Origin of the sequence: Streptococcus infantis ATCC 700779 (genome assembly GCF_000187465.1) — a bacterium.
GTDB lineage: Bacteria > Bacillota > Bacilli > Lactobacillales > Streptococcaceae > Streptococcus > Streptococcus infantis.
On the sequence record NZ_GL732439.1, the window covers coordinates 380,027 to 495,369 of the forward strand.

Genomic DNA, 115,343 nt, shown 5'->3' on the forward strand with positions numbered 1-115,343 from the left:
ATAATTTTATCTTGTTATTTGTTTTCATTTAATAAAACTTTGAGAGTGCTTTAATTGACAGATAATTGCAAATTTTCAATTTCACTAGATTGCTGATAAAAGTTAGTTGTTCGTATTACAATGCTAACGTATAGATTACCTAAGTTTAGAGTCATCACTCAAGAAAGTTTTCAATCCGTAGTAGAATTAATGATTAAGATAAAAAATCAAATCCGCTGTGGAGACGTCATATATTTAAGGTAGTCATAATTCTCATCTCACTATTAAAATACAATTCAATACATCCTAAAAACTTTGAGTAGTTAATTGTATGTATTTTAAAAAAATCTACGAGACTCTTCTTTTGAGGTTTTTTATATCAGTATATGCTATAATGGTAATTAGAATTTCATAGAGTAGAGAGGAACAATTTTTCCATGAAAAGTATTAAACTGAATGCTTTAGCATATCTAGGGATTAGAATACTAAATATTATATTCCCTCTTTTAACGGGTACATATGTGGCTCGTGTATTAGATAAAACATATTACGGTTACTTTAACTCTGTTGATACGATACTTTCATTTTTCTTACCTTTTGCTACATACGGAGTATATTCATATGGTCTACGAGGTATAAGTAACGTAAAAGATAATAAAAACGAGGTCAATAAAGTATTCTCCCAATTATTTTTTCTCTGTGTAGTCTGTACAAGCTTATGTATCGTAGTATATGTATTTGCCTATCCTCTATTTTTTGAGAATAACCCAGTACTTAAAAAGGTTTACTTAGTAATGGGAATTCAATTAATAGCACAAATGTTTTCCATAGAGTGGGTGAACGAGGCGTTGGAAAATTATGATTTCCTTTTTTATAAGACAGCTTTGATTCGAACTATTATGCTAGTTTCTATGTTTATATTTGTAAAAGAAGAAAAGGATATTATACCTTATACACTAATCATGAGTTTATCGACTTTTATAAATTATTTGATTAGTTATTTTTGGATAAAAAGAGATATAAAATTAGTTAGAATAGATATCAAAGATTTTAAACCACTATTTCTACCGCTTACTGCTATGCTTATTTTTTCAAGCGCAAATATGCTTTTCACTTTCCTTGATAGATTATTCCTAGTTAAAATTGGTGAAGAATTATTTGTTACATATTATACAATGGCTCAGAGAATAGTTGGCGTTATAGCTGGTTTAATTACGGGAGTTGTAAGTGTAAGTGTGCCGAGACTGAATTATTATTTAGGAAAAGGTGATAAAACTTCTTATTACAATTTAGTAAATAGAGGTAGTCGTATGTTTATGTTTTTCATTATACCTATAAGCCTTGGATTAACAGTAATAGGAACTGAAACAATACTAATATACGGAAGTGAAAAATATGTTGAAGGAGGGATGTTAACTTCGCTATTTGCATTCAGGACAATTTTCTTATCTTTAGATATTATTTTAGGAACTCAAATTATATTTGCTCATGGCTACGAAAAACAACTAACTATTTTCACTTTATTTTCTGGTATTATAAACATCCTACTAGATAGTCTATTGTTTATGAACAATATTTCAAAACCAGAATTGTACTTGATAACTACAATGGTTTCTGAAGTTATTTTATTAATAATCTATTCAAGATTTATTATAAAAAAACAATTAATATCATTAAAAAATATATTCCATTACACTATGCGTTATTTTGTGTTTAGTCTCACCTTTATACCGATTTACTATACAGTTAATATTATTAATCCTACAGAAATGATAATAACTTCAAAATTAATTATGAATATAGTTATTATTATTATTCTATCGATAACAAGCTATACGTTTTTATTATATATAACTAATGATGCTATCTTACAAGAAGTTTTTGAGTATTTCAAAAAAATCAAAAAGAAATTTTGTTAATTTTGGAGAAGAAAATGAAAAAAATAACGGTAGAAGAAGCTAAAAATATTGAATTAGAGATTTTATCATATATAGATACTTTTTGTAAAAAAAATGATATAGAATATTTTCTTAATTACGGATCTCTTATTGGGGCTATTAGGCACAAAGGTTTTATACCTTGGGATGACGATATCGATATTAGTATGACGCGTGAAAATTATAACAAATTCATAAAGTTGTTTGAAAAAGAGAGTTCAAAGTATAAACTACTTTCATTAGAAACTCAAAAAGAATACTATAATAACTTTATAAAGATAATAGATCCATCCACTGTTATAGATAACACAAGAGTATATACAACTTATCCCACGGGTGTATTTATTGACATATTTCCTATGGATACCTTTAATGATAAAAAAATTATGAAATTATTTTATAGATTGGATAGTTTAAGATTACTAGCATCAAGCAAGAGAAAGAATATTATATACAAGGACAATCGTATTAAGGATGTTATAAGACAAGTTATTTGGTTCTTATTACTGCCAATATCACCGAGAATTTTTGCTATTTTTATGGAAAAACTTACGAGTAAATTCTATGATCCAAATGGAAAATATATAGCTTTTCTTTCCTCAAAGTTAGGAGAAAGAGAGATATTTGAAAGAGAAATTTTTGAAGGAATAATAACTGTAGATTTTGAACATCTTAGACTACCAGCTCCTAAAAATTATGATTTCATTTTAACTCAATATTATGGTGATTATTTGCAATTGCCACCAGAGGAGGAAAGAGAATTTGGACATGAGTTTGATGTGTACTTAATTGAAAATAAGTAAAAAATTTAATTAAAAGCGAGAGCTCGAATCTACATTTCTTGTATAGAGCTAGTAGCTCATATCGAAAATAAAATCACTAGAAAGAAAGTGTGATCCGCAGATGAATTTGAAACAAAAAAAATTAATCCTATTAATCTTTGTACTTTTCGCTATTGCAGTAAGTCAATTACAAATTGTACAAGCAAATATAATCTCAACTGCTTCTGGAAACCGTATACATTTCATTAATACAAAAGGGGCAACAGGGAGTGACGCCATTATTTTAGAAAGTAACGGACATTACGCTCTAATTGATATGGGAGAGGATTATGATTTTCCAGATGGTAGTAATCCACGATATCCAGCTCGTTTTGGTATTAGTACAAACAATGGATATGTCTTAGAAGATAGACTTTTCCGACATATGAAATACTTAGGTGTAAAAAAACTTGATTTTATCTTAGGAACTCATGTTCATAGTGATCATATTGGTGCTGCTGATGAAGTTCTTAAACGTTATCCAGTAGGGAAACTTTATCTAAAAAAATATACTGATGAAAGGATAACCAGTAAATGGCGCTTGTGGGATAATCTTTTCAATTATGATAATGCACTTAAGACAGCTCGTGAAAAAGGAGTGACTGTTGTTCAAGATATTAAGGCTGAAGATAGTCGTTTCAAATTGGGTGATATGGATATTCAGCTCTACAACTATAAAAATGAGTATGGTCCAGATGGTAAATTGAAAAAAGTCTATGATGATAATTCTAATTCATTGGTTGCAGTAGTAACTGTAGCAGGAAAAAGAATTTATCTTGGTGGTGACTTAGATAATGCTGAAGGGGCAGAGGATAAGCTAGGTCCTGTGATTGGCAAGGTAGATATGATGAAATGGAATCATCACTATGATGCTAAAATTTCAAATACTCTTCCATTTCTAGATTCACTAGCACCAAGTACGGTAGTACATACATCATCATCTGATGCAAACCTGGCTTCAACAAGAGACTATCTGAAAAATAAGAATATTCAAGTAGTTCATGCATCTAGTCAAACTAAGGATGCGACAGTATTTAATATCAGTAATACTGGCTTTACTAATGTTTCTGATTCCTTCCCAAATATTCCGACAGTTACTGAAAAGTGGTATAAGGAAGATGGCTACTGGAAATATCGTCTATCTGATAATCAAATGGCTATCGGATGGAAAAAAATTAATGGGGTCTACTATTTCTTTAATGGACAAGGTCAAATGCAGGCTGATAGATGGCTTCATCTGAAAGATTCTAAAGAAAAAATAGATGGAAACTGGTACTACCTCAAGAAAGATGGAAGCATGCAGGAATCAGGTTGGTTTAAACATGATGGGGCTTGGTACTATATCACATGGTCTGGTGCTAGAACATACAATGAACTAGCTGAAATTGGTGGTCAAAAATATCTCTTTGATAAAGATGGTAAAATGCTGACTGGCTTACAAGTCTTTAATGGCAAGAAGATGTTCTTTGCAAGTAATGGTAGCTTACAGGCTCAAGGAAGGGCTTCTAGTTGGCAAAAGATTGGGGTAAGCTGGTATTATTATGATGGAGAAGGTGTTCCTTCAGTTGGTCTGAAAAAAATTAATGGAAAGACCTACTACTTTGACAACTATGGAATCATGAAAACTGGCTGGGTCTTCCTTGATGGTCATTGGAACTATTTTACTAGCGATGGGGATATGAAAACTGGCTGGGTCAAAGACAAAGATATCTGGTATTATCTAGATAAAGACGGTGTCATGCTAACAGGCCTTCAAGAGATTAATGGTTCTCGCTATTATCTCAATGCAAGTGGCGCTATGCAGACAGGTTGGAAATGGCTCGATAACCATTATTACTACTTCGTAAGCAGTGGAGCCATGAAGACAGGTTGGCTCAAAGATAAGGACGTCTGGTATTATCTAGATAAAGACGGTGTCATGTTAACAGGCTTCCAAGAAATCGATGGTTCTCGCTATTATCTCAATGCAAGCGGCGCTATGCAGACAGGTTGGAAATGGCTCGATAACCATTATTACTACTTCACAAGCAGTGGAGCGATGAAGACTGGCTGGTTAAAAGATAAGGACACGTGGTACTATCTAGATAAAGAAGGTATCATGCTAACAGGCCTTCAAGAGATAAATGGGGCACGCTATTACCTCAATGCAAGTGGTGCCATGGAAACTGGTTGGAAACAACTGAATGGTAACTGGTACTATTTCCAAACAAATGGTTCTCTCCTAAGAAATGGAACAAGTCCTGACGGGTACAAGCTCAATGCAGATGGAATTTGGACGACTGTTACAACCGAGGAAACAACTCAGGAACAAACTGTGGCAAATAGTCAGGGGCACAATTTCGAAACAACAGAAGTTGAGAGAACACAACAAACAGAAAGCTCATCTGTTACGTCTGAGGAAAAAAATCAATCTACTGAACCTAAGACACAAACGAGCCAAGAAAATAATTAAGTTTCTAACTGATTTTTAATTAAATTTTTCTACAATAAAAACACCTATAAAGCTCAAGTTTTATAGGTGTTTTGTTAACTTCGTTTGATTTTTGCACGAACTCGATCAAGTGCATAGTGAAGTGTTTATCTTTGATAATAAAGAATTCTAAATCATAATTTAGTGTTCTATACTAGATATCAATGAACATTCCAACGCCATTCTTTTGATAAAATCATTTAAATCTTGTATAATAGATAGAACTGAAAGTATGAGGTTACGAACTATGAAAATGAAACAAATCAGTGATACCACACTAAAAATCACTATGTCTTTAGAAGATTTGATGGATCGTGGAATGGAAATCGCAGACTTTCTCGTTCCACAAGAAAAAACAGAAGAGTTTTTCTATGCTATTCTGGATGAGTTAGAGATGCCAGACAGTTTCTTGGATACAGGTATGCTTAGCTTCCGAGTGACACCGAAGCCTGATAAGGTCGACGTCTTTGTAACCAAGTCTAAGATTGACCAAAATTTGGATTTTGAGGATTTGGCAGACCTTCCTGACATGGATGAACTAGCAAAAATGTCTCCAGATGAGTTTTTGAAAACATTAGAAAAAACCATGGCAGAGAAAACTAAAGAAGACATTGAAGCTATCCAATCTCTAGAGCAGGTTGAAAAAGAGGAAGAAGCGGCGATTGATGAAATTGCTGAGGTGGATGAAGGGAAAAGAGAACCTTATATCTACTACATCCTACGCTTTGACGACTTAACTAGTTTGGTTTCTTTTGCGAAAACAGTTGATTACCAAATGGAGACTTCAGAACTTTACAAAATGAACGACCAATACTATCTAACAGTCTTGGTTGATGTAGAAGATCATCCAAGTCTTTATCCAGCTTGGTTATTGGCTCGCATGCGTGAATTTGCTGATGATAGTGATATTAGCCGATCAGTTCTCCAAGAATACGGTCAAGTCATCATCAATCACGATGCCGTCCAAGGACTCCAAAAAGTATAAATAGATATATAAATGAGACAGAGATGGACATTCTCTGTCTTTTTTAATTTTAAAAGAAATAGAGAACAGTTGATAAGAAGTGAAACCATGTCCCTAGCTTGCTAAAATGATGAAAAAACGATATCATAGAAGGAAGTAAGCGAGGTAGAGCATGGACCAAGAACATTTACAAAAAGAGGTAGAGGAAATCCTAGAAGATGTATTAGCAAAAGCTTCTCTCCAAGAGGGAGCTCTCTTTGTTTTGGGCTTATCTTCCAGTGAGGTGATAGGAGGACACATCGGGAAAGCCTCTAGTCAAGAAATTGGGGAATTAATTGTTAAAAGAATCTTAGAAATCTTATCAGCTAGAGGAATCCACCTAGCAGTTCAAGGGTGCGAACATGTTAATCGGGCCTTGGTAGTAGAACGAGAGGTTGCAATCAAATACAATCTTGAGATTGTTAGTGTTCTTCCGACACTGAACGCTGGAGGATCAGGGCAATTGGCAGCCTTTCGCTATATGAAAGATCCAGTTGAGGTCGAATTTATTAAAGCTGATGCAGGACTCGATATTGGAGATACAGCTATAGGGATGCATATCAAGCATGTTCAAGTACCGATACGTCCAGTTTTGAGATCAATCGGCCAAGCCCACGTAACTGCCCTCGCTAGTCGTCCAAAACTGATTGGAGGGGCGCGTGCCCAATACCCACAAGATTATATTAGGAAATTGTAAAATGGAAAAGAAACAAATTGAAAAGGTTATAAAATATTCTATTAGAAAGTTCTCTATTGGAGTCGGTTCTGCTGTCATCGGAGCCGTACTTTTTGGTGCTAACAACCTCTTGCTTGATCCAGTAGTGGCTAATGAAGTTTGTGAGCCAAATCAGGTACACTATCGTTATTTAGCAGAGCAAGAGCTAACAGAAGCTGAAAAGGCCCTTATTCATAAGGAACTTCCTTCTGATTTAAAACAAGATGATGTTGTTTATCTTGTTTACCGAAGGAAAGCCACTATTTCTCAGGAATTACCAAAAACTGGAAGTAAAGAATTAGCACTTGCTGGCCTTGGCCTTACGACGGCATCGCTAGCTGTTTTGGTAATTTCAAAGAAAAATCGTAATAAGGTTGCGGGTCTTCTCGTGATTGGTGCTTTAGGTGGAAGCTACTTTATTCCTCAAACGGCCTCAGCCTTTGAGAATCAAATCTTGAAGTCCTATAATCAGACAATCGCTGTATGTAGCCAGGAAGAATTAGCTAAAGGTGTCATTCAAATTGAGGGATATGAATATGTTGGCTACTTCAAGGAAGCTGATTTTAACCCATCACTACGTGAAAAAACACAAACTGAGAATCCTTCAAATCCAGTGACTGAGAAGCTGGAGACAGCCAAGGGTACTCAAGAAGAAGGTCATGTAGGCGAATCTCCAATCCAACCTGAACTCCCAGCCTATACAGGAGAAGTAACAGCCAAGGGTACTCAAGAAGAAGGTCATGTAGGCGAATCTCCAATCCAACCTGAACTCCCAGCCTATACAGGAGAAGTAACAGCCAAGGGTACTCAAGAAGAAGGCCATGTAGGGGAATCTCCAATCCAACCGGAATTCCCAGCCTATACAGGAGAAGTAACAGCCAAGGGTACTCAAGAAGAAGGTCATGTAGGCGAATCTCCAATCCAACCTGAACTCCCAGCCTATACAGATGAAGTAACAGCTAAAGGTACTCAGGAAGAGGGACACGAAGGTGAGCCTCTCATTCAACCGAGCTTGCCAGAATACACTGTGACAGAGTCAACTGTGACAGAAACAGAAACTGTTACAATTCCATATTCTACAGAATACCTATCGGATTCTAATCACTATACAGACGAAGAAAGTGTTGTTCAAAAGGGTGAAGCTGGTAGTCAACTCATACATCGTGTCTATAAAACTGTAGATGGGGAGAAAGTTGGTGAAGCTATCACCACTAGTACGGAAGTTGTTAAGGCTCCTGTAGCTGAAAAAATCAGTCGTGGAACCAAACCAATTGAAGGCCAAACCGAAGAAGTTTCTGTTGAAGAAGTTCCTTATAAAACGATAATGGAACAAGATTCTAGTCTACTCAAGGGAACTGAAACAGTTGCTCAGGTAGGTAAGAATGGTAAGAAGAAAATTACCAAAGTCTACAAAACTATCAAGGGTGTGAAAACTGCAGATGCACCTACTGTTTCAGAAGAAGTTCTTGAACAGGCACAAGACCACATTATCAAAAATGGTACTAAGGAATTAGAAAAACCTACTCTAACATTAACTAAAGTTGATACAGAAGAATTGAATCGAAGTGCAAAAGCAACTTATAGCCTTAAAAAACCAGATGGAGTGACTATCAAGTCTATTCAAGCAGTGTTGAAAAAAGGCGATCAAGTTATTAAGACATTTGCTATTTCAGAGTCTAATCTTGCAACAGCTTTAGCTGATCTAGATTATTACAAGGATTATACACTTGCGACGACTATGGTGTATGATCGTGGTAATGGTGACGAGGAAGAGGTTCTTAAGGAAGAACCATTGAGAATCGACCTTAAAAAAGTTGAAGTCAAAAATATTAAGGAAACAAGCTTAATCAGTGTGGATGATCAAGGTAATGAGACCGATAGTAGTCTCTTGTCCGAGAAACCATCGAATGTTAAGCCTTACTACTTAAAAGTTACGACTTACGATAACAAGGTTACGAAACTAGCTGTTGATAAAATCGAAGAAGTTACTGTAGATGGAAATAAACTTTACAAGGTAACTGCAAAAGCACCAGATTTGATTCAACGTACTGCAGAAAATCGTTTCACTGAAGAGTATGTACACTATTTGCCTAAACCAAAAGCTCATGAAGGTGATGTGTACTACGACTTTAATGAACTTGTAAAAGCTATGCAAGCAAATCCTACTGGTACCTTTAAGCTTGGTAGCAATATGAATGCTAATAATGTACAACCGGCTGGCAAATCTTATGTAACCAATGCCTTTAAAGGTTCATTAGGAAGTACTGATGGTAATAAATTTGCTATTCATAATATCACTAGACCATTATTTGGAAACATTGAAGGTGGTTCTGTTAAGGATCTCTTACTGGAAAATGTCAATATTGATATGCCTGGAGTTGATCGAGTAGCTCCAATCGCTAATGTTATCAAAAACAATGCAACTATCGAAAATGTCAAAGTAACCGGAAGTGTTGTTGGTAACAATGATGTAGCTGGTATTATCAATAAAATTGATGGTAGTGGAAAAGTAAGTAATGTTGCCTTTATCGGTAAACTTCACGCTGCTGGCAATAGAGGAGGCTATTTAGCTGGTATTCTTGGTGAAAACTGGAAGGGTGTTGTTGAGAAAGCATACGTTGATGCTGAAATTACTGGTAATAAAGCAAAAGCTGCAGGACTAGTCTATTCATCTCAAAATGGTGCTAATAACAACACGGTCGGTAAAGAAGGAGTCCTAAGAAATTCAGTTGCTAAAGGTTCTATCGAACTGAAAGAAGCTGTTCAGTCTGGTGGATTGCTAGGAACCAACTGGGCTTTAGGTGCTATTGAAGACAACATCACCATGATGAAAGTCAAAACAGGTGAGATGGTGTTTGGTCACTCAGATATTGATGCTGACGACTACTTCACCTATTCAAGAACCAAACGTAATTATAGTGTTGATGATGTGAGTGAAGGTAAAAAATCCTTTAACAATTCACGTAAAATTCCAAGTATCTCACTGGCTGAAGCCGAGAAGAAAATTGAAGCAATGGGAATCACTGCTGATAAATTTACCAGCAGCAAACCTATTGAAGACAAGCTTAATAACAGTCTAAACAAAGACGATCAGTACAAAGCAATTGATAGTTATGATGCGACTCGTGAGCTAGCTTACCGTAATATTGCAAAACTTCAACCTTTCTATAACAAAGAGTGGATTGTAGACCAAGGTAATAAATTAGCTGCAGGAAGTCCTCTCTTGACTAAAGAAGTATTGTCTGTAACTGCCATGAAAGGCAATACCTTTGTGACGGAATTAGCTGATGCTGATCAAATTATGATCCACTATGCAGATAAGACAAAAGACATCTTTACCATTTCACCTAAAGATTCAAAAGTGAAACAAGTGAAAGAGTACGGTATTGCAGAACTTGGTGAAGTTGTTTACACTCCGAACATGGTTGACAAGGACCGTAGTGATCTCATCAATGCTATTGTTGAAAAATTAAGTCCTGTGGAATTACAATCTGACCCAATCTACACGCACCTTGGTAGAACTGGTCCAAACAAAGTTAATGCTATTAAGAACCTTTATCTTGAAGAAACCTTCAAAGAAGTTAAGGATAATCTTACTAAATTTGTGAAACAGTTAGTTGAAAATGAGGATCATCAATTAAACACAGATGAGGCTGCTAAACGTGCTTTGATCAAGAAAATTGATGATAACAAGGCAGCGGTTCTTCTTGGTCTATCTTACCTGAACCGTTATTACGGAGTGAAGTTTGATGATTTCAACATCAAGCAACTCATGTTGTTCAAGCCAGACTTCTATGGTAAGAACGTCAATGTATTAGACCGTTTGATTGAAATTGGTTCAAAAGAAGACTATGTCAAAGGTACTCGTACACATGATGCCTTCCGTGAAGTAGTTGCTAAACATACTCTTTCTGGCAACCTAAATGACTTCCTCAAATATAATATGGAACTCTTCACAAAAGATACAGACTTGAATGATTGGTTCATAAAAGCAACTAAAGATAATGTCTATATCGTGGAGCCAAAAACAACAAATCCTGATTTTGCAGATAAGAAACATAGAGCTTACGAAGGCTTAAATAATGATATGCATGGCAAGATGATTTTACCACTTTTGAACTTAAAAGATGCCCATATGTTCTTAATTTCAACCTATAACACCATGGCCTATAGTTCATTTGAAAAATATGGTAAGAACACTGAAGCAGAGCGTAATGCCTTCAAAGCTGAAATTGATAAGGTTGCGAAAGGGCAACAGAATTACCTAGATTTCTGGTCACGTCTATCTCTGGATAAAGTCCGTAATCAACTCTTGAAGAGCAACAACATGGTTCCAACACCAGTTTTGGATAACCAAAACTATAAAGGTATCAGTACCGACCGTTATGGTCATACAAATGGTGGTAAAGATGTGGCACCTATCCGTGAATTGTATGGACCTACAGACCGTTACCATGCGACTGATTGGCGTATGGGAGCTGTTGCTCGCGTTTATGCGAATCCATATAAGGATGATTCTGTCTTCTTTATGGTGACGGACATGATTAGTGATTTTGGGGTATCTGCCTTTACTCACGAAACGACTCACGTAAATGACCGAATGGTTTACCTAGGTGGCTCAAGACACCGTGAAGGAACAGATCTTGAAGCATTTGCTCAGGGAATGTTACAAACCCCATCAGTATCAAATCCAAATGGTGAATACAAAGCCCTAGGTCTCAACATGGCTTATGAACGTCCAAATGATGGAAATCAATGGTATAACACCAATCCAAATGACCTTAAATCACGTGACGAAATTGATCGTTACATGAAGGGCTATAATGACACTCTCATGCTTCTAGATTATCTTGAAGGAGAAGCTGTCCTCAATAAAGCAAATCAAGATTTAAACAATGCTTGGTTCAAGAAAGTAGACAAACAGTACAGAGGAAACAATACAAAGAATCAATTCGATAAGGTTCGACCTTTAAGTGATGACGAAAAGACTATTCCTTTGCATACAGTAAATGACCTCATTACCAACAACTTTATGACCAATCGTGGACCTGGAAATGGAGTCTATAATCCATCCGACTTTGGTTCAGCCTATGTTACTGTACCGATGATGACGGGTATCTATGGTGGAAATACCAGTCAAGGTGCTCCTGGAGCTATGTCATTCAAACATAATACTTTTAGAATTTGGGGTTACTATGGCTACGAAAAAGGCTTCCTAAACTATGCTTCTAACATGCTAAAAGCTGAATCTAAAAAAGCTGGTAAAGATACTCTAGGTGATGACTTCATCATTAACAAGATTTCTGAAGGAAAATTCAACAATCTTGAAGATTGGAAAAAAGCTTACTTCAATGAAGTTGTAACAAGTGCCAAAAATGGAATTCAATCTATTGAAATCGATGGTAAAACATACAATAGCTATGAAGACTTGAAACGAGCATTTGCTGAAGCAGTTGATAAAGATAAGGCTACTCTAAGTAAGGGCTCTGTTAAATTTGACAACACCGTATCACTTAAAGAAAAACTCTTTAAGAAACTTCTTCAACAAACAGATAGCTTTAAAACTTCTATCTTTAAATAATCAATTGACTCTCACCTGCTAAGCAGGTGGGAGTTTTTTGTGTCCCAAAAGATGCCTTATTTTCCAAACAGATTTCAAGTATTTTTAGGGTGATAGGTATATAATAGAGCTATAATACAATATCTATATTCATATGGTGAGTGAGAAAGGTGATGAAAATGAAAAAATGGCAAGCAACTGTATTGGTCTGCGCTAGTCTGGTCTGTCTATCGGCTTGTAACAACCAGTCAGCAAACCAGGCTGATAAGCAAAATGAAGACAAACAAGCGCAAGTTAGCTCTCAAACTGCAAAAAAAGGAGAAGAAGTTCCAGACTTTGAACTCACGGGAGTTGATGGTAAAATGTATCGCCTATCAGATTACAAAGGCAAAAAAGTCTATCTCAAATTTTGGGCTTCATGGTGTTCTATTTGTCTAGCCAGCCTCCCTGATACCGATGAACTGGCAAAAGAAGCTGGCGATGACTTTGTCGTTTTGACAGTCGTTTCTCCGGGTCAAAAAGGGGAACAAGCAGAAGAAGCCTTCAAAAAATGGTATCAAGGATTGGACTATAAAAATCTCCCTGTCCTTATAGATCCTTCGGGAAAACTCTTAGCAAGTTACGGAGTCCGTTCTTATCCAACTCAGGTCTTTATTGATAAAGAAGGCAAACTAGTTAAGACCCAGCCAGGTTTTATGGACAAAGAAACTATTTTACAGACGCTAAAAAGCATAGATTAGAGGCTCATCATGAATGATAAATTAAAAACAATACTCTTAATTGGAGTGATCATTTGCATCATCATCGGACTTTTATTTCTTTTGGAAAAAAGAAGCGCAAGCTACACAGATACCTCTCAAATTGAGAAGGCAGCAGTTAGTCAAGGGCAAAAAGTCACGAAAAAAACTCAACCAAGAAAAGATGCTGACCTACATGATATTTATCTAGCGGGAGGTTGTTTCTGGGGTGTCGAAGAGTATTTTTCACGAGTAGCTGGTGTGACAGATGCTGTTTCGGGCTATGCTAATGGTAGAGGAGAAACAACCCAATATGAATTGATCGGCCAGACTGGACATGCTGAGACTGTTCATGTGACCTATGACGCCAATAAGATCTCTTTAAAAGAAATCCTGCTCCATTATTTCCGCATTATCAATCCAACTAGTAAAAATAAGCAGGGAAATGATGTGGGGACTCAGTACAGAACGGGAGTCTACTATAAGGACGATCAGGACCTAGAAGTCATCAATCAAGTCTTTGAGCAAGTTGCTCAAAAGTATGACCAGCCTCTAGCGGTTGAAAAGGAAGCCTTAAGAAATTTTATCGTGGCTGAGGACTATCACCAAGACTATCTCCAGAAAAATCCAAATGGATACTGCCATATCAATGTCAATCAAGCATCCTATCCTGTTATTGATGCGAGTAAATATCCAAAACCGAGTGACGATGAATTGAAAAAACTCCTCTCTCCTGAAGAGTATGCAGTGACTCAAAACAGTCAAACAGAACGAGCCTTTTCAAATCGTTACTGGGATAAGTTTGAAGCAGGAATTTATGTGGATGTGGCAACTGGAGAACCTCTCTTTTCTTCGAAAGATAAATTTGAATCGGGCTGTGGTTGGCCAAGTTTTACCCAGCCTATCAGTCCAGATGTTGCGATCTACAAGGAAGACAAGTCATACAATATGGTCAGAACAGAAGTCAGAAGTAGAATTGGTGATTCCCATCTAGGACATGTCTTTACAGACGGGCCTCAGGACAAGGGAGGACTTCGCTATTGTATTAACAGCCTGTCTATCCGTTTTATTCCAAAGGATCAAATGGAAGAAAAAGGGTACGGTTATTTGTTAGATTATGTTGAGTAAGTTTTCTCAACCATATTAGTTAAAAAGCCAGATCTCCTGTTTGGGGTCTGGCTTTTATGGTATACTTAGGATATGCATAGAAAAACAGTGATTGATTTTAGGACTTTGGGCGAGAGATACACCTTTACCCAGCCTATTAAAGAGTTAAAAACCAGAGATTTAGCAGAAGTAGCAGACTTGCTGGCACAAGTGGAAAGCTACCAAGAACAGGGCTATTATGTAGTTGGTTATGTTAGTTATGAAGCAGCACCTGCTTTTGAGGAAAAATTAGCGGTTCACGAGGGTCCCTTGTTAGGAGAGTATCTCCTCTATTTCACTATTCATGACAGCGTTGAAACATCCAGCATTCCTCTGACTTATGAGGAGGTGGATTTGCCATCAAACTGGCAGGAAGTAACATCTGCTGAGGACTATGAAAAGGTGATTGCCCAAATTCACCATCATTTAAGACAAGGAGATACCTATCAGGTCAATTATACTGTCCAACTCAAGCAGAATTTAAGTGCTAATCCTTTTGCTATCTACAATCGTATGGTGGTGGAGCAGGAAGCGGGATATAATGCTTACGTAGAGCATGATGATATGGCAGTGATTTCCATGAGTCCAGAACTCTTTTTTGAGCAAAATGGTCGTGAATTGACGACTCGTCCTATGAAGGGCACAACTAAACGTGGTTTGAATAACGATGACGACTTGAAAGAGGCGGCTTGGTTGGAACAGGATCCCAAAAATCGCTCAGAAAACATGATGATAGTGGACCTCTTGCGCAATGACATGAACCGTATTTCTGAGGTTGGTAGTGAACATGTGGAGCGTTTATGCCAAGTGGAGCAGTATTCTACAGTGTGGCAGATGACTTCAACTATCAAGAGTCAGTTACGACCGGATGTTGATCTAGTAGAAATCTTCCGTTCGCTCTTTCCATGTGGCTCCATCACAGGAGCTCCCAAGATAGCGACCATGGAAATTATCAAGAACTTGGAACCACAAGCTAGAGGAGTTTACTGTGGGACTGTTGGTCTCTTACTGCCCAATGGACGACGGATTTTCAATGTGGCTATTCGAACTATTCAACTGCATGGAGGGCAAGCCATCTATGGTGTCGGAGGTGGCATCACTTGGGATAGTACTTGGGAGTCAGAATACCGTGAAGTCCATCAAAAGGCAGCTGTTCTTTACCGAAAACAACCTCGTTTTCAGCTGATTACTACAGGGAAAATTAGCCAGAAGAAATTACTTTTTGAAAATCAACATCTAGAAAGACTGCGAAAGGCTAGTCGTTATTTTGCCTTTCCATTTGACCAAGAAGTTTTGAGACAAAAAATAGAGAAGGAGTACCAGTCTTGTGACATCCGTCAAGATTATCGGATACGAATCAGTCTCAGCAAGTCTGGAGAAATAGAAATTGATCGACAAGTATTGACACCACTTAGTTCTAGTTTCTGTCAGGCTAAACTTTATCTACAAGAAGCTGATTTGGAGCAGGCCTTTACTTACTTTAAGACGACACACCGACCACATTTGACAGTGGGAGAGCAGGAAATCATCTATCACACTGCTGATGGAAAATTGCTCGAAACCTCTATTGGGAATCTGGTTATAAAAATGAATAGCAAGCTCTATACCCCACCTAGTAGTCTTGGCATTTTACCAGGGATTTATCGCCAGCATTTACTTGAAAGCGGGCAGGTAGAAGAGAAGGTCTTAACTTTATCAGATTTGAAACAAGCAGAAGTTATTTATGGCTGTAATGCAGTAAGGGGCTTGTATGAGTTGTCAGTAAAGGAGAACTAAATGAAACTAATATTTTTGCATGGCTTAGGTCAGTCAGCTGATAGCTGGAAAGAAGTTCAGGATTTTCTTGCAGATTATCCCTCTGAAGCCCTAGAGTTATTCCCTTCCGGAGTTGCTACCTACCAAGAAGCTAAGGAGCGCATTTATCAGCACTTGTCAGAGGAGACAGAACCTTTTGTTTTAATCGGTTTGTCCTTAGGGGCTGCACTTGCATTGGAGCTTTCAAGTTCTGATATATCAAATCTTCAGGCCTTGGTTTTGTCAGGCTGTCCACTGAAACTAGCGGGTAACATTCCTTTTTATATTCAGTTGCTGATATTTAAATTGCTTCCCAAAAGGATATTTGAGAAACAGGGAGCAGATAAGCCTCTTATGGTTGGAGTTTCTGAGGAATTAAAGACACTTGATTTAAGAGAGATTGCACAGAATTGTCCCTATCCAAGCTTGTTAATTTGTGGTAGTCAGGATAAACCAAATCTTAGTTCAATGAAAGCTATCCAAGAACTGATGCCAGATTCTCAGTTTGAGATTATCCCCGATGGCCCTCATATCTTGAATAGGGCCAAACCAGAAGAATTTGCAGAAATAACTAGAAGTTTTCTTGAATTGCTGAAATAAGTTTGATAAAATAATATGGAAGTTGATATTATCATAAAGGAGAAGACAATGAGTCAAAAGATTATTGGGATTGACCTTGGTGGAACTTCTGTCAAGTTTGCAATTTTAACTCAAGAAGGAGAAATCCAAGAAAAATGGTCTATTAAGACTAACATTTTGGATGAAGGAAGCCATATCGTAGACGATATGATTGAATCTATTCAACATCGTTTTGAATTGCTTGGATTGGCTGCGACGGATTTCCAAGGGATTGGTATGGGTTCACCTGGTGTAGTTGACCGTGAAAATGGAACTGTTATCGGAGCTTATAACCTCAACTGGAAAACTCTTCAACTGATCAAAGAGAAAATGGAAAAAGCCTTGGGTATTCCATTCTTTATCGACAATGACGCTAACGTAGCTGCTCTTGGTGAACGTTGGATGGGTGCTGGTGAAAACCAACCAGACGTTGTCTTTATGACTCTTGGTACAGGTGTTGGTGGCGGTATCGTGGCAGAAGGTAAATTGCTTCACGGTGTTGCAGGTGCTGCAGGTGAACTTGGACATATTACAGTTGACTTTGACCAACCAATCCCATGTACTTGTGGTAAAAAAGGCTGTCTTGAGACAGTGGCTTCAGCAACAGGTATTGTCAACTTGACTCGCCGTTACGCGGATGAATATGAAGGCGATGCAGAGTTGAAACGCTTGATTGACGACGGTGAAGAAGTAACTGCTAAAACTGTCTTTGACTTGGCAAAAGAAGGGGACGACCTCGCTTTGATCGTTTACCGTAACTTCTCACGTTACTTGGGTATTGCATGTGCCAACATCGGTTCTATCCTAAATCCATCAACAATTGTTATCGGTGGTGGTGTATCGGCTGCTGGGGAATTCCTTCTCCAAGGTGTGCAAAAGGTTTACGACGAAAATACCTTCCCACAAGTTCGTACAACAACTAAGCTAGCTCTTGCAACTCTAGGAAATGACGCTGGAGTTATTGGGGCAGCATCTCTTGTCTTGCAATAAAGCATATGAATCAAGAGCTTGGTTATTGATCAAGCTCTTTTTAAGTTGAAGTTGTTAGAATAAAGTAATAACTCAATAATGATAGGAGGAGTTTTGGATGAATACTACAGAACAATCCATAGTTGATTTAGCCTTGTCTATTGCTAGGAAAGCTCATGAAGGGCAACTGGATAAGGCAGGAGTAGATTATATAGAACATCCAATCTATGTAGCAAGCCAAGTTGATACTGAAGAAGAAAAAGCAGTGGCTCTGCTACATGATGTTATAGAGGATAGTCCTGTTTCAGCTGAAGGACTATTACAAGCTGGTTTACCAGAAACAGTAGTTACTGCTGTTCAGGTTTTGACAAAGAAAAAGGAGCAAGATTATCAAACATATCTGGAAACTGTGAAGAAAAACCCTCTTGCAAGACTAGTAAAATTATCTGATCTAAAACATAATTCAGATTTATCGAGATTGTCTTCTATTACTGAAAAGGATAGGGAAAGATTGAAGAAATATAAAAAGGCTATTGATTTTCTGAGTAGGTAGAAAAAACCTTTTTATGCTATACTAGTTAAGAATAAACGTTGAGGAGAGAGTAAATGACAAAAGCAGATAAGATTTTTAAAGAAAATATTGAGCGAATTCTCAATGAAGGAGTCTTTTCAGAACAGGCTCGTCCCAAGTATAAGGATGGAACAGTGGCTAACTCCAAGTACATTACAGGTGCTTTTGCGGAATATGATTTGTCTAAGGGTGAATTTCCTATCACAACCCTACGTCCAATTGCTATCAAATCAGCTATCAAGGAAGTTCTTTGGATTTACCAAGACCAGACAAATAGCCTAGAAGTTCTAAATGATAAGTACAATGTTCACTACTGGAATGACTGGGAAGTAGGAGATACAGGGACAATCGGTGAGCGTTACGGGGCTGTTGTTAAAAAGCACGATATCATCAATAAAATCCTCAAACAGTTGGAAGCTAATCCTTGGAACCGTCGCAATATCATCTCTCTCTGGGATTACCAAGCTTTTGAGGAAACAGACGGCCTTCTTCCATGTGCCTTCCAGACCATGTTTGATGTCCGTCGTGTAGATGGAGACATCTATCTGGATGCAACCTTGACCCAGCGTTCTAACGATATGCTTGTAGCTCATCACATCAATGCCATGCAGTATGTGGCTCTTCAAATGATGATTGCTAAACATTTTGGCTGGAAGGTTGGGAAATTCTTCTACTTTATCAATAACCTTCACATCTATGATAATCAATTTGAACAAGCTCAAGAATTGCTCCGTCGTGAACCTTCAAATTGCCAACCACGTTTGGTCTTGAATGTACCAGACAAGACCAACTTCTTTGATATTAAAGCAGAAGATTTTGAGTTGGTTGACTATGATCCTGTGAAACCGCAATTGAAGTTTGATTTGGCTATTTAAGAACATAAAAAGAAGTTGGAAATTCCAACTTCTTTTTTTATTAATTAGCGTGATACGCGACGGCGAGCTGCTTTTTTACGATTTTCTTCGATGAAAGCTGCTTTTTGTTCTTCTGGTTCAATCACTTTCTTTTTGAATGCGTATACTGCACCTGCAACAGCAGCAACAGTTCCTGCAACACCTGTTACGAGACCTTTAGCAAATCCTTTAGCCATGAGTCTTCCTCCTTTTATTTATAAATCAGACGGAAATAGCTTAAGATATAGCATTTTTCTGCCTGTCTATTTTGTGATATAATAATAGTAACGAAAAAATGGGAATTTTTCAAGGAAAAACGATGAAAAGCAAAATAATTGTGATTGTTGGTCCAACTGCGGTTGGAAAGACTGCCCTAGCCATTGAAGTTGCTCAGCGATTCAATGGTGAAGTAGTCAGTGGGGATAGCCAACAAGTATACCGAGGACTGGATATTGGAACAGCCAAGGCAAGTCCGGAGGAGCAGGCAACTGTCCCTCATCATTTGATTGATGTGAGAGATGTAACCGAGTCTTACTCGGCTTTTGATTTTGTTTCAGAAGCAAAGGCAGCCATCGAGGATATTCAGAATTGCGGGAAACTTGCTATAATAGCTGGTGGGACAGGACTTTATATTCAGAGTCTACTAGAGGGATATCATCTCGGTGGAGAGACACCACACGAGGATATTTTAGCCTATCGAGCTAGTTTAGAACCTTTTTCTGATGAGGAGTTAGCCCAACTCCTAGAGCAAGCAGGTCTTGAAATTCCCCAATTTAATCGTCGTCGTGCTATGCGTGCCTTGGAAATTGCCCATTTTGGTCAAGACTTGGAAAATCAAGAAAGTTTATATGATCCGCTGATTATTTGCTTGGATGATGAGCGTAGTCAACTTTATGAGCGTATCAATCACAGAGTGGACCAGATGTTTGAAGCTGGACTATTGGATGAAGCCAAGTGGTTGTTTGACCATTATCCAGATGTGCAGGCTGCTAAAGGGATTGGTTACAAGGAACTCTTTCCTTATTTTCGTGGAGAGCAGAGTTTGGAGGAGGCTAGCGATAGTCTCAAGCAAGCGACTCGTCGATTTGCCAAGCGCCAGCTAACATGGTTCCGCAATCGCATGCAGGTGACCTTTTATCAGATAGGAGAATCTGGTGTGAAAGACCGTATTTTAAGCCAGATTGAGGAGTTTTTAAATGATTGAAACGGAGAAAAAAGAGGAGCGAGTCCTGCTCATTGGTGTTGAACTCCAGGGTATGGATAATTTTGACCTCTCCATGGAAGAGCTGGCTAGTCTGGCTAAGACGGCTGGTGCAGTTGTAGTCGATAGCTACAGACAAAAACGAGAAAAATACGACTCTAAGACCTTTGTCGGTTCTGGTAAGTTGGAAGAAATTGCTCAAATGGTTGATGCAGAAGAAATCACGACAGTCATTGTCAATAACCGTCTGACACCTCGACAAAATGTCAATTTAGAGGAAGTCTTAGGTGTCAAGGTAATTGACCGTATGCAGTTGATTTTAGATATCTTTGCTATGAGAGCTCGAAGCCATGAAGGTAAGCTACAAGTTCACCTCGCCCAGCTCAAGTATCTCTTGCCTCGTTTGGTTGGCCAGGGGATTATGCTCAGCCGTCAGGCAGGGGGAATTGGTTCCCGTGGTCCAGGTGAAAGTCAGCTGGAGCTTAACCGTCGTAGTGTTCGCAACCAGATTACAGATATCGAACGTCAACTCAAGGTGGTTGAGAAAAACCGAGCGACAGTTCGAGAAAAACGTTTGGAGTCAAGTACCTTTAAGATTGGTTTGATCGGTTACACGAATGCTGGTAAGTCAACTATTATGAATACTTTGACCAGCAAGACCCAGTATGAGGCAGATGAGCTTTTTGCAACTCTAGATGCGACAACTAAGAGCATCCATCTTGGTGGCAATCTACAGGTAACCTTGACAGATACCGTTGGATTTATCCAAGACCTACCGACAGAGTTGGTGTCGAGTTTTAAATCAACCTTGGAAGAAAGCAAGCATGTAGATCTCCTGGTCCATGTCATCGATGCCAGCAATCCCTACCATGAGGAACATGAAAAAACAGTTCTTTCTATCATGAAAGACTTGGACATGGAGGATATTCCTCGCTTAACCCTTTATAATAAAGCAGATTTAGTTGAGAACTTTACGCCTACTCAAACGCCTTATGCATTGATTTCTGCTAAATCTAAGGATAGTCGCGAACAGCTGCATGCTTTATTGCTGGATAAGATTAAGGTAATTTTTGAAACATTTACCCTGCGCGTGCCTTTTTCTAAGTCATACAAGATTCACGACTTAGAAAGTGTCGCGATTCTTGAAGAACGAGACTATCAAGATGACGGCGAAGTCATTAGAGGATACATTTCTGAGAAAAATAAATGGAGATTAGAGGAATTTTATGACTGATATCAAAACGTTAGCTCTCAAATATGGTGGCTATACAAGTCTAGACAAGGTCTATCTGGATCAACTTTTAGCTGGTAGGTCTGAAGAGGAGCAACTAGCTCTCATTACACCTCCACCCAGCGTAGTGAATGCCTACTTTGCAGAGCTTTACCAGAAAAAGAGTCCTCAAGCTGCGACCGATTATTTTGCAGAAGTCAGCCAAGAACTGAACCTCTATAATGCTGAGCCAAGTTTCGCTTTGGAAAGCAAGCCCTTTATTCGCCTCAATCTATCTGGTAAATCCTTTGGATTTTGCTACGAGAAAGAAGGACTAGGTCGCATTTTCTCAGAGAACGAGGAAGCAATTACGGATGAATTACTCTTTGAGATAGCGCAAATTTTTCCCCATCAGCTAATTTTTGTGGAGTCTGGTAAGATTTACATGAAGGCGATTGGTGAAGAGGAAGTAGTCAGCCTGGAAAATCTCACAGCCTTGACAGATCTGGAAAATTTAGCAGATGGAAGAAAGCGACTTAAGGGATATAGCCAAGAGGATTTACTACTAGAAGCTAGAGCCTTTTCTGGCAAATTTTATTATCGCTCAGAAAACCGCACAGCTATGTTATATATTGATTAATTAGAAAGAAGCAAATGGATATTCAATTTTTAGGAACGGGGGCTGGTCAGCCTTCTAAAGCCCGCAACGTTTCAAGTCTCGCACTGAAACTCTTGGACGAGATTAACGAAGTCTGGCTCTTTGACTGTGGAGAAGGAACGCAAAATCGCATTCTGGAAACTACGATTCGACCACGCAAGGTCAGCAAAATCTTTATCACTCACTTGCATGGAGACCATATCTTTGGCTTGCCTGGTTTTCTCTCTAGTCGTGCCTTTCAAGCCAATGAAGAGCAGACAGATTTGGAAATCTATGGTCCCCAAGGCATCAAATCTTTTGTATTGACCAGTCTACGAGTGTCAGGTTCACGCCTGCCCTATAAGATTCATTTCCATGAGTTCAACCAAGATTCTCTAGGGAAAATTCTTGAAACAGATAAATTTACAGTATATGCGGAAGAGTTGGATCACACTATTTTCTGTGTAGGCTACCGTGTCATGCAAAAGGATCTAGAAGGCACTCTGGATGCTGAAAAACTCAAGGCTGCCGGCGTACCATTTGGACCGCTTTTTGGAAAAATTAAAAACGGGCAGGATGTCATCCTAGAAGACGGCACCGAGATTAAGGCAGCAGACTATATCTCAGCCCCACGCCCTGGTAAGATTATCACTATCTTAGGTGACACTCGAAAAACTAATGCCAGCGTGCGTCTGGCTGTCAATGCAGATGTCCTTGTCCATGAATCCACTTATGGTAAAGGTGATGAGAAAATTGCCCGCAATCATGGCCACTCAACCAATATGCAGGCTGCGCAGGTGGCAACAGAAGCGGGAGCCAAACGACTCTTGCTCAACCATATCAGCGCCCGTTTTCTTTCAAAAGATATCAGCCAGCTTAAGAAAGATGCTGCAACGGTTTTTGAAAACGTCCATGTGGTCAAAGACTTGGAAGAAGTGGAAATCTAGAAGATTGAGAAAGGAAAAGTATGTCTACTATTCTCATTACAGGTGCTAGCGGGGGTCTAGCCCAAGAAATGGTCAAACTCTTGCCTCAAGACCAACTCATTTTGCTAGGTAGAAATAAGGAAAAACTAGTTCAACTCTACGGAAACCATACCCATGTGGAATGGATTGAAATCGACATTACCGATGACTCGGCCCTAGAAACTCTGGTAGCTGACCTCTATCTCCGTTATGGTAAGATTGATGTCTTGATTAATAATGCTGGCTATGGAATTTTTGAAGAATTTGACCAGATTTCTGATCAAGACATTCACCAGATGTTCGAGGTCAATACCTTTGCTCTGATGAATCTGTCTCGTCGCATTGGGTGTCGAATGAAGGAAAGTCGAAAAGGCCATATCATCAATATCGTCAGCATGGCTGGCTTGATTGCAACAGCTAAGTCTAGCCTCTATTCAGCGACCAAGTTTGCGGCTATTGGTTTTTCCAACGCTCTTCGCCTTGAGCTCATGCCCTATGGTGTCTATGTGACAACTGTTAATCCAGGACCTATCCGTACAGGATTTTTTGACCAGGCAGACCCAGATGGGACCTACCTCAAATCGGTCGACCGCTTCCTACTCGAGCCAGATGCAGTAGCTAAAAAAATTGTTAAGACCATAGGAAAAAACAAACGCGAGCTCAATCTCCCAGCCTTGCTAAATTTAGCTCATAAATTTTATACCCTCTTTCCTAAGTTAGCAGATAAGTTGGCAGGAGAAACTTTTAATTATAAGTAAAAAAGCTATTCCTTTAAGGAATAGCTTTTTGATTTAATTTCATGAAAGAAGAGTGTTTTAAAATTAAAAATCAAGCTTATTAGTGCCTATTCATAGCTTTTAGGGTATAATACAAATAAAAGAAATCAAGAAGATACTTAGAGTACAATCTAGGTACAAAAAGATAGAATGATGGATACAGGAGAAAAAATGGCAAAAAAGAAAAGAGTTACCTTACCCAAGGACTTTAATGAACTACTAACTGATGGCAATATTGACCAATTAAAGGCCGTATATGATAAGTGTGAGTTAACTGCCCATGATGGTAGATATAGCTTAAGTACGGCTCTCCATTTCGGTGGTGTACCTGATGAACTGGTTATTTGGCTTGTAGAAGAGGGCTTGGATATCAATATCCCTGATTATTATGGAGCAACTCCTTTGTATCGTCAGGCAACCGTGGGAAGAGATACTGTAAAACTCTTGCTCGAATTGGGTGCAGACATTGAAAAAACCAATACTTATGGCAATACACCCTTGCATGTGGCAGCTCAGTTTTTTCATCCTAAGACCGTTGCACTTCTCATAGAAAAGGGAGCAAATGTCAACCCTAAAAATGATAGGGGACAGACCCCACTAGACTCCGTACTCACTGTCTGTCGAGGAATCTATATTGCCCAAACAGCTGAAATTGCCTCTATGCTTCTGGATGCAGGTGCTAAGAAAACATCTGCTATGAAAGAAAAGGTTGAAAATATTGGTAAGGATTTTGAATTTCATAGAGAAGGGATCAATCCCGACTATCTAGAAGCAGCAGATCAGGGTCTAGAAAAACTTTATGCTTTGTTTGATGTCAAGCCGGTAGCAAAACGAATAACCCACGATGGAGTTTCTCCGATTCTCGTAAAAGAAGGTAGTTGGGAGGAGCAATATGAGGAACTGTGGTCTTTCTTGATTCCTTCAAGTGGAGCAGCCAAAACTGTTCAGGGAGAAGTTATCCGTATACCAGGTCGAGTTCGAGATGAACTGGATCGCAATGGTGGGGTCAACTGGGATAGGGACTATAGAAAAATGCTTCAGGCTCTCCCTCAATACTTGTCTCTAGGAAGCTCTCTTTCAGAACAAGAATTAGCAGAGACTAAAGAGCTTATTGGTCAGGTTCATGGGAAAGATTTTGATGACGAGCCTCGCCTAGACCGCTTGTGTCAGCTAGCTATTGCTTGGATTAAGCAAAATCCTGAACCCCTTCTCCTAGAAAAAACAAGTTATAAGCGGTAAAAAGCATTGGAAGACAGATAAAATAAAGAACTCATGGTGAAATGATGCAACTAATTGATAAAGTTAAAAAAATAGAAACTTATATTTGTGAGTGTTTTGAAGAGTGGGATTTGGATGATCCTGTAGAGGAAGGATATCTGGAAGATTATCAGGATATTTCTGGTGCTTCCGAGGAAGAGTTTCAAGCCTTTGAGGAAATATTTGGCATTCGTCTATCTAGTGACTTCAAAGAGCTTTATAGCTATAAGAATGGGAGTAAATTCTTCTCTATTTTACCTTGTGTAATTGACCAGAGAGATTTGACTTTTTCTCTCATGAATCTACAGGAAATTGAGACTTGTAAAAAGTACTTTCAAAATAGAGATGCTCTGTTAACCGAATTTCCCGACTATTTTTCTAGTCAAGACCTGGAAAATATGCATGATAGTAGAATTAAGCCCTATCTTTTTAATAAAAAATGGCTTCCTTTTGCTCAGTATTGTGACTCTTGTTATCTTATGCTGGATTTTGATCCAGACCAGGAGGGGCAGAAAGGGCAGATTATTTGCTACATCCATGATCCTGACCAGGTGATCTATGCAGCAGAGAGCCTTACAAATTTGATTGAAGGGATAATGGATGAGATCGTATGAACGGACAAATGTACCAAGTTCAAAATATAACAGATAACATTTGTTTAACCTTCCTGTACGACAGAGGATTAAAAGAACTTGCCCTTTGTCAGATTGATTAGACTGTAAATTGGAGTTAGGAATATTCTTAGAATAGATGAAGAAAATAAAAAAAGTAAAAATGTTAAAACATCTTGACATTTTATCTATTTAGAGTATAATAAGAAATGTAAAGAGCTCTTGACATTATTACAAAAATTTGGAGGAACAAAGCCATGAAAAAGATGGATGAAATGGACAGAGATATTCAGTTGCGTTCTGAGGAGTGGGGCTACAAAACAGCGCTTTTGGGTTTATGTGCATGGACAGGATTTAATATCTATCAAGCACTTGTTGGTGGTGGCAAACTTGAAATGCTTCCTTGCTTAATTTTGATCTTATCTGTAAGTGTGCAAGGATTTGCTCAAACCGCAATGAAACGTAATATGATTGCTGGTGATGAAGAGTATAAAGAACCAAATAAACTTGTTCAAGGAGTAATTTTGATGGTTGTTATCCTTATCGTAGTATTGGCTCTTGGCGTTTATTTTTTTCAGAAAGACTAATGCTGTATGAAAAATAATATCAAACAGTTAAGAAAATCTGAGGGACTACGTCAGGAAGATATGGCAAAAATATTAGGCGTTAGTCGACAAACCATTATTGCTATCGAGAATGACAAGTACAATCCTACACTTGAACTAGCAATGAAAATTGCAAGGCTGCTACGACTACATGTTGAAGAAATTTTCATTTTAGAAGATTAAAGATATCAGATAGCATTTATTCTAATCATCTGATTCGTAATGATGGAGAGTTTTCCGGTTCATGGAAACTCTCTTTTTAAAGCTCTTAAAGAGTCTACTCAATTTTACCCTTGTCCATCTATATATCTATCTATCGTAAAACTGGTATAAAAATTGCAAATCGAATCTTAAAATAGTATACTAGTTCTGTTAATTATGAAAACGTTTGCGTTTTTGTTGATGATAGATTATTTAGGAGACAAATGATGGAATTAACAGCTATTTATCATAGACCAGAATCAGAGTATGCATATCTTTACAAGGAAGATCAGCTACATATCCGAATTAGAACCAAGATAAATGATGTCCAGAAGGTTATCTTACACTATGGAGATCCCTTTATTTTCATTGAGGATAAGTATGAAGCTAAGAAAGAAATGACCAAAGTAACCTCAGATGCTTTATTTGATTATTGGCAGGTTACAGTCTCGGTTGATTTTGCACGGATTCAGTATCTCTTTGAGCTCCTTGATGAGGAAGGTCAGGGTGTTTTTTACGGTGATAAGGGTTGCGTAGAACATACTCAAGAAAACTTGGATGCTGATGGAAACGGCTTTAAGCTTCCTTATATTCACGAAATCGACGGATGTCAGGTTCCTAGCTGGGTTTCAAATACCGTTTGGTATCAGATTTTCCCAGAACGCTTTTCCAATGGAAACCCTAATTTGACTCCAGATGGAGCTCGAGAGTGGGATGCTGCCATTGCACCTAATATTGATGATTTTTTTGGTGGAGATTTACAAGGGATTATTGACCACTTAGACTATCTTAAAGATTTGGGAATCACAGGACTTTACCTATGCCCGATTTTTGAAGCAACGACCAATCACAAGTACGATACGACGGATTATTTTGAAATTGACCATCACTTTGGGGATAAGGAAGTTTTTGCTAATCTAGTCGAGGAAGCTCACAAACGTGGCATCAAGATTATGCTAGATGCTGTTTTCAATCATATCGGCTACCAGTCTGCCCAATGGCAGGATGTTCTAAAGAACGGAGAAAAGTCACCATATAAAGATTGGTTCCATATCCAAGAATTTCCAGTTACTGAGGATAAACTTCAGAATCCAAGACAACTCCCTTATCATACCTTTGCCTTTGCTAGCTATATGCCTAAGTTGAATACAGCTAATCCGGAGGTTAGGGACTATCTTTTAAGTGTTGCGACCTACTGGATTGAGAATTTTGATATCGATGCTTGGCGCTTGGACGTTGCCAATGAAATTGACCATCAGTTCTGGAAAGATTTTAGAAAGGCAGTTCTAGCTAAAAAGTCTGATTTGTATATTTTAGGTGAAATCTGGCATACGTCTCAGCCTTGGCTACAAGGGGATGAGTTCCATGCTGTCATGAACTATCCACTCTCTGAAAGTATCAAGGATTATTTCTTGCGTCAGCGTAAAAAGACGGAGCAATTTATTTCAGAAATCAATAGCCAGTCTATGTACTACAAGCAACAAATCTCAGAGGTGATGTTTAACCTTTTAGATTCTCATGATACAGAGCGTATCCTTGCAACTGCAAAAGGAAATATCCAGCATGTCAAGGCTGCCCTAACTTTCCTCTATCTTCAAAAAGGGACCCCTTGTATCTATTACGGAACAGAACTAGCACTAATTGGTGGACCAGACCCTGACTGCCGTCGTGTCATGCCTTGGGACCGTGTTTTTGAAGACAATGACATGCTGATTTTCATGAAGAAATTAATCAAGGTCCGTAAGGAAGTGGCAAGTATTATTCAGCATGGAAATTATCGCTTGGAAGAAGTGGAAGCAGATGTTCTTGCCTTGAAATGGAGCCATGAAGGGAAAACAGTTCAAGCCATCTTTAACCAGTCTTCTGAGAATTTTGTTTTAGAAAGAGACTCTGTTGATTTAGCTAGTCATTGCCAGTTTGAAGATGGGCAGCAACTCATCTTACCAGATGGATTTGTCATTACTGTTTCGAAATAAAGCAATCAACTGCAACAAGTATCTAGTTACAAAAAATGAAGGGATTATGTGACTTTAGATACATAAAAAAACAAGAAGCTGTCCTACTAGAGGACAGCTTTTTGGTAAATTTCACTAAATGTACATTCAGATTTTTATAGTTTTCTACAAAATATAGAAAAAACAATCAAAAGTATGATTTTTACAGTCATAGTATTGAAGTTTCCTATATTATTTTATAAAATAGAAGTAATAATTACAAAAAAAGTACAGCGCTTTCAATAAAAATGGAAGCGGTTACTTAACAAGGAGAACCCTATGGGAAAAGATTATTGGAATCGCAAAAGTATCTATAGCATCCGTAAATTTACGGTAGGAACGTGCTCGGTACTTATCGGGACTTGCTCTGTTTTATTTGGAGCAAATCTAGCTAGTGCAAGTACTGTATCTGCGGATGAAACTCCAGTCGCTGTTGCTACTGAAAAAGTGGAGAAAGAAACTCCTAAAGAGGAGGCTGTAGATTCAAAAGCTTCTGAACAACCTGTAACAAAAGAAACTGTTAACAGTGAAGCAGTAGAAACTAATCATGAAGTAGAGAAAAAAGTGGAAGCCCCAACTACTGAGACAACTCCTGAGAAAAAAGAAACCTCTGATGTAGAAAAGCAAGCTCCAGCTGTGACTCAGGATCAATCTGCTCAAACAGAAAAACCAGAGCTCAAACCTGCAACTAATGATGAGGTAAAACAGTTGATTGAGGATAGAAAAGTAGAATTCAACCAAAACTGGCATTTCAAGCTCAATGCCAATGCTAAAGATGCAGTCAAGCCAGATGCCGATGTTTCTAGTTGGAAGAAATTAGACCTTCCTCATGACTGGAGTATCTACAATGACTTTGACCATGACTCACCTGCCCAAAACGAAGGTGGGCAACTCAATGGTGGTGATGCTTGGTATCGTAAGACCTTTAAACTTGATGAAGAAGACCTCAATAAGAATGTACGCATCACGTTTGATGGTGTTTACATGGATTCTCAGGTTTATGTAAATGGTCAGCTAGTTGGTCACTATCCAAATGGTTACAACCAATTCTCATATGACATCACTGACTATCTCCATAAAGACGGTCGCGAAAATGTCGTAGCAGTGCATGCCATCAACAAACAACCAAGTAGCCGTTGGTACTCAGGAAGCGGGATTTACCGTGATGTTACCCTTCAAGTCACAGATAAGGTCCATACTGAGAAAAATGGAACAACTATCTTAACTCCAGACCTTGAAAAACAACAAAATGGTAAGGTAGATACTCATGTAACAAGTAAGATCGTCAATACTGATGATAAAGATCATGAAATTCTTGCTGAGTATCAAATCATTGAACGTAATGGTCAAGCTGTAACGGACCTAGTTCGTACAGCTAGTCAAGTCTTGAAAGCTCATCAATCAACAAGCTTGAATGCTATTTTACAAGTTGATAAACCAAAACTTTGGACAGTTAATAGCGACAAGCCTGCCCTTTACGAATTGGTTACACGTGTTTATCGTGACGGTCAATTGGTAGATGCTAAGAAAGACTTGTTTGGTTACCGTTATTACAACTGGACTCCAAACGAAGGTTTCTCTTTGAATGGTGAACGCATTAAATTCCATGGAGTTTCTCTTCACCATGACCATGGAGCTCTAGGAGCTGAAGAAAACTATAAAGCAGAATACCGCCGTCTTAAACAGATGAAGGATATGGGTGTGAACTCTATTCGTACAACCCACAACCCAGCTAGTGAGCAAACTTTGCAGATTGCTGCTGAGCTTGGTTTGTTGGTCCAAGAAGAAGCCTTCGATACTTGGTATGGTGGTAAGAAACAGTATGACTACGGACGCTTCTTTGATAAAGATGCCACTCACCCAGAAGCTAAAAAAGGAGAAAAATGGTCTGATTTTGACTTGCGTACCATGGTCGAAAGAGGCAAAAACAACCCTGCTATTGTCATGTGGTCTATCGGTAATGAAATTGGTGAAGCAGATGGGAAACCTCGTTCTCTAGCAACGGTTAAACGCTTGGTTCAAGTTATCAAGGCTGTTGATAAGACACGCTATGTCACTATGGGAGCAGATAAGTTCCGTTTTGGTGATGGTAGTGGTGATCATGAAAAGATTGCGAATGAACTTGATGCTGTTGGATTTAACTACTCAGAAGATAACTACAAGAAACTTCGTGCGAAACATCCAAATTGGTTGATTTACGGATCTGAAACTTCCTCAGCTACTCGTACACGTGGAAGTTATTTCCGTCCAGAACGTGAATTGGTCCACAGCAATCAGGCTTACCGTAATTACGAGCAATCAGACTACGGTAATGACCGTGTTGGTTGGGGTAAAACAGCAACAGCATCTTGGACTTTTGACCGTGATAATGCGGGTTATGCAGGTCAGTTCATCTGGACAGGTACGGACTATATCGGTGAACCGACTCCATGGCACAACCAAAACCAAACTCCAGTTAAGAGTTCTTACTTTGGTATCGTAGATACAGCTGGTATTCCAAAGAATGATTACTACTTGTACCAAAGCCAATGGGTTTCTGCTGAGAAGAAACCAATGGTTCACTTGCTTCCTCACTGGAACTGGGAAAATCCTACCCTAAAAGAGAATGTAGCGGATGCAGATGGTAATATTCCAGTCCGTGCCTATTCTAATGCGGCAAGTGTAGAACTATTCTTGAATGGTAATACTCTAGGCAAGAAGACATTTACTAAAAAACAAACAAGTGATGGACGTACTTACCAAGAAGGTGCTAAACCGAATGAACTTTACCTTGAATGGAAGGTTGCTTTTGAAGCTGGTACTTTAGAAGCAGTAGCTCGTGATGAAGCAGGTAATATCATTGCTCGTGATAAGATTGTGACTGCTGGAGAACCTGCAGGAGTTCGTTTGGTCAAAGAAGAACATGCTATCGCAGCTGATGGGAAAGACCTCACTTATATCTATTACGAAATTGTTGACAGTAAAGGTAACGTAGTTCCTACAGCCAATAATCTTGTTCGCTTCCAGTTGCATGGACAAGGTCAGATTGTCGGTGTGGATAACGGGGAACAAGCCAGCCGTGAACGTTACAAAGAACAAGCAGATGGTTCATGGATTCGCAAAGCCTTTAATGGTAAGGGTGTTGTGATTGTCAAATCAACTGAGCAAGCAGGGAAATTCACCTTGACTGCTCACTCTGATTTCTTGAAATCTGGTCAAACAACTATCTTCACAGGTAAGAAAGACCAAGAGGAAAAAACTGTTTTAGGTACAGAGGTTCCTAAAGTTCGTACAGTAATCGGTCAAGCAGCGAAAATGCCTTCAAAAGTAGGATTTATCTACAGTGATGGCAGTCGTGTAAAACTTCCAGTAGAATGGTCCGCAGTTGATGTCAACAAACCTGGTATTTTTACTGTTAAAGGTGTGGCTGACGGAAGAGATGTGGAAGCGCGTGTTGAAGTCTTGGCACTCGAAGCAGAATTACCTGTAGTTAAGAGAATTGCACCAACTACAGATCTGAGTACGGTTGATCCATCTGTTAGCTATGTATTGTCAGATGGTACTCTAGGAAGCTATGACGTTGATAGGTGGGAAGTTGCAGCTGAAGATCAAGCTAAATTAACTATCCCAGGCTCTCGTATCCAAGCTAAAGGAATTTCAGGTGATGATGAAATCGCTGCTACATTCGTAGTTGCCGAAGGTCAAGCGGCTTCACCAGTAGTACCGACTGTAACTGTTGCAGACCAGCCTGTAGAAGGGCTCTCAACTGATCAACCAGTTCTATATCATAAACTTGCTTATGGAGCTGCTTTACCTGAAGTTAAAGCTTTAGCTGAAAATGCGCAAGTTACTGTTATTCAAGCTAACGAAGCAAATGGTATGCGTGCTAGTATTTATGTTCAACCAAATGATGGTGGAGCACTTCAGACTTATGCTATCCAATTCTTACAAGAAGCTCCTCAGATTGAACGTTTAAGCCTAGAAGTTGAAAATGCAGACGCACTGAAAGAAGACCAAACAGTTGGTATCAAAGTCTTGGCTCATTATCAAGATGGAACTCAGGCCGTATTAAAAGCTGACAAGGTAACCTTCTCAACATCAGGTGAAGGAGACGTAGCTGTTCGTAAAGGTATGCTTGAATTGCATAAACCTGGTCAAGTAACTTTGAAAGCTCAATTTGAAGGAGCAGAAGGTCAGATTGACTTGAACATTCAGGCAAATACTGAAAATAAAGTTGTCCAGGCTATTCGTCCAGTAAGTGTCGTGACAGGTTTGAACCAAGAACCAAGTCTACCTGATACAGTAACGGTAGAGTACGATAAAGGATTTCCAAAAGTTCACAAGGTAACTTGGCAAGCAGTTGCTAAGAAAGACCTTGCTAAATACCATAGCTTTGATGTTCTAGGTAAAGTGGAAGGAATTGAAAACGAAGCTCATGCTAGAGTTTCTGTAGAAGGTATCATTGCAGTCGAAGAAGTGACTACAACAACTCCAGTTTCAGAAGCTCCTCAATTACCAGAAAGTGTTCGTACTTACCACTCAAACGGCCAAGTATCTTCAGCTAAAGTGACTTGGGATGCTATTGATCCAAGCCAATATGCAACTGAAGGTAGCTTTACAGTGACAGGGCATGTGGAAGGGACTCAGTTACCAACGAAACTACATGTGCGTGTTTCTGCTCAGACAGAAACTGGTGCAAACATTTCTGACCAGTGGACAGGTTCAGAGTTGCCACTTGCCTTTGCATCAGACTCAAATCCAAGTGACTCAGTAGCCAATGTCAATGACAAACTAATCTCATTTAATGATCAACCGGCAAACCGCTGGACAAACTGGAAACGTACAAGTGAAGCATCAGTAGGAATCCTCTTTGGTGATTCTGGTATCCTGTCTAAACGTTCGGTTGACAATCTCAATGTTGCCTTCCACGAAGACCACGGTGTTGGTGCACCTAAGTCTTATGTCATCGAATACTATGTAGGAAAAGATGTTCCAACAGTTCCTAAAAACCCAAGCTTTGTAGCTAGTGAAGACCACGTCTTTAACGATGACAATAACTGGAAACAAGTGACAAATCTTAAAGCTCCAGATCAAGTGAGAGCTGGAGAAATGACTCACTTTAGCTTTGATAAAGTCAATACCTATGCGGTTCGTATCCGTATGGTTAGACCAGATGGTAAATTGGGTACTTCCATTACAGAAATTCAAATCTTCTCTAAACAAGTAGCTCCAGCTAAGAAAGCTCAAGCTCAAATCCAAGTAGATGGAAAAGATTTGCCAAACTTTAACCCTGGCTTGACTGACTATTATCTAGAAGCTAAAGAAGACCAAGCACCAACTGTAACAGCAAGTGTATCAGATAATGGTATTGCTACAGTGATTCCAAGCGTTCGTGAAGGGGATCCAGTTCGTGTTGTCGTTAAGGCTGAAAACGGAGATATTCTAGGTGAATACCGTCTCCACTTTACAAATGATAAAGACTTGCTAGCAAGTAAACCTGTTGTTGCTGTGAAATCATCACGCTTGGTTGCTAAGGGGCATACTCTTGAGTTACCTGCGAAAGTCGCTGTTTACTTCACAGGTAAAGATGGCTATGAAGTCAAAGACTTGGCAGTTGAATGGGATGAAGTTCCAGCTGAAAATCTAGCGAATGCAGGTGAATTTACAGTTCGTGGTCGCGTTTTAGGTACTGATTTAACTGCTGAAGTAGCAGTACGTGTGACTGATAAACTCGGTGAAAACCTATCAGATAACCCTGATTTTGATGATGATAGCAACCGCTCATTTGCTTCTGCAACCAATGATATTGATCCAAATTCTCATGACCGTGTGGACTATGTTAACGATGGTTCTGATGATGAAACCCGTCGTTGGACCAACTGGTCTCCAACTCCATCTGATAATCCCGAAGTTTCAGTAGGAGTTATCTTTAGAGAAGCTGGCAAGATTGTTGAACGTACAGTCGCTGAAGGAAGCATTCGATTCTTCTCAGATGGTGGTACAGATGCACCTTCTAAACTAGTCTTAGAGCGCTATGTGGGACCAGAATTTGACTCACCAGAATACTACTCTAACTACCAACCATACGATCCAGAACATCCATTCAACACTCCTTCTAACTGGGAGAAAGTTGAATACCGTGCGGACCAAGAGATTCAAGCAGGTACTGATATCCATGTAACCTTTGCCCCAGTTAAAGCTAAGGCTATGAGATGGCGCATGGATAGAAAAGCAGATACTAAGGGTGTAGCTATTACAGAAATGGCCTTCATTGCTCCAAGTGAGGAACCTAAGGATAGTACAGCTGCAAAACTTCTTGTGGATGGTAAAGAGATTGCTGACTTCTCTGAAAATCGTGTGGATTACCAAGTAACCTACAGTGGAAATCGTCCTCAAGTAACAGTTGAAGCTGGCGAAAACGTAGCAGCAACTATTGTTGATAGTGGTGATGATAAACTTCCAGTCTTGATTCATCTTGTTTCAGAAAGTGGTAAACATATTAAGGAATACCGCATTCAATTGACTAAGGCAGATGCTGAAAGCGCTAAGACAGAACCAGCTGTACACGAAGTTCCAGAGTTCACAGGTGGTGTGAATGGAGAAGAACCAGCTATACATGAAGTTCCAGAGTTCACAGGCGGTGTGAATGGAGAAGAGGCAGCAGTTCACGAAATTCCAGAATACACAGGAGGCGTGAATGGAGTTGAAGCAGCAGTTCACGAAGTACCAGAACATACTTTAGGAGCGAATGTAGTCGAACCAGCAGTTCACGAAGTTCCAGAATACACTGGTGGTGTGAATGCAGTCGAGGCAGCGGTGAACGAAGTTCCAGAATACAAAGGTGGAGTCAATGCAGTCTTTGCAGCGGTGAACGAAGTTCCAGAATATACTGGTGGGGTGAACGCAGCCGAAGCAGCGGTTAATGATGTGCCAGAGTACAAAGGTGGTGCCAATGCAGTCTTTGCAGCGGTGAACGAAGTTCCAGAATATACTGGTGGGGTGAACGCAGCCGAAGCAGCGATTAATGAAGTACCGGAGTACAAAGATGAGCAGTCGATTGTAGCCCTTGCTATGTCACAAGATAAGACTTATCAGGCACCTGCAAGTCGTCAACACATTCTCCCTGAAACAGGTACTAAGGAAAATGCAACCCTTGCAACAGCAGGTGTTGTGGGAGCGCTTCTTGGACTCTTTGCAATGGGAAAGAAGAAAGACGAAGAATAAAATAATCTGACAGTATTTAGATTATAGAGATTGGACAAGAAAACAATCTCAACTATAAAAAGTGGACAAACTAGTTTCAAGAAACAGAACTAGATCTTGTCCGCTTTTTTATGTTTCTTGGTAACAAAAAATCCTTAACAAAGATGCTAAACTTGATAATTGAGTTTCCAAATAACAAAAAACAAATAAGAAAGCCCTTTGTGGCTTTTTTATTTTCATAAAAATGGTAAAATAGTAAGAGTAGAAATGGAGTTCTAGATATGAAACGAATTGATCAATTTGAGAATAAGAAAGTATTAGTCCTAGGTTTAGCCAAATCAGGTGAGTCTGCAGCTCGTCTCTTGGACAAGCTAGGTGCCATTGTAACGGTTAATGATGGCAAGCCTTTTGAGGAAAATCCAGCTGCTCAAAGCCTTTTGGAAGATGGTATCAAGGTTGTCACTGGTGGACATCCTTTGGAATTATTGGATGAAGATTTTGCCCTCATGGTAAAAAACCCTGGTATTCCTTATAGCAACCCTATGATTGAAAAAGCTTTGGCAAAAGGAATTCCAGTATTGACTGAGGTTGAGTTGGCCTACTTGATTTCAGAGGCACCAATTGTAGGGATTACGGGTTCAAATGGTAAGACAACGACCACAACCATGATTGGTGAAGTTCTGACTGCTGCAGGACAAAATGGACTCTTATCAGGTAACATCGGTTATCCTGCTAGTCAGGTTGCTCAAACTGCGACAGATAAGGACACCCTTGTCATGGAACTTTCTTCTTTCCAATTAATGGGAATCCAGGAATTCCATCCTGAAATTGCTGTTATCACCAACCTTATGCCAACACATATTGACTATCACGGTTCTTTTGAGGACTATGTGGCAGCCAAGTGGAATATCCAAAGCAATATGACAGCAGCTGATTACCTAGTATTGAACTTCAACCAGGAATTAGCTAAAGAACTTGCTACAAAGACAAACGCGGCTGTAGTACCATTCTCAACACTTGAAAAGGTTGACGGAGCTTATCTTGAAGATGGTCTTCTCTACTTCCGTGGTGAAAAAGTCATGGCAGCTGATGAAATCGGTGTTCCAGGTAGCCACAATGTGGAAAATGCTCTTGCAACCATTGCCGTTGCTAAACTGCGTGGCGTTGATAATGAAACCATCAAGGAAACCTTATCAGCCTTTGGTGGAGTTAAACACCGTCTCCAGTTTGTAGACCAAATCAATGGCGTTAAATTTTATAACGATAGTAAGTCAACCAATATCTTAGCAACTCAAAAAGCCTTGTCAGGATTTGATAATAGCAAGGTTATCTTGATTGCTGGTGGGTTGGACCGTGGCAATGAGTTTGACGAATTGGTTCCTGATATTACTGGACTTAAGAAAATGGTCATCCTCGGTCAATCTGCAGAACGTATCAAACGTGCAGCGGATAAAGCTGGTGTGGCTTATGTGGATGCAACAGATATTGCTGACGCAACTCGCAAGGCTTCTGAACTTGCGGAAGAGGGAGATGTTGTTCTCCTCAGTCCTGCCAATGCGAGCTGGGATATGTATGCTAACTTTGAAGTGCGTGGAGATCTTTTCATCGACACTGTAGCGGAGTTAAAGGGATAATATGAAAAAAATAGTATTTACTGGTGGGGGAACGGTTGGACACGTTACCCTCAACCTTTTGTTAATGCCTAAGTTCATCGAAGATGGCTGGGAAGTCCACTATATTGGTGATAAAAATGGGATTGAGCATCATGAAATTCTCAAGTCAGGTTTAGATGTTACCTTCCATTCGATTGCAACAGGGAAATTACGTCGATATTTCTCATGGCAAAATATGGTTGACGTCTTTAAGGTTGCTTTTGGAATTCTTCAATCGCTCTTTATCATGCTTCGAGTTCGTCCACAAGCCCTCTTTTCTAAGGGTGGATTTGTATCTGTTCCGCCTGTTATCGCAGCGCGAGTATGCAGAGTACCAGTCTTTATCCATGAATCTGACCTCTCTATGGGATTGGCCAATAAAATTGCCTATAAGTTTGCGACTAAGATGTACTCTACTTTCGAGCAAGCATCTAGTCTCACTAAGGTAGAACATGTAGGAGCTGTGACCAAGGTTTCTGGTCCAGTTATGGAAGAACCTGAAGAAATGGTGGATATCCGAACTTCTTTCAACGACAAGTTACCTACTCTTCTCTTTGTTGGAGGTTCTGCTGGGGCGCGTGTCTTTAATCAACTAGTAACAGACCACAAGGAAGAGCTGACTAGTCGCTATAATATCATCAACCTGACAGGTGATGCTAGTTTAAATGAACTAAGTTCAAACCTCTACCGTGTTGACTATGCGACGGAACTCTATCAACCACTCATGAATCTGGCTGATGTGGTCATCACTCGTGGTGGTGCCAATACGATTTTTGAACTCCTTGCTATGGCTAAATTGCACGTCATTGTGCCACTGGGTCGTGAAGCCAGCCGTGGAGACCAGATTGAAAATGCAGCCTATTTTGTGAAGAAAGGCTATGCTGAGGAGTTGCAAGAGAGCGATTTGACTTTGTCAACTTTAGAAGAAAAAGTAAATCAACTCTTGGCCAACAAAGAGATTTACCAAAACAAGATGAAGAATTCTCAGGAATTAAAATCTGTGGCAGATTTTTATGAGTTACTAAAAAAAGATTTATCATAAGGAAAATTGATGTCAAAGGATAAAAAGAATCAGGACACTCAAGGCAAGGAATTGTCAGAGTGGCAAAAACGAAATCAAGAATATCTTCAAAAAAAGGCTGAAGAAGAGGCGAAACGTGCCGAAGAAGAAGCTCGTGAAAAAGAAGAACAAGTATCAGAGTCTTCTGAAAGCATTCAAGAAGTGTCAGAATGGCAAAAACAACACCAGGAGTATTTGAGCAAAAGAACGGAAGAAAACTCTACGAGTTCTGAAGAAGTGGACCAAGAATCCGAAAAATCTGAAGAGAAGGATTCGGATACTAGCGATGAGACTTCAAATGAAGAGAAAGATTCGGAGGAAACTCCTCAAGAAGACTCTAAGAGTCAGGATCAAGTAGAGAAAGAAAAAACTGACGAAAAGGTTAAGAAACAGAAAAAAGTAAAAACCAAGAGTAAACTTCCAAAACCAGCCATTCCTTCTATACATATCTGGCGAGCAGTTACAATCCTCGTCCCAAGTTTTATAATCTTATTCTTGTCTATTTATCTACTAAGTCCTCTAGCTACAATGAAACATATTGACGTTACAGGTACTGTTCAGACAAGTGCAGACCAAGTTAGAGAAGCGTCTGGCATTCGTGACAGTGACTATACAATCAGCTTGCTCTTAAATAAAGATAAGCATGCGGAAATGGTCAAATCAAATCACTGGATTGAATCTGCTAAGATAACTTATCAATTTCCAGTTCACTTCACCATTGAAGTTAAAGAATTTGAGATTGTAGCCTACTCTGTTTCTGGAGATAGCCATTATCCAATCTTATCTAGTGGAAGTATTGAATCAACTGCCGTTAGTTCTGACAACTTACCTGAGAAATACATATCTGTTTTATTTAACGATGATGAACAGATTAAAACCCTAATTTCTCAGCTAAATGAAGTTAGTCCAGAAATTAAGCAAGAGATTGAGAAGATTGAACTTGCACCAAGTAAGGTAACAAGTGACCTTCTAAAGATTACCATGTATGATACAGACGAGATTTTGGTGCCATTATCAGAACTAGGGAAGAAGTTACCTTACTATAGTAAGATAAAATCACAGTTGACAGTTCCTAGTGGTATTGACATGGAGGTCGGTATCTATAGCTATAGTCTAGTGGATAAGGCTCTGGACGACGAAAGAGTCAAAGCCAAAGAAGAGGAAAAGAAGAAGCAGGAAGAAGAGAAGAAAAAACAAGCTGAGCAAGGAAATCAAGATCAAACAACACAGACGACTCAAACAACACAGAGTCGCTAAGTTTCAGGTGATTCGTTCAGTTACTTGTTTTTACTTGACAAGTACCGCTTTAAATAATAGAATAGTAAAAAACCTTTAAAGCAGTCCAGAGAGGCAGCTAAGGTTAGACGGTGAAAGGGTGGAGACTACCCATTTTTCGTGGAACCTTGCTGTAGGCAGGTTCCTTTTTTCATGCTCTCTAGCTAACAAAGGTAAAAGGAGAAAAGTATGTGTGAAGCTCGTCCAGTTATTGCTCTTGATTTTCCAAGTTTTGAGGCAGTCAAGCAATTTTTAGCTCTTTTTCCAGCAGGAGAGAGCCTCTATCTAAAGGTAGGTATGGAACTCTATTATGCTACAGGACCTGAGATTGTTTCTTATCTGAAAGGTTTGGGACATAGTGTCTTTCTAGATCTCAAACTCCATGATATTCCAAATACAGTCAAATCAGCCATGAAGGTTTTGTCTCATCTGGGTGTAGATATGACTAATGTTCATGCGGCAGGTGGTGTTGAGATGATGAGGGCTGCGCGTGAAGGACTTGGAAAAGAAGCCAAATTAATTGCTGTCACTCAGTTAACTTCAACCTCTGAGGAACAAATGAGAGACTTTCAAAATATTCAAACCAGTCTTCAAGAATCTGTTATTCACTATGCCAAAAAAACCGCTGAAGCGGGATTAGATGGTGTGGTTTGTTCAGCTCAAGAAGTAAAACTCATCAAGGAAGCTACCAGTCCAGACTTTATTTGCCTGACACCCGGCATTCGTCCATCAGGTGCTGCAGTAGGAGACCAAAAACGAGTCATGACACCAGCAGATGCTTATCATATTGGTAGTGACTATATCGTTGTTGGACGCCCAGTCACTCAAGCCCCTGATCCAGTAGTAGCTTATCATGCTATCAAGGATGAATGGACACAAGACTGGAAATAAGAATAAAGTAAAAATACAAAGGAGAATCCCATGACACTTGCTAAAGACATTGCTAGCCATCTATTGAAAATTCAAGCTGTTTACCTCAAACCAGAAGAGCCCTTCACTTGGGCATCAGGTATCAAGTCACCAATTTATACGGATAATCGTGTAACACTTGCCTACCCAGAGACACGTACCTTGATTGAGAATGGTTTTGTAGAAGCCATCAAGGCAGAATTCCCAGAAGTAGAAGTGATTGCAGGAACAGCGACTGCGGGTATCCCACACGGTGCTATCATCGCTGACAAGATGAACCTACCCTTTGCCTATATCCGCAGCAAACCAAAAGACCACGGAGCAGGAAACCAAATCGAAGGCCGTGTAGCTCAAGGACAAAAGATGGTTGTTGTTGAAGATTTGATTTCAACAGGGGGATCAGTTCTTGAAGCCGTAGCTGCTGCTAAACGTGAAGGAGCAGATGTGCTTGGTGTCGTGGCTATCTTCAGCTATCAATTACCAAAAGCAGATAAAAACTTTGCGGATGCTGGTGTCAAACTAGTGACTCTTTCAAACTACAGTGAGCTCATTCACCTAGCCCAAGAAGAAGGCTACATTACACCAGAAGGACTTGCTCTCCTTAAACGCTTTAAAGAAGACCAAGAAAATTGGCAAGAAGCCTAATAGATTGAAAATACAAAGGTTTAAACTCTAATTTGAACTGAAATATTATATCTAAAACAAAAAAACACATAAAATAAGATAATTCAAATCTATATTTTATGTGTTTTTTTTCTAGAATAATTTAACCAAGAGTTGATTACAATTATTGGTTAAATAACTCTATATAGTTATTTAATTACATTAAATATTTTAACTAACCAAGATGGTATTATTGATTTTGATTATAGTCAGGAGTTTCTTCGATAAATTCTACGATATCATTTGGAAGACAATCTAAAATACAACATAGCTTTTCTAATGTCAGTAAAGTTATGTTTTTATTTTTCTTCAAACTATCTAGGGTTTTGTTATCAATCCCTGATTTTAATAATCTATATTGAGAAATTTCTTTTTTCTTCATTGTAGCCCAAAGTGGGTTAAAACTTATAATCGTTATCAACTCCTTCAACTTAATTATAAGTAAAAATAACTCTTCTTCATATTGTGTATATAACCACAATATGTTAAAATATGTGTGGAAGGAGAATTTTATATGAAAAGTATTTTTTCTCAAGAGGAGAAGGAGTTAGATTATTTTTTAGGTCTTGTTCCTGAAGATTTTAAATCAGCTAGTTTTAATGATTGGACAATTTGGGATGCATATGCGAGGGGTAGGCTACCAAATAAACGTTGGTCAGAGGTATTTGATAATGGGGAATACCATTCAATGGAAATCATTACTAAAGACGATAAAACTTATAAATACTACCCAATTGCTAATCCACAACCATACCTGACGGTAATTCAAGAACATGTTTCAACTCTTGAAGAGCCTGAGCGAAGTAGAGAATTGCTCATCGATGCTGCAATTTGGTCAAAGCGTATTAAAGAAACGACAGATTATCTCTATAGTGTACATAGTAAATACGTTGATTTGATTCATCTAAAGCTAAGTGGATTTGGATGGGTTATTAGGCTATTAGGCTCTTTATTTTTGATATTATATATGCCTAGACTTGGTGAATTTAGCTCATCTGGCTTAGGTGTTTTTAGCAGACCTTTTGAATATTCTGTCTGGATAGGATTATGGCTGGCTCTTTGGTCCCCAATATATTTTGCTTTTCAACGAGTAAAGAAGGATAAGCCAAAAGCTGAACAGTTGATAAATCATAAGGATGAAATTATTGATGCTCGAAATTACTTTATAGAAAAATTTAATAGTCTTCCATTTGTTAATGCAAGACAACAAGCTGGCTTAGATGTTCATTTTAATGCTTTTATATACATGATTAATTTGATAGATCAAGGTAGAGCCCAAAATCTTGGTCAAGCTCAAAATTTATATGAAGAACTGAAAAGAAATGAGCAATTAAATCATCAGTTTCAAGAGTTACAAAGACAAGTTAGTTACAATAATAAATTGACAACGATCAATACATTTACAAACTTAATGAAATAATGGATGAAAAACTAAAGGAGAACTATTATGTCTAGAAAACCAAAATATCAACAAGATTACGAAGAAACAATGGAAGGAATGTGGTGGGGAGTTGCAGTATTTATTGGTGCAATGTACTTCTTGGTTAAAGTAACTTATTACATCGCATTACCATTTTATGCCCTATTTACTCATTTGTTTGAAGAAAAAATTCAACAAAAAGAATATCTAAATTGGATGAGATTTTTACCTTTTACTTGGTTTATTACAGGAGAGACAAAGGAGATGAGACGTGCAGCTGTAAGTAGTGTATTACTCCCTATCGTTCTACCTCTATTTTTACTATTTAATCATCTATTTAATAGTAAAGCAATCGGTGATGGGTTTGCACTGTTTATTTTTATTTTATTTGGTCTTAGCATAGGGAGTGTTATTGGTATGGTTCGAAATTACCAATTCTCGAAGAAATATATTGGATAAAATTGAAATATTACAAAACATACAACTAATAAGGCTATGCATATAATCTCTATGACTGGATTTACATATAACTGTAAAATTAAAACTCAGATAGGTATTGACTATCTGAGTTTATTTTATTTGTTCTAAAAAGAGTATTATTTTAATGATAATTGAATACAAATAATGATTATACTATCTTAGTAGTAGGAAGTTAAATAGTATCAAAAAATATTAAAATTTATTCATCTAGAAATGAAAAAAAATTGTAGCTTTAAAAATCTCCTTTGAATAATATGTATTTTTTATCACAATGATAGACAAAATCTATTGGAAAGAGAAATTTAAAAAATTTTTAGGAAATTCAGTTGACAAATGTAGATTTTGAGAGTATACTGATAATTGTAATTGACAAATGTAGATTTTGGAGGTGTGCTGATGCAGATTTCGGATGCAGAATGGCAGGTCATGAAGATTATCTGGATGCAGGGAGAGCAGACTAGTACTGATCTCATAAAAGTATTAGAGAAAAGGTTTAGCTGGTCCAAATCCACGATCCAGACACTCTTGGCACGTTTGGTGGAGAAAGAATGTTTGACTCGGGAAAAACAGGGCAAGTCCTTTGTCTATTCGTCCCTTTTAACTCCAGATGATAGTAGGGGCTTAATGGTTCAGGATATCAAAGACAAGCTTTGTTCTCGAAGAATAAAGCTCTTGCTAGCTGATTTGATAGAAGAATGTGACTTTACCCTAGCCGACTTGGAAGGTTTGGAAGAAGTCATTTCTAAGAAAAAAGCAAGTGCTGTAACAGAAGTAAGATGTAATTGTATGTAAAGGAGACGCTATGTTAAATCTATTTGTATCTATTGTTGTTTTAGGAATGATTGCTTTTATCCTCTTTTGGTTTTTCAAAAAACCGCAAGAAGATGCTAAGAGAGCCCAGCAAAAAAATGGCTATCAGGAGATTCGAGTGGAAGTCATGGGGGGATACACTCCAGGAACTATTATCCTCAAAAAATCGCAACCAGCTCGTATTATTTTTGATCGAAAAGATCCTTCACCTTGCTTGGATCAAATCGTTTTTCCAGACTTTGGAGTTCATGCAGATCTGCCTATGGGAGACCAATATGTGGTTGAAATCACACCTGAAGAAGCAGGTGAGTATGGTTTCTCTTGTGGCATGAATATGATGCACGGTAAGATGATTGTAGAATAGGAGAATGATATGACTGAAATTGTAAAAGCAAGTCTTGAAAATGGTGTTCAAAAAATTCGTATTACAGCAGACAAAGGCTACCATCCAGCCCACATTCAACTGCAAAAAGGGATTCCTGCTGAGATTACCTTTCATCGTGTGACACCTTCAAACTGTTATAAAGAGATTCTCTTCGAAGTAGAAGGGATCCTAGAACCAATCGCTCAAGACGAGGAAAAAGTCATTCGCTTTACTCCTCAAGAGTTAGGTGAACATGAATTTTCTTGTGGCATGAAGATGCAAAAGGGAACATATACTGTTGTTGAAAAAACTAAAAAATCTCTCAGTCTTTTACAGCGTTTTTGGATTACTAGTATCTTTACTGTGCCTCTTGTGATTCTCATGATTGGGATGTCTACAGGAGGAATTAGTCACCAAGTCATGCGTTGGGGCACCTTTTTAGCCACAACACCCATTATGCTGGTAGCTGGAGTTCCATATATCAGAAGCGCCTGGGCTAGTTTTAAAAAGCACAATTCCAACATGGATACCTTGGTTGCTCTGGGAACCCTAGTGGCCTATTTCTATAGCTTAGTTGCCCTCTTCACTGGTCTGCCCGTTTACTTTGAAAGTGCTGCATTTATCCTCTTCTTCATTCTTTTGGGAGCAGTTTTTGAGGAAAAAATGCGAAAAAATACTTCGCAGGCAGTCGAAAAATTATTAGACCTACAAGCAAAAACAGCAGAGGTTTTGCGTGATGATGTTTATGTTCAAATACCTCTAGAACAAGTCAAAGTTGGGGATCTCATTCGCGTTCGACCAGGTGAAAAAATTGCCGTTGATGGTATTGTCTTAGAAGGTGAAACGAGTATTGATGAATCAATGGTGACTGGGGAAAGTATTCCAGTCGATAAATCAGTTGGAGATGCTGTCATTGGTTCAACCATCAATAATAGTGGTACGATCATCTTTAGAGCTGAAAAAGTTGGTTCTGAGACTATGCTGGCTCAGATTGTGGACTTTGTGAAAAAAGCGCAAACGAGTCGTGCTCCTATTCAAGATTTGACAGACAAGATTTCTGGGATTTTTGTACCAGCAGTTGTCATTTTAGGACTTCTTACTTTTTGGGTCTGGTTTGTTTTACTTGGAGATAGCTTTGTGACGTCACTTCTCTACGGAGTTGCTGTTTTGATTATTGCCTGCCCTTGTGCACTAGGACTTGCGACACCGACAGCACTCATGGTTGGAACAGGACGAAGTGCCAAGATGGGGATTCTTCTCAAAAATGGTACAGTTTTACAGGAAATCCAAAAAGTCCAAACGGTTGTTTTTGATAAGACAGGAACCTTGACCGAAGGGAAGCCAGTAGTGACAGATGTTATTGGTGATGAAAGAGAAGTGCTAAGTTTGGCTGCTTCACTGGAAGATGTATCTCAACACCCGCTAGCTCAAGCTATTGTTAATCGTGCATCTGAACTAGGAATCAGTCTTTACCCAGTGGAAAACTTCCAAGCCTTGCATGGAAAAGGTGTGACTGGGATTATTAATGGTAAACAAGTCTTGCTGGGGAATGCTAAGCTCTTAGCTGACCTTGCTATTCCACATGATTATCAAGAACGATTTGATTTGCTTGAGAAAGAAGCAAAAACAGTTGTCTTCCTATCCGTGGATGGTCAGTTAAAAGGTTTAATTGCCTTGCAGGATGTCCCTAAGGAAAATGCTCGAGAAGCTATTGCTAAATTGAAAAAACGTGGTCTTAGAACGGTCATGCTTACCGGAGATAATGCTGGAGTAGCGCATGCGATTGCAGAGCAAATTGGAATCGAAGAAGTAATCGCAAATGTCTTGCCAGAGGAAAAGGCACATGAAATTCACAAGCTTCAAAAGAATGGCAAATTGGCCTTTGTTGGAGATGGTATCAATGATGCGCCGGCCCTCAGTGTAGCGGATGTCGGAATTGCCATGGGCTCTGGGACAGATATTGCCATTGAATCAGCAGATCTTGTCCTTACAACCAATAATTTACTAGGATTGGCACGTGCTTTTGATATGAGTAAGAAGACCTTTAATCGCATTCTACTCAATCTTTTCTGGGCTTCTATCTATAACCTCATTGGTATTCCGATTGCAGCAGGAGTCTTTTCTGGTCTTGGTTTGGTACTCAATCCAGAACTTGCAGGATTGGCCATGGCCTTTAGTTCAGTATCTGTTTTAATCAGCTCTCTTATGCTTAATTTTACTAAAGTCGATTAATACTCTTCGAAAATCTCTTCAAACCACGTCAGCTTTATCTGCAACCTCAAAGCTGTGCTTTGAGCAACCTGCGGCTAGCTTCCTAGTTTGCTCTTTGATTTTCATTGAGTATAAAAAGGCGGTCTTAACCACTTTTTTCTATTCTAAAACAGATTTTCAAACCGCTTCCAAACTGTACTGTAATAGAGAATGAAAGTTTCTGAGCACATTCTTATGAATCTGAAATCAAATGTGATAAATTAGGATTGTAAATTTACTGAATCGTTTTCAAATAACATATAAAAGCGTTTTTTGTAAATATATGAAATTATTTTGAAGGAGAGTTATCATTATGACTCAAGGGAAAATTACTGCATCTGCAGCAATGCTCAACGTATTGAAAACATGGGGCGTAGACACTATCTACGGTATCCCATCAGGAACACTCAGCTCATTGATGGACGCTTTGGCTGAAGACAAAGATATCCGTTTCTTGCAAGTTCGCCACGAAGAAACAGGTGCTCTTGCAGCGGTTATGCAAGCTAAATTTGGTGGATCTATCGGTGTTGCAGTTGGTTCAGGTGGACCTGGTGCAACTCACTTGATCAATGGTGTTTACGATGCAGCTATGGATAACACTCCATTCCTTGCTATCCTTGGATCACGTCCAGTTAACGAATTGAACATGGATGCCTTCCAAGAGCTTAACCAAAACCCAATGTACAACGGTATCGCTGTTTACAACAAACGTGTAGCTTACGCAGAGCAATTACCAAAAGTGATTGACGAAGCTTGCCGTGCTGCCGTTTCTAAAAAAGGTCCAGCTGTCGTTGAAATTCCAGTAAACTTCGGTTTCCAAGAAATCGACGAAAACTCGTACTACGGTTCAGGTTCTTACGAGCGTTCATTCATCGCTCCTGCTTTGAACGAAGTTGAAATCGACAAAGCTGTTGAAATTTTGAACAACGCTGAACGTCCAGTTATCTACGCTGGTTACGGTGGTGTGAAAGCTGGTGAAGTGATTACTGAATTGTCACGTAAAATCAAAGCACCAATCATCACAACTGGTAAAAACTTCGAAGCGTTCGAATGGAACTACGAAGGTTTGACAGGTTCTGCTTACCGTGTTGGTTGGAAACCAGCCAACGAAGTGGTCTTTGAAGCAGACACAGTTCTTTTCCTTGGTTCAAACTTCCCATTTGCTGAAGTTTACGAAGCATTCAAAAACACTGAAAAATTCATCCAAGTCGATATCGACCCTTACAAACTTGGTAAACGTCATGCCCTAGACGCTTCAATCCTTGGTGATGCAGGTCAAGCAGCTAAAGCTATCCTTGATAAAGTAAACCCAGTTGAATCTACTCCATGGTGGCGTGCAAACGTGAAGAACAACCAAAACTGGCGTGATTACATGAACAAACTCGAAGGTAAAACTGAGGGTGAATTGCAATTGTATCAAGTTTACAATGCAATCAACAAACATGCTGATCAAGACGCTATCTACTCAATCGACGTAGGTGACACTACTCAAACATCTACTCGTCACCTTCACATGACACCTAAGAACATGTGGCGTACATCTCCACTCTTTGCGACAATGGGTATTGCCCTTCCTGGTGGTATCGCTGCTAAGAAAGACAATCCAGATCGCCAAGTATGGAACATCATGGGTGACGGTGCATTCAACATGTGCTACCCAGACGTTATCACAAACGTTCAATACGACCTTCCAGTTATCAACGTTGTCTTCTCAAATGGTAAATATGCCTTCATCAAGGACAAATACGAAGACACAAACAAACACTTGTTTGGTTGTGACTTCCCTAATGCTGACTATGCGAAAATCGCTGAAGCGCAAGGTGCTGTAGGATTTACAGTTGACCGTATCGAAGACATCGATGCAGTTGTTGCAGAAGCTGTTAAATTGAACAAAGAAGGTAAAACTGTTGTTATCGATGCTCACATCACTCCACATCGTCCACTTCCAGTAGAAGTACTTGAGTTGGATCCAAAACAACACTCAGAAGAAGCTATCAAAGCCTTCAAGGAAAAATACGAAGCTGAAGAGCTTGTACCATTCCGCCTCTTCTTGGAAGAAGAAGGATTGCAGTCACGCGCAATCAAATAATTTCTTTCGTGGAACTTAAAAAGATCGGAGCAATCCGGTCTTTTTGTGGAGGACAGTAAATGAATTTAAATCAATTAGATATTATCGTGTCAGATGTTCCCCAAGTCTGTGCTGAATTAGAGAGTATCTTGGATAAAAAGGCGGACTATGTTGATAACAGTTTTGCTCAGTTCACGATTGGCAGTCACTGTCTCATGTTATCCCAAAATCATTTGATTCCTTTAGAAAATTTTCAGTCAGGAATCATTCTACACATTGAGGTTGAGGATGTCGACCAGAACCAAAAGCGGTTAAAAGAGATTGGTGTCGATATTTTACACGGTCCTTGTGAAACGGATTGGGGAACAGAGTCCTTATTAGTTAAAGGCCCTACTGGTCTAGTAATTGATTTTTATAGAATGAAATAAGGGCGCTTAGTCATTTGAAGTTAACATTAATGATTCTTAAAACATAATGTGAGAATATGAACTATTGAAAGATCGGAGCAATCCGGTCTTTTCTTTTATGTCTTTTCTGTTAAAATAGATGCATCATGATATTTTAAGGAGAAAAATATGCCAACAACTTTCTTTCTATTATTTGGCTTAATGTCGTTAGGCTTTGCTGCCTTCACCTATTTCATGTTCGACATTTTTATCTTTAGTAATTACAGAAATGCCAAGAGATGTACCGAAAGAACGGAAGGAGTTATTATCCGATATTCCTATGCTCTTTATAATGGAATTAGCCTGCCAGTTGTCGAGTACACTGTTGATGGGAACCAATACAAGGTTTTAGGACCGAAATTTCTATATGCGATTTCAAATACAATCAGTACTCCCTTAGATTCAATCGTATCTGATGTCAAAATGGATAATTTTGAAGATGGGGAAATTCCTCAGGTTTTAAGATACAAGATTTATAGGAACAGTTTCATCTCTTTAACAAAATCACCTTTAATGGAACGATTTCCAATTGGAGGAAAGGTAACTGTTTATTATGATCCTAAGAAACCAAAACATTCCTATGTAGAAAGACCTTTAAAACCAGGTCGTTATGCATGGCTGACTAAATGTTTAGTTTATTTCCTTGTTTTTCTGATGGTTGCTCTAGCTTTCTTTATAGTGTTCATTCTTCCAAATCTTGTGAACTAATAGTTTCTGGTAGATTTTTCGAAAGTATGAAATCCATATCGTTACTATTTTTATAAAATCTTCTCCCTACTTTATAAGATAAGAAAAAGAGTTCAATCAGAACTCTTTTTTTGCTATAATGAAGGGAGAAAAATCAGACAGGAGATCAAGATGTCAGAACCGTTATTTTTAAATTCTGTAATGCAAGAAAAAATCTGGGGTGGGACTAAACTACGTGATGAGTTTGGTTACGACATTCCTAGTGAAAAAATCGGAGAATATTGGGCAATCTCAGCTCATCCAAATGGAGTGTCTAAGGTAGCCAATGGGCGCTATGAAGGAACAGACCTCGCTACTTTGTATGCAGAACACCGTGAGTTGTTTGGCAACCGTCCTGAGCCTGTATTTCCACTCTTGACTAAAATCTTAGATGCCAATGATTGGCTCAGTGTCCAAGTTCACCCAGACGATGCTTACGGATTAGAGCATGAAGGCGAACTTGGAAAGACAGAGTGCTGGTACATCATCGCTGCAGATGAGGGTTCAGAGATTATCTATGGTCACAATGCCAAGTCAAAAGAAGAACTCCGCCAGCAAATCGAGGATAAGAACTGGGATGCCTTGCTTACAAAGGTTCCTGTTAAGGCTGGAGATTTCTTCTATGTACCAAGTGGAACTATGCATGCTATCGGTGCAGGTATCTTAATCCTTGAAACGCAACAGTCTAGTGATACTACCTACCGAGTTTATGACTTTGACCGTAAGGATGATAATGGCAACTTGCGTGAACTTCACCTCGAAAAATCAATCGATGTTTTGAATATTGGTGAGCCTGCAAACAGCCGTCCTGTGACTGTCAAAGCAGATGATTTGCGTTCAACCTTACTTGTCTCTAATGAATTCTTTGCTGTCTACAAGTGGGAAATCACAGGAAAAGTTGAATTTGAGAAGACGGCTGATTACAGCTTGTTGAGTGTCTTGGCCGGTCAAGGGAAACTGACTGTAGACGGAAAAGACTATCCAATTCAAAAAGGTAGTCACTTTATCTTACCAAGTGATGTTGAAGCTTGGACCTTGGAAGGGCAAGGTCTAGAATTGATTGTCAGCCATCCATAAAAAGAAAAGACTTGAGAGATATTCTCAAGTCCTTTTTTTGTATTTACATAAATTGGGCGATAAAGACCACGATGATGATAATCGGGATAATGTAACGAAGAAGGAAGAGCCAGACTTGGAAAAGTCCTTGTTTCCATGGTGTTTTATCAAGATGAAGTTCCTCCATTGCCAGTGTTTTCTTGAAAATATAGCCTGTAAACAGGGACAAGCAGAGAGCACCGAAAGGCATGAGGAGGTTGGAAACCAAGAAATCCATGGCGTCAAAGAAGGTCTTTCCAAAGATATGGACATCAGCCATAAGACCATAGGATAGGGCCGAAGGGATACCAAAGACAAAAGTCAAGATTCCTAAAATCATACTCCACTTGGCACGCTTACGATTGTCTTGGTTGGTGATGTTACCAACATTGATCTCAAGCATAACGACTGAGGAAGTTATCGTCGCAAAGAGGAAAAGCAAGAGAAAGAGAATATAGAAAATAGTACCAAAAGGCATATTGTCAAAGAGTTGCGGCAAAACAATAAAGAGGAGACTTGGTCCACCTTCAGATTGGATATTAAAGGCTGACATAGCAGGGAAAATCGCAAGTCCCGCCATGATAGAAACTGAGATGTTCAAGGCTACGATAGACATTCCTGATTGGACCAGATTGGTCTTCTTGTCTAGGTAGGAAGCGTAGGTCAGCATGGCTGTAACTCCAAGGGATAGGGCAAAGAAAGATTGACCCAGTGCATAGAGAAATCCAGCACTTGTTAGTTTTGAAAAGTCAGGTTTGAGGAAGTAAATGACGCCTTCCATAGCATTTGGCAAGCTAAGAGAACGCCCGATAATAACAATAAAGATGATAAAAAGTAGGGGCATCATAACCTTAGATGCTCTTTCAATACCTTTTTGAACGCCGTGTGATACGATGAAAATATTCAAGAAGATAAAGGCTGCTTGGGCTCCTAAAGCAATAACTGGATTAGAAATGATGGAAGAGAATTGCTGGGCATAATCTCCATTTCCGATTAGGTGGAATAATCTTCCAATCTCGATACCAAGGTATACCAGAATCCAACCCCCAATGACACTATAAAATGAGAGAAGGATGAAAAGAGCAAAGGCACCAATCCAACCAATAAAGTTGTACTTTTGATTGTTTCCAAGTTTGCCAAAGGTTTTGATTGCTGACACGCCAGCGCTTCGACCAAGGGCAAACTCAGCCAGTAGAAGAGGGAAACCAATTAAAATTGTCGAGATAAGAAAGACCAGTAAGAAACCTCCCCCACCATTGGCAGCGGTCATATAAGGGAACTTCCAAACAGCTCCAAGGCCAATAGCAGAACCAGCAGATGCAAGGATGAAGCCCAGTTTTGAGCCCCATTGCGATTTTTCAGACATCGTTAAACTCCAATCTATTTTTAAAATAAGAAAAGGCTACTTGAATTATCAAATAGCCTTCTCTCAATTGCTCTTTTGAGCTTTTTATTTGATTGATAGACTTGATTATCCTATCATGTTTTCTGAAGCCTGTCAAGAAAACCATTTTCGGTTTTTCATACCTTTTTCAAAAGTTAAAAAAATTTTCTAAATAAAGCTTGACTCTGACCTAAGGGAAGGGTGTATACTATCAATGTGAGGAGGAAATCATGTACCATATCAAAGAAGCTGCGCAACTTTCAGGTGTCTCCGTAAAGACCCTCTACCATTATGATAAGATAGGACTCTTAGTTCCGTTAAAGTCAGAAAATGGCTATCGAATTTACAGTCAAGAGGATTTAGAACGACTTCAGGTTATCCTCTATTACAAGTATCTAGGCTTTTCTTTAGAAAAAATAGCAGAGTTATTGAAGGAAGATACGACAGATATATTGTCACATTTAACTAGACAGTTGGATTATTTAACCCAGGAGAGGCAACATCTGGATACCTTAATTTCAACCTTACAAAAAACCATTCAAGAACAAAAAGGAGAAATAAAAATGAGCATTCAAGAAAAATTCACTGGATTTAGCTACCAAGACAATCAAAAATACCACCAAGAGGCGGTAGACAAGTATGGCCAAGAAGTCATGGATCAAGCCCTTGATCGTCAAAAAGGACGAGAGGATGAGGTTACATCAGCCTTTAATCAAGTCTTTCAAGCCTTGGCTCAAAATCTCAAAGCTGGTCTACCGATAACAGAATCTGAAAATCAAGAGGAAGCAGCCAAGCTCTTACAAGCTATTCGTACTTATGGATTTGACTGCTCTATCGAGGTCTTCGGTTATATCGGCCAAGGCTATGTCTATAATCCAGAGTTCAAGGAAAACATTGATAAGTTTGGAAAGGGAACAGCTCAATACACTTCAGATGTTATTGCCCACTATGTAGGCACACAAACTCGATAAAACTCAAAGACCAAGCTAGAACTGAAAAAGCCAGTAACAGAATTTTAATTGGAGGACACAGACCTAGCTTGAAGATTAGACAAGCTAAAAATCGGCGGAGATACCTCTGCCGATTTACTGTTATTTGAGTTGGTAAGACCAGTCTTCTTCATCCTTGTAGTAAAAGAACTCACTGAGGTCCTCTTCGAGAAAAACACGAAGCATGTCAGACATATCCTCGGTAGCTAGTTTTAGATGAGATAGATTTTCAAAATCCTCCCACCAGACTTTTCCTTCGTCTGAAGATTGGAGCTCACCAGTAAAGTGTTCTGTTTTGTAAAAGAGGACAATATAGCGATAACCTGCATCATCATACCAGTCGTTGATACCACAGAGTTGGGGTTTAGAAATGGTTAGACCAGTTTCTTCTTTCACTTCACGAATGACAGCATCGACAAAGGATTCGCCACGTTCAACATGGCCACCAGGAAAAGTAATGCCAGGCCAGTTAGGACTAACTCGGTCTTGAACTAGGACCTTGTCTCCATTTTTAATCAAGCACATGTTGACAAATTCGACTGATTCTCTTCTGCTCATATTATTTTTCCTATTTTGTTAGTAATTTTTCTACCACGTTTAACTTTCGCATGGTCAGATCAACGCCGAACAGCTTTTCAAGATAGTTGGTATTAAGTTTTTTTCGTTTTGCAGTTCTAGGGAGATAGAGGTAAAGACAATGGTTGCCGATACAAATTTCTTCTTCACCATAGTCACCATCCAATTTTTCTAATGGTAGACTTTGGATATCATTTTGAAAAAGGATCACATGTATTCGGTCAAAAAGATAGTGTTTTCCAAATGGGTTTTCTTGGACAATTTTTGCAAAATCATTTTTGTTCTTGATTACCATTTTTAAGTCAGCACCAATTTTTTCCTTTATTAGAGTGTGAACCTGTTCTCGTATTTCTTCCAGAGATAAGTCACTTTCAAGAATGATATTCCCACTTTGAATATAGGTTCGAACGTGTTGAAAATCAGCCTCTATCAAGATATCTACTAGATAAGACATTTTAGGGATAGCATTTTTTCCATTAGGAGTAACTCCCCTTAGTAAGATAATATGTTCCAAAGTAGTTCCTTTCTTATCTAACATCCTTAGATACTAAATCATTTATAGATTAAGTTTGAGCCTGCCACCCAGCCAGTACAGAGGGCAGAAGTGATGTTAAAGCCACCCGTGTGGGCGTTGATATCTAGGACCTCTCCTGCAAAGTGAAGGCCAGGAACCAGTTTGCTTTCCAGCGTTTTAGGATTGATTTCCTTGAGACTAATACCTCCTTTGGTAACAAAGGATTTAGCCAAGGACATTTTGCCAGTTACGGGAATTTTAAGAACTTTGATAGACTGGACAAGTTGGTCCCGTTCTTTTTCAGTTAGCTGTTTAACTTTTTCAGGGTATCCTTGGACAAAGAATTCTGCCAAGCGTTCTGGAAACAAAGATTTCAAGGCATTTTTTAAGGATTTTTCACGGTTTTCTTCTAGAAAATTTACTAAGTCGTCTTCAGAAAGTTGTGGCAAGACATCTAAAGATAGGATTTCGCCACCCTTGACAAAGCTTGACATACGCAGAGCAGCGGGACCAGATAAACCAAAGTGGGTAAAGAGCAGATCATGGGTGATGACGTGCTTGCCATAGCTGAGGGTCACATCATCTAGGGAAATTCCCTGCAAGGATTTATGCGGGAAATCCGTCAATAAGGGACTTTCAGCAGCCTCAAGTTCGGTAATGGTGTGTTTGAAATGACGGGCAATCTCGTGGCCAAAACCAGTTGAACCAGTAGAAGGATAGGATTTGCCACCAGTTGTGACGATGAGTTTATCACAAGTAAAGGTCTGGTCTGCGGACTTAAGGACAAACTGGTCGTCTATCTTTTTAACAGAAACAATCTCTGTTTGAGTAGCAATTTGCCCGCCTAGTTCAATGATTTTCTTTTCCAAGGCTTCGATAATGGTTCGCGATTTATCGCTGGCTGGGAAGACACGTCCGTGGTCTTCTACCTTGAGTTTGACTCCATTTTCCGTGAAAAAGTTGATGATATCATGGTTATCAAACTGGGAGAAGACGCTATAAAGAAAGCGTCCATTTCCAGGGATGCCAGCGAGTAGATCGTCTAGAGTTCCGTTGTTGGTTACATTGCAACGACCACCGCCAGTTCCAGCTAATTTTTTTCCAAGTTTCCGATTTTTTTCAATGAGAAGGGTTTTCTGCCCGTAAAAGCTACTGGAAATCGTAGCCATCATACCAGCAGGGCCACCTCCGATAACAATAGTATCAAAATGTTTCATAAGAGTATTGTACCATAAAAAAACAAGAGATGATTAGACATCTCTTGTCAGATTTATTAGTTGATTTCGTATCCCATGAGGAGCCCGCCTTCTTCTGCATAAAAACTGCAAAGCCCAGAAGTTGGGATGATTCTAATGTCAGCTTGTGGGTATTTTTCTCGTAAGAGCTCTGAGAGCTGTTGACAGAATTTTTCATTGCTGCGGTGAGCCATGACGATACGCCCACCAGCGTAGCCAGCTTTGATTAACTCTTCATAAGCAGCCTGAAGAGACTTTTTAGCGCCACGAGCTTTTTGGAGGAGTTCTAAGGTTCCGGTTTCGCTTGCTTCCCCAACCATACGAATATTGAGGAGCCCGACAACTGTACCAATAAGCTTACTCAATCGACCGTTTTTAACCAAGTTATCCACTTTAGCAAGAACGAACAACAACTTCGTTTTTTCTTGGTAAGTAGTAATCACTTCAACGACTTCTTCAAAAGAAAGTCCTTGGTTGATCAAATCATTGATCTTTTCGACGATTAAGTCAACTTCCCCACCAGCTGATAAGCTATCGATGACATGAATCTGAGTATCAGGGTGTTCTTCGAGATAGATATTCTTAGCTAATTGAGCACTATTGTGGCTACCAGAGAGAGTTCCAGTGATAGTCACTACAAAAATATGTTTGGCACCTTCGAATGCTCGTAAGTAATCATCAGGACTAGGGCAGGCTGATTTTGAAGCTTCAGAAGTCGCATACATAGTTTCCATCATCTTATCGATATCCAGATTGGCATCATCGACAAAGACTTGATCTGCTACCTGAATCTTTAAGGGAACACTGACAAATTCAGTATCAAAAGCAAGGTTTTCCAGCTGGCGATAATCACAACCAGAGTCAGCTACAATCTTCCAAGTCATAGAAATTCTCCATCTTTATCACTTATACATTGACAAAGGTTCTGTCTTTTTTTACAATTATATCATGAAAGCCCTTGAAACAAAAGTAGTACCTCTCTGTTGTCACAAGTAGAAAGAAATTGTTATGTCTGAACGTAAAATATCTGAAAAATCGCTTGAAAACCTTAGAAAATCAAATCAAGAATCTAATTTGCTAACCAGAGAAGCGATTGAAACAGCTCTTTTGCAACTCTTGGAGAAAAAGGAGTTGGCTAAGATCAGCATTTCTGAGTTAGTCAAGCGTGCTGGCGTTTCTCGTGCAGCTTTTTATCGAAACTATGATTCAAAAGAAGAGATTTTAGAAAGTGTCTTTAAACGTAGCGTCCATAACATCATGGAGCAATTGAGTCATTACGATGTTAAAACAGACCTTTATCTCGTATGGGTTCACCTCTTTAGAGAAGCCAAGAAAGAAGCCAAGGTTATTCAGCTTGCCTTGGACTATCATTTAGAAAAAATCTTTGTGCAAGCCATGCAAGAATTTCTAGAAAAATACTATGGAAAATCTAAAGGAGTTAGCTCTTACTTGCATTCTTTTTGGAGTTCGGCCATCGTATCGGTCTTGCTTAAATGGATCAAGGATGGAATGAAGGTTCCTGCTGAAAAAATCGCAGATCTACGCCTGCCATTTTTCAAAAAATAAAACATGAGGAGAAATGCTATGACAGAAAAAAGACTAGCTTGGGATGAGTATTTTGCTGCTCAAGCTCTATTGATTGCCAATCGCTCAACCTGTAAACGTGCCAAGGTAGGAGCTGTTTTAGTCAAGGATAACAAGGTTATTTCAACAGGCTATAATGGTTCTGTATCAGGAACAGAGCATTGTATAGATCATGACTGTCTGGTGATTGAAGGCCACTGTGTCCGCACTCTTCATGCAGAAGTGAATGCTATCTTACAAGGGTCAGAGCGTGGAGTTCCTAAAGGCTTTACAGCTTACGTTACTCATTTTCCATGCCTCAACTGTACAAAACAATTGCTTCAGGTAGGATGTGAGCGTGTGGTTTATATTAATCAATACCGTATGGATGACTATGCCCAACACCTTTATCAAGAAAAGGGAACAGAATTAACTCACCTACCACTTGAAACAGTGCAGGCAGCTCTCCAAGAGGCTCACCTAATCTAGAAATTATAAAAAAATAAATGGTTTAGAAAGCTTTTTAAACCATTTTTTGATATAATAAGAAGAATAAATTGAAAGAAGGAATTCTGAAAATGGGAAAACTTGAAGTTATTAATCATCCACTGATTCAACACAAATTATCAATCTTGCGTCGCACTGACACTTCTACAAAAGCTTTTCGTGAACTAGTAGACGAGATTGCAATGTTGATGGGATATGAAGTGCTTCGTGATCTTCCACTTGAAGATGTAGAAATCGAAACACCGATCACAAAAACAGTTCAAAAACAGTTGGCTGGTAAAAAATTGGCGATTGTCCCAATCTTGCGTGCAGGTATTGGTATGGTTGATGGACTATTGAGTTTGGTTCCAGCAGCAAAAGTTGGTCACATTGGTATGTACCGTGACGAAGAAACCCTTCAACCAGTAGAATACTTGGTAAAATTACCTGAAGATATTGACCAACGTCAAATTTTTGTAGTTGATCCTATGCTTGCAACAGGTGGATCAGCGATTTTGGCTGTTGACTCCCTCAAAAAACGTGGAGCTTCAAACATCAAGTTTGTCTGCCTTGTATCAGCTCCAGAAGGTGTGAAGGCACTTCAAGCAGCACACCCTGATGTAGAAATCTTTACAGCAGCTTTGGATGAACGCTTGAACGAACATGGTTACATCGTTCCAGGTCTTGGAGATGCTGGAGACCGCTTGTTCGGAACAAAATAAGATTCTAAAGTGATATTGAGACTAAAGCCTAGTCTTAGTTTTGAAAGGAGGTTAAATTTTTGTATCTGTTAGTAGGATAGAGCAAAAATTTGACCTTTTTTGACCAAGGATATATAATAATCCTATTAACAAAGAAATTAGATATCAAAAGGAGAAATGAATGATTCCTGTAGTTATTGAACAAACAAGTCGTGGAGAACGCTCGTATGACATTTACTCACGTCTTCTTAAGGACCGCATTATCATGTTGACTGGACCAGTCGAAGACAATATGGCAAACTCAGTTATCGCCCAATTGCTTTTCTTGGATGCTCAAGATAGTACAAAAGATATTTACCTTTATGTAAATACACCAGGTGGATCTGTATCAGCTGGTTTGGCGATTGTTGATACCATGAACTTTATTAAGGCAGATGTCCAAACTATCGTTATGGGGATGGCAGCCTCAATGGGTACAATTATTGCTTCAAGTGGAGCAAAGGGCAAACGTTTCATGCTTCCAAATGCAGAATACATGATTCACCAACCAATGGGTGGTACAGGTGGTGGGACTCAGCAGACTGATATGGCCATCGCTGCTGAACACTTGCTTAAAACTCGTAAGACTTTGGAGCAAATCCTAGCAGATAATTCTGGCAAATCTGTTGAGCAAATTCATAAAGATGCTGAACGTGATTACTGGATGAGCGCTCAAGAAACTCTTGACTACGGTTTTATTGACGAAATTATGGCCAATAATTCGTTGAATTAAACTACTAAAGCAAGCTCGACTGAGCTTGTTTTTTTTGATATAATAGAAGGAAGATTGTAAGAAGGAAGTTGAATTATGTTTCAAAAAGAGAATCGGTCTGGTCTGATTATCTATTTATACTATAATCGCGATGCTAAAAAACTCGCAAATTATGGTGATATTTGTTACCACTCAAAAAAACATCGTTACCTACAACTTTATGTTCCAACAGAGGAAGTAGAAGAGCTGGTAAATCGTTTAGGAAAAGAGAAATTTATCAAGAAAGTGAGAGTTTGTCATATTCAAGAATTGGAAACTCCTTTCGTTGGGAACCTATATAAAACTAGCGAAAACGTTATCATTTAAAAAGTGAGAGAAACTTGTTGACAATTTTCTGATAATTCGGTATATTCTTAACATGTAATTTAAATTGAACATTAAAAGGAGATAAACATGAAGAAAAAATTTGCATTGTCACTTGTAGCTCTTGCAAGTACAGCTCTTTTAGCAGCTTGTGGGGAAGTGAAGTCAGGAGCTTCAAACACAACTGGTAACCCAATTGATGAAAAAGTTGTAAAAATTGGTTTCAACTTCGAAGAAACTGGTGCTGTAGCATCTTACGGTACTTCTGAGCAAAAGGGTGCTCAACTTGCAGTTGATGAAATCAACGCAGCAGGTGGTATCGATGGAAAACAAATCGAAGTAGTCGACAAAGATAACAAATCTGAAACTGCTGAAGCTGCTTCTGTTTCAACAAACCTTGTGACTCAATCTAAGGTAGCAGCTATCGTAGGACCTGCGACTTCAGGTGCGACTGCAGCAGCAGTAGCAAATGCTACACAAGCTGGAGTTCCATTGATTTCTCCAAGTGCTACTCAAGATGGTTTGACAAAAGGTCAAGATTTCCTCTTCATCGGAACATTCCAAGATAGTTTCCAAGGAAAAATCATCTCAAACTACGTTTCAAACAAATTGAACGCTAAGAAAGTGGTCTTGTATACAGATAACTCAAGTGACTACGCTAAAGGTATTGCAAAATCTTTCCGTGATTCATTCAAAGGTGAAATCGTAGCAGACGAAACATTTGTATCAGGAGATACAGACTTCCAAGCAGCTTTGACAAAAATCAAAGATAAAGACTTTGATGCAATCGTATTGCCAGGTTACTACACAGAAGCTGGTAAGATTGTAAACCAAGCTCGTGGTATGGGAATTGATAAGCCAATCATCGGTGGTGACGGATTTAACGGTGCAGAATTTGTTCAACAAGCAACTGCTGAACGCGCATCAAATATCTACTTCATCTCAGGATTCTCAACTACTGTTGATGTTTCAGATAAAGCAAAAGCCTTCCTTGAAGCTTATCGTGCAAAATATAACGAAGATCCTTCAACATTTGCAGCTCTTGCTTATGACTCAGTTTACCTTGTAGCTAATGCTGCAAAAGGTGCAAAAACTTCAGTTGATATCAAGAACAATCTTGCTAAAACACAAAACTTCGAAGGTGTTACAGGTCAAACAAGCTTTGATGCAGATCATAACACTGTGAAAACAGCCTTCATGATGACCATGAATAATGGTAAAGTAGATGCGGCAGAAGTCGTAAAACCTTAATTTTATAGATATCGTAAATGGGGAATGAGCTTTTACTCACTCCCTGTTTCGGTGTTTATAAAGGGATTATTTTTTTATAAAATCCTAAAAATAAAACTTAGAAAGAGTGAACCATATGCTTCAACAACTTGTCAATGGTTTAATCTTGGGTAGTGTCTATGCCTTGCTAGCCCTAGGTTATACTATGGTTTATGGAATTATCAAGCTTATTAACTTTGCCCATGGTGATATCTATATGATGGGTGCTTTCATGGGTTATTTCTTGATCAATGCCCTCCATTTAAATTTCTTTTTAGCCTTAATTTTGTCCATGATTGGTTCAGCAATTCTCGGTGTTATCATTGAGTTTCTAGCCTACCGTCCACTCCGACATTCAACTCGTATCTCTGTATTGATTACTGCTATCGGGGTATCCTTCTTGCTTGAGTATGGAATGGTCTATCTAGTAGGTGCCAATACACGCGCCTTCCCTCAAGCAATCCAAACAGTTCGTTATGACTTGGGTCCAATCAGTCTAACAAATATTCAATTGTTGATTTTGACAGTTTCGATTGTCTTGATGATTCTTTTGCAACTCATTGTGCAAAAAACCAAAATGGGGAAAGCCATGCGTGCCGTATCTGTAGATAGCGATGCAGCTCAGTTAATGGGGATCAACGTAAACCGTACAATCAGTTTCACCTTTGCCTTAGGTTCAGCTCTGGCTGGTGCAGCAGGTGTCTTGATTGCCCTTTACTACAACTCTCTTGAACCATTGATGGGAATGACTCCAGGTATTAAATCATTCGTGGCTGCCGTTTTAGGTGGTATCGGTATTATTCCTGGTGCAGCTCTCGGAGGTTTTGTAATCGGACTATTGGAAACTTTTGCAACAGCCTTCGGAATGTCAGATTTCCGTGATGCTATCGTGTACGGAATCTTGCTATTGATCTTGATTGTTCGTCCAGCTGGTATCCTTGGTAAGAATGTGAAAGAGAAGGTGTAAACAATGAAAGAAAATTTAAAAGTTAATATTCTCTGGTTGCTCCTTTTGTTACTTGGATATGGTGTGATTAGCTTATTAGTTTCGTTTGGTATTTTAAACCTTTTCCATATTCAGATTCTAGAACAAATCGGTATCAATATTATTCTTGCAGTAGGACTTAACCTTATCGTTGGTTTCTCTGGTCAATTTTCTCTTGGACATGCTGGGTTCATGGCTATCGGTGCCTATGCAGCAGCCATTATTGGTTCTAAATCTCCAACTTATGGTGCCTTTTTTGGAGCTATGTTGCTTGGTGCTATCATTGCTGGTTTGGTTGCTTTGGTCGTTGGAATTCCTACCCTTCGTTTGAAGGGGGATTACCTTGCAGTTGCGACACTTGGGGTTGCTGAAATTATCCGTATCCTAATCGTCAATGGTGGTGATTTAACAAACGGAGCTGCTGGTATCCTTGGTATTCCAAACTTTACTAATTGGCAAATGGTATACATTTTTGCCGTGATTACGACAATTGCAACGCTGAATTTCCTTCGTAGTCCAATCGGTCGTTTAACCTTGTCTGTTCGTGAAGATGAAATTGCAGCAGAGTCTGTCGGGGTCAATACAACAAAAATCAAAATTATCGCATTTGTATTTGGAGCTATGACTGCAAGTATTGCAGGTTCCCTTCAAGCAGGATTTATCGGTTCTGTTGTGCCAAAAGATTATAGCTTTATCAACTCTATCAACGTTTTAATTATCGTTGTATTTGGTGGCTTGGGATCAATTACAGGAGCAATTGTCGCTGCGATTGTTCTTGGTATTTTGAATATGTTCCTTCAAGACGTAGCTAGCGTTCGTATGATTATCTATGCTTTGGCCTTGGTACTTGTTATGATTTTCAGACCAGGAGGTCTTCTAGGAACATGGGAATTGAGCCTATCAAGACTCTTTAAAAAAGGTAAGAAGGAGGGACAAAACTAATGGCATTACTTGAAGTAAAACAGTTAACCAAGCATTTTGGTGGTCTGACTGCTGTTGGAGATGTAACTCTAGAATTGAACGAAGGTGAACTTGTTGGCTTGATTGGACCGAACGGAGCTGGGAAAACAACTCTTTTCAACTTGCTGACAGGAGTTTATGAACCAAGTGAAGGAACAGTAACCTTAGATGGTCACTTGTTAAATGGCAAGCAACCCTATAAAATTGCTGCTCTTGGTTTAGGACGTACCTTCCAAAACATCCGCCTCTTTAAAGACTTGACAGTTTTGGATAACGTTCTTATTGCATTTAATAACCATCATAAACAACATGTTTTTGCAAGTTTCTTGCGCTTACCAGCTTTTTATAAGAATGAAAAAGAATTAAAAGCTAAAGCCTTAGAATTACTAAAAATCTTTGATTTAGATGGTGATGCTGAAACCTTAGCTAAAAACTTAGCTTATGGTCAACAACGTCGTTTGGAAATTGTTCGTGCCCTTGCCACAGAACCTAAAATCCTCTTCTTGGATGAGCCTGCAGCAGGTATGAACCCACAAGAAACTGCAGAATTGACTGAGTTGATCCGTCGCATCAAGGATGAATTCAAGATCACCATCATGCTGATTGAACATGATATGAACTTGGTCATGGAAGTCACTGAACGTATCTACGTACTTGAGTACGGTCGTTTGATTGCTCATGGGACACCAGATGAAATCAAGAACAATAAACGAGTTATCGAAGCTTATCTTGGAGGTGAAGCCTAATGTCTATGTTAAAAGTTGAAAACCTCTCAGTTCACTACGGTATGATTCAAGCTGTACGTGATGTGAGCTTTGAAGTTAATGAAGGGGAAGTTGTTTCTCTTATCGGTGCTAACGGTGCTGGTAAAACAACTATCCTTCGTACTCTTTCAGGACTTGTGCGTCCAAGTTCTGGTCGAATTGAATTTTTGGGACAAGAAATCCAAAAAATGCCTGCACAGAAGATTGTGGCATCAGGTCTTTCACAAGTTCCAGAAGGACGTCATGTTTTCTCTGGTTTGACTGTTATGGAAAACTTGGAGATGGGAGCTTTTCTTAAGAAAAATCGTGAAGAGAATCAAGCAAATTTGAAGAAAGTCTTCTCTCGTTTCCCTCGTTTGGAAGAACGTAAAAATCAAGATGCGGCTACTCTATCTGGTGGTGAACAGCAGATGCTTGCCATGGGACGTGCGCTCATGTCAACGCCTAAACTTCTTTTATTAGATGAACCATCAATGGGGCTTGCGCCAATCTTTATCCAAGAAATTTTTGATATCATCCAAGATATTCAAAAACAAGGAACAACCGTTCTCTTGATTGAACAAAATGCCAATAAAGCACTTGCCATCGCTGACCGAGGATATGTTCTTGAAACAGGAAAGATTGTCCTATCAGGAACAGGAAAAGAACTCGCAGCATCAGATGAAGTCAGAAAAGCATATCTAGGTGGCTAAACTAGTCTGGGAGACTAGTTTAGGTTGTGGATGGAGATTGCGCACGCAATCCCACTATAGTCTGGGAGACCGTTATAGTCGGTAGATAAGGATTACGTAAGTAATCATCCAACTCCAGTGGATTGTTTTAGTCGGCGGATAAAGATTGCAAAGCAATCATACAATCTACATAAGTATAAGATTAAGGGCTCTAAGTTGAGCTCTTTTTCGTAAAGTCCTTCAGATTTTTCTGAATCTGGAAAAAGAAATGAAAGCGTTTGATAGCTTTCCGTAAAAAGTGTATAATAAAACTATAAACATAAAGGAGATTTCCTATGGCAGTTAAAGATTTTATGACACGCAAGGTCGTTTATATCAGTCCTGATACAACTGTTGCACACGCAGCAGATTTGATGCGCGAGCAAGGCTTGCACCGTCTCCCTGTTATTGAGAATGATAAATTAGTAGGCTTGGTAACAGAAGGGACAATCGCTGAAGCTAGTCCTTCAAAAGCGACTAGTCTTTCAATCTTCGAGATGAATTATTTGCTTAATAAGACAAAAGTAAAAGACGTCATGATTCGAGATGTTGTAACTGTCTCAGGCTATGCAAGTTTAGAAGATGCAACTTATCTCATGCTTAAAAATAAGATTGGTATTTTGCCAGTTGTTGACAATGGACAATTGTATGGAGTCATTACAGATCGTGATGTATTCAGTGCCTTTCTTGAAATCGCTGGTTATGGTGAAGAGGGAATCCGTGTTCGTTTTATCACAGAAAATGAAGTTGGAGTTTTAGGTAAGATTGTTTCTTTAATCGTTGAGGAAAATCTTAATATCTCTCATACCGTTAATATTCCACGTAAGGATGGTAAAATTGTTATTGAAGTACAAATTGAGGGAAGTATTGACCTTTCTTCATTGAAAAAGAAATTCGAGGATGAAAATATTCTCGTAGATGAAATTACAAAAACTTCTGCAAAAAAACTCTAAAAAGAAAAATATAACTTACTTTAAGCTTGCGAAAAAAATTTTTTTCTAGTATAATAGTTTATTGTGAGCAAACCTCACTTACCCCTTGCAAAGGCTTGGGGTCATTAGACCAAAAGGAGGAACATATCAATGGCTAAATACGAAATTCTTTATATCATTCGTCCAAACATTGAAGAAGAAGCGAAAAACGCTTTGGTAGCACGTTTTGACTCTATCTTGACTGACAACGGTGCAACTGTTGTTGAATCAAAAGATTGGGAAAAACGTCGTCTTGCATACGAAATCCAAGATTTCCGTGAAGGACTTTACCACATCGTTAACGTTGAAGCAAACGATGACGCAGCTCTTAAAGAGTTTGACCGTCTTTCAAAAATCAACGCTGACATTCTTCGTCACATGATCGTCAAACTTGACGCGTAAGAAGGTAGATTATGATTAACAATGTTGTACTTGTAGGGCGTATGACACGTGACGCTGAGTTACGTTATACCCCATCAAATGTAGCAGTTGCGACTTTTACTCTTGCAGTAAACCGTACATTCAAGAGTCAAAATGGCGAACGTGAGGCTGATTTTATCAATGTCGTTATGTGGCGCCAACAGGCTGAAAATCTTGCTAACTGGGCTAAAAAAGGCTCTCTTGTCGGGATTACAGGTCGTATTCAGACTCGTAGTTACGATAACCAGCAAGGACAACGTGTCTACGTGACAGAAGTCGTAGCTGAGAATTTCCAAATGTTGGAAAGCCGTAGTGCTCGTGAAGGACAAAGTGGTGGAGCTTATTCTGCACCAACTGCGAATCATGCAGCAGCTACAAATTCAGTACCAGACTTTTCACGTGATGAAAATCCATTTGGATCAACCAATCCTTTGGATATTTCAGATGATGATTTACCATTCTAATGGACAATTAATACTATAAAGGAGAAAAAACATGGCTCAACAACGTCGTGGCGGATTCAAACGCCGTAAAAAAGTTGATTACATCGCAGCAAACAAAATTGAATATGTTGATTACAAAGATACTGAGCTTCTTAGCCGTTTCGTTTCAGAACGTGGGAAAATCCTTCCACGTCGTGTAACTGGAACTTCAGCTAAAAACCAACGTAAAGTAACAACAGCTATCAAACGCGCTCGCGTAATGGCTTTGATGCCTTTCGTAAACGAAGATTAAAAAAAAGACCCTTACGGGTCTTTTTTTCACGAGCATTGAAATGTGAGAGCGAGTCAAGACCCGGCTGGTTTTTTTCTTTCTCTAAAACGTGCTATAATGGTAATAGAAAGAGTAAAGGTGGGTAAGTCAAAGATGAATTGTACGATTAGAAATATGATTAAGTCTGATATTGAATCCTTATCTCATGGATTTATGAATCAGGGTTGGCCTGGTAGAGAGGAAATTTTAGCTAGATATTTCCTGGAACAGGAAAGTGGGGAGAGAGAAGTCTTAGTTGCAGAGATTGATGGTGCTGTAGCGGGCTACGTTACCATTTTGCCCTCTGCTAAACATGGTCCTTTTGCAGAAGTCTATCCAGAATTATCAGATTTTAATGTCTTTGAGCCTTTTCGAAATCAAGGGATTGGGAATCAACTGCTAGAAGAAGCAGAAAAACGAGTCAAGTTTGTTTCGAGTAAGGTCACTCTTGGTGTAGGTTTGCACTTAGGCTATGGCCCTGCCCAGAGATTATATATCAGACGGGGCTACATTCCAGATGGGACAGGTGTCTGGTATCGAAATCAACCCTTGGAAATGAATGCAACTAGCCAAAATAATGATGATTTGGTTTTGTATCTAGTAAAGGAATTCGGATAAGAGACAAGGATTTTATTGGGGATGTGGGATTTCTCTACTTTATGGTATAATGGAAGGAGTGAATTGAAGGAGGTATTATAATGGATGCCAAGTTAAGATACAAGGCTAAGAAGATTAAGATTATCTTTTTTGATATAGATGATACTTTACGAAATTCAAAGACTGGCTTTATTCCAAGCACTATTCCAACAGCCTTTAAACAATTACGTGATAAAGGAATTTTGACAGGAATTGCGACTGGTCGAGGTATTTTTGGTGTCGTCCCAGAGATTAAAGCCCTCAAACCTGATTTCTTTGTAACCTTGAATGGTGCTTATATTGAGGACAAAAAGGGCAATGTCATTTATAGTAACAAAATTGCTAAAGATGAGGTTGAAGAGTATATTACTTGGACCAAAGAAATTGGGATTGATTATGGTTTGGTGGGAAGCCATGCTGCTAAACTATCAAGACGAACAGAGATGATTAGCCAGGCGATAGACCCGATTTATCCTGATTTAGAGGTGGACCCTGATTTTTACCAAAAAGAAGATATTTATCAGATGTGGACCTTTGAGGAGCAGGGTGATGACCTTGTCTTGCCTGATACTTTGGCATCGACTTTACGTATGGTACGTTGGCATGAACATTCGTCAGATGTGGTGCCTATTTCTGGTTCTAAGGCAGCTGGAGTTGCCAAAGTGGTAGACCAATTAGGTCTTAAACCTGAAAATGTGATGGTTTTTGGGGACGGACTTAACGATTTAGAGCTCTTTGATTATGCAGGCATTAGTGTCGCTATGGGTGTTTCTCATGATACAATCAAAGAAAAAGCAGATTATATTACAAAAACATTAGAAGAAGATGGCATCTTTGATGCCTTAGAAGGATTTGGTATGGTAGAAAAAGAATTACATTTTCCACAAGTAGACATTGAAACAGTAGAAGGTCCAATTGCGACTATTAAGACAAATCATGGGGATATGCGTATCAAACTTTTCCCTGATCACGCACCAAAAACAGTAGCCAACTTTATTGCTCTGTCAAAAGATGGTTACTATGACGGTGTGATTTTCCACCGTATTATTAAAGATTTTATGATTCAAGGTGGAGACCCAACTGGAACTGGTATGGGTGGTGAATCTATCTATGGTGAGTCATTTGAGGATGAGTTTTCAGAAGAACTTTACAATGTTCGCGGAGCCCTTTCTATGGCTAATGCTGGGCCAAATACAAATGGCAGCCAGTTCTTTATCGTGCAGAATCAACACTTGCCATATTCTAAGAAAGAAATTGCTCGTGGTGGTTGGCCAGAGCCAATTGCGGAGATTTATGCAGAACAAGGTGGAACTCCTCACCTAGACCGTCGTCATACTGTATTCGGTCAACTTGCGGATGAAGCTTCTTACGAAGTTCTGGATGCAATTGCAGGTGTCGAAACAGGCGCAATGGACAAGCCAGTTGAAGATGTCGTAATTGAAACTATTGAAATTGAGGACTAAAATGAAAATCGGTGATAAGCTAAATGGCCGTATTACTGGGATTCAGCCCTATGGAGCTTTTGTTGAGTTAGAAACAGGAGTGACAGGCCTGATTCATATTTCGGAGATTCGGACAGGATTTATCGAGAATATTTACGAGGTTTTAAAAATCGGTGATGAAGTCCAGGTACAAGTAGTAGATTTTGACGAATATACAGGGAAGGCTAGCCTTTCCATTCGTACCTTGGAAGAAGAAAAACATCAACTTCCTAGACGGAGACGTTTTTCGAATGATCGCATCAAACATGGATTCGCGCCGCTTGGTCGCATGATGCCTGTTTGGACACGAGAAGCCTTGGAACATTTAAAGAAAAACAGTAATTGATATCCCCTCAAATCATTGTGATGTTATTATATTTTGCTATAATAGAAGTATGAACGAAGAACAATTATTAAAAACAGGAGAGCGCATTAATCAACTCTTCTCTACTGACATCAAAATTATTCAAAATAGTGAGGTTTTCAGCTATTCAGTGGATAGTGTACTTTTGTCACGCTTTCCTCGTTTTCCGAAAAATGGTTTGATAGTAGATTTCTGTGCGGGCAATGGAGCTGTTGGACTGTTTGCCAGTAGCCGGACCAAGGCTAAAATTCTCTCTGTAGAAATTCAGGAACGTCTTGCTGATATGGCCGAACGCTCAGTACGTTTAAATGGGCTGGGTGGACAGATGCAGGTCATCTGTGATGATTTGAAGAATATGCCTAGTCACATTCAGGGGAGCAAGGTTGATTTGATTTTATGCAATCCGCCTTATTTTAAAGTGGATCCAAATTCTAATCTGAACGAAAGTGAGCATTACCTTTTAGCTCGGCATGAAATTACAACCAATCTTAAGGAAATCTGTCGTAGTGCCCAGAGTATTCTCAAATCAAATGGACGTTTGGCAATGGTTCATCGTCCTGATCGATTATTAGATATCTTAGCTACGCTCCAACAGCATAATCTGGCTCCAAAACGTCTGCAATTTGTTTATCCTAAACGGGAGAAGGAAGCTAATATGCTTTTGATTGAAGCTATCAAGGACGGCTCCACTAGTGGCTTTAAGGTTTTGCCACCACTCATTGTTCATAATAGTGATGGTACTTATACACCAGAAATTCAAGAGATTTACTATGGATCATAAGGCTTATATGTATGTGGTAGAGTGCCGTGATGGTTCCTACTATACAGGCTATACAACAGATGTGAAGAAACGGATTGCCGTGCACAATAGCGGTAAAGGTGCCAAGTATACACGCGCTCGATTGCCGGTAAAACTCATATTTGCAGAAGGTTTTGACAGTAAGGAAGAGGCCATGTCTGCTGAAGCTCTTTTCAAGCGTAAGACACGTATGCAAAAAGAAAATTATTTCAAAGAGAATCAAAATAGAAATTTAGTCGATTCTTTTGACTTGTAATGAGGAGTCCTTTGACTCCTCTTACTTTTGTCAAAAAGCGAAAAAAATGCTACAATAAAGAGAATAAAGAAACGAGGTATTATCATGTCTAAGATTCTAGTATTTGGTCACCAAAATCCAGACTCAGATGCCATCGGGTCATCTGTAGCCTTTGCTTATCTTGCAAAAGAAGCATACGGCTTGGATACAGAAGCAGTAGCTCTTGGGACTCCAAATGAAGAAACAGCCTATGTATTGAACTATTTTGGTGTTGAAGCACCGCGCGTGATCACTTCTGCTAAAGCAGAAGGGGCAGAACAAGTTATCTTAACAGACCATAATGAATTCCAACAATCTGTTTCAGATATCGCTGAAGTTGAAGTTTATGGTGTGGTGGATCATCACCGTGTGGCTAACTTTGAAACTGCAAGCCCACTTTACATGCGTTTAGAACCAGTTGGATCAGCATCATCTATCGTTTACCGCATGTTCAAAGAGCATGGCGTAGCTGTTCCAAAAGAAATTGCAGGTTTGATGCTATCAGGTTTAATTTCAGATACTCTTCTTTTGAAATCTCCAACCACTCACCCATCAGATAAAGTCATTGCTCTTGAATTGGCTGAATTGGCTGGTGTGAACTTGGAAGAATACGGTCTTGCCATGCTCAAGGCTGGTACAAACTTGGCAAGCAAGTCAGCAGAAGAATTGATTGATATTGATGCGAAGACATTTGAACTCAACGGAAACAATGTCCGTGTGGCTCAAGTGAATACAGTTGATATTACTGAAGTACTGGCACGCCAAGCTGAAATCGAAGCAGCTATCCAAGCCGCAAATGCAGCTAACGGCTACTCTGACTTTGTCTTGATGATTACAGACATCGTCAACTCAAACTCAGAAATTTTGGCTCTTGGTGCTAATATGGACAAGGTAGAAGCAGCTTTCAACTTCAAACTTGAAAACAACCACGCTTTCCTTCCAGGTGCTGTTTCACGTAAGAAACAAGTTGTACCTCAACTTACAGAAAGCTTTAATGCTTAATTCTAAAATGAAAATGGGGATACCCATTGTAATAAAAAGGAGTTTCGACTCCTTTTTTGCTAGGAGAGAAGTATGTTGGAAAATGGCGACTTAATTTTTGTAAAAGATGATTCGGATATAGGACAGGCTATCCAGGCATCTACTGGAAACTATAGCCATGTAGCTATTTTTTTGGATGGCTTCGTCTATCATGCTAGTGGGGAAGTTGGCGTTATCTATCAAAAGCCAATAGACTTCTTCGAACCAGATTATCTGTATGATATTTATTGCTATCCAAAGATAGATATTCAAAAGGTAAAGAAAAGAGCAGACCAGCATCTGGGAGCTCCTTATAATTTTTCTTTTTATCCTGATGGGGAGGGTCTCTATTGTTCCCAATATATCGCAGACATTCTTCCTATTTTTGAGACCATTCCCATGAAGTTTGGGGATAATATACAGGAAATCAGTGATTTCTGGAGAGAATATTATCGAGAGTTGGGGCTTCCTGTACCTCTGAAACAGCCTGGCACTAACCCGAGTCAATTAGCAGCATCACTACTTTTAGTATGTAAAGAAAGGAATCTTCATGATTCAGATTTTTAATCCATCACGATTGACACGGCAGCCATTCTTTAGGGACTTGGTGGACTATCTTGATCAGCATGATGAAGTTATTCTACGCGAAATTAAGGCTAAGTTTCCAGAGGTTCTAGTTGACAAGTATTTGGAGGAATATATTAAAGCGGGTTTGATTTTGAGAGAAAACAAACGCTATTATCTCAATCTCCCATTTCTAGAATCTACAGAATCTCTTGCACTAGACCAAGAAGTCTTTGTAAGAGATGATAGTCCCATCTATCAAGAAATCTTGGAGAAAGATTTTCAGACGGGATTACGCAATCAAACAAATGCAGCTATCCTAGAAGAGCACACCGATTTTGCAAGGGAAAAGATGACCTTGTCTAATTACTTTTGCAAGGTCAAGTTCCACTATCCACTGACGGAAGAACAGCAGAGATTGTATGAAATTTTAGGGGATGTCAATCCTGAGTATGCTCTCAAGTACATGACTACTTTTTTGCTCAAGTTCCTCAAAAAAGATCAACTCATGCAGAAACGACCTGATATCTTTGTTGATAGTCTAGTCTTATTAGGCTACATCGTTCAAAATGAAGATGGGAAATATGAGTTAGCTGTAGAATTTGATAAGGAAAGACTCATCTTTATAAAATAATAGAAGAAGACTAGGAAATTTTCTAGCCTTCTTTTAATTTACTATAGATAACGTTCTGCGACGGCTGCATCTCCAGGATAGTCCTCCTTTATCCCGTTGATGATTTGGTAGCAGTCAGCTCCTTTACCAGCGATAATGACAGCATCCAGTTCTTGACTTGTAACAGACATCGCAGCCTTGATGGCTTGCTCACGGTCAGCAATCTTTTCAACAGGATGATGGATAAAGCTACTGATTTCATCTGCAATGGCCATTGGATCTTCATAGTTTGGATCGTCAGCCGTTAGAAATACTTGAATTTCAGGATGTTGATCGAGGAGAAGTCCAAAGTCCTTACGACGGCTTTCTCCCTTGTTTCCTGTTGAACCAAGTACTAAAGCAATTTTTCCAGTCTGATGTGTTTCAACAACTGAGATTAGTTTTTTAAGACTGTCACCATTGTGGGCGTAGTCGATGAAAACTTTTGCTCCATTTTTCTGAGTGAGAACCTCCATGCGGCCAGGGACACGAGTAGTAGCAATCCCTTTTTTAATGTCTTCAAGACTAGCACCTAAACGAAGGCAGGCAAGTCCAGCAGCCACGGCATTTTCTTGGTTAAAATGTCCAATCAACTGGATGTCATAATCACCAACTAATTTACCAGTAGCTGAGAAGCTGAAGGCTTTGGAGTTTTCGATTTGGTTATCAGATTGGCTACCGTAGAAGTCATGTTCTTGATTTTCTACTTGTTCTTTTAGAACAGAGAAATAGTCCATATCGCTATTAATGACAACTGCTCGGCTATTTTTCATCAAGAGACGTTTATGGTAGAAGTAATCTTCAAAAGTTGGATGCTCAATAGGTCCAATATGGTCAGGACTGATATTGAGGAACACACCTACATCAAAAGTGAGGCCGTAGACTCGTTTCACCAAGTAAGCTTGACTGGAAACTTCCATAATAAGGTGGGTTCTTCCATTATCAACTGCTTGCGCCATCATATCAAAGAGGTCGATGCTTTCAGGTGTTGTCAGAGCAGACTTGAAGAAAGTTTTACCGTCCAAGGTCGTATTCATGGTCGATAACATAGCTGGATAATGTTTTTGATTTAGAATGTTGTAGGCGAAGTAAGCAGCTGTTGTTTTTCCTTTAGTACCAGTGAAAGCAAGGAGTTTTAGTTTTTCCTGTGGATTACCATAAAATTCCATGGCAATCAAACTCATAGCTTTCTTAATATCGTTAACGACAATAACAGGAATATCTACTTCATAGTCCTGCTCCGCTACATACCAACTGAGTCCATGTTCTATTGCCGAAAGAAGAAATTCCTTCTTGAAAGCAGCTCCTTTTACAAAAAAGAGGCTATTATCTTTCGCTTTCCGGCTATCGTAGCAGATGCTATCAAAAGTTACATCATTAAAATTATAGTGGTAATGTCCTTGGTCGATAATCTCACGGAAGAGATCGTCTTTCTTTAAAATATCTAATACGGTTTCAATCTTTATCATACTTTCTATTGTAAACTGAAAGTCTGAATTTTACAAGTAACAAGGAAAAGTTTATAATGGAAGATAAGGAACTTTTCCTAGTGATTAAAAATGAATGAGGAAGCTATGTCTAACGAAAATAATCATCAGCAAGCCCAGATGTTACGAGGCACTGCTTGGCTAACGGCTAGTAATTTTATCAGCCGCCTGCTCGGGGCTATTTACATTATTCCATGGTATATTTGGATGGGGACATATGCCGCTAAGGCAAATGGACTCTTCACCATGGGTTACAATATCTATGCTTGGTTCTTGTTGATTTCGACAGCAGGTATCCCAGTGGCGGTCGCTAAGCAGGTCGCTAAATACAATACCATGCATGAGGAAGAGCATAGTTTTGCCCTGATTCGAAGCTTCTTAGGCTTTATGACTGTATTGGGACTTGCCTTTGCTTTGATCTTATATCTCTTTGCACCTTGGTTGGCCGATCTTTCCGGTGTCGGGAAGGATTTGATTCCCATTATGCAGAGTCTAGCTTGGGCTGTCTTGATTTTCCCGTCTATGAGTGTTATCCGTGGATTTTTCCAAGGGATGAATAATCTTAAACCTTATGCCATGAGTCAAATTGCTGAGCAGGTTATCCGTGTGATTTGGATGCTCTTAGCAACCTTTATCATCATGAAGCTCGGTTCAAAAGATTATCTATCAGCAGTTACTCAATCCACTTTTGCTGCTTTTGTGGGAATGGTAGCTAGTTTTGCAGTCTTGCTTTATTTCCTTTATAAGGAAGGATTGCTCCAAAAAGTTTTTGAAACTCGAGATAAGATTGATAGTAAGAGTCTTTTGGTTGATACGATTAAGGAAGCTATTCCTTTTATCTTGACTGGTTCGGCTATTCAGCTTTTCCAAATCTTGGACCAAATGACCTTTATCAATAGCATGAAGTGGTTTACCAACTATAGTAATGAAGACTTAGTTGTCATGTTTTCTTATTTCTCTGCCAATCCGAATAAAATCACTATGATTTTGATTTCGGTTGGAGTTTCGATTGGTAGTGTTGGTCTGCCTCTCTTGACGGAGAACTATGTCAAGGGGGATTTACCAGCAGCTTCTCGTCTAGTTCAAGATAGTATCACCATGCTCTTCCTATTTCTCTTACCTGCAACGGTTGGAGTAGTCATGGTAGGTGAACCACTCTATACAGTCTTTTACGGTAAGCCAGATGGCTTGGCTATGGGCTTATTTATCTTTGCGGTATTGCAATCAACAATTCTCGGCTTGTACATGGTCTTGTCACCAATGCTTCAGGCTATGTTCCGTAACCGTAAGGCGGTCTTGTATTTTGTTTATGGCTCAATTGCTAAGATTGTTCTACAATTACCATCGATAGCTATTTTCCATAGTTATGGTCCTCTCATTTCAACGACTATCGGTCTTATCATTCCGAACGTCTTGATGTATCGTGATATCTGTCAGGTTACAGGCGCGCGTCGAAAGATTATTCTGAAGAGAACAATCTTAGTCACTATTTTGACTCTGGTTATGTTTATTCTAGTAGGACTCTTGCAATGGATTATTGGATTTGTCTTCCAACCAACTGGACGTTTCTGGAGTTTCCTATATGTCGCCTTAATTGGTACAATCGGTGGCGGGCTTTACGGAGTTATGTGTCTCTATACTCGTCTCTTGGATAAGGTTATTGGACAGGAAAAAGCAAATCAGTTACGAGCACGATTAAAATTATCATAATAGTTTATAAATAAAACGAACAATTTGAACTTTTTACGTAAAAAAGTCTAAATTGTTCTTTTTTTCTTGAATAAATACAAAAAAATATAAAAAATGTAGAAAAAAATCTATAATTTGGTAAAAATTAGATAAAATCACTTGACTAAAAAAAACAATAGCTGTATAATGATACAAATATTTAAATTTGGAGGTTCTGTTTATGAAAAAGTCTAAGGCAAAATATCTGACGCTAGCAGGCGTTGTCCTAAGTGCAGGTCTGCTATTGGCGGCTTGTAGCAACTCAGCTAGTTCTACTAAAACATATAATTATGTATACAGTAGCGATCCATCTAGTCTAAACTATCTCTTAGAGAATCGTGCAACAACAGGTGATGTTGTGACAAACTTGGTAGACGGTTTGATGGAAAATGACCAATACGGGAACTACATTCCTTCATTAGCTGAGGATTGGACAGTTTCCCAAGATGGTTTGACTTATACTTACAAACTTCGTAAGGACGCCAAATGGTATACAGCAGATGGTGAAGAGTATGCACCAGTGACAGCACAAGATTTTGTAACTGGTTTGAAATATGCTGCGGATAAAAAATCTGAAGCTCTCTATCTAGTTCAAGATTCTGTTGCTGGCTTGGATGACTATATCAACGGAAAAACAACAGACTTTTCAACAGTTGGTGTAAAGGCTATTGACGACCAAACTGTCCAATATACCTTGACTCACCCAGAAACTTACTGGAACTCAAAAACAACTGCGACTATTCTGTTCCCAGTAAATGCAGACTTCTTGAACTCAAAAGGGGATGATTTCGGTAAAGTGGATCCAGCAAATATCTTGTATAATGGTCCATTTATTCTCAAATCATTCACATCTAAATCTGTCATGGAATACAAGAAAAATCCAAACTATTGGGATGCAAAAAATGTATTCGTAGATGAAGTGAAGTTGACTTACTACGATGGAAGCGACCAAGATGCCTTGGCACGTAACTTCATGGAAGGAGTTTACAGCTACGCACGTCTCTATCCAAATAGTTCGAGCTTTGAAGGAATTAAGGAAAAGAATAAAGATAATATTATTTACAGCATGCAAGATGCGACATCCTACTATTATAACTTTAACCTAGATAGACAATCTTATAACCATACTTCAAAAACAACTGATGCTGAAAAGACAGCCCAACAAGAAGCAGTTTTGAATAAATCATTCCGTCAGGCTATCAACTTTGCCTATGACCGTACTGCTTATGGTGCCCAATCTCAAGGGGAAGAAGGAGCAACTAAGATTATCAGAAACTTGCTCGTTCCACCATCATTTGTAACACTTGATGGTAAAGATTTTGGTGATGTCGTAGCTTCTAAGATGGTCAATTACGGTCAAGTATGGCAAAATATGAACTTCGCTGATGCCCAAGATGCTTACTACAATGCCGATAAGGCCAAAGAAGTCTTTGCTCAAGCCAAGAAAGAATTGGAAGCCAAAGGTGTTCAATTCCCAATTCACCTGGATTTACCGGTTGACCAAACCTTTAAGAAGGGGGTGTTAGAGGCAAGTTCTTTCAAACAGTCTATTGAATCTGTTCTAGGTGCAGATAATGTCGTTATCGATATTCAAATGCTTACTACTGAGGAAATGGATAGTATTGGTTATCTAGCGAATACAGCTGCACAAAAAGACTATGACCTTTATAACGGTGGTTGGGGACCAGACTACCAAGACCCATCAACTTACCTCGATACTCTTAGCTTAACAAGTGGTGGCTCACTACAAAACCTCGGTTTGGAACCAGGAGCAACCAATGCTAAAGCAACAGCTGTTGGTTTGGATGTCTATACTAAGATGTTGGAAGAAGCCAATGCTGAACAAGATTTGAACAAACGTTATGATAAATACGCTGAAGCACAAGCTTGGTTGGTGGATAGCTCTCTAGCAATTCCAAACGTTTCTAAAGGTGGAACACCTACATTGAGAAAAACAGTTCCATTCTCTGCCGCCTTCTCTCAAGCTGGTAATAAGGGTGTTGAATCCTACAAATACGTGAAATTGCAAGATAAGATTGTCACAACAGCTGAGTATGAAGAAGCTAGACAAAAATGGCTGAAAGAAAAAGAAGAATCTAATAAAAAAGCCCAAGAAGATTTTGCTAAACACGTTAAGTAATCAGTCTATTCAACAGGAAAAACGATAGTTTCTCAGGAAGCTATCGTTTTTTATATAGTTTGAAACTATAACTAGCTCTTGAAAACAAGAAAACGAAGGATACAAAATAAGTGGTACAATAGTTACTATAGATTTGGAGGTATTGTATGAGTAAATCATTTCACATCAACACAATTTTAGCACAAGCAGGGATCAAGTCTGATGAGGCAACAGGTGCTTTGGTTACACCTATTCACTTTTCAACGACTTATCAGCACCCAGAATTTGGTCAATCAACTGGATTTGACTATACCCGCACCAAAAACCCAACTCGTAGCAAGGCAGAGGAAGTTTTGGCAGCTATTGAATCCGCCAAGTATGCTTTGGTGACTAGTTCAGGTATGTCTGCGATTGTGTTAGCCTTTAGCGTTTTTCCAGTAGGAAGCAAGGTTTTAGCTGTCCGTGACCTTTACGGTGGCTCTTTCCGCTGGTTCAATCAAGTTGAGCAAGAAGGACGTTTCCACTTTACCTATGCCAACACAGAAGAAGAGCTAATTGCCGAGCTAGAAAAGGATGTGGATGTACTTTATATCGAAACACCAACCAACCCTTTGATGTTGGAATTTGATATTGAAAAATTGTCAAAATTAGCTCATGCTAAGGGTGCTAAAGTTGTCGTCGACAATACCTTCTATAGCTCGATTTACCAACGTCCAATTGAAGACGGAGCAGATATTGTCCTTCATTCAGCGACAAAATACCTTGCAGGCCATAATGATGTTCTAGCTGGTGTAGTTGTGACAGATAATGCTGAATTGTACGAAAAACTCTTTTACAATCTCAATACAACTGGGGCTGTTTTATCACCATTTGATAGTTATCAATTGATTCGTGGTCTTAAAACATTGTCACTTCGTATGGAGCGCTCAACAGCTAATGCTCAAGAAATCGTAGCCTTTTTGGAACAATCACCTGCTGTCAAAGAAGTCTTGTATACAGGGCGTGGGGGAATGATTTCCTTTAAAGTAGCAGATGAGAAGCGTATCCCTCATATCTTAAACACTTTGAAAGTATTCTCTTTTGCTGAAAGCCTGGGTGGTGTAGAAAGTCTGATTACCTACCCAACCACTCAAACCCATGCAGACATTCCTGCAGAGGTTCGTCATTCTTATGGATTAACAGATGACCTCTTGCGCTTGTCTATTGGTATTGAGGATGCAAGGGACTTGATTGAAGATTTGCGTCAAGCTTTGGAAGGATAAGACTATGGGGAAATATGATTTTACGACTTTGCCCAATCGTTTTGGACATCATACCTACAAATGGAAAGAAGCAGAGACTGACCGTCAAGTATTGCCGGCCTGGATTGCTGATATGGACTTTGAAGTCTTACCTGAGATTCGTCAGACTGTCCATGACTATGCTGAGCAATTAGTCTATGGCTATACCTATGCTAGTGATGGCTTGATTGAAGCCGTTCAAAACTGGGAGGAAAAACACCATGGTTATCGCTTTGAAAAGGATGCTCTAGTCTTTATCGAAGGGGTAGTGCCAGCTATTTCAACAGCCATTCAAGCCTTTACCAAAGAAGGTGAAGCGGTTCTGATTAACACACCGGTTTATCCTCCTTTTGCTCGAAGTATTAAGCTCAATAATCGTAGACTAATCACCAACTCTCTAGTAGAAAAAGACGGACTTTTTGAGATTGACTTTGATCAATTGGAGAAAGACTTTGTCGAAGAAGATGTGAAACTCTACGTTCTCTGTAATCCTCATAATCCTGGTGGACGCGTTTGGGAAAAGGAAGTCTTAAAGAAGATTGGACAACTTTGTCAAAAACATGGAGTCTTGCTGGTATCTGATGAGATTCACCAAGATTTAGCTCTATTTGGAAACAAGCACCAGTCATTCAACACGGTAAATGAAGATTTTAAAGAATTTTCACTGATTTTAAGCAGTGCTACCAAGACCTTTAACATTGCTGGGACGAAGAATTCCTACGCTATTATCGAAAATCCTAAGTTGAGACTTGCTTTCCAAAAGCGCCAGCTGGCTAATAATCAACATGAAATCTCAGGTTTGGGATATTTGGCAACAGAAGCTGCCTATCGATATGGTGAAGATTGGTTGACAGAACTCAAAGAACTGATTGAGACACACATCAATTATGTAGTGGATGTATTTGGCAAAGAAACTAAAATCAAGGTCATGAAACCTCAAGGGACCTATCTCATTTGGCTTGATTTTTCAGCCTATGATATTAGCGATGAAGAGCTAAGAAAGCTTTTAAGAGACGAAGCCAAAGTTATCCTGAACAGAGGCTTGGACTTTGGTGAAGAAGGAGCCCTCCACGCTCGTCTCAATGTAGCCATGCCAACATCTATTTTGGAAGAAGTCTGCCAACGAATCATTGCCACTTTTTCAAATCTTTAAAAACTAGCCTTTTAGGAGAAAAGTCTTCCTAGAAGGCTATTTTCATAGGCGAAAATATGGTATAATTAAGAGATAAAGTAAAGGGGAAATTATGGCTAAATTGATTCCAGGAAAGCTTCGAATGGAGGGAGTGGAACTCTATGAAACTGGTCAGATTGAAATCATTAAAGAACAAGACCATCGCATCTATGCGCGTGTAGCGGAAGAAGAAATTCGTTATAGTTTAGACGATGACTTGATTTTTTGTGCATGTGATTTTTTCAAAAAAAGAGGTTACTGTGTTCATTTAGCATCTCTAGAATATTACTTGAAAAATGACCAGCTAGGACAGGAAATCTTACTCAATCTGGAGGCTAATCAGGAAGAGAAGGAAACTGTTGAGACACAGGTGACTTTTGGAGGAGAATTCTTGAAGTCTATCCAAGTTCCGCGTCAATCCAACATCTATCGGCTTTCTGCTCAAGGGCAGGTGGAAGCAGGAACCAATCGCATTATCTGGACTTTAAGAATTGGTCTTTCTCAGCAAGACAAGTTTTATGTGATTAGGGATATCCCTCTTTTCTTAAAAGTCATAGAGTTTTCCAAACCTTACATGATAGGAAAGCATTATGAGACTTCATTAAGACTTGAACAATTTGATAAAGCCAGTCAAGAAGTTTTGAATTTTTTACTTGGATTAGTTGAGGAGAAAATAGACAATTCTATTTTTTTCCCAAATCAAGGACGACATCTCTATTTCCCTAAAACCTTTTTTGAGCAGGGGGCTAGTCTACTGATGGGATTAGAAGCCTTTCAGTTTGACCACCAACTTTCGAGTTATCATCGTCTTCTCTTCCAAGACTTTGATGGCCAAGCAAGTTTGTTTTCATTTAGAATTGAAGAAAAATCCAACTATTTTGAAATGGAAATTTTCGAACAGGCAGGGCTTAATTTCTTTTACAGAGGACAAGTATTATTCTACAAGGGGAATTTTTTCCTGATGACGAAAAAACAGGCTAGTTTATTAGATGCGCTTAGAAAAGTTCCTTTAGATAATGGTGGCAGAAAGATCTTACAGTTTGATACTCGTGATCGAGATCTTTTAGCTTCGACCTTGTCACAGTTTAAATGCCTAGGAAAAGTAGAAGCTCCTGATTCACTACAAATTCAATCCTTCCGTCCGTCTTTTTATATGGATCGTGAAGAGGATGGTTCTATTCGATTAGATATGCAATTTCAATATGAAACTTGCCTAGTAACCAATCGTAATGAACTAGAGAAACTTCCTTTTGCTAGTGACATTCAATTGGAAAAACAGATTTTTCAGTTGGCCTTATCTGCTGGGTTTGAAGCGGATTTTCGTTCATGGCGTCAAAGTTTGAAAGCTGAAGTAGTCCATACATTCTTTCAGGAAGTATTACCAGCCTTTTCAGCGCTAGGAGAATTAAAGATTTCAGAGAGCATGCAAGATCTTTATCAGATTCAAAAACCTCAAGTTCAGATATCATCTAAGGGAAGTCTTTTAGAAATTCAATTTGATTTTCAGGATATTGATCAAGAAGAAATCAATCGAGCAATGAAAGCTCTCGTTGCCAAGCAGGACTATTATATTAGCTCGTCTAATCAGGTCTATTATTTTGATGAACAGACAAAACGTATTCGACAAGATTTAGAAGACTTAGGAATTGATGAGATAGAGAGTGCTGCTTTTCAGGCTCGCAAGTCTTTGGCTTATACCTTATCTCATCTGTTTAAGGACCAGGATCAAGTTACTTTTACTGATGAATTTCGTCATTTGGCGCATCATTTAACGCATCCAGAGGATTTTCCGATGAAATCCCTAGATATTCGAGCCCAACTCAGGGATTATCAGAAAAAAGGGATTCAATGGCTTCAGATGTTAGACCATTATGGATTTGGTGGAATTTTAGCTGATGATATGGGACTTGGAAAAACCTTACAAGCCATCGCCTTTTTAAGTAGCCAACTTCAGGAGAATAGCCGTGTCTTGATTCTTGCTCCATCTGGTCTCATCTATAATTGGGCTGATGAATTTAAAAAATTTGCACCAAATTTGGATGTGGCTGTCGTACATGGATTGAAACCTTATCGCGAGACTATTTTAGCAGAAAAACATCAGGTCTATGTAACCAGTTATGCCACTTTCCGTCAGGATAGTGAAATCTATCGAAATTTATCTTTTGATTTTCTATTTCTAGATGAAGCCCAAGTGATGAAAAATGCCCAAACCAAAATTGCTAAGATTTTGAGAAAGTTTGTGGTTCCATCAGTCTTTGCTCTTTCCGGAACACCAATTGAAAATAATCTAGGGGAATTATGGTCTATCTTTCAGATTGTATTGCCAGGACTTTTGCCAGCAAAAAAAGACTTTATGAAATTGCCTGCTGAGAGAGTGGCACAGTTTATCAAACCATTTGTCATGCGTCGAAAGAAAGAGGATGTTCTTACAGAGTTACCTGATCTGATAGAAGTCGTTTATAAAAATGAACTGGAGGACCAGCAAAAAGCTATCTATCTAGCTCAACTTCAACAGATGCAAGAGCGTTTGGGACAAGTGACCGATGCAGAATTTCAACGAAATAGAGTTGAAATTTTAACAGGACTCATGCGTCTTCGCCAGATTTGTGATACTCCAGCTCTATTTATGGAAGATTATAAGGGAGATAGCGGGAAGCTTGATAGTTTACGAGATCTACTAAGTCAAATTGCTGAGGGAAATCATCGTGTACTCATCTTCTCTCAGTTTAGGGGAATGCTTGATCGCATCGAAAAGGAGTTGCCTCAGCTTGGCTTAACTTCCTTTAAGATTACTGGCTCTACACCATCACAGGAGCGTCAAGAAATGACCAAGGCTTTTAACCAAGGTGAGCGCGATGTGTTTTTGATTTCTCTAAAAGCTGGTGGAGTTGGTCTCAACCTTACTGGTGCGGATACAGTTATTCTGGTAGACTTATGGTGGAATCCGGCAGTTGAATCACAGGCTATTGGCCGGGCCCACCGTATGGGACAAGACCAAGCTGTTGAGGTTTATCGTCTGGTAACTAGAGGCACAATCGAGGAGAAGATTCAAGAGTTGCAGGAAGAGAAAAAGAATCTGGTCTCAGAAGTATTGGATGGAACAGAGTCTCGTGGAAGTCTCACACTTACTGAAATTCAAGAAATATTAGGAATTTCTGAAGCCAAGACTTGAAAAATCAAGACTTTACGTTATAATGGAGTATTGAAAGGGAATAAAAATGAAACAAGTACGATTTCCAATAGTGTCAGATGATGAGATCATGCTGACAGAAATGCCATTTATGGATTTATATGATGAGTCGGATCTCATTAGTAATATCAAGGGAGATTACCAGGACAAAAACTACTTGGAATGGTCACCAATTACTACCGAAAAAAAGCCACTGGTTCAAGCATCAGATAAGCTACCTGAAAAGAAGGAAAAATCCTATGCTGAACTTGCTCGTGAAGAAGCAAGAGCTGATCTAAAACGGAAACGTTCAGCAAAATATTTGACTCAAGATGTTAGTTTTACGAAACGTTATAAATCTTCAAATAATGTAGTAAAACAGGCAAATAAGCCAACAGCTCCTTTCCAAAAGGAAAATCCTGGGGAGCTAGCAAAATTTAGTGACAAACTAACTCAGAACCATTATATTTTGGCTGAAATGGCTCCACAGACGCAGGAGACAAGCAAAGAAGAGCATCTTGGACCAAAGAAAAATAATTATGATTTTTTAAAGAAAAGCCAAATTTATAACAAAAAAGAAAATCAATCAGAAAAAGAACGTAAAATTGCTCAAGAGTTGAACTTGACAAATATGACAGAGTAAAGGGGAAAAAGATGGCAAAAACCTATCATTTTATCGGAATTAAAGGATCAGGGATGAGTGCCTTGGCCTTGATGTTGCACCAAATGGGGCATAAGGTCCAAGGGTCTGATGTAGAGAAATACTACTTTACACAACGTGGACTGGAGCAAGCAGGTATCAAAATTTTGCCTTTTGATGAGAAGAATCTTCAAGGGGATTTAGAAATCATCGCTGGGAATGCCTTTCGTCCAGACAACAATGTTGAAATTGCCTATGCAGACAAGAATGGACTAAGCTATAAACGTTATCATGAGTTTCTTGGTAGCTTTATGCGTGACTTTATCAGCATGGGTGTTGCCGGAGCACACGGTAAGACTTCAACAACAGGTATGCTTTCTCACGTTTTGTCACACATCACTGATACAAGCTATCTAATCGGAGATGGTACAGGTCGTGGTTCTGAAAATGCTAAGTATTTTGTCTTCGAATCAGACGAGTACGAACGTCATTTCATGCCATATCACCCAGAATACTCTATTATTACGAATATCGACTTTGACCATCCTGACTATTTCACAAGCTTAGAGGATGTCTTCAACGCCTTCAATGATTATGCTAAACAAATCACCAAAGGTTTGTTTGTCTACGGTGAAGATGCTGAGTTGCGTAAGATTACGGCAAATGCCCCAATCTATTATTACGGTTTTGAAGCAGACAACAATGACTTTGTAGCTAGCGATTTGCTTCGTTCAACAACTGGTTCAACTTTCACAGTTCACTTCCGTGGTCAAGAGTTGGGTCAATTCCACATTCCAACCTTTGGTCGCCACAACATCATGAATGCAACAGCAGTAATTGGTTTACTTTATACTGCTGGATTTGACTTGAATTTAGTGCGTGAACACTTGAATACTTTTGGAGGCGTTAAACGTCGCTTTACCGAAAAGATTGTTAACGATACAGTCATTATCGATGATTTTGCTCATCACCCAACTGAAATCATTGCAACTCTAGATGCTGCACGTCAAAAATACCCAAGCAAGGAAATAGTTGCTATTTTCCAACCGCATACTTTTACTCGTACAATTGCTTTGTTGGATGATTTTGCACAAGCTTTGAACCAGGCTGATGCAGTTTACTTAGCACAAATCTATGGATCTGCTCGCGAAGTTGACCATGGTGATGTTAAAGTTGAGGATTTAGCAGCTAAGATTGATAAAAAACATCAAGTTATCACTGTTGAAAATGTGTCTCCACTCTTAGACCATGACAATGCTGTATACGTCTTTATGGGAGCAGGTGACATTCAATCATATGAATACTCATTCGAACGTCTCTTGTCTAATTTGACAAGTAATGTTCAGTAAGGAACACCATGGAATTTCCAATTAAAATAAGGGAAGTTCAGCAATCTGATATTGAGCAGGTTTGCTTGATACAGGAGAGTAGTCAAAACTTCCAAGAAACAGTTAATAGAGAAATAATAGAAGAACGTATCCGTAATTTTGCGGATACGTTTCTCTTAGCTAGTTTAGATGATCAGGTGATTGCTTATATTTCAGCGACAGATTTTGCTACGTCCTCAGTAAGTAGATGGATAATAGAGATGGCAGATGGAGAAGCTATTAGTAATGGAAATCTTGTTATTGATGCTTTATCTGTTCATCCGAATTATCAAGGGCAAGGATTTGGAACCTTGTTGCTCGCAACCATGAAACAAGTTGCTCTTCAACAAAATAGCCCCGGTATTTATCTGGTCTGTAAAGATGAATTCCTGTCTTATTTTGAGATGAGTGAATTTATAGAGCAAGGAATAGTAGATCTGGGAGTCGGAAATGAAGTTAATTTTCTCATGTGCTGGAAGAATCCCTTTTATCAGGAGGAACTATGATTATTCGACAAGCTAGACTGAGTGATTTAGACCGTATTTTAGAGATTGAATTAGAGAATTTTTCTATTGAAGAAGCCATACCTCGATCTGTCTTTGAAGCACATTTAAAGGAAATAAAAACGAGCTTTCTAGTGGCTGAAAAAGATGGAGAGATACTTGGTTATATCGAAGGTCCGGTAATCCCTCATCGTTATTTACAAGACCTGTCTTTCACTGAAGAAATAAAAGACCACAGTCATAAGGAAGGTGGTTATATTTCTGTGACTTGTCTTTCTATAGCAAAAAAAGCTCAATCTCTAGGACTAGGAAAAAAACTCCTGACCGCATTGAAAGAAGTGGCTCTTAAGCATGAACGAGAGGGGATCAATCTGACCTGTCATGACTACCTTATTGAATACTATGAGAAGCATGGTTTTGTCAATGAAGGAAAGTCTAAGTCCCAATTTGCGGGAGAAGAATGGTATGATATGGTCTGGGAAAACAAGAATTAGTGAGTAGAAAGGCTTCTAAGGTTGCTTTTCTTTAGTTTTTAAGATATAATATTAAGGATTATCAACAAGGAGGTAAATACCTTTGAGCGAAAATTCAAATGAAGAAAAGTTGAGTTTTAAAGAGCAAATTTTGCGAGATTTAGAACGACTAAAAAAAGAGGCAAATGAAGTTGAACAAACGGATGATCTTTTTTCAACTTTAGCAAAACCTTCTGAAGCAACTTCAGAAAAAAAGGAACCAAGTATTTCGGAAGAGGAGTTGATTGCAAAATCAGTTGCAGCTGTTGATCAATTGATTGATAATGCCCCAACTGTTCCTGAGCGTCCTGTTCTTGTAGAAGAAGTTCCAGAAGAAGCTGCAGAGGAAGTACAAGAAGAAATTCCAGAAGCAGTACGAGAAGAAGTAGTTGAGTCATCTCAATCAATTCCGGAAAAAGAAGAGAATAATTCAATTCCAACTAGAGTTTCAGTTTCTTATCGTGCATTTGATACTGTTCCAGAAAAAGAAACAGTAAACCTTGCGTCACACAATGAAGAATTGACAAGTCAAGAAGCTACTGAAGAAGCAGACCTTCCTAGAAGAAGTCGGAGAGAGACTGTGAAACCAGCCAAGAAAAAGAAGAAATCCCGCTTAAAAGGATTTTTAGTAACAGTTTTGGTATTATTGATTCTAATTGGTGCTGGTGGATTCTTTGGCCTACGCTATGCTGAATCAGCTCTACAACCAGTAGATCCAAGTTCTAAACAATATATGTCAGTTCAGATTCCAGATGGTGCTAATACTCAAGAAATTGGCTCAGTTTTGGAAAAATCTGGTGTTATTAAGAACGGTTTGGTCTTTACACTTTATGCCAAGTATAAAAACTACACTGGATTGAAGTCTGGTTATTACAACTTGCAAAAGAGTATGAGTGTTGAAGATGTCATTAAAGAGTTGCAAAAGGGTGGTACACCTGAACCTCAGGAAGTTGCTCTTGCAGACTTGACTATTCCTGAAGGCTATACTTTGGAACAAATTGCTCAAACTGTTGGCCAACTTCAAGGTGACTTTAAGGAACCTTTGACAGCGGAAGCATTCTTGGCTAAGGCCCAAGATGAGACCTTTATTGCTCAAGAGGTTGCCAAATATCCAAACTTGCTTGAAAGCTTGCCAGCAAAAGATAGTGGTGTTCGTTACCGTTTAGAAGGTTATCTTTTCCCTGCGACTTATACAATCAAAGAAAGTACAACTGTTGAAAGTTTAATTGATTCAATGCTTGCAGCTATGGATAAGAACCTTTCTTCACACTATGCTGCGATCAAAGAAAAGAACTTGACCGTAAATGAGCTCTTAACAATTGCATCACTTGTTGAGAAAGAAGGGGCAAAAACAGAAGATCGTAAGCTGATTGCAGGAATCTTCTATAACCGCTTAAACCTCGGTATGCCACTTCAAAGTAATATCGCTATCCTTTACGCAGAAGGAAAACTTGGTCAAAACATCAGTCTCTCTGATGATGCAGCCATTGATACATCTATTGATTCACCATATAATGTCTATACAAAAGTAGGTCTAATGCCTGGACCAGTTGATAGTCCAAGCTTGGATGCTATCGAATCAAGTATCAATCAGACAAAGAGTGAATATCTCTATTTTGTAGCCAATGTTCAAGATGGTAAAGTTTACTATGCAACAACACTAGAAGAACATGATCGTAACGTTCAAGAACATATCAATAGTAAATTACCTCAATCAAATAGCACAAACTAAAATTATGTGGTTTTCCACATAATTTTGCTTTAAAGCATATATTTATTAATTAAATCAAAAGAAAGTTGAGAAAAATGGTAGAAAAAACATATCCAATGACCTTGGAAGAAAAGGAAAAACTCGAAAAAGAATTAGAAGAATTGAAACTAGTACGTCGTCCAGAAGTTGTAGAACGTATCAAGATTGCTCGTTCATATGGTGATTTGTCAGAGAACAGTGAGTATGAAGCAGCGAAAGACGAGCAAGCTTTCGTCGAGGGACAAATCTCAAGTCTAGAGACTAAGATTCGTTACGCAGAAATCGTTAACAGTGATGCCGTTGCAAAAAATGAAGTTGCTATCGGAAAAACTGTAACAATCCAAGAAGTTGGAGAAGACGAAAAAGAAGTATACATTATCGTTGGTTCAGCTGGAGCAGATGCTTTTGCAGGAAAAGTGTCAAATGAAAGCCCAATTGGTCAAGCATTGATTGGTAAGAAAAAAGGTGATGTTGTTACAATCGAAACACCTGCTGGAAGCTATGATGTTAAGATCTTGAAGGTTGAAAAAACCGCTTAATAGGATAAAAAGAAGGAGTGGGATTTAGGGAAAGCGTTTTCTATCACTCCTTTTCTTAATTCTAAAAACTTAAGGAGACTAGATGAATTCAGAAAATAAACATAAAAAGAAAAGTAAAATGGAGCGTGGCTTAACAAACCGCCACGTTCAGGTTATGGCCATTGCGGGAACAATCGGGACAGGATTATTTCTCGGGGCAGGTCGCTCGATTAGTTTAACAGGGCCCTCGATTGTTTTGGTATATATGATTACGGGTGGCTTCATGTATCTTATGATGCGTGCTATCGGTGAAATGTTGTACCAGGACCCAGAGCAACACACCTTTATCAATTTTATTACTCGCTATCTTGGAAAGGGATGGGGTTACTTCTCAGTCTGGTCTTACTGGCTCTCAGTAGTCTTTATCGGTATGGCTGAGATCACAGCTATCGCTCATTATGTTCAGTTTTGGTTTCCATCCTGGCCATCTTGGTTGATTCAGGTTGTATTCCTAACGATTTTGGGCTTGGTCAATCTGATTGCTGTTAAAATCTTTGGTGAAGTAGAATTTTGGTTTGCTATGATTAAAATTGTGGCCATCCTTGCCATGATTGCAACAGGGGTCTTTCTAGTCTTGACTGGCTTTGAAACGCCATATGGTTCAGCAAGTCTCACCAATATTAGTGAGCAATTCTCCCTTTTCCCAAATGGAGGAATGAACTTTGTCATGGCCTTTCAAATGGTTTTCTTTGCTTACTTGATGATTGAATTTATCGGCGTTACAACATCTGAAACCAAAGATCCTCGAAAAGTCTTACCCAAGGCGGTTAAGGAAATTCCTTTGCGAATTATCTTTTTCTACGGTGGAGCTCTCTTAGCCATCATGTCTATTATTCCTTGGCATGAGCTTTCTGCGACGGATTCACCATTTGTAACGGTATTTGAACTTGTTGGTCTTAAGTGGGCGGCGGCCTTGATTAACTTTGTTGTCTTGACTTCAGCAGCGTCAGCCTTGAATTCAACTCTTTACTCAACAGGTCGTCACTTGTACCAAATTGCCCATGATTCACCAAATCGTTTCTTGAAAGCTATTAAGGCAGATACACTTTCACGCCACAACGTTCCTCAGAATGCTATCATTGCTTCTGCGGTATTGATTGGTTTTGCAGCCTTCATCAATGTCCTTCCAGGAGTATCAGATGCCTTTGCTTTGATTACAGCTTCTTCATCAGGTGTTTATATCGCCATCTACATCTTGGTTATGGTAGCCCATCTCAAATATCGCAAGTCAAAAGACTTTATGGCAGATGGCTATCTCATGCCCCAATATCGCTTGCTAAATCCTCTGACTATGCTCTTCTTCATCTTTGTATTCGGAACTCTCTTTTTACAGGAATCAACTGTAATGGGAGCAAGAGGTTCAGCTATCTGGATTGTTGCTTTTGGTATTTATAGCCAATGGAAATTTAGAAAATAAGTTATAAGCTCATCAACTCAGGTTGATGAGTTTTCTAGTTTGACAGCTCTTGGTAATAAGACTATAATCAAGCTATAAGTATCTTCGAGGAGGTTTGGATGCAGGTAAGATTGGAAAATACAGAATCTCAGAAATCGCAAATTATAGGAGACTTGATTCGCTCCTATAATCGTTCAAAAAGAGAAGTTGCTGAAAGTGAGCCACTAAACCTTTATGTCGAAGATGAACATGGTGAAATCATGGCTGGATTAGTAGCAGAGACTTTCGGGAATTGGTTAGAAATTGAGTATTTGTTTGTGAAGGAGGACTTGCGAGGGCAAGGAATCGGCTCCCAACTATTGCAGCAAGCAGAAAGTGAAGCTAAAAAGAGAAACTGTCGCTTTGCTTTTGTGAATACCTATCAGTTTCAAGCACCAGGCTTTTATCAAAAGCAAGGCTACAAGGAAGTTTTTACCTTAAAAGATTATCCCTACACTGGACAAAGGCACTATTATCAAAAAGATTTGTAAACAGAAAACTCTCTATCATGTAAGTGGTAGAGTTTTTTTGTAAAAAAAATCTCACAAAATGACAGATATATATTGCATAATGTAAAATATATGATATAATAAAGTTGAAAAAAGAAGCGCAACTTTTAAAATAAAGGAGGAGGTAACAAGTGGCTAAGAATTTAAAATTAAAGTTAGCTCGAGTGGAGCTTGACATGACACAAGGTGATTTGGCAGAAGCTGTGGGTGTCACTCGGCAGACTATCGGCTTGATAGAAGCTGGCAAGTACAATCCTTCGCTTTCACTTTGCCAATCCATTTGCAGGTGCTTAGGGAAAACGCTGGATCAATTATTTTGGGAGGAAGAAGATGAAAAATAAATTTTTTTATTATCAATTATTGGATGAAAGAGAAGAACAACTGATGAATAAAGCAGGAGCAGAAAGTTTCCATATCACTATCGTTTTCTTGCTTTTATCTTATATGATTGCTATATTAGCACCAAGTCTTTTTAATCCGACTATGGTTCTCAGCATTAACATTATTGGACTTTTTTACTTCTTCAACCGGGCGAGAAACCTCGGTGCGACCTACTATAGTCGTTTTCATTTTACGATTTTGGGATGTCTATTAATGACACTACTAATCACAACTATTATAATGTTGCAAAACTACCAGTTCAATATAGAGATTTATCAGCACAATCCATTAAACTTCAAATACCTTTTTGCTTGGTGCTTTACCTATCTCTTTTATCTTCCTTGGGTCTTTCTTGGAAACCTAGGTTTAAAGAGTTATGGTGAATGGGCTCAGAAAAAGTTTGAGAAAGATATGGATGAACTTGAGAGTATGGAATAGCTTGTTAGCTTTTTATCCATCTTGGTAAAATGTGTTATAATAGTACTAATTTATGAGAAAAGAAGAAGCATTTTCATCTTTTTACAAATAAGGAAGAAGGACAGTATATGTACCAAGATGACAGTTTAACATTGCACACAGATTTGTATCAGATTAACATGATGCAGGTTTACTTCAACCAAGGAATTCATAACAAGAAAGCGGTTTTTGAAGTTTATTTCCGCCAACAACCTTTTAAAAACGGCTACGCTGTTTTTGCAGGTTTGGAACGAATTGTGAACTACTTAGAAAACCTGCGCTTTTCTGATAGCGATATTGCTTATTTAGAATCACTGGGTTATCATGGTGCCTTCCTGGAATATCTCCGTAATCTCAAGTTGGAATTAACTGTGCGTTCTGCTCAAGAAGGGGACTTAGTATTTGCTAATGAACCGATTGTTCAAGTGGAAGGCCCTTTGGCGCAGTGTCAATTGGTTGAAACAGCCCTCTTGAATATTGTCAACTTTCAAACCTTGATTGCGACCAAGGCAGCTCGTATTCGCTCGGTCATTGATGATGAACCTTTGATGGAGTTTGGTACACGTCGTGCGCAAGAAATGGATGCAGCTATCTGGGGAACTCGTGCCGCCGTCATTGGTGGTGCCAATGGAACTAGTAATGTGCGTGCTGGTAAGCTCTTTGGAATTCCGGTTTTAGGGACTCACGCTCATGCCTTGGTTCAAGTCTATGGCAATGATTACCAAGCTTTCAAGGCTTATGCCTCAACTCACCGTGATTGTGTCTTTCTTGTTGATACTTATGATACTCTTCGTATCGGTGTTCCTGCTGCCATTCAGGTTGCAAGAGAATTAGGTGACAAGATTAACTTTAAGGGTGTTCGTATTGACTCTGGTGATATCGCCTATATTTCTAAAAAAGTTCGTCAACAACTGGACGAGGCAGGATTTACGGATGCTAAGATTTATGCATCCAATGACCTTGATGAAAATACTATCCTTAACCTCAAAATGCAAAAAGCTAAGATTGATGTCTGGGGTGTCGGGACTAAGCTCATTACAGCTTATGACCAACCAGCTCTAGGAGCAGTTTATAAGGTTGTTGCCATTGAAGATGAAAATGGTCAGATGCGCAATACTATCAAACTTTCAAACAATGCAGAGAAGGTGTCAACACCAGGTAAGAAACAAGTTTGGCGTATCACCAGCCGTGAAAAAGGCAAGTCTGAAGGTGACTACATTACTTACGATGGTGTAGATGTTACTAGTATGACGGAGATTAAGATGTTCCATCCGACCTATACTTACATCAAGAAAACTGTCCGTAATTTTGATGCCGTTCCTCTCTTGGTAAACATCTTCAAGGACGGTAAGCTAGTCTATGATTTACCAAGTCTTCCTGAAATTCAAGCTTATGCTCGTAAGGAATTTGATAAGCTTTGGGACGAATACAAACGCGTACTTAATCCACAACATTATCCTGTTGACTTGGCTCGTGATGTATGGCAAGACAAGATGGACTTGATCGATAAGATGCGTAAGGCAGCTCTGGGCGAAGGAGAAGAAGAATGAGTTTGCAAGAGACCATTATCCAACAATTAGGGGTTAAACCTGTCATCAATCCGCAAGAAGAAATCCGTCGTTCCATTGACTTTTTGAAAAAATACCTTAAAAAACATCCCTTCCTTAAAAGTTTTGTATTAGGAATTTCTGGTGGTCAAGACTCGACTTTAGCTGGTCGTCTTGCCCAACTAGCTATGGAAGAAATGCGAGCTGAAACCGGTGATGATTCTTATAAATTTATAGCAGTTCGCCTACCTTATGGAATTCAAGCAGATGAGGATGATGCCCAAAAAGCCCTAGCTTTTATCCAGCCAGATGTGAGTTTGGTGGTCAATATCAAGGATTCTGTAGATGCAATGGCAGCGGCAGTAGAGGCTACTGGTAGTCCAATGTCAGACTTTAATAAAGGGAATATCAAGGCTAGAAGCCGGATGATTGCCCAATATGCACTCGCAGGAGCTCATAGTGGAGCAGTTATTGGTACTGACCATGCTGCAGAAAATGTCACAGGTTTCTTTACCAAGTTCGGTGACGGCGGTGCAGATATTCTTCCTCTCTATCGCCTCAATAAACGCCAAGGGAAACAACTATTGAAGGAGCTCGGAGCTGATCCTGCTCTCTATGAAAAAGTACCGATTGCCGATCTAGAAGAAGAGAAACCAGGATTGGCAGATGAAGTTGCACTCGGTGTAACCTACGCAGAGATTGATGACTACCTGGAAGGTAAACAAATCAGCCAAGAAGCCAAAGCAACCATTGAAAAATGGTGGCACAAAGGCCAACACAAACGCCACCTACCAATCACAGTGTTTGATACGTTTTGGGAGTAAAAAGGTCCGGGGGACCTTTTTAGCCCGAGCCTGAAAATAGAAAAGCGAGGAAGGTCCGGAGGACCTTTTTTGGCTGAGTCTTGAAACAGGAAAACGAGGAAGGTCGGTAACTCGAAGAGTTCGATTTCGTAGTCACACCCCCGCAAGCCAGACAGCTACTGCGTCATAAAATTAGAGGAAACTGTTGTTTTCTCAATGTTTATGAGTAAAGTGTTTTTACCCTGATCCTAGAAATAAGAAAACTAAGAAGGTCCAGTGGACCTTTTTAGCTTGAACATTCAAATAGAAAGCGAGTTACGATTATGAAAGCACTAGGTACACAAATTATAGAAACTGAACGATTGATTTTGAGGAGATTTGTGGAAGGTGATGCTCGAGCCATGTTTGATAATTGGGCTTCACGCTCAGAAAATCTGACCTATGTGACTTGGAATCCACACCTGAATGTCGAACAGACTCGAAATTCTATTGGCAATTGGGTAAAATCCTATGACAATCCAAATTACTACAAATGGGCCATTAGTCTCAAAGAAAATCCAGACTATGTCATTGGAGATATTAGTCTGGTCAGTGTGGATGAAGAAAACTCTAGCTGTGAGATCGGATATATCTTAGGAATGGACTACTGGGGACGAGGAAGCATGACAGAAGCCTTGAAAGCAGTTTTATCATACTGTCTGGATGAGATTGAATTTAAAGAGGTTAATGCCTGCTATGCAAGTTTAAACCCAGCATCTGGTCGTGTGATGGAAAAGGCTGGTATGACTTTTTGGAAGACGATTCCAAATGCAGTTGAACGAAAAGGTTATATCGCTGATAAAATTTATTATCAAATCAAAAAATAAGATGGAAAGTTAAGCTTTTCCATCTTATTTTTTGTAATATACTTTTTAATCAAAATAAAGCAAATCTTTGCTGGTGTTTGTAAAGAGGTCGAAGCCATCCTTCGTAACAACACCGCAATCTTCGATACGGACACCGACTTTACCAGGGATGTAGATACCAGGCTCAACTGAGAAGCACATGCCTTCTTCGATAACCATGTCGTTTCCTTCCATGATAGATGGGAATTCGTGGACATCCATACCGATACCGTGACCGAGACGGTGATTGAAGTACTCACCGTAACCAGCTTTTTCAATCACTTCACGAGCTGCACGGTCAACTTCATGAGCTGTCACACCAGGTTTGATAAAGTCAAGGGCAGCTTGTTGGGCTTCAAGAGTCAAGTTGTAAATATCTTTCTTAAATTGGTCTGGTTTACCAACAGCGACTGTACGAGTCATATCTGATGCATAACCATTGACCATCACACCAAGGTCAAAGAGGAGAAGTGCATTGTTTTCAACCTTGTTAGCTCCAGGAATACCATGTGGATTCGCAGCATTATCACCAGTCAAAACCATGGTGTCGAAGCTCATTTCATAGCCTTCACGTTTCATAGCAAAATCGATTTGCGCAATGATATCAGTTTCCGTATTATCAAGAGAGATATTGTCAAAACCAACTTTAACAGACTTGTCGGCGTAAATACCCGCTACCATCATCTTTTGCACTTCGTCTGCTGATTTGATCAAGCGCATCCGTTGGATCAATGGAGTCAAGTTCTCAAACTCAGCACTTTCAAAGACAGTTTTCAAACCGTGGTATTTAGTCAAGATGAGATTGTCAAACTCAACTGCTACACGTTTGAAATCAAGCTGTGGCAAGGCGTTTTGAATCTTCTTCCAAGGGTTTTCAGAGTCCACATAACCGACGACTGGGAATGAAACAGTGCTAGTTGCACGCTCAACCTCAAGGGCTGGCACAAAGAGAAGTGGTTCCTGGTCTCCAAGGACAAAGAGGAACATTTGGCGTTCGTGTGGATCACTGTAAAAACCAGTGAGGTAATTGATAGTGACGGGGTCAGATACGACAGCGACGTCTAACTTTTCAGATTCGAGATATGTTACAATTTGTTGTAATTTAGACATATGTTACCTTCTTTCTACCCTCTATTTTTGCAAAAAATAGTAGAAAATGCAAGAGAGAAGAGGAAAAGAGCCTAAAAAAATTCCAACAGCTAATAGCATGTTGGAATAGAAAGATTAGTTGAATTCTGCCTTACTTTTCACATCGCTGTATTCTTCAGCGACTTCTTGGCCAAGGATATCCTCATAAGCTGGAAGGTCGATGTCCTGACCATATTTTTTCTTAAGAGCAGTAGTGACCAAGCGATAGGCTAGATTTGCATTACGAGATAAGATAGGCCCGTGGAAATAAGAACCGAAAACATTTTTATAGTGGACACCTTCACCGACCTTTTCTTCGTTGTTTCCATTTCCGTAAACAACCTGTCCCAGTGGTTTTTGGTCATCTGAGAGGAAGGTGCGACCTTGGTGGTTCTCAAATCCATAGTAGGTTTCATCGAATTCTTCATTATGAATTTTAATATCACCGATAAAGCGGTTATTGGTTTGGTTGAGTGTGTAGTGTCCCATAACACCGAGGCCTTCGATGCGTCTTCCGGAAGCCTCTATATAATATTGTCCCAATAGTTGAAAACCACCACAGATAGCAAGAACGACACCATCATTTTGGATAAAGTTATCGATACTTTCTTTTTTGGCAGGCAAATCACCAGCAATGATACTTTGTTCAAAGTCTTGGCCACCGCCGAAAAAGGCAATATCGTAATGATGTTCATCGAAATTATCATGAAGCGAAACGATATCAACTGTTACATGTGCACCCAGCTTTTCAGCGACGTACTTGAGCATGAGGATATTCCCATTATCTCCGTAGGTGTTCATGAGATTCCCATAGAGGTGGGCGATATTTAGTTGGTAAGGATAATTGCCGTCTTTTGAGGAAAGTGAAGTATAAACCATTAGTTCATCTCCTTTCTAACAATCTGACGATTTGCTAGTAATTCTCTGAATTCCAGCATAGCCGTATATGTCGCAAGGATATAGGCATGCTTGCAGTCTTGGGCTTTGATCGTTTTGAGAACTTGTTCCAGGCTACTTGTTTCAGTGATCTTGTCAGCTGGATAGCCAGTAACACGTAGACGACGAGCAATTTCAGAATGACGAACTCCACCCGCATTGATCTCAGGAATGTCCATACCAGTAATTTGCTCAAAGTCAGCATCCCAAATCCAGCTGGTATCAATCCCGTCTGCATAATTTGCATTGAGGAGAACAGATAGACTAAATGGGTAAGGAGCTAGTTTGATCATTTCGATGGCCTGGGTAGCACCAACAGGATTTTTAATAAGAACCAGTGTGCATTCCTTGTCACCGATATGGAAAGTTTCTTGGCGACCGAAAACAGCTCGACTCTTGTCAAATCCTTGTTTAATCAGTTGAGAATCAGCGCCTAGGTAACGAGCGATAGCAACTGCAGCCAGAGCATTGTAGATGTTGTAGAGACCACCGATTTGAATACCATATTCCTGACCATCAATAACAAAGCGAGAACGATTGTTGGTCAACTCAACCAATTCTGTCAGACGGTAGTCCAAGTCAGGACGTTTACATCCACAATTTTCACAGATATAAGCTCCCAAGTTAGCATAAGTATTGAGTTCATATTTCAGAATACTTTGACATTCAGGGCAGAGAATACCTTCAGTATTGTAGTGAGCAAGTTGCGCTGGACCTTTTTCTAGATCAAAACCAAAATACTGAACAGGATTTGAAATTGCAGGCTTGTAGAAAAGCGGACTATCACCGTTTAGCAGAACAGTAGCAGTAGGAACTTTTCGAATAGCGTCCAAAATCATCTTGTAGGTCGTATAGATCTCACCGTATCGGTCCATCTGATCGCGGAAGATATTAGTGATAACGAAAAGACTAGGCTGGATATAGTCACAGATATGTGAGAGACTAGCTTCGTCGATTTCAAGTACTGCTATATTTTTTCCAGTTTTTGAAGATTTTGCAGTCAAGAAAGTAGTCGTAATCCCTGTGATCATGTTGGCACCACTTGGATTGGTTAACACTTGACCATAAATTTCCTTTAGGATACCGACAGTGAGAGCGGTTGTCAAGGTTTTTCCATTGGTACCAGTTATCACAACAATCTCGTAGTTCTTCGCTAAATTTTGTAGAATATCTTTATCAAATTGAAGGGCAAGTTTTCCAGGCAGCGTACTTCCACGTCCAAGACGACTCAAAATAAAATGAGAAGAACGCCCAGCAAGAAGGCCCAAAGTAGTTTTTAATTTCATGTTTCTATTATATCATAAATGCTGGAAAAGACAGATTTGAGATTTTAGAAAAAGAAAAACAGCCCGCTATCGGACTGCTTTCTATAATTAAATCGCAAACAAGTCATTCAAGTTTTCAGCCAATGTTGGGTGAGTGAAGATTTGTTTTGTGAAATAAGTGTATGGGATTTTGTTGTCCATAGCAACAGTAATGATATTGATGATTTCTTGTGATCCTTCTGAAAAGATAGTTGCACCTAGAATTTCTTTAGTTTCAGTGTTGACAACAGCTTTGAAGGCTCCACGAAGGTCACCATTTACATGACCACGAGGCATAGCAGCAACAGGGATTTCCTTAACAGCGTATGGAAGTTTCAAATCAGCTGCTTGGCTTTCAGTCAAACCAACTTGTGAAAGTGCTGGTGTGATGAACATGGTGTTTGGAACATTGAGACGGTCTTCAAGTGTGTAACTGCCATCACCAGCAAGGTAGCTGTAAACAACACGGAAGTCATCTAGTGAAATGTAGGTAAATTGAAGTCCACCGTTGACATCTCCAACTGCAAAGACACCAGGAACGTTTGTTTGACAATGTTTGTCTACCTTGATAGCACCACGTTCAGTTAGTTCAATATCCGTATTTTCCAGTTGAAGTGGCTCTACGTTTGGTTTACGTCCAGTTGCGTAGAGAAGGGCGTCAAAACGGTAGGTTTCATTCTCTGTCACGACAAGAACTTGGTCACCATCGTTTTTGATTTCAGTAGTATGGATATTTTGAAGGAGTTCAATGCCGTCTTCTTCCATGTATTGTTTAGCAAGAGCAGCAATAGAAGGTTCTGCGCGAGGTAGGAAAGTATCTAGAGCGTCCAAGACTGTTACCTTGCTTCCGAGTTTATTGTAGAGACCAGCAAACTCAAGACCGATATTTCCACCACCTAGAATTCCGAGTTTTTCTGGTAATTGTTCCAAGTTTTGGATACCAGTTGAATCAAAGACATTCTTGCTAGTAGACAGTCCTGGAATAGGCAAAACGTTTGAAACAGCACCAGTGTTGATGACGATTGTTTCAGCAGTTAGTTCTTGTTTTTCATCACCGGCTTGAATTTCGATGACTTTGTTTGAAACAAAGTGGGCTTCGGCATCAATGATATCAACTCCAGTACCAGCAATCGTAGCATAGTTTTTACCATTGAGGCGGCTGGTAATTGTATTTTTTGTTGCCATAACCTCGTCAAATGACAAGTTCTTTTCTGCGGCAACTAACAAGGTTTTAGTTGGAATACAACCGATGTTGATACAAGTACCACCGTACATTGCTTTGTTGCGTTCGATAAGGGCAACTTTTTTACCAGCTGAAGCTAGTTTGGCAGCAAGAGTTTTACCTGCCTTACCAAATCCAATAACAATTAAATCGTATGTTAACATTTTTTAATCCTCCTGTTTGATTTCATTCTAGCACAAGAAAAAAATTTTTTCACAATTCTGCTACGGGAAAAAATATTGGACTAAATTAGTCTCACGAAAGCTTTTGAGAATCAAGTTCAAAAAATAGAAAAATCGTTTACATGATTTAATCAAGTGGTTAGACTATCTTTTGGCCCTCTCTTGTGTTATACTAGATAAGTTGCAAAGAAAGCAGTACTTTTCTTTAGTGGAAAAGAAGCAACACGGTCTTTCATAAAAACTGAAAGTACGTCATGACAAGAAAAGTATAAACTAAGCGCTATAGGATGGCTTCGCACCATCTTTAGAAAGAAGAATAACGTGAAATTTAATGAATTTAATCTTTCTGCTGACCTTTTAGCAGAAGTTGAAAAAGCAGGATTTGTAGAAGCAAGTCCTATCCAAGAGCAAACTATTCCTTTGGCTCTTGAAGGAAAAGATGTTATCGGTCAAGCACAGACTGGTACAGGGAAAACAGCGGCCTTTGGCTTGCCAACCCTTGAAAAAATTCGTACAGAAGAAGCAACTATTCAAGCTTTGGTGATTGCCCCAACTCGTGAACTGGCTGTTCAAAGTCAGGAAGAACTCTTCCGCTTTGGCCGTAGTAAAGGTGTGAAAGTCCGTTCAGTCTATGGTGGTTCAAGCATTGAAAAACAAATCAAGGCTCTTAAATCAGGGGCTCATATCGTAGTAGGAACACCAGGTCGTCTTCTAGACTTGATTAAACGCAAGGCTTTGAAATTACATGATATTGAAACCTTGATCTTAGACGAAGCAGATGAAATGCTGAACATGGGATTCCTTGAAGATATCGAAGCAATCATCTCTCGTGTACCAGAAAATCGTCAAACCTTGCTCTTTTCAGCGACTATGCCAGATGCTATCAAACGTATTGGTGTTCAGTTCATGAAAGAACCTGAGCATGTGAAGATTGCTGCCAAAGAATTAACTACAGAATTAGTAGACCAGTACTATATCCGCGTTAAGGAACAAGAAAAATTTGACACCATGACTCGTCTTATGGATGTTGATCAACCTGAGTTGTCTATTGTCTTCGGTCGTACCAAACGTCGTGTGGATGAATTAACTCGTGGGCTGAAAATCCGTGGTTTCCGTGCAGAAGGGATTCATGGAGATTTGGACCAAAACAAACGTCTTCGTGTCCTTCGTGATTTTAAAAATGGCAATCTTGATGTCCTCGTTGCAACAGACGTGGCTGCTCGTGGTTTGGATATTTCAGGTGTGACTCATGTCTACAACTATGATATCCCACAAGACCCTGAGAGTTATGTTCACCGTATTGGTCGTACAGGACGTGCAGGTAAGTCAGGTCAGTCTATTACCTTCGTTTCACCTAATGAAATGGGTTATCTACAAATCATTGAGAACTTGACTAAGAAACGTATGAAAGGTCTCAAGCCTGCAAGTGCAGAAGAAGCCTTCCAAGCTAAGAAGCAGGTTGCACTGAAGAAAATTGAACGTGATTTTGCGAATGAGGAGATTCGTAGTAACTTTGAGAAGTTTGGCAAGGATGCTCGTCAATTGGCCTCAGAATTCAGCCCAGAAGAATTGGCCATGTATATCCTCAGCTTAACTGTTCAAGACCCAGATAGTCTTCCTGAGGTTGAGATTGCACGTGAAAAACCGTTACCATTTAAACCATCTGGTGGTGGCTTCGGTGGCAAAGGCAAGGGTGGTCGAGGAGGCCGTCGTGGGGATGACCGTCGAGACCGTGATCGCCGTGGCAATGGACGTCGTGATGACTATCGTAAAGGTGGACGTTCAAAGGATCGCTTTGATAAAGAAAAGCGTTACCGCAAGGATACTAAAAAACCACGCAATACTTCAAGCGAGAAGAAAACAGGCTTTGTTATTCGTAACAAAGGAGATAAATAACAAAAAAAGCGGTTCACTGAGGTGGATCGCTTTTATATATAAGGAGACCGAGAGTCATATGAAAAAGTAATACGAGAAGTTTGTATTTATATATTTGTTATCTTGTAATATTATTCTATCAAAAAATCAGGAAGCTGTCAATAAGAAATTTATAAAAAATAGGAAAAATTTTCGAATACACTTGAATTGCAATTCAATAAACAATTTTCAGATAATTGTTGAAAAAGTCAGAATTTTATGATATAATGAAAGCGATTATATGCGAGGTAAAAAATGGCACATTTATTAGAAAAAACAAGAAAAATCACATCAATTTTAAAGCGTTCGGAGGAGCAATTACAAGATGAGCTTCCTTATAATGCCATTACACGTCAATTAGCAGACATTATTGACTGTAACGCTTGTATTGTGAATAGCAAGGGTCGTTTGTTGGGCTACTTTATGCGCTACAAAACTAATAATGACCGAGTAGAGCAATTCTTCCAATCAAAGACTTTCCCAGAAGATTATGTGCAAGGTGCGAACATGATTTACGATACGGAGGCCAATCTTCCAGTAGAGCATGATTTGACAATTTTCCCAACTGAGAGTCGTTCTGATTTCCCGGATGGTTTGACAACGATTGCTCCAATCCATGTCTCTGGTATTCGCTTGGGTTCATTGATTATTTGGCGCAATGATAAGAAGTTTGAAGAAGATGATTTAATTCTTGTTGAAATTGCCAGCACAGTAGTAGGAATTCAACTCTTAAACTTCCAACGTGAAGAAGATGAGAAAAATATTCGTCGTCGTACGGCTGTAACTATGGCGGTCAATACACTTTCTTACTCTGAACTTAGAGCAGTATCGGCTATTCTAGCTGAATTAAATGGTAATGAAGGTCAATTAACAGCTTCAGTCATTGCAGACCGTATCGGTATCACTCGTTCTGTAATTGTTAATGCCCTTCGTAAACTTGAATCGGCAGGGATTATTGAGAGTCGTTCTCTTGGTATGAAAGGAACTTATCTCAAAGTTCTAATTCCAGATATTTTTGAAGAAGTGAAAAAGAGGAACTATTAATGGCTAAGGCTTTAATTTCTATTGACTATACAGAAGATTTTGTAGCGGACCATGGGAAACTGACTGCGGGAGCTCCAGCTCAAGCAATATCTGATGATATATATGGGGTGACCCAAAAGGCTTTTGAACGTGGAGATTATATCTTTTTTACCATCGATGCTCATGAAGAAAATGATGTTTTTCATCCTGAAAGTAAGCTGTTCCCGCCTCATAATATTATTGGGACTAGTGGACGAAACTTGTATGGCAAGTTAGCAGACTTTTATCAGGAGCATGCTAGAGATAGTCGTGTTTTCTGGATGGACAAACGTCACTATTCGGCCTTTTCTGGAACAGATTTGGATATCCGTCTCAGAGAGCGTAGAGTAGATACAGTCATTTTGACAGGAGTTCTTACAGATATCTGTGTCTTGCATACGGCCATTGATGCTTATAATCTTGGTTATCAGATAGAAGTTGTCAAACCAGCAGTTGCATCCATTTGGCCTGAAAATCATGCCTTTGCACTTGGACATTTTAAGAATACACTTGGTGCGAAATTGGTTGATGAAAATTTGCTTGAAATTACAGAATAATACATTTCAAGATGAAAAAATCTGAAAAAAGTCTTGACAATTTTTTTCAAAGTTGATATACTAGTAAAGTAATCGACGCGGGGATGGCGGAATTGGCAGACGCGCAGGACTAAGGATCCTGTGACCGCTTTAGGTCGTGAGGGTTCAAGTCCCTCTCTCCGCATAGCAGATGAGCTAGTTTGACTAGCTTTTTATTTTTCATAAAAAAGAGCAAAAATATTTTTGCTCTTTTTTTGGTATTTCATAAACATTTCATATTTGAATATTATAATGGTTTTACAAATATGGAGGTGCTATATGAATCCCACTCAAAGAGCTTGGGCTTACGTCAGCAGAAAACGACTGAGAAGTCTCATATTATTCTTGATTCTATTTGTTTTATTGGCTGGAATATCAGCTTGTTTGACGCTCATGAAGTCCAACAAAACAGTAGAAAATAATCTCTATCGCTCATTGAATACGTCTTTTTCTATTAAAAGAGTAGAAGCAGATCAGACCTTTCAACTGTCTCAACTAGATGACCTTAAAAACATAAAGGGACTTGAGAAGATTTCACCTGAGCTAGAAACAATAGCCAAGTTAACTGACAAAGAAGTCGTTACTGGAGAACAAAGTATCCAAAGGGATGATTTGACAGAGGCTGAAAAAAATCTTATCAGTTTGATTGCTTTGGAAGATTCTTCCAAGGATGTTTCTTTTACAAGTTCCGCCTTTAGTCTTAAAGAAGGAAGACACCTCGAAAAAGGAGATAGTCAGAAAATCTTAGTCCATGAAGAATTAGCTAAGAAGAATAACTTAAAACTTGGGGATAAGATTAGTTTAAATCCTGCTCAAGTTGAAGGAAATAGTGGACAAAGGCTAGACTATGAAATCGTAGGTATTTTCTCAGGTAAGAAGCAAGAGAAATTCACTGGTCTTTCGTCAGATTTTAGTGAAAATACGGTCTATACAGACTTCGAAAGTAGCCAAACTCTTCTTGGAAATAAGGAAGCTCAAGTTAGCGCCGCTCGTTTTTATTTAGAAAATCCAAAAGATATGGATAGTATTATTCAAGAGGTTGAAAAGTTATCCCTGGAAAACCAAGGCTATCAAGTTGAAAAGGAAAATAAGGCTTTTGAACAAATTAAGGATTCAGTTTCGACCTTCCAAACCTTCCTACAGATTTTCCTCTATGGCATTATGATCGCTGGTGTGGGAGCACTGGTTTTGGTCTTGTCCCTTTGGTTACGAGAGCGAGTCTACGAGGTTGGTATTTTATTGGCACTAGGTAAAGGGAAAATAGCAATCTTTAGCCAATTCTGCCTGGAAGTCATCCTAGTTTCATTGGCAGCTATTCTGCCAGCATTTGTGGCTGGGAATGCCATTACTTCCTATCTCTTGAAGACTGTACTAGCAAGCAGCGACCAAGCTGCACTACAAGATACGCTAGCAAAAGCAACGAATCTTTCAACAAGTCTTTTATCATTTGGAGAATCTTATATCTTCCTACTTATAATCAGCTGCTTGTCAGTTGCACTTTGTTTCCTATTTTTATTTAGAAAATCACCGAAAGAAATTTTATCATCCATCAGTTAATAAAGGAGAAATCATGACTTTACTACAATTACAAGATCTTACTTATCGTTATAAAAACACTGCAGAAGCAGTATTATATAAAATCAATTACGATTTTGAACCTGGTAAGTTTTATAGTATTATCGGAGAATCAGGAGCTGGGAAGTCAACACTCTTATCTCTATTAGCAGGACTTGATAGCCCAGTCGAAGGAGCTATCTTATTCGAAGGCAAGGATATTCGTGAACAAGGTTATTCTTATCATCGCATGCACCACATCTCGCTAGTTTTCCAAAACTATAACTTGATTGATTATCTTTCTCCATTGGAAAATATCCGCTTGGTTAATAAAAAAGCTAGCAAGGATACCCTTCTTGAACTTGGTTTAGATGAAAGTCAAATCAAGAGGAATGTTCTCCAATTATCAGGAGGGCAGCAACAACGTGTTGCCATTGCTCGTAGCCTTGTATCGGAAGCACCAGTGATTTTAGCAGATGAACCAACAGGAAACTTGGATCCTAAGACTGCTGGGGATATCATCGATTTGCTCAAATCTCTCGCTGAGAAAACAGGCAAGTGTGTGATCGTTGTGACCCACAGCAAGGAAGTAGCACAGGCGTCAGATATTACACTTGAATTGAAGGATAAGAAACTGACTGAAACAAGAAAAAATAGTAACTAAAACATTTAAACATATTAAAAACTGAAGTAAATCTAGAAAGGAATCTTATGTTACACAACGCATTTGCCTATGTCACAAGAAAATTTTTTAAGTCGCTTGTGATCTTTCTTATCATTCTCTTGATGGCTAGTTTGAGTTTGGTCGGCTTGTCTATCAAGGGAGCGACAGCCAAGGCTTCTCAAGAAACCTTTAAAAATATCACCAATAGTTTCTCCATGCAAATCAACCGCAGGGTCAATCAAGGAACTCCACGTGGTGCGGGGAATATCAAGGGTGAAGATATCAAAAAAATTACTGAGAATAAGGCCATTGAATCCTACATCAAACGGATTAATGCTATCGGTGATTTGACAGGCTATGAACTGATTGAAACGCCTGAAACCAAGAAAAATCTAACTGCAGATCGAGCTCAACGTTTTGGAAGTAGCTTGATGATAACAGGGGTTAATGACTCTTCTAAAGAAGACAAGTTTGTGTCAGGCTCTTACAAACTAGTCGAAGGTGAGCATTTAACAAAAGATGACAAATACCAGATTCTCATGCACAAAGACTTGGCTGCTAAACATGGCTGGAAAGTTGGCGACAAGGTCAAACTGAACTCCAATATCTACGATGCAGATAATGAAAAAGGAGCCAAGGAAACAGTAGAAGTAACGATCAAAGGACTTTTTGATGGGCACAACAAATCTGCTGTAACCTATTCACAAGAACTCTATGAGAATACAGCTATCACAGATATTCACACAGCAGCCCAACTCTATGGTTATACAGAAGATACAGCTATTTATGGAGATGCTACCTTCTTTGTGGCTGGAGATAAGAACCTAGATACTGTCATGCAAGAATTAGGGTCTATCAACGGCATCAACTGGAAGATGTATAGCTTGATTAAGAGTTCATCTAACTATCCTGCCCTCGAACAATCTATCTCAGGCATGTACAAGATGGCTAATCTTCTCTTCTGGGGTAGCTTGAGCTTCTCAGTTCTTCTACTCGCTCTCTTACTCACCCTATGGATTAACGCTCGTCGTAAAGAGGTTGGAATTCTCCTTTCAATTGGTCTAAAACAAGCAAGTATTCTAGGACAATTTATCACAGAAGCAGTTATGATTGCAATTCCAGCACTAATTTCAGCTTACTTCTTGGCTAACTATACTGCTCGTGCCATTGGAAATACAGTTCTTGCAAATGTCACATCAGATGTGGCTAAGCAAGCTAGTAAGGCAGCCCAGGCCTCTAATCTTGGTGGTGGTGCAGAAGTTGATGGCTTTAGCAAGACTCTTTCAAGTTTGGATATTTCCATTCAACCTTCTGACTTTGCTATCATCTTTGTACTTGGCTTGGTTCTAGTAGTACTAGTTATGGCACTTGCTTCAAGTAATCTCCTCTTTAAACAACCAAAAGAACTTTTGATAGATAGTGAATAAAAAACATGCTACCTATTCTCATTCAAATGAGATATAATATAGGTAGCATTTTTGATAGAAAAGGATTTATATGAAAATTCTAATTGTAGAAGATGAAGACATGATCCGTGAGGGAATTAGTGATTATTTGACGGATTGTGGCTATGAAACCATTCAGGCAGCAGATGGCCTTGAGGCTTTAAAACAATTTTCCAATCACCAAGTTGCCTTGGTTCTCTTAGATATTCAAATGCCGAAACTCAATGGTTTAGAGGTTTTGTCAGAAATCCGTAAAAGCAGTCAAGTTCCGGTCTTGATGTTGACAGCCTTTCAGGACGAAGAATATAAGATGAGTGCCTTTGCTGCATTAGCAGATGGATATTTGGAAAAGCCTTTTTCCCTATCTTTATTAAAGGTACGAGTGGATGCCATCTTTAAGCGTTATTATGATACTGGTCGTATTTTTACCTATAGGGACACCCAGGTAGACTTTGACAGTTATAGCGCTAAAGTAGCAGGTCAAGAAGTTGCAGTGAATGCAAAAGAACTAGAAATTTTAGACTATCTGGTTAAAAATGAAGGTCGAGCCTTAACACGGTCGCAGATTATCGATGCTGTATGGAAGATGACAGATGAGGTTCCTTTTGACAGAGTGATCGATGTCTATATCAAGGAACTACGGAAAAAATTGGATTTAGACTGTATTCTTACCGTGCGCAATGTTGGTTATAAATTGGAGAGAAAATGAGACGTTCAGGTTTATTTAAAAAAATTTTTATCTATACCTTCTCGGTATTTTCTACCTTGGTCATTTGTTTGCATTTGGCCATCTATTTCCTCTTTCCTCCGACCTATCTCAGTCACCGTCAGGAGAGCATAGGGCAAAAGGCTACAGAAATTGCCCAGTCTCTCCAAGGCAAAGATAGTCAAGCTATTCAGGAAGTCCTTGAACTTTATTCTAAAAGCAGTGATATTAAGGGAGCTGTTAAGGGAGAGATGACTCAGGATAAGTTGGAAGTCAATGATAATCTTCCCATTGATAAACAACGACAGACGGCCTCCTTAGTTATTGAGGAAAGAGAAGTTCAAACTAAGGATGGTCAGACGATGACCTTGCAGTTTTTAGCTTCTATGGATTTGCAGAAAGAAGCAGAAGACATCAGTCTTCAATTTCTACCTTATACTTTATTAGCGTCTTTCATCATTTCGCTCCTCATCGCCTTTATCTATGCTAGAACCATTGTTGCTCCTATTTTGGAAATCAAACGAGTGACTCGACGGATGATGGATTTGGATGCAGAAGTGAGGTTGCGCGTGGATTCTAAGGATGAAATTGGAGATCTTAAAGAACAAATCAACAGCCTTTATCAGCATCTCTTGACTGTGATTGCAGATTTGCATGAGAAAAACGAGGCCATTCTCCAGCTGGAAAAGATGAAGGTTGAGTTTTTACGAGGAGCTTCCCACGAACTGAAAACGCCTCTAGCTAGTCTAAAGATTCTTCTGGAGAATATGAAAGCCAATATTGGACGCTATAAAGATCGGGACCATTATCTGGGAGTTTCTTTGGGGATTGTGGATGATTTGAGTCACCATGTCCAGCAAATCTTATCCCTTTCTTCAGTGCAAGAATTGCGAGATAAGAAAGAAGAAATCAACCTTTTTGAAATGACAGATTTTCTCTTAAAGGATTATGATTTATTAGCTAAAGAGAGGGAAATATCAGTTGTGAATCAACTGACTGACCAACAAACTTATCTAAATCCTTCGGTACTCAAGCTGATTCTTTCCAATCTTATCAGTAATGCTGTGAAACACTCTGTTCAAGGTGGTTATTTAAAAATTGGGACAGAAGATGGCTGGGTTTTCATTGAGAACGCCTGTACACCTGAGGAGCAAGATAAGTTTGAACAATCCTTTACAGTATCTAGTCGACAAAGTAAGGGAGCTGGTTTGGGACTATTTGTAGTTAAAAGTTTATTGGAAAACGAAGAAATTGACTATCGATTTGAACGCTATGAAGACCACTTAGCCTTTTATATGAACCTACCCAAAGACCTGTAAGATTAGGACTTTGAGGAGAGTTCCATATTTTTAGATAGAAGAAATTCAATCTAAACTACAGGAAAAACTAGATTTTTTTGTCAAAAAGTGATAAAATGAACAATGTAAATGGGATATCCCATAAAAATATACAGGAGGCCTGATAAAATGGCAATCGTTTCAGCAGAAAAATTTGTCCAAGCAGCTCGTGACAACGGTTATGCAGTTGGTGGATTTAACACAAACAACCTTGAGTGGACTCAAGCTATCTTGCGCGCAGCAGAAGCTAAAAAAGCTCCAGTTTTGATCCAAACTTCAATGGGTGCTGCTAAATACATGGGTGGTTACAAAGTTGCTCGCAACTTGATCGCTAACCTTGTAGAATCAATGGGTATCACTGTACCAGTAGCTATCCACCTTGACCACGGTCACTACGAAGATGCACTTGAGTGTATCGAAGTTGGTTACACTTCAATCATGTTTGACGGTTCACACCTTCCAGTTGAAGAAAACCTTAAATTGGCTAAAGACGTAGTTGAAAAAGCACACGCTAAAGGTATCTCAGTAGAAGCTGAAGTTGGTACTATCGGTGGTGAAGAAGACGGAATCATCGGTAAAGGTGAATTGGCTCCAATCGAAGACGCTAAAGCAATGGTTGCAACTGGTATTGACTTCTTAGCAGCTGGTATCGGTAACATCCACGGTCCTTACCCTTCAAACTGGGAAGGTCTTGACCTTGACCACTTGCAAAAATTGACAGAAGCTCTTCCAGGCTTCCCAATCGTATTGCACGGTGGATCAGGTATTCCTGATGACCAAATCCAAGCAGCTATCAAACTTGGTGTTGCTAAAGTTAACGTTAACACTGAATGCCAAATCGCATTCGCTAACGCAACTCGTAAATTTGCTCGTGACTACGAAGCAAACGAAGCAGAATACGACAAGAAGAAACTCTTCGACCCACGTAAATTCTTGGCTGACGGTGTAAAAGCTATCCAAGCATCAGTTGAAGAACGTATCGACGTATTCGGTTCAGAAGGTAAAGCTTAATCTAGCTGAACAATACAAAACGAAACCCGCCTGTGAAGGTGGGTTTTTTGTGTTTACAGAAAACTTCTTTTATCGCACATAAAAAAGCAAAAACAACTAGAAGTTTTTTGCTTTTTGTTTTAAGAACTAAATATTATTTCTTGTCATTTGAGTTCATTAAGGCTGCAACAACTGTTGCCCCAATAATTGGTGCAAGAGAACCAATTATTCTAGAAGCATTTTTAACAGTAGAAGTGGTTGCAATTAATGAAGATGCTTCACTAATTTGTTCAAAATCTACTGATTTATTCTCAGACACCGCATATTTTTCTGATTCATCAAAAAAATTTAGCAACAACTCTGCTCTATCAGCTCTGTCTTGATCAGTAGTTTTTAAATTTTCAATTTCAAAATCTATTACGGTACGTAATGCAATATAGTGGAGTTTTGTTAATCTACTTTTTTGAGTTTCAAGATTACTGATGGTTTGTTTAGTAACTCCTATAAGATTGCTGAGATCTGAACTTGTCCAATTCAAAATTTCTCGAATAGCTTTTAAGTTATTTTGTAGAATTGCTCTTGTATCTTCTGTTGATGGATATTTTTCTTTTAACATATCTTTTACCTATAATTTTCTACTTCTATTATAACAAAAATAAAATAAAATTTAAATAGTTGACTAATCAAAAATATTTTATTTGATAAAAAATAAAATATTTGTTAAAAATACTTGACAAGTATAATATTCTATATTATACTGTATCTAATAAAAGTAGAAGGGATTTAAATTATAAGATTGGTTATTACAAAGTATAAAATAAAGAGGAATTTATAATATTGTCTTCTTTATGATTAACAGTAAAACTATTTATAAAAAATAAAGAGGAGTTTTTTTATGGATATTCAATTGGCGTTTATCTTATTGTTAATTTCTTTGTGTTTCTTTCTATTGGTTAGAAAGAACATAATTACTAAAAAGTTTACGGAATTTTTGATAAAAAATAGATGTCCAGAACTGGACTTCTTAGAGTCTAGTGAATTCAGTGTTTTAGAATGTGCAAAAATATTGAACAAAAAATATAAAATTGGTTTGATTAATTCATATATTGTGGTTAATTCAATAAAAGTAGGTTAATATAAAATAAATGGGTAGTTATAATGGATGAACTTGTAAAAAAAATAGCAGCTTTTGGTTTACCTGGCGTAGTATTAATGATAGCAATGAGTGCGACAGGATTAGCAGGTGGGGCAGCATTGACAACAGCCTTAGCTGCACTTGGACCTTTTGGAATGATAGGAGGAATAGTTCTTTTAGCAACTATTGGTTTATTAGCCGATAAAATAGCGGAGTTAGGTTATGAAGAAGTTACAAAGCTTGTTCTTAAAGAACATCTTAAAACATCTTCTAAGGAAGAAGCTATTGAATTGGTTAAAAAATATCCTATTACAAAATCTATGAAATTAAAAATAATTGACTACATTGAAAATTTTAATGAAAATTAAAAAGAGGTAATATTATGGCAAAACTATACGAATGTAGAGAGTGCTTACAACAGTTTACAAAAAAGGAAATTGATTGGGAAGCTAGTGATGAAAGATATGAAGATTACTACTGTCATGACTGTTCAAGGTTTCTAGAACAATGTGGTATTGATGCGATGGATCCTGATGGATTTGGATACGATGATTATGGTAATTGGGATCAAGAACGTTTAGGTTTTTAGATTTTTTACTTACTACAATAGATATGTTTTTATCTTATTTAACAAACTAACCCGCCTGTGAAGGTGGGTTTTTTGGTTGCTTTTATAGAGAATATACTTAAGACTACTATATACTAAGTTGCTAAAAGAGTCTAATTTGTGTACAATAATGCTATGAAAATACTGAAAAAATGGTTTCTTGGCTTCCTTAGTCTTATGCTTTTGTTTTTAGGCGCTACATTTTTCTATCACAGAATCAGTTTACAAAAGGAAAATAAATTTTTAACACCTATGGGGCAAACAGTTCTTGTTAATGGGCACAAAATCAATGTTTACGTTGAGGGGGATGGTCCAGAGACAATAGTAGTTCTATCAGGTGCTGGTATTGCTTCACCTATATTAGACTTTAAGAATCTAACAGATTCCCTATCAAAAAAATATAAGGTAGTCATCGTGGAGCGGGCTGGCTATGGTTATAGCGAGGATAGCAATTATTCCAGAGATGTGATGGAAGTTTTGTCTGAGACACGTCAAGCTCTATCACAAGCAAATATATCAGGTCCTTTTATTATTCTGTCTCATTCAATGGCTAGTCTTGAAAGTCTGGCTTGGCAGGAGAAGTATCCTGATGAAGTGAAAGCCTTGGTTGGTCTGGATTGGGCCTTACCAGCTAGTTATGAGGATTTAAAGGATAATCAAGCCTTGCTTACTGTGGCTTATTGGAGCAGTAAGATTGGCTTATTACGCTATTTCCCTGAGTCCTTTTATATAAAAAATCCAACTCTGACTGAAACTGAACGACAACAATATAAATTACTAGCATATAAGCAATTGATGTCACAAGCCATGCTTCATGAATCCCGTTTGGTAAAGGAAAATGCCAAAAAAGTTCCCTCTAGCATCAATCCGAAAATTCCAGCCATACTCCTTGTTTCTAACGGTGAAGGCACGACCTTTAGCCAATCCGAATGGCAGCATTATGCAGAGAAATTTTCTAGTGACCAGTCTAATGTTCAAGTCATCTATATGGATGCGCCTCACGAACTTTATCATTATCAAAGTCATGAAATAGTCTCTCGAATTGAAGAATTTTTAGAGAATAATTGAGGGCTTAAAAATCCATTGAGACTGATGATAATAATTGAAAGGAATGACTTATGAATAATTCTTATATTTTACTTAGACATGCTCATTCAAGATTTTCAAGTGATGATTTTAATAGAACTTTGTCAGAAAAAGGATTTTCATCTCTTGAACAGTTGGAGTTTTTAAATGCTTGTAAAATAGATTACTTTATTTCAAGCCCTTATAAGCGAGCTTTTGAGACAGTAAATAGTTCTCCCGTTCAATTTGATAAGATAGTACTTGATAATCGTTTACGTGAAAGAAAATTATCCTCAAGATTTATTGAAGATACTGAGTTTGAAAAAACAATTCAATATTTATGGCAAAACCCAGATAAATCTCTCATTGGAGGCGAGTCCAATCGAGAAGCATTAAATAGAATTTTAGATTTATTTGCGGACTTGGAAGAAAGGTATTCAGATAAAACCATTTTACTGAGTTCTCATGGAAATTTGCTAGGAATCTTAATCAATCATTTTGATTCCAGTTTTGATTATGAAAAATGGGAGCAGATGACCTTTCCAGATTGTTTTCTAATTGATAGAAATGGGATTGTGAAAAGAATTATGAAAGATTAGTTCTTTGATTAAATAGTGATTCTTATTGATCAAAATAGTTTGCCTTTTTACAATTCGTAGCCTACCCCTAATGGCAGGTTTTTTGGTGTTTAAAGGAAACTAATAAACCAGAATTTCTGACTCAAAAGCATTATTTTAAGAGAGAAATATCTAATTTCATAATCTATAAGCAAACGCTTGCATTCCTTTATTTATTGGATTATAATAGGTTGGTATGAATCCTTCTGTAATAATATTGAGAAGGTGTAGAAAGTAAGGATTTAGAATATTTGTAGTCAAAAATACAATGTTGTTTCTTACGATAGGGAGATAGATATGGCAATGATAGAAGTGCAACATCTTCAGAAAAATTTTGTGAAGACAGTTAAGGAGCCGGGGTTAAAGGGAGCTTTGCGCTCCTTTGTTCATCCTGAAAAGCAGTCCTTTGAAGCGGTCAAAGATTTGACCTTTGAGGTTCCAAAAGGGCAGATTTTAGGATTTATAGGGGCAAATGGTGCTGGGAAGTCAACCACCATCAAAATGCTGACAGGGATTTTAAAACCGACATCTGGTTTTTGTCGGATTAACGGCAAGATTCCCCAGGACAATCGCCAAGATTATGTCAAGGATATTGGAGTCGTTTTCGGACAACGTACCCAGCTATGGTGGGATTTGGCACTGCAAGAGACCTACACGGTCTTGAAGGAGATTTACGATGTGCCAGACTCGCTTTTCCATAATCGCATGGACTTTTTGAATGAAGTTTTGGATTTGAAAGAATTTATCAAGGATCCTGTGCGGACTCTTTCATTGGGTCAACGGATGCGGGCGGATATTGCGGCCTCCTTGCTTCACAATCCCAAGGTTCTCTTTCTAGATGAGCCGACCATTGGCTTGGACGTTTCGGTCAAGGACAACATTCGACGTGCTATCACCCAGATCAATCAGGAGGAAGAAACAACTATTCTCTTGACCACTCACGATCTGAGTGACATTGAGCAACTCTGTGATCGGATTTTTATGATTGATAAGGGGCAGGAGATTTTTGATGGGACGGTTGGCCAGCTCAAGGAGACCTTTGGCAAGATGAAGACTCTTTCCTTTGAGCTGACGCCAGGTCAAAGTCAACTCGTCTCTCATTATGAAGGCTTGTCTGATATATCCATTGATAGACAAGGAAATAACTTGACTATTGAATTTGATAGTTCCCGCTACCAGTCAGCTGATATTATCAAACAAACCCTGTCTGATTTTGAAGTCCGTGATTTGAAGATGGTAGATACGGATATTGAAGATATTATCCGTCGCTTCTATCGAAAGGAGCTCTAAGATGGTCAAATTGTGGAGACGTTATAAACCTTTTATCAATGCAGGGATTCAGGAGTTGATTACCTATCGAGTCAACTTTATTCTTTATCGGATCGGTGATGTCATGGGTGCTTTTGTGGCCTTTTATCTCTGGAAGGCTGTCTTTGATTCTTCGCAAGAGTCTTTGATTCAGGGCTTCAGTATGGCAGATATCACTTTCTACATCATCATGAGTTTTGTGACCAATCTTTTGACCAGGTCAGATAGCTCCTTTATGATTGGGGAGGAGGTCAAGGATGGTTCCATTATCATGAGATTGTTGAGACCAGTGCATTTTGCTGCCTCTTATCTCTTTACTGAGCTTGGTTCCAAGTGGTTGATTTTTATCTCTGTTGGACTGCCATTTTTAAGTGTCATTGTTTTGATAAAAATCTTATCTGGGCAAGGTGTTTTAGAAGTGCTGGGATTAACTATCCTTTATCTCTTTAGCTTAACTCTGGCTTATCTGATTAACTTTTTCTTTAATATCTGCTTTGGATTTTCAGCCTTTGTGTTTAAAAATCTATGGGGTTCCAATCTACTCAAGACTTCAATAGTGGCCTTTATGTCTGGAAGTCTAATTCCCTTGGCTTTCTTTCCGAAAATCGTTTCAGATATTCTGTCTTTCTTGCCTTTCTCATCCTTAATTTACACTCCGGTTATGATCATTGTTGGGAAATACGATGCCAATCAGGTTATTCAAGCACTTTTGCTTCAGTTTTTCTGGCTTATAGTGATGGTGGGCTTGTCTCAGTTGATTTGGAAACGAGTCCAGTCATTTATCACCATTCAGGGAGGTTAGGATGAAAAAATATCAACGCATGCATCTGATTTTTATCAGACAATACATCAAGCAAATCATGGAATACAAGGTGGATTTTGTGGTTGGTGTCTTGGGAGTCTTTCTGACTCAAGGCCTAAACCTCTTGTTTCTTAATGTACTTTTTCAACACATCCCCTCGCTAGAAGGTTGGACCTTTCAAGAGATTGCCTTTATCTATGGATTTTCCTTAATTCCA

At 38.9% G+C, this 115,343-nt stretch carries 108 protein-coding genes, 1 tRNA gene and 2 pseudogenes (1 of these 111 cut by a window edge); 98 read left to right on the forward strand and 13 right to left on the reverse strand.

Annotated features, from left to right (window positions below; translation table 11 throughout):
- Positions 1-416: 416 nt before the first annotated feature.
- From HMPREF9423_RS04155 to HMPREF9423_RS04215, 13 genes are all read left to right on the forward strand, one after another.
- A complete protein-coding gene (locus HMPREF9423_RS04155; RefSeq protein ID WP_006148073.1) occupies positions 417-1,898 on the forward strand; it encodes an oligosaccharide flippase family protein in 1,482 nt (493 codons plus the stop codon).
- Positions 1,899-1,912: 14 nt separating this feature from the next.
- Positions 1,913-2,719, forward strand: a complete 807-nt coding sequence (locus HMPREF9423_RS04160; RefSeq protein ID WP_006155578.1) for a LicD family protein — start codon at positions 1,913-1,915, stop codon at positions 2,717-2,719.
- A gap of 100 nt (positions 2,720-2,819) precedes the next feature.
- Positions 2,820-5,189: an MBL fold metallo-hydrolase gene (locus HMPREF9423_RS04165; RefSeq protein ID WP_006148075.1), complete on the forward strand. Its 2,370-nt coding sequence runs from the start codon at positions 2,820-2,822 to the stop codon at positions 5,187-5,189.
- Positions 5,190-5,454: 265 nt separating this feature from the next.
- Positions 5,455-6,192: an adaptor protein MecA gene (gene mecA / locus HMPREF9423_RS04170; protein ID WP_006148076.1), complete on the forward strand. Its 738-nt coding sequence runs from the start codon at positions 5,455-5,457 to the stop codon at positions 6,190-6,192.
- 151 nt (positions 6,193-6,343) lie between these two features.
- Positions 6,344-6,907, forward strand: coding sequence for a TIGR01440 family protein (locus HMPREF9423_RS04175; protein ID WP_006148077.1), 564 nt, complete (start codon positions 6,344-6,346; stop codon positions 6,905-6,907).
- Between the two features lies 1 nt (position 6,908).
- Positions 6,909-12,506, forward strand: coding sequence for a ZmpA/ZmpB/ZmpC family metallo-endopeptidase (locus tag HMPREF9423_RS04180; RefSeq protein ID WP_006148078.1), 5,598 nt, complete (start codon positions 6,909-6,911; stop codon positions 12,504-12,506).
- Positions 12,507-12,664: 158 nt separating this feature from the next.
- Entirely contained in the window at positions 12,665-13,225 is a 561-nt protein-coding gene (locus HMPREF9423_RS04185; RefSeq protein ID WP_006155566.1) for a TlpA family protein disulfide reductase, read from the forward strand.
- A gap of 9 nt (positions 13,226-13,234) precedes the next feature.
- Entirely contained in the window at positions 13,235-14,350 is a 1,116-nt protein-coding gene (msrB, locus tag HMPREF9423_RS04190) for a peptide-methionine (R)-S-oxide reductase MsrB (RefSeq protein WP_006148080.1), read from the forward strand.
- 72 nt (positions 14,351-14,422) lie between these two features.
- Positions 14,423-16,144: an aminodeoxychorismate synthase component I gene (pabB, locus tag HMPREF9423_RS04195; protein ID WP_006148081.1), complete on the forward strand. Its 1,722-nt coding sequence runs from the start codon at positions 14,423-14,425 to the stop codon at positions 16,142-16,144.
- A complete protein-coding gene (locus HMPREF9423_RS04200; protein ID WP_006148082.1) occupies positions 16,145-16,762 on the forward strand; it encodes an alpha/beta fold hydrolase in 618 nt (205 codons plus the stop codon).
- Between the two features lie 48 nt (positions 16,763-16,810).
- Positions 16,811-17,770 (forward strand): ROK family glucokinase, encoded by a 960-nt coding sequence (locus HMPREF9423_RS04205; RefSeq protein WP_006155570.1) that lies wholly within the window; start codon positions 16,811-16,813, stop codon positions 17,768-17,770.
- Between the two features lie 97 nt (positions 17,771-17,867).
- Entirely contained in the window at positions 17,868-18,302 is a 435-nt protein-coding gene (locus HMPREF9423_RS04210) for an HD domain-containing protein (RefSeq protein ID WP_006148084.1), read from the forward strand.
- Between the two features lie 53 nt (positions 18,303-18,355).
- Positions 18,356-19,195, forward strand: coding sequence for a thymidylate synthase (locus tag HMPREF9423_RS04215; protein ID WP_006148085.1), 840 nt, complete (start codon positions 18,356-18,358; stop codon positions 19,193-19,195).
- 44 nt (positions 19,196-19,239) lie between these two features.
- Here HMPREF9423_RS04215 and HMPREF9423_RS11860 read toward each other — a convergent pair whose 3' ends face one another.
- Positions 19,240-19,410, reverse strand: a complete 171-nt coding sequence (locus tag HMPREF9423_RS11860; protein WP_001051780.1) for a DUF3042 family protein — start codon at positions 19,408-19,410, stop codon at positions 19,240-19,242.
- Positions 19,411-19,532: 122 nt separating this feature from the next.
- On the opposite strand from HMPREF9423_RS11860, the gene miaA reads away from it, so the two are divergent.
- The 17 genes and pseudogenes from miaA to pyrE all read left to right on the forward strand — a co-directional run bounded on the left by miaA (position 19,533) and on the right by pyrE (position 41,393).
- The gene (gene miaA / locus HMPREF9423_RS04220; RefSeq protein WP_006155568.1) at positions 19,533-20,417 is read left to right on the forward strand and encodes a tRNA (adenosine(37)-N6)-dimethylallyltransferase MiaA; all 885 of its coding nucleotides are present in this window, start codon (positions 19,533-19,535) and stop codon (positions 20,415-20,417) included.
- Positions 20,410-21,648: a GTPase HflX gene (gene hflX, locus HMPREF9423_RS04225; protein ID WP_006148091.1), complete on the forward strand. Its 1,239-nt coding sequence runs from the start codon at positions 20,410-20,412 to the stop codon at positions 21,646-21,648. Before miaA ends, hflX begins: the two co-directional genes overlap by 8 nt.
- The gene (locus tag HMPREF9423_RS04230) at positions 21,641-22,264 is read left to right on the forward strand and encodes a hypothetical protein (protein WP_006148092.1); all 624 of its coding nucleotides are present in this window, start codon (positions 21,641-21,643) and stop codon (positions 22,262-22,264) included. Before hflX ends, HMPREF9423_RS04230 begins: the two co-directional genes overlap by 8 nt.
- A gap of 14 nt (positions 22,265-22,278) precedes the next feature.
- A complete protein-coding gene (gene rnz / locus HMPREF9423_RS04235) occupies positions 22,279-23,208 on the forward strand; it encodes a ribonuclease Z (protein WP_006148093.1) in 930 nt (309 codons plus the stop codon).
- Positions 23,209-23,228: 20 nt separating this feature from the next.
- Positions 23,229-23,984 (forward strand): SDR family NAD(P)-dependent oxidoreductase, encoded by a 756-nt coding sequence (locus HMPREF9423_RS04240; RefSeq protein ID WP_006148094.1) that lies wholly within the window; start codon positions 23,229-23,231, stop codon positions 23,982-23,984.
- 189 nt (positions 23,985-24,173) lie between these two features.
- A complete protein-coding gene (locus HMPREF9423_RS04245) occupies positions 24,174-25,241 on the forward strand; it encodes an ankyrin repeat domain-containing protein (RefSeq protein ID WP_006148095.1) in 1,068 nt (355 codons plus the stop codon).
- 44 nt (positions 25,242-25,285) lie between these two features.
- Entirely contained in the window at positions 25,286-25,873 is a 588-nt protein-coding gene (locus tag HMPREF9423_RS04250) for an SMI1/KNR4 family protein (protein ID WP_006155576.1), read from the forward strand.
- 254 nt (positions 25,874-26,127) lie between these two features.
- Positions 26,128-26,457 carry a hypothetical protein gene (locus tag HMPREF9423_RS04255; RefSeq protein WP_006148097.1) on the forward strand — a complete coding sequence of 110 codons (330 nt, stop codon included), beginning with the start codon at positions 26,128-26,130 and terminating at the stop codon, positions 26,455-26,457.
- Positions 26,458-26,463: 6 nt separating this feature from the next.
- Positions 26,464-26,658, forward strand: a complete 195-nt coding sequence (locus tag HMPREF9423_RS04260) for a helix-turn-helix transcriptional regulator (RefSeq protein WP_006148098.1) — start codon at positions 26,464-26,466, stop codon at positions 26,656-26,658.
- A 245-nt stretch (positions 26,659-26,903) separates the two neighbouring features.
- A complete protein-coding gene (locus tag HMPREF9423_RS04265) occupies positions 26,904-28,652 on the forward strand; it encodes a glycoside hydrolase family 13 protein (protein WP_006148099.1) in 1,749 nt (582 codons plus the stop codon).
- Between the two features lie 297 nt (positions 28,653-28,949).
- Positions 28,950-29,097, forward strand: a pseudogene (locus tag HMPREF9423_RS12795) (YSIRK-type signal peptide-containing protein); the annotation flags it as partial.
- Between the two features lie 251 nt (positions 29,098-29,348).
- A pseudogene (locus HMPREF9423_RS04270) lies at positions 29,349-35,873 on the forward strand (SIALI-17 repeat-containing surface protein); the annotation flags it as partial.
- A 260-nt stretch (positions 35,874-36,133) separates the two neighbouring features.
- On the forward strand, positions 36,134-37,486 hold the full coding sequence (gene murD / locus HMPREF9423_RS04275) for a UDP-N-acetylmuramoyl-L-alanine--D-glutamate ligase (protein ID WP_006148101.1): 1,353 nt from the start codon (positions 36,134-36,136) through the stop codon (positions 37,484-37,486).
- A gap of 1 nt (position 37,487) precedes the next feature.
- Positions 37,488-38,546, forward strand: coding sequence for a UDP-N-acetylglucosamine--N-acetylmuramyl-(pentapeptide) pyrophosphoryl-undecaprenol N-acetylglucosamine transferase (locus HMPREF9423_RS04280; protein ID WP_006148102.1), 1,059 nt, complete (start codon positions 37,488-37,490; stop codon positions 38,544-38,546).
- A gap of 9 nt (positions 38,547-38,555) precedes the next feature.
- Entirely contained in the window at positions 38,556-39,821 is a 1,266-nt protein-coding gene (locus HMPREF9423_RS04285; RefSeq protein WP_006148103.1) for a cell division protein FtsQ/DivIB, read from the forward strand.
- A 207-nt stretch (positions 39,822-40,028) separates the two neighbouring features.
- Positions 40,029-40,730, forward strand: a complete 702-nt coding sequence (gene pyrF, locus HMPREF9423_RS04290; protein WP_006148104.1) for an orotidine-5'-phosphate decarboxylase — start codon at positions 40,029-40,031, stop codon at positions 40,728-40,730.
- A 30-nt stretch (positions 40,731-40,760) separates the two neighbouring features.
- The gene (gene pyrE, locus HMPREF9423_RS04295; RefSeq protein WP_006148105.1) at positions 40,761-41,393 is read left to right on the forward strand and encodes an orotate phosphoribosyltransferase; all 633 of its coding nucleotides are present in this window, start codon (positions 40,761-40,763) and stop codon (positions 41,391-41,393) included.
- Positions 41,394-41,601: 208 nt separating this feature from the next.
- On the opposite strand, the gene HMPREF9423_RS0102010 is transcribed toward pyrE, so the two are convergent.
- Complete coding sequence (locus HMPREF9423_RS0102010) at positions 41,602-41,793, reverse strand: helix-turn-helix domain-containing protein (protein ID WP_006155562.1); 192 nt, start codon at positions 41,791-41,793, stop codon at positions 41,602-41,604.
- A 132-nt stretch (positions 41,794-41,925) separates the two neighbouring features.
- Here HMPREF9423_RS0102010 and HMPREF9423_RS04300 point away from each other — a divergent pair, with 132 nt between their 5' ends.
- From HMPREF9423_RS04300 to manA, 9 genes are all read left to right on the forward strand, one after another.
- Entirely contained in the window at positions 41,926-42,831 is a 906-nt protein-coding gene (locus HMPREF9423_RS04300; protein WP_006155569.1) for a hypothetical protein, read from the forward strand.
- 27 nt (positions 42,832-42,858) lie between these two features.
- On the forward strand, positions 42,859-43,290 hold the full coding sequence (locus HMPREF9423_RS04305) for a hypothetical protein (protein ID WP_006148109.1): 432 nt from the start codon (positions 42,859-42,861) through the stop codon (positions 43,288-43,290).
- Between the two features lie 417 nt (positions 43,291-43,707).
- Positions 43,708-44,103, forward strand: a complete 396-nt coding sequence (locus HMPREF9423_RS04310) for a CopY/TcrY family copper transport repressor (RefSeq protein ID WP_006155565.1) — start codon at positions 43,708-43,710, stop codon at positions 44,101-44,103.
- A gap of 10 nt (positions 44,104-44,113) precedes the next feature.
- On the forward strand, positions 44,114-44,485 hold the full coding sequence (locus HMPREF9423_RS04315) for a cupredoxin domain-containing protein (RefSeq protein ID WP_004252344.1): 372 nt from the start codon (positions 44,114-44,116) through the stop codon (positions 44,483-44,485).
- Between the two features lie 9 nt (positions 44,486-44,494).
- Complete coding sequence (locus tag HMPREF9423_RS04320; protein ID WP_006148112.1) at positions 44,495-46,717, forward strand: heavy metal translocating P-type ATPase; 2,223 nt, start codon at positions 44,495-44,497, stop codon at positions 46,715-46,717.
- Positions 46,718-47,048: 331 nt separating this feature from the next.
- Positions 47,049-48,824, forward strand: a complete 1,776-nt coding sequence (spxB, locus tag HMPREF9423_RS04325) for a pyruvate oxidase (RefSeq protein ID WP_006148113.1) — start codon at positions 47,049-47,051, stop codon at positions 48,822-48,824.
- Positions 48,825-48,883: 59 nt separating this feature from the next.
- Entirely contained in the window at positions 48,884-49,231 is a 348-nt protein-coding gene (locus HMPREF9423_RS04330; RefSeq protein WP_006148114.1) for a VOC family protein, read from the forward strand.
- A gap of 147 nt (positions 49,232-49,378) precedes the next feature.
- A complete protein-coding gene (locus HMPREF9423_RS04335) occupies positions 49,379-49,957 on the forward strand; it encodes a DUF3592 domain-containing protein (protein WP_004252350.1) in 579 nt (192 codons plus the stop codon).
- Positions 49,958-50,107: 150 nt separating this feature from the next.
- Positions 50,108-51,052 carry a mannose-6-phosphate isomerase, class I gene (gene manA / locus HMPREF9423_RS04340; protein ID WP_006148115.1) on the forward strand — a complete coding sequence of 315 codons (945 nt, stop codon included), beginning with the start codon at positions 50,108-50,110 and terminating at the stop codon, positions 51,050-51,052.
- 43 nt (positions 51,053-51,095) lie between these two features.
- Here manA and HMPREF9423_RS04345 read toward each other — a convergent pair whose 3' ends face one another.
- Entirely contained in the window at positions 51,096-52,436 is a 1,341-nt protein-coding gene (locus tag HMPREF9423_RS04345; protein ID WP_006148116.1) for a sodium-dependent transporter, read from the reverse strand.
- Between the two features lie 248 nt (positions 52,437-52,684).
- On the opposite strand from HMPREF9423_RS04345, the gene HMPREF9423_RS04355 reads away from it, so the two are divergent.
- Positions 52,685-53,425 carry a MerR family transcriptional regulator gene (locus HMPREF9423_RS04355; RefSeq protein ID WP_006148118.1) on the forward strand — a complete coding sequence of 247 codons (741 nt, stop codon included), beginning with the start codon at positions 52,685-52,687 and terminating at the stop codon, positions 53,423-53,425.
- Positions 53,426-53,545: 120 nt separating this feature from the next.
- Here the strand turns inward: HMPREF9423_RS04355 and HMPREF9423_RS04360 are convergent, their stop codons facing one another.
- From HMPREF9423_RS04360 to HMPREF9423_RS04375, 4 genes are read right to left on the reverse strand one after another with little or no spacing between them, the layout of a single operon-like run.
- On the reverse strand, positions 53,546-54,001 hold the full coding sequence (locus HMPREF9423_RS04360; RefSeq protein ID WP_006148119.1) for an 8-oxo-dGTP diphosphatase: 456 nt from the start codon (positions 53,999-54,001) through the stop codon (positions 53,546-53,548).
- A 10-nt stretch (positions 54,002-54,011) separates the two neighbouring features.
- Positions 54,012-54,533 carry a DUF1697 domain-containing protein gene (locus tag HMPREF9423_RS04365; protein WP_025170160.1) on the reverse strand — a complete coding sequence of 174 codons (522 nt, stop codon included), beginning with the start codon at positions 54,531-54,533 and terminating at the stop codon, positions 54,012-54,014.
- Positions 54,534-54,571: 38 nt separating this feature from the next.
- Positions 54,572-55,750 carry an aminoacetone oxidase gene (gene aao / locus HMPREF9423_RS04370; RefSeq protein WP_006148121.1) on the reverse strand — a complete coding sequence of 393 codons (1,179 nt, stop codon included), beginning with the start codon at positions 55,748-55,750 and terminating at the stop codon, positions 54,572-54,574.
- Positions 55,751-55,806: 56 nt separating this feature from the next.
- Complete coding sequence (locus HMPREF9423_RS04375; protein ID WP_004252360.1) at positions 55,807-56,652, reverse strand: DegV family protein; 846 nt, start codon at positions 56,650-56,652, stop codon at positions 55,807-55,809.
- Between the two features lie 124 nt (positions 56,653-56,776).
- On the opposite strand from HMPREF9423_RS04375, the gene HMPREF9423_RS04380 reads away from it, so the two are divergent.
- The 22 genes from HMPREF9423_RS04380 (at position 56,777) to HMPREF9423_RS04485 (ending at position 72,236) form a co-directional block, all read left to right on the forward strand.
- Positions 56,777-57,334, forward strand: a complete 558-nt coding sequence (locus HMPREF9423_RS04380) for a TetR/AcrR family transcriptional regulator (protein ID WP_004252362.1) — start codon at positions 56,777-56,779, stop codon at positions 57,332-57,334.
- 18 nt (positions 57,335-57,352) lie between these two features.
- Complete coding sequence (locus HMPREF9423_RS04385; protein WP_006155564.1) at positions 57,353-57,820, forward strand: deoxycytidylate deaminase; 468 nt, start codon at positions 57,353-57,355, stop codon at positions 57,818-57,820.
- Between the two features lie 89 nt (positions 57,821-57,909).
- Entirely contained in the window at positions 57,910-58,539 is a 630-nt protein-coding gene (gene upp, locus HMPREF9423_RS04390; RefSeq protein WP_004252365.1) for a uracil phosphoribosyltransferase, read from the forward strand.
- Positions 58,540-58,699: 160 nt separating this feature from the next.
- A complete protein-coding gene (gene clpP / locus HMPREF9423_RS04395; RefSeq protein WP_006148124.1) occupies positions 58,700-59,290 on the forward strand; it encodes an ATP-dependent Clp protease proteolytic subunit ClpP in 591 nt (196 codons plus the stop codon).
- A gap of 75 nt (positions 59,291-59,365) precedes the next feature.
- Positions 59,366-59,635, forward strand: coding sequence for a YlbG family protein (locus tag HMPREF9423_RS04400; protein ID WP_004252368.1), 270 nt, complete (start codon positions 59,366-59,368; stop codon positions 59,633-59,635).
- 87 nt (positions 59,636-59,722) lie between these two features.
- A complete protein-coding gene (locus HMPREF9423_RS04405; protein WP_004252370.1) occupies positions 59,723-60,883 on the forward strand; it encodes an ABC transporter substrate-binding protein in 1,161 nt (386 codons plus the stop codon).
- Positions 60,884-60,998: 115 nt separating this feature from the next.
- Complete coding sequence (locus HMPREF9423_RS04410) at positions 60,999-61,868, forward strand: branched-chain amino acid ABC transporter permease (RefSeq protein WP_004252371.1); 870 nt, start codon at positions 60,999-61,001, stop codon at positions 61,866-61,868.
- 3 nt (positions 61,869-61,871) lie between these two features.
- Entirely contained in the window at positions 61,872-62,828 is a 957-nt protein-coding gene (locus tag HMPREF9423_RS04415; RefSeq protein ID WP_004252374.1) for a branched-chain amino acid ABC transporter permease, read from the forward strand.
- Complete coding sequence (locus tag HMPREF9423_RS04420; protein WP_006148125.1) at positions 62,828-63,592, forward strand: ABC transporter ATP-binding protein; 765 nt, start codon at positions 62,828-62,830, stop codon at positions 63,590-63,592. Before HMPREF9423_RS04415 ends, HMPREF9423_RS04420 begins: the two co-directional genes overlap by 1 nt.
- Positions 63,592-64,302 carry an ABC transporter ATP-binding protein gene (locus HMPREF9423_RS04425; protein WP_006148126.1) on the forward strand — a complete coding sequence of 237 codons (711 nt, stop codon included), beginning with the start codon at positions 63,592-63,594 and terminating at the stop codon, positions 64,300-64,302. The genes HMPREF9423_RS04420 and HMPREF9423_RS04425 overlap by 1 nt, the downstream gene beginning before the upstream one ends.
- Positions 64,303-64,616: 314 nt before the next feature.
- A complete protein-coding gene (locus HMPREF9423_RS04430) occupies positions 64,617-65,273 on the forward strand; it encodes a CBS domain-containing protein (protein ID WP_006148127.1) in 657 nt (218 codons plus the stop codon).
- A 129-nt stretch (positions 65,274-65,402) separates the two neighbouring features.
- Positions 65,403-65,693, forward strand: coding sequence for a 30S ribosomal protein S6 (gene rpsF, locus HMPREF9423_RS04435; RefSeq protein WP_002896497.1), 291 nt, complete (start codon positions 65,403-65,405; stop codon positions 65,691-65,693).
- Between the two features lie 11 nt (positions 65,694-65,704).
- Positions 65,705-66,175 carry a single-stranded DNA-binding protein gene (locus HMPREF9423_RS04440; RefSeq protein WP_006148128.1) on the forward strand — a complete coding sequence of 157 codons (471 nt, stop codon included), beginning with the start codon at positions 65,705-65,707 and terminating at the stop codon, positions 66,173-66,175.
- Positions 66,176-66,206: 31 nt separating this feature from the next.
- Positions 66,207-66,446 carry a 30S ribosomal protein S18 gene (rpsR, locus tag HMPREF9423_RS04445; protein ID WP_000068664.1) on the forward strand — a complete coding sequence of 80 codons (240 nt, stop codon included), beginning with the start codon at positions 66,207-66,209 and terminating at the stop codon, positions 66,444-66,446.
- 132 nt (positions 66,447-66,578) lie between these two features.
- Positions 66,579-67,082: a GNAT family N-acetyltransferase gene (locus HMPREF9423_RS04450; RefSeq protein ID WP_004244450.1), complete on the forward strand. Its 504-nt coding sequence runs from the start codon at positions 66,579-66,581 to the stop codon at positions 67,080-67,082.
- 80 nt (positions 67,083-67,162) lie between these two features.
- On the forward strand, positions 67,163-68,563 hold the full coding sequence (locus HMPREF9423_RS04455) for a bifunctional Cof-type HAD-IIB family hydrolase/peptidylprolyl isomerase (protein WP_006148130.1): 1,401 nt from the start codon (positions 67,163-67,165) through the stop codon (positions 68,561-68,563).
- A gap of 1 nt (position 68,564) precedes the next feature.
- The gene (locus HMPREF9423_RS04460) at positions 68,565-68,927 is read left to right on the forward strand and encodes a S1 RNA-binding domain-containing protein (RefSeq protein ID WP_004252382.1); all 363 of its coding nucleotides are present in this window, start codon (positions 68,565-68,567) and stop codon (positions 68,925-68,927) included.
- Between the two features lie 49 nt (positions 68,928-68,976).
- Positions 68,977-69,726, forward strand: a complete 750-nt coding sequence (locus HMPREF9423_RS04465) for a tRNA1(Val) (adenine(37)-N6)-methyltransferase (protein WP_006148131.1) — start codon at positions 68,977-68,979, stop codon at positions 69,724-69,726.
- Entirely contained in the window at positions 69,716-70,000 is a 285-nt protein-coding gene (locus HMPREF9423_RS04470; protein ID WP_006148132.1) for a GIY-YIG nuclease family protein, read from the forward strand. Before HMPREF9423_RS04465 ends, HMPREF9423_RS04470 begins: the two co-directional genes overlap by 11 nt.
- A gap of 84 nt (positions 70,001-70,084) precedes the next feature.
- Positions 70,085-71,020, forward strand: coding sequence for a manganese-dependent inorganic pyrophosphatase (locus HMPREF9423_RS04475; protein ID WP_006155574.1), 936 nt, complete (start codon positions 70,085-70,087; stop codon positions 71,018-71,020).
- A 72-nt stretch (positions 71,021-71,092) separates the two neighbouring features.
- A complete protein-coding gene (locus HMPREF9423_RS04480; RefSeq protein WP_006148134.1) occupies positions 71,093-71,605 on the forward strand; it encodes a YiiX/YebB-like N1pC/P60 family cysteine hydrolase in 513 nt (170 codons plus the stop codon).
- On the forward strand, positions 71,589-72,236 hold the full coding sequence (locus tag HMPREF9423_RS04485) for a DUF1803 domain-containing protein (protein WP_006148135.1): 648 nt from the start codon (positions 71,589-71,591) through the stop codon (positions 72,234-72,236). Before HMPREF9423_RS04480 ends, HMPREF9423_RS04485 begins: the two co-directional genes overlap by 17 nt.
- Positions 72,237-72,277: 41 nt before the next feature.
- On the opposite strand, the gene HMPREF9423_RS04490 is transcribed toward HMPREF9423_RS04485, so the two are convergent.
- Positions 72,278-73,723 (reverse strand): UDP-N-acetylmuramoyl-L-alanyl-D-glutamate--L-lysine ligase, encoded by a 1,446-nt coding sequence (locus tag HMPREF9423_RS04490; protein ID WP_006148136.1) that lies wholly within the window; start codon positions 73,721-73,723, stop codon positions 72,278-72,280.
- Between the two features lie 105 nt (positions 73,724-73,828).
- On the opposite strand from HMPREF9423_RS04490, the gene HMPREF9423_RS04495 reads away from it, so the two are divergent.
- The 18 genes from HMPREF9423_RS04495 to HMPREF9423_RS04580 all read left to right on the forward strand — a co-directional run bounded on the left by HMPREF9423_RS04495 (position 73,829) and on the right by HMPREF9423_RS04580 (position 94,555).
- A complete protein-coding gene (locus tag HMPREF9423_RS04495; RefSeq protein WP_006155559.1) occupies positions 73,829-75,451 on the forward strand; it encodes a putative polysaccharide biosynthesis protein in 1,623 nt (540 codons plus the stop codon).
- 199 nt (positions 75,452-75,650) lie between these two features.
- Complete coding sequence (locus HMPREF9423_RS04500) at positions 75,651-77,609, forward strand: peptide ABC transporter substrate-binding protein (RefSeq protein WP_006148140.1); 1,959 nt, start codon at positions 75,651-75,653, stop codon at positions 77,607-77,609.
- 146 nt (positions 77,610-77,755) lie between these two features.
- On the forward strand, positions 77,756-78,850 hold the full coding sequence (locus HMPREF9423_RS04505; RefSeq protein ID WP_006148141.1) for a cystathionine gamma-synthase: 1,095 nt from the start codon (positions 77,756-77,758) through the stop codon (positions 78,848-78,850).
- A gap of 4 nt (positions 78,851-78,854) precedes the next feature.
- Complete coding sequence (locus HMPREF9423_RS04510) at positions 78,855-80,021, forward strand: MalY/PatB family protein (RefSeq protein ID WP_006148142.1); 1,167 nt, start codon at positions 78,855-78,857, stop codon at positions 80,019-80,021.
- 91 nt (positions 80,022-80,112) lie between these two features.
- Positions 80,113-83,211: a pilus expression-regulating Snf2 family helicase gene (locus tag HMPREF9423_RS04515; protein ID WP_006148143.1), complete on the forward strand. Its 3,099-nt coding sequence runs from the start codon at positions 80,113-80,115 to the stop codon at positions 83,209-83,211.
- 46 nt (positions 83,212-83,257) lie between these two features.
- Positions 83,258-83,851, forward strand: a complete 594-nt coding sequence (gene zapJ, locus HMPREF9423_RS04520; RefSeq protein WP_006148144.1) for a divisome accessory protein ZapJ — start codon at positions 83,258-83,260, stop codon at positions 83,849-83,851.
- Between the two features lie 11 nt (positions 83,852-83,862).
- Positions 83,863-85,197, forward strand: coding sequence for a UDP-N-acetylmuramate--L-alanine ligase (gene murC / locus HMPREF9423_RS04525; RefSeq protein ID WP_004252402.1), 1,335 nt, complete (start codon positions 83,863-83,865; stop codon positions 85,195-85,197).
- Between the two features lie 8 nt (positions 85,198-85,205).
- A complete protein-coding gene (locus HMPREF9423_RS04530) occupies positions 85,206-85,721 on the forward strand; it encodes a GNAT family N-acetyltransferase (protein ID WP_006148145.1) in 516 nt (171 codons plus the stop codon).
- Entirely contained in the window at positions 85,718-86,212 is a 495-nt protein-coding gene (locus tag HMPREF9423_RS04535) for a GNAT family N-acetyltransferase (protein ID WP_006148146.1), read from the forward strand. The genes HMPREF9423_RS04530 and HMPREF9423_RS04535 overlap by 4 nt, the downstream gene beginning before the upstream one ends.
- 82 nt (positions 86,213-86,294) lie before the next feature.
- Positions 86,295-87,962, forward strand: a complete 1,668-nt coding sequence (mltG, locus tag HMPREF9423_RS04540; RefSeq protein ID WP_006148147.1) for an endolytic transglycosylase MltG — start codon at positions 86,295-86,297, stop codon at positions 87,960-87,962.
- A gap of 74 nt (positions 87,963-88,036) precedes the next feature.
- Positions 88,037-88,519, forward strand: a complete 483-nt coding sequence (gene greA / locus HMPREF9423_RS04545) for a transcription elongation factor GreA (protein ID WP_006148148.1) — start codon at positions 88,037-88,039, stop codon at positions 88,517-88,519.
- Positions 88,520-88,601: 82 nt separating this feature from the next.
- Positions 88,602-89,975, forward strand: a complete 1,374-nt coding sequence (locus HMPREF9423_RS04550; protein WP_006148149.1) for an amino acid permease — start codon at positions 88,602-88,604, stop codon at positions 89,973-89,975.
- Positions 89,976-90,073: 98 nt separating this feature from the next.
- The gene (locus tag HMPREF9423_RS04555; protein ID WP_006148150.1) at positions 90,074-90,484 is read left to right on the forward strand and encodes a GNAT family N-acetyltransferase; all 411 of its coding nucleotides are present in this window, start codon (positions 90,074-90,076) and stop codon (positions 90,482-90,484) included.
- A gap of 149 nt (positions 90,485-90,633) precedes the next feature.
- Complete coding sequence (locus tag HMPREF9423_RS04560) at positions 90,634-90,843, forward strand: helix-turn-helix transcriptional regulator (RefSeq protein ID WP_001107501.1); 210 nt, start codon at positions 90,634-90,636, stop codon at positions 90,841-90,843.
- Entirely contained in the window at positions 90,833-91,321 is a 489-nt protein-coding gene (locus HMPREF9423_RS04565) for a DUF6773 family protein (RefSeq protein WP_006148151.1), read from the forward strand. Before HMPREF9423_RS04560 ends, HMPREF9423_RS04565 begins: the two co-directional genes overlap by 11 nt.
- 107 nt (positions 91,322-91,428) lie before the next feature.
- Entirely contained in the window at positions 91,429-92,889 is a 1,461-nt protein-coding gene (locus HMPREF9423_RS04570; protein WP_006148152.1) for a nicotinate phosphoribosyltransferase, read from the forward strand.
- Positions 92,886-93,710, forward strand: coding sequence for an ammonia-dependent NAD(+) synthetase (gene nadE / locus HMPREF9423_RS04575; RefSeq protein ID WP_006148153.1), 825 nt, complete (start codon positions 92,886-92,888; stop codon positions 93,708-93,710). The genes HMPREF9423_RS04570 and nadE overlap by 4 nt, the downstream gene beginning before the upstream one ends.
- Before the next feature lie 302 nt (positions 93,711-94,012).
- On the forward strand, positions 94,013-94,555 hold the full coding sequence (locus tag HMPREF9423_RS04580) for a GNAT family N-acetyltransferase (RefSeq protein ID WP_006148154.1): 543 nt from the start codon (positions 94,013-94,015) through the stop codon (positions 94,553-94,555).
- Positions 94,556-94,600: 45 nt separating this feature from the next.
- On the opposite strand, the gene HMPREF9423_RS04585 is transcribed toward HMPREF9423_RS04580, so the two are convergent.
- The 4 genes from HMPREF9423_RS04585 to HMPREF9423_RS04600 all read right to left on the reverse strand — a co-directional run bounded on the left by HMPREF9423_RS04585 (position 94,601) and on the right by HMPREF9423_RS04600 (position 99,327).
- Positions 94,601-95,683 (reverse strand): M24 family metallopeptidase, encoded by a 1,083-nt coding sequence (locus tag HMPREF9423_RS04585; protein ID WP_006148155.1) that lies wholly within the window; start codon positions 95,681-95,683, stop codon positions 94,601-94,603.
- Positions 95,684-95,797: 114 nt separating this feature from the next.
- Positions 95,798-96,580 carry a lipid II isoglutaminyl synthase subunit GatD gene (gene gatD / locus HMPREF9423_RS04590; protein WP_006148156.1) on the reverse strand — a complete coding sequence of 261 codons (783 nt, stop codon included), beginning with the start codon at positions 96,578-96,580 and terminating at the stop codon, positions 95,798-95,800.
- Positions 96,580-97,923 (reverse strand): lipid II isoglutaminyl synthase subunit MurT, encoded by a 1,344-nt coding sequence (gene murT, locus HMPREF9423_RS04595; RefSeq protein ID WP_006148157.1) that lies wholly within the window; start codon positions 97,921-97,923, stop codon positions 96,580-96,582. The genes gatD and murT overlap by 1 nt, the downstream gene beginning before the upstream one ends.
- 87 nt (positions 97,924-98,010) lie before the next feature.
- On the reverse strand, positions 98,011-99,327 hold the full coding sequence (locus tag HMPREF9423_RS04600; RefSeq protein WP_006148158.1) for an FAD-containing oxidoreductase: 1,317 nt from the start codon (positions 99,325-99,327) through the stop codon (positions 98,011-98,013).
- A gap of 339 nt (positions 99,328-99,666) precedes the next feature.
- Between HMPREF9423_RS04600 and cshA the strand changes: the two genes are divergently transcribed.
- From cshA to HMPREF9423_RS04650, 10 genes are all read left to right on the forward strand, one after another.
- Complete coding sequence (cshA, locus tag HMPREF9423_RS04605) at positions 99,667-101,241, forward strand: degradosome RNA helicase CshA (protein ID WP_004252431.1); 1,575 nt, start codon at positions 99,667-99,669, stop codon at positions 101,239-101,241.
- Between the two features lie 273 nt (positions 101,242-101,514).
- Complete coding sequence (gene codY, locus HMPREF9423_RS04610; RefSeq protein WP_006148159.1) at positions 101,515-102,303, forward strand: GTP-sensing pleiotropic transcriptional regulator CodY; 789 nt, start codon at positions 101,515-101,517, stop codon at positions 102,301-102,303.
- Positions 102,303-102,878: a cysteine hydrolase family protein gene (locus HMPREF9423_RS04615; RefSeq protein ID WP_006148160.1), complete on the forward strand. Its 576-nt coding sequence runs from the start codon at positions 102,303-102,305 to the stop codon at positions 102,876-102,878. Before codY ends, HMPREF9423_RS04615 begins: the two co-directional genes overlap by 1 nt.
- 77 nt (positions 102,879-102,955) lie before the next feature.
- A tRNA-Leu gene (locus tag HMPREF9423_RS04620) sits at positions 102,956-103,041 on the forward strand.
- 134 nt (positions 103,042-103,175) lie between these two features.
- Entirely contained in the window at positions 103,176-104,453 is a 1,278-nt protein-coding gene (locus tag HMPREF9423_RS04625) for an ABC transporter permease (protein ID WP_006148161.1), read from the forward strand.
- Positions 104,454-104,466: 13 nt separating this feature from the next.
- Complete coding sequence (gene vex2, locus HMPREF9423_RS04630) at positions 104,467-105,114, forward strand: ABC transporter ATP-binding subunit Vex2 (protein ID WP_004252438.1); 648 nt, start codon at positions 104,467-104,469, stop codon at positions 105,112-105,114.
- Positions 105,115-105,161: 47 nt separating this feature from the next.
- Positions 105,162-106,541, forward strand: coding sequence for an ABC transporter permease subunit Vex3 (vex3, locus tag HMPREF9423_RS04635; RefSeq protein WP_006148162.1), 1,380 nt, complete (start codon positions 105,162-105,164; stop codon positions 106,539-106,541).
- A 70-nt stretch (positions 106,542-106,611) separates the two neighbouring features.
- The gene (vncR, locus tag HMPREF9423_RS04640) at positions 106,612-107,268 is read left to right on the forward strand and encodes a response regulator transcription factor VncR (RefSeq protein ID WP_006148163.1); all 657 of its coding nucleotides are present in this window, start codon (positions 106,612-106,614) and stop codon (positions 107,266-107,268) included.
- Positions 107,265-108,584, forward strand: coding sequence for a sensor histidine kinase VncS (gene vncS, locus HMPREF9423_RS04645; RefSeq protein ID WP_004252445.1), 1,320 nt, complete (start codon positions 107,265-107,267; stop codon positions 108,582-108,584). Before vncR ends, vncS begins: the two co-directional genes overlap by 4 nt.
- A 147-nt stretch (positions 108,585-108,731) precedes the next feature.
- Positions 108,732-109,613 (forward strand): class II fructose-bisphosphate aldolase, encoded by an 882-nt coding sequence (locus HMPREF9423_RS04650; protein ID WP_004252450.1) that lies wholly within the window; start codon positions 108,732-108,734, stop codon positions 109,611-109,613.
- 133 nt (positions 109,614-109,746) lie between these two features.
- Here HMPREF9423_RS04650 and HMPREF9423_RS04655 read toward each other — a convergent pair whose 3' ends face one another.
- Positions 109,747-110,208, reverse strand: a complete 462-nt coding sequence (locus HMPREF9423_RS04655; RefSeq protein ID WP_006148165.1) for a helix-turn-helix transcriptional regulator — start codon at positions 110,206-110,208, stop codon at positions 109,747-109,749.
- Positions 110,209-110,487: 279 nt separating this feature from the next.
- Between HMPREF9423_RS04655 and HMPREF9423_RS04660 the strand changes: the two genes are divergently transcribed.
- The 8 genes from HMPREF9423_RS04660 to HMPREF9423_RS04695 all read left to right on the forward strand — a co-directional run.
- Positions 110,488-110,727 (forward strand): hypothetical protein, encoded by a 240-nt coding sequence (locus HMPREF9423_RS04660; RefSeq protein ID WP_006148166.1) that lies wholly within the window; start codon positions 110,488-110,490, stop codon positions 110,725-110,727.
- Between the two features lie 23 nt (positions 110,728-110,750).
- The gene (locus tag HMPREF9423_RS04665) at positions 110,751-111,095 is read left to right on the forward strand and encodes a hypothetical protein (protein ID WP_004252453.1); all 345 of its coding nucleotides are present in this window, start codon (positions 110,751-110,753) and stop codon (positions 111,093-111,095) included.
- 14 nt (positions 111,096-111,109) lie between these two features.
- Entirely contained in the window at positions 111,110-111,316 is a 207-nt protein-coding gene (locus HMPREF9423_RS04670) for a hypothetical protein (RefSeq protein WP_004252454.1), read from the forward strand.
- Between the two features lie 153 nt (positions 111,317-111,469).
- Positions 111,470-112,402: an alpha/beta fold hydrolase gene (locus tag HMPREF9423_RS04675; protein WP_006148168.1), complete on the forward strand. Its 933-nt coding sequence runs from the start codon at positions 111,470-111,472 to the stop codon at positions 112,400-112,402.
- Between the two features lie 50 nt (positions 112,403-112,452).
- Positions 112,453-112,998, forward strand: coding sequence for a histidine phosphatase family protein (locus HMPREF9423_RS04680; RefSeq protein WP_006148169.1), 546 nt, complete (start codon positions 112,453-112,455; stop codon positions 112,996-112,998).
- Between the two features lie 315 nt (positions 112,999-113,313).
- Entirely contained in the window at positions 113,314-114,306 is a 993-nt protein-coding gene (locus HMPREF9423_RS04685; protein ID WP_006148171.1) for an ABC transporter ATP-binding protein, read from the forward strand.
- A 1-nt stretch (position 114,307) separates the two neighbouring features.
- Positions 114,308-115,126: an ABC transporter permease gene (locus HMPREF9423_RS04690; RefSeq protein WP_006148172.1), complete on the forward strand. Its 819-nt coding sequence runs from the start codon at positions 114,308-114,310 to the stop codon at positions 115,124-115,126.
- A 1-nt stretch (position 115,127) separates the two neighbouring features.
- Positions 115,128-115,343 carry the beginning of an ABC transporter permease gene (locus HMPREF9423_RS04695; protein WP_006148173.1) on the forward strand. 570 nt of this gene lie beyond the right edge of the window, so 216 of the gene's 786 nt are visible here — the first part of the coding sequence; it begins with the start codon at positions 115,128-115,130; its stop codon lies beyond the right edge, outside the window.

What these genes read in the sequence shown, in the direction of transcription:
- HMPREF9423_RS04155 (WP_006148073.1), top strand. Translation starts at nt 417, where the DNA reads ATGAAAAGTATTAAACTGAATGCTTTAGCATATCTAGGGATTAGAATA.
- HMPREF9423_RS04160 (WP_006155578.1), top strand. Translation starts at nt 1,913, where the DNA reads ATGAAAAAAATAACGGTAGAAGAAGCTAAAAATATTGAATTAGAGATT.
- HMPREF9423_RS04165 (WP_006148075.1), top strand. Translation starts at nt 2,820, where the DNA reads ATGAATTTGAAACAAAAAAAATTAATCCTATTAATCTTTGTACTTTTC.
- mecA (WP_006148076.1), top strand. Translation starts at nt 5,455, where the DNA reads ATGAAAATGAAACAAATCAGTGATACCACACTAAAAATCACTATGTCT.
- HMPREF9423_RS04175 (WP_006148077.1), top strand. Translation starts at nt 6,344, where the DNA reads ATGGACCAAGAACATTTACAAAAAGAGGTAGAGGAAATCCTAGAAGAT.
- HMPREF9423_RS04180 (WP_006148078.1), top strand. Translation starts at nt 6,909, where the DNA reads ATGGAAAAGAAACAAATTGAAAAGGTTATAAAATATTCTATTAGAAAG.
- HMPREF9423_RS04185 (WP_006155566.1), top strand. Translation starts at nt 12,665, where the DNA reads ATGAAAAAATGGCAAGCAACTGTATTGGTCTGCGCTAGTCTGGTCTGT.
- msrB (WP_006148080.1), top strand. Translation starts at nt 13,235, where the DNA reads ATGAATGATAAATTAAAAACAATACTCTTAATTGGAGTGATCATTTGC.
- pabB (WP_006148081.1), top strand. Translation starts at nt 14,423, where the DNA reads ATGCATAGAAAAACAGTGATTGATTTTAGGACTTTGGGCGAGAGATAC.
- HMPREF9423_RS04200 (WP_006148082.1), top strand. Translation starts at nt 16,145, where the DNA reads ATGAAACTAATATTTTTGCATGGCTTAGGTCAGTCAGCTGATAGCTGG.
- HMPREF9423_RS04205 (WP_006155570.1), top strand. Translation starts at nt 16,811, where the DNA reads ATGAGTCAAAAGATTATTGGGATTGACCTTGGTGGAACTTCTGTCAAG.
- HMPREF9423_RS04210 (WP_006148084.1), top strand. Translation starts at nt 17,868, where the DNA reads ATGAATACTACAGAACAATCCATAGTTGATTTAGCCTTGTCTATTGCT.
- HMPREF9423_RS04215 (WP_006148085.1), top strand. Translation starts at nt 18,356, where the DNA reads ATGACAAAAGCAGATAAGATTTTTAAAGAAAATATTGAGCGAATTCTC.
- HMPREF9423_RS11860 (WP_001051780.1), bottom strand. Translation starts at nt 19,410, where the DNA reads ATGGCTAAAGGATTTGCTAAAGGTCTCGTAACAGGTGTTGCAGGAACT.
- miaA (WP_006155568.1), top strand. Translation starts at nt 19,533, where the DNA reads ATGAAAAGCAAAATAATTGTGATTGTTGGTCCAACTGCGGTTGGAAAG.
- hflX (WP_006148091.1), top strand. Translation starts at nt 20,410, where the DNA reads ATGATTGAAACGGAGAAAAAAGAGGAGCGAGTCCTGCTCATTGGTGTT.
- HMPREF9423_RS04230 (WP_006148092.1), top strand. Translation starts at nt 21,641, where the DNA reads ATGACTGATATCAAAACGTTAGCTCTCAAATATGGTGGCTATACAAGT.
- rnz (WP_006148093.1), top strand. Translation starts at nt 22,279, where the DNA reads ATGGATATTCAATTTTTAGGAACGGGGGCTGGTCAGCCTTCTAAAGCC.
- HMPREF9423_RS04240 (WP_006148094.1), top strand. Translation starts at nt 23,229, where the DNA reads ATGTCTACTATTCTCATTACAGGTGCTAGCGGGGGTCTAGCCCAAGAA.
- HMPREF9423_RS04245 (WP_006148095.1), top strand. Translation starts at nt 24,174, where the DNA reads ATGGCAAAAAAGAAAAGAGTTACCTTACCCAAGGACTTTAATGAACTA.
- HMPREF9423_RS04250 (WP_006155576.1), top strand. Translation starts at nt 25,286, where the DNA reads ATGCAACTAATTGATAAAGTTAAAAAAATAGAAACTTATATTTGTGAG.
- HMPREF9423_RS04255 (WP_006148097.1), top strand. Translation starts at nt 26,128, where the DNA reads ATGAAAAAGATGGATGAAATGGACAGAGATATTCAGTTGCGTTCTGAG.
- HMPREF9423_RS04260 (WP_006148098.1), top strand. Translation starts at nt 26,464, where the DNA reads ATGAAAAATAATATCAAACAGTTAAGAAAATCTGAGGGACTACGTCAG.
- HMPREF9423_RS04265 (WP_006148099.1), top strand. Translation starts at nt 26,904, where the DNA reads ATGGAATTAACAGCTATTTATCATAGACCAGAATCAGAGTATGCATAT.
- murD (WP_006148101.1), top strand. Translation starts at nt 36,134, where the DNA reads ATGAAACGAATTGATCAATTTGAGAATAAGAAAGTATTAGTCCTAGGT.
- HMPREF9423_RS04280 (WP_006148102.1), top strand. Translation starts at nt 37,488, where the DNA reads ATGAAAAAAATAGTATTTACTGGTGGGGGAACGGTTGGACACGTTACC.
- HMPREF9423_RS04285 (WP_006148103.1), top strand. Translation starts at nt 38,556, where the DNA reads ATGTCAAAGGATAAAAAGAATCAGGACACTCAAGGCAAGGAATTGTCA.
- pyrF (WP_006148104.1), top strand. Translation starts at nt 40,029, where the DNA reads ATGTGTGAAGCTCGTCCAGTTATTGCTCTTGATTTTCCAAGTTTTGAG.
- pyrE (WP_006148105.1), top strand. Translation starts at nt 40,761, where the DNA reads ATGACACTTGCTAAAGACATTGCTAGCCATCTATTGAAAATTCAAGCT.
- HMPREF9423_RS0102010 (WP_006155562.1), bottom strand. Translation starts at nt 41,793, where the DNA reads ATGAAGAAAAAAGAAATTTCTCAATATAGATTATTAAAATCAGGGATT.
- HMPREF9423_RS04300 (WP_006155569.1), top strand. Translation starts at nt 41,926, where the DNA reads ATGAAAAGTATTTTTTCTCAAGAGGAGAAGGAGTTAGATTATTTTTTA.
- HMPREF9423_RS04305 (WP_006148109.1), top strand. Translation starts at nt 42,859, where the DNA reads ATGTCTAGAAAACCAAAATATCAACAAGATTACGAAGAAACAATGGAA.
- HMPREF9423_RS04310 (WP_006155565.1), top strand. Translation starts at nt 43,708, where the DNA reads ATGCAGATTTCGGATGCAGAATGGCAGGTCATGAAGATTATCTGGATG.
- HMPREF9423_RS04315 (WP_004252344.1), top strand. Translation starts at nt 44,114, where the DNA reads ATGTTAAATCTATTTGTATCTATTGTTGTTTTAGGAATGATTGCTTTT.
- HMPREF9423_RS04320 (WP_006148112.1), top strand. Translation starts at nt 44,495, where the DNA reads ATGACTGAAATTGTAAAAGCAAGTCTTGAAAATGGTGTTCAAAAAATT.
- spxB (WP_006148113.1), top strand. Translation starts at nt 47,049, where the DNA reads ATGACTCAAGGGAAAATTACTGCATCTGCAGCAATGCTCAACGTATTG.
- HMPREF9423_RS04330 (WP_006148114.1), top strand. Translation starts at nt 48,884, where the DNA reads ATGAATTTAAATCAATTAGATATTATCGTGTCAGATGTTCCCCAAGTC.
- HMPREF9423_RS04335 (WP_004252350.1), top strand. Translation starts at nt 49,379, where the DNA reads ATGCCAACAACTTTCTTTCTATTATTTGGCTTAATGTCGTTAGGCTTT.
- manA (WP_006148115.1), top strand. Translation starts at nt 50,108, where the DNA reads ATGTCAGAACCGTTATTTTTAAATTCTGTAATGCAAGAAAAAATCTGG.
- HMPREF9423_RS04345 (WP_006148116.1), bottom strand. Translation starts at nt 52,436, where the DNA reads ATGTCTGAAAAATCGCAATGGGGCTCAAAACTGGGCTTCATCCTTGCA.
- HMPREF9423_RS04355 (WP_006148118.1), top strand. Translation starts at nt 52,685, where the DNA reads ATGTACCATATCAAAGAAGCTGCGCAACTTTCAGGTGTCTCCGTAAAG.
- HMPREF9423_RS04360 (WP_006148119.1), bottom strand. Translation starts at nt 54,001, where the DNA reads ATGAGCAGAAGAGAATCAGTCGAATTTGTCAACATGTGCTTGATTAAA.
- aao (WP_006148121.1), bottom strand. Translation starts at nt 55,750, where the DNA reads ATGAAACATTTTGATACTATTGTTATCGGAGGTGGCCCTGCTGGTATG.
- HMPREF9423_RS04375 (WP_004252360.1), bottom strand. Translation starts at nt 56,652, where the DNA reads ATGACTTGGAAGATTGTAGCTGACTCTGGTTGTGATTATCGCCAGCTG.
- HMPREF9423_RS04380 (WP_004252362.1), top strand. Translation starts at nt 56,777, where the DNA reads ATGTCTGAACGTAAAATATCTGAAAAATCGCTTGAAAACCTTAGAAAA.
- HMPREF9423_RS04385 (WP_006155564.1), top strand. Translation starts at nt 57,353, where the DNA reads ATGACAGAAAAAAGACTAGCTTGGGATGAGTATTTTGCTGCTCAAGCT.
- upp (WP_004252365.1), top strand. Translation starts at nt 57,910, where the DNA reads ATGGGAAAACTTGAAGTTATTAATCATCCACTGATTCAACACAAATTA.
- clpP (WP_006148124.1), top strand. Translation starts at nt 58,700, where the DNA reads ATGATTCCTGTAGTTATTGAACAAACAAGTCGTGGAGAACGCTCGTAT.
- HMPREF9423_RS04400 (WP_004252368.1), top strand. Translation starts at nt 59,366, where the DNA reads ATGTTTCAAAAAGAGAATCGGTCTGGTCTGATTATCTATTTATACTAT.
- HMPREF9423_RS04405 (WP_004252370.1), top strand. Translation starts at nt 59,723, where the DNA reads ATGAAGAAAAAATTTGCATTGTCACTTGTAGCTCTTGCAAGTACAGCT.
- HMPREF9423_RS04410 (WP_004252371.1), top strand. Translation starts at nt 60,999, where the DNA reads ATGCTTCAACAACTTGTCAATGGTTTAATCTTGGGTAGTGTCTATGCC.
- HMPREF9423_RS04415 (WP_004252374.1), top strand. Translation starts at nt 61,872, where the DNA reads ATGAAAGAAAATTTAAAAGTTAATATTCTCTGGTTGCTCCTTTTGTTA.
- HMPREF9423_RS04420 (WP_006148125.1), top strand. Translation starts at nt 62,828, where the DNA reads ATGGCATTACTTGAAGTAAAACAGTTAACCAAGCATTTTGGTGGTCTG.
- HMPREF9423_RS04425 (WP_006148126.1), top strand. Translation starts at nt 63,592, where the DNA reads ATGTCTATGTTAAAAGTTGAAAACCTCTCAGTTCACTACGGTATGATT.
- HMPREF9423_RS04430 (WP_006148127.1), top strand. Translation starts at nt 64,617, where the DNA reads ATGGCAGTTAAAGATTTTATGACACGCAAGGTCGTTTATATCAGTCCT.
- rpsF (WP_002896497.1), top strand. Translation starts at nt 65,403, where the DNA reads ATGGCTAAATACGAAATTCTTTATATCATTCGTCCAAACATTGAAGAA.
- HMPREF9423_RS04440 (WP_006148128.1), top strand. Translation starts at nt 65,705, where the DNA reads ATGATTAACAATGTTGTACTTGTAGGGCGTATGACACGTGACGCTGAG.
- rpsR (WP_000068664.1), top strand. Translation starts at nt 66,207, where the DNA reads ATGGCTCAACAACGTCGTGGCGGATTCAAACGCCGTAAAAAAGTTGAT.
- HMPREF9423_RS04450 (WP_004244450.1), top strand. Translation starts at nt 66,579, where the DNA reads ATGAATTGTACGATTAGAAATATGATTAAGTCTGATATTGAATCCTTA.
- HMPREF9423_RS04455 (WP_006148130.1), top strand. Translation starts at nt 67,163, where the DNA reads ATGGATGCCAAGTTAAGATACAAGGCTAAGAAGATTAAGATTATCTTT.
- HMPREF9423_RS04460 (WP_004252382.1), top strand. Translation starts at nt 68,565, where the DNA reads ATGAAAATCGGTGATAAGCTAAATGGCCGTATTACTGGGATTCAGCCC.
- HMPREF9423_RS04465 (WP_006148131.1), top strand. Translation starts at nt 68,977, where the DNA reads ATGAACGAAGAACAATTATTAAAAACAGGAGAGCGCATTAATCAACTC.
- HMPREF9423_RS04470 (WP_006148132.1), top strand. Translation starts at nt 69,716, where the DNA reads ATGGATCATAAGGCTTATATGTATGTGGTAGAGTGCCGTGATGGTTCC.
- HMPREF9423_RS04475 (WP_006155574.1), top strand. Translation starts at nt 70,085, where the DNA reads ATGTCTAAGATTCTAGTATTTGGTCACCAAAATCCAGACTCAGATGCC.
- HMPREF9423_RS04480 (WP_006148134.1), top strand. Translation starts at nt 71,093, where the DNA reads ATGTTGGAAAATGGCGACTTAATTTTTGTAAAAGATGATTCGGATATA.
- HMPREF9423_RS04485 (WP_006148135.1), top strand. Translation starts at nt 71,589, where the DNA reads ATGATTCAGATTTTTAATCCATCACGATTGACACGGCAGCCATTCTTT.
- HMPREF9423_RS04490 (WP_006148136.1), bottom strand. Translation starts at nt 73,723, where the DNA reads ATGATAAAGATTGAAACCGTATTAGATATTTTAAAGAAAGACGATCTC.
- HMPREF9423_RS04495 (WP_006155559.1), top strand. Translation starts at nt 73,829, where the DNA reads ATGTCTAACGAAAATAATCATCAGCAAGCCCAGATGTTACGAGGCACT.
- HMPREF9423_RS04500 (WP_006148140.1), top strand. Translation starts at nt 75,651, where the DNA reads ATGAAAAAGTCTAAGGCAAAATATCTGACGCTAGCAGGCGTTGTCCTA.
- HMPREF9423_RS04505 (WP_006148141.1), top strand. Translation starts at nt 77,756, where the DNA reads ATGAGTAAATCATTTCACATCAACACAATTTTAGCACAAGCAGGGATC.
- HMPREF9423_RS04510 (WP_006148142.1), top strand. Translation starts at nt 78,855, where the DNA reads ATGGGGAAATATGATTTTACGACTTTGCCCAATCGTTTTGGACATCAT.
- HMPREF9423_RS04515 (WP_006148143.1), top strand. Translation starts at nt 80,113, where the DNA reads ATGGCTAAATTGATTCCAGGAAAGCTTCGAATGGAGGGAGTGGAACTC.
- zapJ (WP_006148144.1), top strand. Translation starts at nt 83,258, where the DNA reads ATGAAACAAGTACGATTTCCAATAGTGTCAGATGATGAGATCATGCTG.
- murC (WP_004252402.1), top strand. Translation starts at nt 83,863, where the DNA reads ATGGCAAAAACCTATCATTTTATCGGAATTAAAGGATCAGGGATGAGT.
- HMPREF9423_RS04530 (WP_006148145.1), top strand. Translation starts at nt 85,206, where the DNA reads ATGGAATTTCCAATTAAAATAAGGGAAGTTCAGCAATCTGATATTGAG.
- HMPREF9423_RS04535 (WP_006148146.1), top strand. Translation starts at nt 85,718, where the DNA reads ATGATTATTCGACAAGCTAGACTGAGTGATTTAGACCGTATTTTAGAG.
- greA (WP_006148148.1), top strand. Translation starts at nt 88,037, where the DNA reads ATGGTAGAAAAAACATATCCAATGACCTTGGAAGAAAAGGAAAAACTC.
- HMPREF9423_RS04550 (WP_006148149.1), top strand. Translation starts at nt 88,602, where the DNA reads ATGAATTCAGAAAATAAACATAAAAAGAAAAGTAAAATGGAGCGTGGC.
- HMPREF9423_RS04555 (WP_006148150.1), top strand. Translation starts at nt 90,074, where the DNA reads ATGCAGGTAAGATTGGAAAATACAGAATCTCAGAAATCGCAAATTATA.
- HMPREF9423_RS04565 (WP_006148151.1), top strand. Translation starts at nt 90,833, where the DNA reads ATGAAAAATAAATTTTTTTATTATCAATTATTGGATGAAAGAGAAGAA.
- HMPREF9423_RS04570 (WP_006148152.1), top strand. Translation starts at nt 91,429, where the DNA reads ATGTACCAAGATGACAGTTTAACATTGCACACAGATTTGTATCAGATT.
- nadE (WP_006148153.1), top strand. Translation starts at nt 92,886, where the DNA reads ATGAGTTTGCAAGAGACCATTATCCAACAATTAGGGGTTAAACCTGTC.
- HMPREF9423_RS04580 (WP_006148154.1), top strand. Translation starts at nt 94,013, where the DNA reads ATGAAAGCACTAGGTACACAAATTATAGAAACTGAACGATTGATTTTG.
- HMPREF9423_RS04585 (WP_006148155.1), bottom strand. Translation starts at nt 95,683, where the DNA reads ATGTCTAAATTACAACAAATTGTAACATATCTCGAATCTGAAAAGTTA.
- gatD (WP_006148156.1), bottom strand. Translation starts at nt 96,580, where the DNA reads ATGGTTTATACTTCACTTTCCTCAAAAGACGGCAATTATCCTTACCAA.
- murT (WP_006148157.1), bottom strand. Translation starts at nt 97,923, where the DNA reads ATGAAATTAAAAACTACTTTGGGCCTTCTTGCTGGGCGTTCTTCTCAT.
- HMPREF9423_RS04600 (WP_006148158.1), bottom strand. Translation starts at nt 99,327, where the DNA reads ATGTTAACATACGATTTAATTGTTATTGGATTTGGTAAGGCAGGTAAA.
- codY (WP_006148159.1), top strand. Translation starts at nt 101,515, where the DNA reads ATGGCACATTTATTAGAAAAAACAAGAAAAATCACATCAATTTTAAAG.
- HMPREF9423_RS04615 (WP_006148160.1), top strand. Translation starts at nt 102,303, where the DNA reads ATGGCTAAGGCTTTAATTTCTATTGACTATACAGAAGATTTTGTAGCG.
- HMPREF9423_RS04625 (WP_006148161.1), top strand. Translation starts at nt 103,176, where the DNA reads ATGAATCCCACTCAAAGAGCTTGGGCTTACGTCAGCAGAAAACGACTG.
- vex2 (WP_004252438.1), top strand. Translation starts at nt 104,467, where the DNA reads ATGACTTTACTACAATTACAAGATCTTACTTATCGTTATAAAAACACT.
- vex3 (WP_006148162.1), top strand. Translation starts at nt 105,162, where the DNA reads ATGTTACACAACGCATTTGCCTATGTCACAAGAAAATTTTTTAAGTCG.
- vncR (WP_006148163.1), top strand. Translation starts at nt 106,612, where the DNA reads ATGAAAATTCTAATTGTAGAAGATGAAGACATGATCCGTGAGGGAATT.
- vncS (WP_004252445.1), top strand. Translation starts at nt 107,265, where the DNA reads ATGAGACGTTCAGGTTTATTTAAAAAAATTTTTATCTATACCTTCTCG.
- HMPREF9423_RS04650 (WP_004252450.1), top strand. Translation starts at nt 108,732, where the DNA reads ATGGCAATCGTTTCAGCAGAAAAATTTGTCCAAGCAGCTCGTGACAAC.
- HMPREF9423_RS04655 (WP_006148165.1), bottom strand. Translation starts at nt 110,208, where the DNA reads ATGTTAAAAGAAAAATATCCATCAACAGAAGATACAAGAGCAATTCTA.
- HMPREF9423_RS04660 (WP_006148166.1), top strand. Translation starts at nt 110,488, where the DNA reads ATGGATATTCAATTGGCGTTTATCTTATTGTTAATTTCTTTGTGTTTC.
- HMPREF9423_RS04665 (WP_004252453.1), top strand. Translation starts at nt 110,751, where the DNA reads ATGGATGAACTTGTAAAAAAAATAGCAGCTTTTGGTTTACCTGGCGTA.
- HMPREF9423_RS04670 (WP_004252454.1), top strand. Translation starts at nt 111,110, where the DNA reads ATGGCAAAACTATACGAATGTAGAGAGTGCTTACAACAGTTTACAAAA.
- HMPREF9423_RS04675 (WP_006148168.1), top strand. Translation starts at nt 111,470, where the DNA reads ATGAAAATACTGAAAAAATGGTTTCTTGGCTTCCTTAGTCTTATGCTT.
- HMPREF9423_RS04680 (WP_006148169.1), top strand. Translation starts at nt 112,453, where the DNA reads ATGAATAATTCTTATATTTTACTTAGACATGCTCATTCAAGATTTTCA.
- HMPREF9423_RS04685 (WP_006148171.1), top strand. Translation starts at nt 113,314, where the DNA reads ATGGCAATGATAGAAGTGCAACATCTTCAGAAAAATTTTGTGAAGACA.
- HMPREF9423_RS04690 (WP_006148172.1), top strand. Translation starts at nt 114,308, where the DNA reads ATGGTCAAATTGTGGAGACGTTATAAACCTTTTATCAATGCAGGGATT.